117 protein-coding genes and 2 tRNA genes (2 of these 119 running past the window's edge) are annotated in these 112,067 nt (G+C 59.0%); 60 read left to right on the top strand and 59 right to left on the bottom strand.

Features of this window, described 5'->3' with window-relative positions:
• The 7 genes from rpmF to ACR0AI_RS01395 all read left to right on the top strand — a co-directional run.
• Positions 1-52, top strand: partial view of a 50S ribosomal protein L32 gene (gene rpmF / locus ACR0AI_RS01425; RefSeq protein ID WP_008756996.1) — the end only. It extends 155 nt beyond the left edge of the window; only the last 52 of its 207 coding nucleotides appear in the window; its start codon lies off the left edge, out of view; it ends in the stop codon at positions 50-52.
• Between the two features lie 24 nt (positions 53-76).
• On the top strand, positions 77-1,165 hold the full coding sequence (gene plsX / locus ACR0AI_RS01420) for a phosphate acyltransferase PlsX (RefSeq protein WP_170548168.1): 1,089 nt from the start codon (positions 77-79) through the stop codon (positions 1,163-1,165).
• 22 nt (positions 1,166-1,187) lie between these two features.
• The gene (locus ACR0AI_RS01415; RefSeq protein ID WP_480671204.1) at positions 1,188-2,159 is read left to right on the top strand and encodes a beta-ketoacyl-ACP synthase III; all 972 of its coding nucleotides are present in this window, start codon (positions 1,188-1,190) and stop codon (positions 2,157-2,159) included.
• A gap of 96 nt (positions 2,160-2,255) precedes the next feature.
• Positions 2,256-2,558: an integration host factor subunit alpha gene (ihfA, locus tag ACR0AI_RS01410; RefSeq protein ID WP_037316145.1), complete on the top strand. Its 303-nt coding sequence runs from the start codon at positions 2,256-2,258 to the stop codon at positions 2,556-2,558.
• Positions 2,559-2,576: 18 nt separating this feature from the next.
• Positions 2,577-3,137 carry a MerR family transcriptional regulator gene (locus tag ACR0AI_RS01405; protein ID WP_480671206.1) on the top strand — a complete coding sequence of 187 codons (561 nt, stop codon included), beginning with the start codon at positions 2,577-2,579 and terminating at the stop codon, positions 3,135-3,137.
• A gap of 60 nt (positions 3,138-3,197) precedes the next feature.
• Positions 3,198-3,274: transfer RNA gene (locus ACR0AI_RS01400), tRNA-Pro, on the top strand.
• Positions 3,275-3,335: 61 nt separating this feature from the next.
• The gene (locus tag ACR0AI_RS01395; protein ID WP_480671208.1) at positions 3,336-4,415 is read left to right on the top strand and encodes a 2'-deoxycytidine 5'-triphosphate deaminase; all 1,080 of its coding nucleotides are present in this window, start codon (positions 3,336-3,338) and stop codon (positions 4,413-4,415) included.
• Here ACR0AI_RS01395 and ACR0AI_RS01390 read toward each other — a convergent pair.
• From ACR0AI_RS01390 to argS, 6 genes are all read right to left on the bottom strand, one after another.
• Complete coding sequence (locus ACR0AI_RS01390) at positions 4,412-4,630, bottom strand: hypothetical protein (RefSeq protein WP_480671210.1); 219 nt, start codon at positions 4,628-4,630, stop codon at positions 4,412-4,414. The two genes, ACR0AI_RS01395 and ACR0AI_RS01390, sit on opposite strands and share 4 nt — an antisense overlap.
• Before the next feature lie 64 nt (positions 4,631-4,694).
• Positions 4,695-5,345, bottom strand: a complete 651-nt coding sequence (scpB, locus tag ACR0AI_RS01385) for an SMC-Scp complex subunit ScpB (RefSeq protein ID WP_480671212.1) — start codon at positions 5,343-5,345, stop codon at positions 4,695-4,697.
• Entirely contained in the window at positions 5,338-6,132 is a 795-nt protein-coding gene (locus ACR0AI_RS01380) for a segregation and condensation protein A (protein WP_170688808.1), read from the bottom strand. The genes scpB and ACR0AI_RS01380 overlap by 8 nt, the downstream gene beginning before the upstream one ends.
• Positions 6,122-7,129, bottom strand: coding sequence for a beta-N-acetylhexosaminidase (gene nagZ / locus ACR0AI_RS01375; protein WP_480671214.1), 1,008 nt, complete (start codon positions 7,127-7,129; stop codon positions 6,122-6,124). The genes ACR0AI_RS01380 and nagZ overlap by 11 nt, the downstream gene beginning before the upstream one ends.
• Entirely contained in the window at positions 7,126-8,181 is a 1,056-nt protein-coding gene (locus ACR0AI_RS01370) for an SPOR domain-containing protein (protein WP_480671216.1), read from the bottom strand. Before ACR0AI_RS01370 ends, nagZ begins: the two co-directional genes overlap by 4 nt.
• Positions 8,182-8,268: 87 nt before the next feature.
• Positions 8,269-10,014: an arginine--tRNA ligase gene (argS, locus tag ACR0AI_RS01365; protein ID WP_480671219.1), complete on the bottom strand. Its 1,746-nt coding sequence runs from the start codon at positions 10,012-10,014 to the stop codon at positions 8,269-8,271.
• Positions 10,015-10,145: 131 nt separating this feature from the next.
• Here argS and ACR0AI_RS01360 point away from each other — a divergent pair, with 131 nt between their 5' ends.
• The gene (locus tag ACR0AI_RS01360; protein WP_480671221.1) at positions 10,146-10,691 is read left to right on the top strand and encodes a putative pterin-binding protein; all 546 of its coding nucleotides are present in this window, start codon (positions 10,146-10,148) and stop codon (positions 10,689-10,691) included.
• On the opposite strand, the gene ACR0AI_RS01355 is transcribed toward ACR0AI_RS01360, so the two are convergent.
• Positions 10,692-11,834: a deoxyguanosinetriphosphate triphosphohydrolase gene (locus ACR0AI_RS01355; RefSeq protein ID WP_480671223.1), complete on the bottom strand. Its 1,143-nt coding sequence runs from the start codon at positions 11,832-11,834 to the stop codon at positions 10,692-10,694.
• A gap of 76 nt (positions 11,835-11,910) precedes the next feature.
• On the opposite strand from ACR0AI_RS01355, the gene ACR0AI_RS01350 reads away from it, so the two are divergent.
• Both ACR0AI_RS01350 and xth read left to right on the top strand, forming a co-directional pair.
• Positions 11,911-12,234, top strand: coding sequence for a HesB/IscA family protein (locus tag ACR0AI_RS01350; RefSeq protein ID WP_170373953.1), 324 nt, complete (start codon positions 11,911-11,913; stop codon positions 12,232-12,234).
• Between the two features lie 281 nt (positions 12,235-12,515).
• Positions 12,516-13,295 (top strand): exodeoxyribonuclease III, encoded by a 780-nt coding sequence (xth, locus tag ACR0AI_RS01345; RefSeq protein ID WP_480671225.1) that lies wholly within the window; start codon positions 12,516-12,518, stop codon positions 13,293-13,295.
• A 2-nt stretch (positions 13,296-13,297) separates the two neighbouring features.
• Here the strand turns inward: xth and ACR0AI_RS01340 are convergent, their stop codons facing one another.
• Positions 13,298-14,449 carry an FAD-dependent oxidoreductase gene (locus tag ACR0AI_RS01340; RefSeq protein ID WP_480671227.1) on the bottom strand — a complete coding sequence of 384 codons (1,152 nt, stop codon included), beginning with the start codon at positions 14,447-14,449 and terminating at the stop codon, positions 13,298-13,300.
• A 71-nt stretch (positions 14,450-14,520) separates the two neighbouring features.
• Complete coding sequence (gene dksA / locus ACR0AI_RS01335) at positions 14,521-14,943, bottom strand: RNA polymerase-binding protein DksA (RefSeq protein WP_170374347.1); 423 nt, start codon at positions 14,941-14,943, stop codon at positions 14,521-14,523.
• Positions 14,944-15,314: 371 nt separating this feature from the next.
• On the opposite strand from dksA, the gene ACR0AI_RS01330 reads away from it, so the two are divergent.
• The 7 genes from ACR0AI_RS01330 (at position 15,315) to ACR0AI_RS01300 (ending at position 22,231) form a co-directional block, all read left to right on the top strand.
• A complete protein-coding gene (locus ACR0AI_RS01330; RefSeq protein ID WP_480523373.1) occupies positions 15,315-16,160 on the top strand; it encodes an AAA family ATPase in 846 nt (281 codons plus the stop codon).
• 77 nt (positions 16,161-16,237) lie between these two features.
• Entirely contained in the window at positions 16,238-16,687 is a 450-nt protein-coding gene (locus ACR0AI_RS01325; protein WP_480671229.1) for an N-acetyltransferase family protein, read from the top strand.
• The gene (locus ACR0AI_RS01320; protein WP_480671231.1) at positions 16,684-18,048 is read left to right on the top strand and encodes a DUF2927 domain-containing protein; all 1,365 of its coding nucleotides are present in this window, start codon (positions 16,684-16,686) and stop codon (positions 18,046-18,048) included. Before ACR0AI_RS01325 ends, ACR0AI_RS01320 begins: the two co-directional genes overlap by 4 nt.
• Positions 18,049-18,055: 7 nt before the next feature.
• Positions 18,056-18,226, top strand: a complete 171-nt coding sequence (locus tag ACR0AI_RS01315; RefSeq protein WP_170373958.1) for a hypothetical protein — start codon at positions 18,056-18,058, stop codon at positions 18,224-18,226.
• A gap of 3 nt (positions 18,227-18,229) precedes the next feature.
• Positions 18,230-19,414, top strand: coding sequence for a vWA domain-containing protein (locus ACR0AI_RS01310; protein ID WP_170373959.1), 1,185 nt, complete (start codon positions 18,230-18,232; stop codon positions 19,412-19,414).
• 698 nt (positions 19,415-20,112) lie between these two features.
• Complete coding sequence (locus ACR0AI_RS01305; protein ID WP_480671235.1) at positions 20,113-21,459, top strand: hypothetical protein; 1,347 nt, start codon at positions 20,113-20,115, stop codon at positions 21,457-21,459.
• Between the two features lie 85 nt (positions 21,460-21,544).
• Positions 21,545-22,231, top strand: coding sequence for a M48 family metallopeptidase (locus ACR0AI_RS01300; protein WP_480671237.1), 687 nt, complete (start codon positions 21,545-21,547; stop codon positions 22,229-22,231).
• A 71-nt stretch (positions 22,232-22,302) separates the two neighbouring features.
• On the opposite strand, the gene ACR0AI_RS01295 is transcribed toward ACR0AI_RS01300, so the two are convergent.
• Genes ACR0AI_RS01295 through ACR0AI_RS01275 form a run of 5 tightly spaced genes read right to left on the bottom strand, consistent with a single transcriptional unit; the run spans position 22,303 to position 27,572 of the window.
• Complete coding sequence (locus ACR0AI_RS01295) at positions 22,303-22,845, bottom strand: RSP_2648 family PIN domain-containing protein (RefSeq protein ID WP_480671239.1); 543 nt, start codon at positions 22,843-22,845, stop codon at positions 22,303-22,305.
• A complete protein-coding gene (locus ACR0AI_RS01290; protein WP_480671241.1) occupies positions 22,842-24,044 on the bottom strand; it encodes an RSP_2647 family RNA methyltransferase in 1,203 nt (400 codons plus the stop codon). The genes ACR0AI_RS01295 and ACR0AI_RS01290 overlap by 4 nt, the downstream gene beginning before the upstream one ends.
• A gap of 40 nt (positions 24,045-24,084) precedes the next feature.
• Positions 24,085-24,357 carry a hypothetical protein gene (locus tag ACR0AI_RS01285; protein WP_480671243.1) on the bottom strand — a complete coding sequence of 91 codons (273 nt, stop codon included), beginning with the start codon at positions 24,355-24,357 and terminating at the stop codon, positions 24,085-24,087.
• The gene (locus tag ACR0AI_RS01280) at positions 24,341-27,136 is read right to left on the bottom strand and encodes a [protein-PII] uridylyltransferase family protein (RefSeq protein ID WP_480671245.1); all 2,796 of its coding nucleotides are present in this window, start codon (positions 27,134-27,136) and stop codon (positions 24,341-24,343) included. The genes ACR0AI_RS01285 and ACR0AI_RS01280 overlap by 17 nt, the downstream gene beginning before the upstream one ends.
• A gap of 49 nt (positions 27,137-27,185) precedes the next feature.
• A complete protein-coding gene (locus tag ACR0AI_RS01275) occupies positions 27,186-27,572 on the bottom strand; it encodes a DUF4440 domain-containing protein (protein WP_480671247.1) in 387 nt (128 codons plus the stop codon).
• A 143-nt stretch (positions 27,573-27,715) separates the two neighbouring features.
• Here ACR0AI_RS01275 and ACR0AI_RS01270 point away from each other — a divergent pair, with 143 nt between their 5' ends.
• The 4 genes from ACR0AI_RS01270 (at position 27,716) to ACR0AI_RS01255 (ending at position 29,933) form a co-directional block, all read left to right on the top strand.
• Positions 27,716-28,138, top strand: a complete 423-nt coding sequence (locus ACR0AI_RS01270; RefSeq protein WP_170373967.1) for a DUF2852 domain-containing protein — start codon at positions 27,716-27,718, stop codon at positions 28,136-28,138.
• A gap of 66 nt (positions 28,139-28,204) precedes the next feature.
• On the top strand, positions 28,205-28,636 hold the full coding sequence (locus tag ACR0AI_RS01265) for an RDD family protein (protein WP_170482976.1): 432 nt from the start codon (positions 28,205-28,207) through the stop codon (positions 28,634-28,636).
• A 75-nt stretch (positions 28,637-28,711) separates the two neighbouring features.
• A complete protein-coding gene (locus ACR0AI_RS01260) occupies positions 28,712-29,536 on the top strand; it encodes an arginyltransferase (protein WP_480671249.1) in 825 nt (274 codons plus the stop codon).
• Positions 29,537-29,543: 7 nt separating this feature from the next.
• Positions 29,544-29,933 (top strand): VOC family protein, encoded by a 390-nt coding sequence (locus tag ACR0AI_RS01255; protein WP_480671251.1) that lies wholly within the window; start codon positions 29,544-29,546, stop codon positions 29,931-29,933.
• Between the two features lie 124 nt (positions 29,934-30,057).
• Here ACR0AI_RS01255 and ACR0AI_RS01250 read toward each other — a convergent pair whose 3' ends face one another.
• The 3 genes from ACR0AI_RS01250 to ACR0AI_RS01240 form a co-directional block, all read right to left on the bottom strand.
• Positions 30,058-32,412 carry a TRAP transporter large permease subunit gene (locus tag ACR0AI_RS01250; protein ID WP_170553241.1) on the bottom strand — a complete coding sequence of 785 codons (2,355 nt, stop codon included), beginning with the start codon at positions 32,410-32,412 and terminating at the stop codon, positions 30,058-30,060.
• Between the two features lie 17 nt (positions 32,413-32,429).
• Positions 32,430-33,356 carry a TRAP transporter small permease subunit gene (locus ACR0AI_RS01245; protein ID WP_170466343.1) on the bottom strand — a complete coding sequence of 309 codons (927 nt, stop codon included), beginning with the start codon at positions 33,354-33,356 and terminating at the stop codon, positions 32,430-32,432.
• Positions 33,357-33,476: 120 nt separating this feature from the next.
• Positions 33,477-34,559 carry a TRAP transporter substrate-binding protein gene (locus ACR0AI_RS01240; protein ID WP_170373973.1) on the bottom strand — a complete coding sequence of 361 codons (1,083 nt, stop codon included), beginning with the start codon at positions 34,557-34,559 and terminating at the stop codon, positions 33,477-33,479.
• Positions 34,560-34,807: 248 nt separating this feature from the next.
• Here ACR0AI_RS01240 and ACR0AI_RS01235 point away from each other — a divergent pair, with 248 nt between their 5' ends.
• On the top strand, positions 34,808-36,241 hold the full coding sequence (locus tag ACR0AI_RS01235; protein WP_480671253.1) for a cache domain-containing protein: 1,434 nt from the start codon (positions 34,808-34,810) through the stop codon (positions 36,239-36,241).
• A complete protein-coding gene (locus ACR0AI_RS01230) occupies positions 36,238-36,876 on the top strand; it encodes a response regulator transcription factor (RefSeq protein ID WP_480671255.1) in 639 nt (212 codons plus the stop codon). Before ACR0AI_RS01235 ends, ACR0AI_RS01230 begins: the two co-directional genes overlap by 4 nt.
• A 79-nt stretch (positions 36,877-36,955) precedes the next feature.
• On the opposite strand, the gene ACR0AI_RS01225 is transcribed toward ACR0AI_RS01230, so the two are convergent.
• The gene (locus ACR0AI_RS01225; protein ID WP_480671257.1) at positions 36,956-37,339 is read right to left on the bottom strand and encodes a bleomycin resistance protein; all 384 of its coding nucleotides are present in this window, start codon (positions 37,337-37,339) and stop codon (positions 36,956-36,958) included.
• 46 nt (positions 37,340-37,385) lie between these two features.
• A complete protein-coding gene (locus tag ACR0AI_RS01220) occupies positions 37,386-38,231 on the bottom strand; it encodes a HalD/BesD family halogenase (protein ID WP_170676317.1) in 846 nt (281 codons plus the stop codon).
• Between the two features lie 425 nt (positions 38,232-38,656).
• Here ACR0AI_RS01220 and ACR0AI_RS01215 point away from each other — a divergent pair, with 425 nt between their 5' ends.
• From ACR0AI_RS01215 to ACR0AI_RS01205, 3 genes are all read left to right on the top strand, one after another.
• Entirely contained in the window at positions 38,657-40,408 is a 1,752-nt protein-coding gene (locus tag ACR0AI_RS01215; protein ID WP_480671259.1) for an acetolactate synthase 3 large subunit, read from the top strand.
• A 66-nt stretch (positions 40,409-40,474) separates the two neighbouring features.
• Entirely contained in the window at positions 40,475-41,035 is a 561-nt protein-coding gene (ilvN, locus tag ACR0AI_RS01210) for an acetolactate synthase small subunit (protein WP_170373979.1), read from the top strand.
• Positions 41,036-41,320: 285 nt separating this feature from the next.
• The gene (locus tag ACR0AI_RS01205; protein ID WP_480671261.1) at positions 41,321-42,022 is read left to right on the top strand and encodes a helix-turn-helix domain-containing protein; all 702 of its coding nucleotides are present in this window, start codon (positions 41,321-41,323) and stop codon (positions 42,020-42,022) included.
• Here the strand turns inward: ACR0AI_RS01205 and ACR0AI_RS01200 are convergent.
• The 6 genes from ACR0AI_RS01200 to ACR0AI_RS01175 form a co-directional block, all read right to left on the bottom strand.
• Positions 42,019-42,792 carry a DUF2189 domain-containing protein gene (locus tag ACR0AI_RS01200; protein WP_480671263.1) on the bottom strand — a complete coding sequence of 258 codons (774 nt, stop codon included), beginning with the start codon at positions 42,790-42,792 and terminating at the stop codon, positions 42,019-42,021. The two genes, ACR0AI_RS01205 and ACR0AI_RS01200, sit on opposite strands and share 4 nt — an antisense overlap.
• Positions 42,793-42,815: 23 nt before the next feature.
• Positions 42,816-44,216, bottom strand: a complete 1,401-nt coding sequence (locus tag ACR0AI_RS01195; RefSeq protein WP_480671265.1) for an amidase — start codon at positions 44,214-44,216, stop codon at positions 42,816-42,818.
• Positions 44,217-44,406: 190 nt separating this feature from the next.
• The gene (gene prfB, locus ACR0AI_RS01190; RefSeq protein ID WP_480671267.1) at positions 44,407-45,531 is read right to left on the bottom strand and encodes a peptide chain release factor 2; all 1,125 of its coding nucleotides are present in this window, start codon (positions 45,529-45,531) and stop codon (positions 44,407-44,409) included.
• A 112-nt stretch (positions 45,532-45,643) separates the two neighbouring features.
• Positions 45,644-48,133, bottom strand: a complete 2,490-nt coding sequence (locus ACR0AI_RS01185; RefSeq protein WP_480671269.1) for a penicillin-binding protein 1A — start codon at positions 48,131-48,133, stop codon at positions 45,644-45,646.
• A 94-nt stretch (positions 48,134-48,227) separates the two neighbouring features.
• Positions 48,228-49,448, bottom strand: a complete 1,221-nt coding sequence (locus ACR0AI_RS01180; RefSeq protein WP_480671271.1) for an N-acetylmuramoyl-L-alanine amidase — start codon at positions 49,446-49,448, stop codon at positions 48,228-48,230.
• 66 nt (positions 49,449-49,514) lie between these two features.
• Positions 49,515-50,675, bottom strand: coding sequence for a pyridoxal phosphate-dependent aminotransferase (locus ACR0AI_RS01175; protein WP_480671273.1), 1,161 nt, complete (start codon positions 50,673-50,675; stop codon positions 49,515-49,517).
• Between ACR0AI_RS01175 and ACR0AI_RS01170 the strand changes: the two genes are divergently transcribed.
• Genes ACR0AI_RS01170 through ACR0AI_RS01160 form a run of 3 tightly spaced genes read left to right on the top strand, consistent with a single transcriptional unit; the run spans position 50,674 to position 53,891 of the window.
• Positions 50,674-52,056 carry a M48 family metalloprotease gene (locus ACR0AI_RS01170; RefSeq protein ID WP_480671275.1) on the top strand — a complete coding sequence of 461 codons (1,383 nt, stop codon included), beginning with the start codon at positions 50,674-50,676 and terminating at the stop codon, positions 52,054-52,056. The two genes, ACR0AI_RS01175 and ACR0AI_RS01170, sit on opposite strands and share 2 nt — an antisense overlap.
• Positions 52,053-52,811: a DsbA family protein gene (locus ACR0AI_RS01165; protein ID WP_480671277.1), complete on the top strand. Its 759-nt coding sequence runs from the start codon at positions 52,053-52,055 to the stop codon at positions 52,809-52,811. The genes ACR0AI_RS01170 and ACR0AI_RS01165 overlap by 4 nt, the downstream gene beginning before the upstream one ends.
• 9 nt (positions 52,812-52,820) lie before the next feature.
• Positions 52,821-53,891, top strand: a complete 1,071-nt coding sequence (locus ACR0AI_RS01160) for an agmatine deiminase family protein (RefSeq protein WP_480701235.1) — start codon at positions 52,821-52,823, stop codon at positions 53,889-53,891.
• Here ACR0AI_RS01160 and ispG read toward each other — a convergent pair whose 3' ends face one another.
• The 3 genes from ispG to hemA all read right to left on the bottom strand — a co-directional run bounded on the left by ispG (position 53,892) and on the right by hemA (position 57,633).
• Positions 53,892-55,013 (bottom strand): flavodoxin-dependent (E)-4-hydroxy-3-methylbut-2-enyl-diphosphate synthase, encoded by a 1,122-nt coding sequence (ispG, locus tag ACR0AI_RS01155; protein ID WP_480671281.1) that lies wholly within the window; start codon positions 55,011-55,013, stop codon positions 53,892-53,894.
• A 70-nt stretch (positions 55,014-55,083) separates the two neighbouring features.
• A complete protein-coding gene (locus ACR0AI_RS01150; RefSeq protein WP_480671283.1) occupies positions 55,084-56,280 on the bottom strand; it encodes a helix-turn-helix domain-containing protein in 1,197 nt (398 codons plus the stop codon).
• A 129-nt stretch (positions 56,281-56,409) separates the two neighbouring features.
• Positions 56,410-57,633 carry a 5-aminolevulinate synthase gene (hemA, locus tag ACR0AI_RS01145; RefSeq protein WP_170660136.1) on the bottom strand — a complete coding sequence of 408 codons (1,224 nt, stop codon included), beginning with the start codon at positions 57,631-57,633 and terminating at the stop codon, positions 56,410-56,412.
• Positions 57,634-57,961: 328 nt separating this feature from the next.
• On the opposite strand from hemA, the gene ACR0AI_RS01140 reads away from it, so the two are divergent.
• On the top strand, positions 57,962-59,347 hold the full coding sequence (locus tag ACR0AI_RS01140) for a dipeptidase (RefSeq protein ID WP_480671285.1): 1,386 nt from the start codon (positions 57,962-57,964) through the stop codon (positions 59,345-59,347).
• 144 nt (positions 59,348-59,491) lie between these two features.
• Here ACR0AI_RS01140 and purD read toward each other — a convergent pair whose 3' ends face one another.
• Complete coding sequence (gene purD, locus ACR0AI_RS01135; RefSeq protein WP_480671287.1) at positions 59,492-60,754, bottom strand: phosphoribosylamine--glycine ligase; 1,263 nt, start codon at positions 60,752-60,754, stop codon at positions 59,492-59,494.
• Between the two features lie 76 nt (positions 60,755-60,830).
• Between purD and xseA the strand changes: the two genes are divergently transcribed.
• Complete coding sequence (xseA, locus tag ACR0AI_RS01130) at positions 60,831-62,315, top strand: exodeoxyribonuclease VII large subunit (RefSeq protein WP_480671289.1); 1,485 nt, start codon at positions 60,831-60,833, stop codon at positions 62,313-62,315.
• Between the two features lie 3 nt (positions 62,316-62,318).
• Here the strand turns inward: xseA and ACR0AI_RS01125 are convergent, their stop codons facing one another.
• Positions 62,319-62,714 (bottom strand): hypothetical protein, encoded by a 396-nt coding sequence (locus ACR0AI_RS01125; RefSeq protein ID WP_480671291.1) that lies wholly within the window; start codon positions 62,712-62,714, stop codon positions 62,319-62,321.
• A 129-nt stretch (positions 62,715-62,843) separates the two neighbouring features.
• On the opposite strand from ACR0AI_RS01125, the gene ACR0AI_RS01120 reads away from it, so the two are divergent.
• The 5 genes from ACR0AI_RS01120 (at position 62,844) to ACR0AI_RS01100 (ending at position 67,016) form a co-directional block, all read left to right on the top strand.
• Positions 62,844-63,482, top strand: coding sequence for a lysoplasmalogenase (locus ACR0AI_RS01120; RefSeq protein WP_480671293.1), 639 nt, complete (start codon positions 62,844-62,846; stop codon positions 63,480-63,482).
• A gap of 59 nt (positions 63,483-63,541) precedes the next feature.
• The gene (ftsY, locus tag ACR0AI_RS01115) at positions 63,542-64,615 is read left to right on the top strand and encodes a signal recognition particle-docking protein FtsY (protein WP_480671295.1); all 1,074 of its coding nucleotides are present in this window, start codon (positions 63,542-63,544) and stop codon (positions 64,613-64,615) included.
• Positions 64,616-64,701: 86 nt separating this feature from the next.
• Complete coding sequence (locus ACR0AI_RS01110; RefSeq protein WP_170376353.1) at positions 64,702-65,604, top strand: DMT family transporter; 903 nt, start codon at positions 64,702-64,704, stop codon at positions 65,602-65,604.
• A gap of 16 nt (positions 65,605-65,620) precedes the next feature.
• On the top strand, positions 65,621-66,226 hold the full coding sequence (locus ACR0AI_RS01105; protein WP_170376332.1) for an inner membrane-spanning protein YciB: 606 nt from the start codon (positions 65,621-65,623) through the stop codon (positions 66,224-66,226).
• Positions 66,227-66,347: 121 nt separating this feature from the next.
• The gene (locus ACR0AI_RS01100) at positions 66,348-67,016 is read left to right on the top strand and encodes a Crp/Fnr family transcriptional regulator (RefSeq protein WP_170376330.1); all 669 of its coding nucleotides are present in this window, start codon (positions 66,348-66,350) and stop codon (positions 67,014-67,016) included.
• Positions 67,017-67,235: 219 nt separating this feature from the next.
• On the opposite strand, the gene ACR0AI_RS01095 is transcribed toward ACR0AI_RS01100, so the two are convergent.
• The 6 genes from ACR0AI_RS01095 to rpiA form a co-directional block, all read right to left on the bottom strand.
• Positions 67,236-68,672 carry a Do family serine endopeptidase gene (locus ACR0AI_RS01095; protein WP_480671642.1) on the bottom strand — a complete coding sequence of 479 codons (1,437 nt, stop codon included), beginning with the start codon at positions 68,670-68,672 and terminating at the stop codon, positions 67,236-67,238.
• Positions 68,673-68,857: 185 nt separating this feature from the next.
• The gene (locus tag ACR0AI_RS01090; RefSeq protein ID WP_170381551.1) at positions 68,858-69,052 is read right to left on the bottom strand and encodes a DUF2065 domain-containing protein; all 195 of its coding nucleotides are present in this window, start codon (positions 69,050-69,052) and stop codon (positions 68,858-68,860) included.
• Positions 69,052-69,930 (bottom strand): protease modulator HflC, encoded by an 879-nt coding sequence (gene hflC, locus ACR0AI_RS01085; protein WP_170470136.1) that lies wholly within the window; start codon positions 69,928-69,930, stop codon positions 69,052-69,054. The genes ACR0AI_RS01090 and hflC overlap by 1 nt, the downstream gene beginning before the upstream one ends.
• Positions 69,930-71,075: an FtsH protease activity modulator HflK gene (hflK, locus tag ACR0AI_RS01080; RefSeq protein ID WP_170376323.1), complete on the bottom strand. Its 1,146-nt coding sequence runs from the start codon at positions 71,073-71,075 to the stop codon at positions 69,930-69,932. Before hflK ends, hflC begins: the two co-directional genes overlap by 1 nt.
• A gap of 72 nt (positions 71,076-71,147) precedes the next feature.
• Complete coding sequence (gene gor, locus ACR0AI_RS01075) at positions 71,148-72,506, bottom strand: glutathione-disulfide reductase (RefSeq protein WP_170470144.1); 1,359 nt, start codon at positions 72,504-72,506, stop codon at positions 71,148-71,150.
• A 123-nt stretch (positions 72,507-72,629) separates the two neighbouring features.
• Complete coding sequence (gene rpiA, locus ACR0AI_RS01070; protein WP_480671299.1) at positions 72,630-73,418, bottom strand: ribose-5-phosphate isomerase RpiA; 789 nt, start codon at positions 73,416-73,418, stop codon at positions 72,630-72,632.
• 169 nt (positions 73,419-73,587) lie between these two features.
• Here rpiA and ACR0AI_RS01065 point away from each other — a divergent pair, with 169 nt between their 5' ends.
• The 4 genes from ACR0AI_RS01065 to ACR0AI_RS01050 are packed head-to-tail and all read left to right on the top strand — an operon-like array spanning position 73,588 to position 77,062.
• Positions 73,588-74,289 carry a glutathione S-transferase family protein gene (locus ACR0AI_RS01065; protein ID WP_480671644.1) on the top strand — a complete coding sequence of 234 codons (702 nt, stop codon included), beginning with the start codon at positions 73,588-73,590 and terminating at the stop codon, positions 74,287-74,289.
• Position 74,290: 1 nt separating this feature from the next.
• Positions 74,291-75,664, top strand: coding sequence for an L-serine ammonia-lyase (locus tag ACR0AI_RS01060; RefSeq protein ID WP_480671301.1), 1,374 nt, complete (start codon positions 74,291-74,293; stop codon positions 75,662-75,664).
• A 21-nt stretch (positions 75,665-75,685) separates the two neighbouring features.
• Positions 75,686-76,102 carry a GFA family protein gene (locus tag ACR0AI_RS01055; RefSeq protein ID WP_480671303.1) on the top strand — a complete coding sequence of 139 codons (417 nt, stop codon included), beginning with the start codon at positions 75,686-75,688 and terminating at the stop codon, positions 76,100-76,102.
• 45 nt (positions 76,103-76,147) lie between these two features.
• On the top strand, positions 76,148-77,062 hold the full coding sequence (locus tag ACR0AI_RS01050) for a DMT family transporter (RefSeq protein ID WP_480671305.1): 915 nt from the start codon (positions 76,148-76,150) through the stop codon (positions 77,060-77,062).
• On the opposite strand, the gene ACR0AI_RS01045 is transcribed toward ACR0AI_RS01050, so the two are convergent.
• Positions 77,007-77,714, bottom strand: a complete 708-nt coding sequence (locus tag ACR0AI_RS01045; protein WP_480671307.1) for a thiamine diphosphokinase — start codon at positions 77,712-77,714, stop codon at positions 77,007-77,009. The two genes, ACR0AI_RS01050 and ACR0AI_RS01045, sit on opposite strands and share 56 nt — an antisense overlap.
• A 123-nt stretch (positions 77,715-77,837) precedes the next feature.
• On the opposite strand from ACR0AI_RS01045, the gene ACR0AI_RS01040 reads away from it, so the two are divergent.
• Positions 77,838-79,469, top strand: a complete 1,632-nt coding sequence (locus tag ACR0AI_RS01040) for a hypothetical protein (RefSeq protein WP_480671309.1) — start codon at positions 77,838-77,840, stop codon at positions 79,467-79,469.
• 178 nt (positions 79,470-79,647) lie between these two features.
• Positions 79,648-80,208 (top strand): N-acetyltransferase family protein, encoded by a 561-nt coding sequence (locus tag ACR0AI_RS01035; RefSeq protein ID WP_480671311.1) that lies wholly within the window; start codon positions 79,648-79,650, stop codon positions 80,206-80,208.
• Between the two features lie 291 nt (positions 80,209-80,499).
• On the opposite strand, the gene ACR0AI_RS01030 is transcribed toward ACR0AI_RS01035, so the two are convergent.
• The 6 genes from ACR0AI_RS01030 to nthA all read right to left on the bottom strand — a co-directional run bounded on the left by ACR0AI_RS01030 (position 80,500) and on the right by nthA (position 84,656).
• Complete coding sequence (locus ACR0AI_RS01030; protein ID WP_480671313.1) at positions 80,500-81,258, bottom strand: porin family protein; 759 nt, start codon at positions 81,256-81,258, stop codon at positions 80,500-80,502.
• Between the two features lie 32 nt (positions 81,259-81,290).
• Positions 81,291-81,527, bottom strand: a complete 237-nt coding sequence (locus ACR0AI_RS01025) for a DUF2842 domain-containing protein (RefSeq protein ID WP_480671315.1) — start codon at positions 81,525-81,527, stop codon at positions 81,291-81,293.
• Positions 81,527-82,822 carry an adenylosuccinate synthase gene (locus tag ACR0AI_RS01020; RefSeq protein WP_170487726.1) on the bottom strand — a complete coding sequence of 432 codons (1,296 nt, stop codon included), beginning with the start codon at positions 82,820-82,822 and terminating at the stop codon, positions 81,527-81,529. Before ACR0AI_RS01020 ends, ACR0AI_RS01025 begins: the two co-directional genes overlap by 1 nt.
• 219 nt (positions 82,823-83,041) lie before the next feature.
• Positions 83,042-83,371 carry a nitrile hydratase accessory protein gene (locus tag ACR0AI_RS01015; protein ID WP_480671317.1) on the bottom strand — a complete coding sequence of 110 codons (330 nt, stop codon included), beginning with the start codon at positions 83,369-83,371 and terminating at the stop codon, positions 83,042-83,044.
• The gene (gene nthB / locus ACR0AI_RS01010) at positions 83,368-84,045 is read right to left on the bottom strand and encodes a nitrile hydratase subunit beta (protein ID WP_480671319.1); all 678 of its coding nucleotides are present in this window, start codon (positions 84,043-84,045) and stop codon (positions 83,368-83,370) included. The genes ACR0AI_RS01015 and nthB overlap by 4 nt, the downstream gene beginning before the upstream one ends.
• Positions 84,042-84,656 (bottom strand): nitrile hydratase subunit alpha, encoded by a 615-nt coding sequence (nthA, locus tag ACR0AI_RS01005; RefSeq protein ID WP_480671321.1) that lies wholly within the window; start codon positions 84,654-84,656, stop codon positions 84,042-84,044. Before nthA ends, nthB begins: the two co-directional genes overlap by 4 nt.
• Before the next feature lie 150 nt (positions 84,657-84,806).
• Between nthA and secG the strand changes: the two genes are divergently transcribed.
• The 11 genes from secG to ACR0AI_RS00950 all read left to right on the top strand — a co-directional run bounded on the left by secG (position 84,807) and on the right by ACR0AI_RS00950 (position 93,363).
• Positions 84,807-85,172, top strand: coding sequence for a preprotein translocase subunit SecG (gene secG, locus ACR0AI_RS01000; RefSeq protein WP_170376300.1), 366 nt, complete (start codon positions 84,807-84,809; stop codon positions 85,170-85,172).
• A 160-nt stretch (positions 85,173-85,332) separates the two neighbouring features.
• Positions 85,333-86,976 carry a CTP synthase gene (locus ACR0AI_RS00995; protein WP_170487733.1) on the top strand — a complete coding sequence of 548 codons (1,644 nt, stop codon included), beginning with the start codon at positions 85,333-85,335 and terminating at the stop codon, positions 86,974-86,976.
• A 96-nt stretch (positions 86,977-87,072) separates the two neighbouring features.
• Positions 87,073-87,849 (top strand): isocitrate lyase/PEP mutase family protein, encoded by a 777-nt coding sequence (locus ACR0AI_RS00990; RefSeq protein WP_480671324.1) that lies wholly within the window; start codon positions 87,073-87,075, stop codon positions 87,847-87,849.
• Between the two features lie 63 nt (positions 87,850-87,912).
• Positions 87,913-88,206 (top strand): DUF1330 domain-containing protein, encoded by a 294-nt coding sequence (locus tag ACR0AI_RS00985; protein ID WP_480671326.1) that lies wholly within the window; start codon positions 87,913-87,915, stop codon positions 88,204-88,206.
• A gap of 42 nt (positions 88,207-88,248) precedes the next feature.
• Complete coding sequence (locus ACR0AI_RS00980) at positions 88,249-88,698, top strand: tellurite resistance TerB family protein (RefSeq protein WP_480671328.1); 450 nt, start codon at positions 88,249-88,251, stop codon at positions 88,696-88,698.
• 20 nt (positions 88,699-88,718) lie between these two features.
• Positions 88,719-89,156, top strand: coding sequence for a tellurite resistance TerB family protein (locus ACR0AI_RS00975; RefSeq protein ID WP_480671330.1), 438 nt, complete (start codon positions 88,719-88,721; stop codon positions 89,154-89,156).
• A 5-nt stretch (positions 89,157-89,161) separates the two neighbouring features.
• A complete protein-coding gene (locus ACR0AI_RS00970; RefSeq protein WP_480671646.1) occupies positions 89,162-89,905 on the top strand; it encodes a phosphate/phosphite/phosphonate ABC transporter substrate-binding protein in 744 nt (247 codons plus the stop codon).
• Between the two features lie 125 nt (positions 89,906-90,030).
• Positions 90,031-90,807 carry an ABC transporter ATP-binding protein gene (locus ACR0AI_RS00965; protein WP_480565200.1) on the top strand — a complete coding sequence of 259 codons (777 nt, stop codon included), beginning with the start codon at positions 90,031-90,033 and terminating at the stop codon, positions 90,805-90,807.
• A 34-nt stretch (positions 90,808-90,841) separates the two neighbouring features.
• On the top strand, positions 90,842-91,591 hold the full coding sequence (locus ACR0AI_RS00960) for a transporter substrate-binding domain-containing protein (protein ID WP_480565197.1): 750 nt from the start codon (positions 90,842-90,844) through the stop codon (positions 91,589-91,591).
• An 81-nt stretch (positions 91,592-91,672) separates the two neighbouring features.
• Positions 91,673-92,560 (top strand): ABC transporter permease, encoded by an 888-nt coding sequence (locus ACR0AI_RS00955; protein WP_170376284.1) that lies wholly within the window; start codon positions 91,673-91,675, stop codon positions 92,558-92,560.
• A complete protein-coding gene (locus tag ACR0AI_RS00950) occupies positions 92,557-93,363 on the top strand; it encodes an ABC transporter permease (RefSeq protein ID WP_170470205.1) in 807 nt (268 codons plus the stop codon). Before ACR0AI_RS00955 ends, ACR0AI_RS00950 begins: the two co-directional genes overlap by 4 nt.
• Positions 93,364-93,444: 81 nt before the next feature.
• On the opposite strand, the gene ACR0AI_RS00945 is transcribed toward ACR0AI_RS00950, so the two are convergent.
• Both ACR0AI_RS00945 and ACR0AI_RS00940 read right to left on the bottom strand, forming a co-directional pair.
• Positions 93,445-93,521: transfer RNA gene (locus ACR0AI_RS00945), tRNA-His, on the bottom strand.
• Between the two features lie 47 nt (positions 93,522-93,568).
• Complete coding sequence (locus ACR0AI_RS00940; protein ID WP_480671333.1) at positions 93,569-94,051, bottom strand: N-acetyltransferase family protein; 483 nt, start codon at positions 94,049-94,051, stop codon at positions 93,569-93,571.
• 78 nt (positions 94,052-94,129) lie between these two features.
• On the opposite strand from ACR0AI_RS00940, the gene ACR0AI_RS00935 reads away from it, so the two are divergent.
• Positions 94,130-94,318, top strand: coding sequence for a DUF6324 family protein (locus tag ACR0AI_RS00935; RefSeq protein ID WP_170376278.1), 189 nt, complete (start codon positions 94,130-94,132; stop codon positions 94,316-94,318).
• Positions 94,319-94,324: 6 nt separating this feature from the next.
• Here the strand turns inward: ACR0AI_RS00935 and ACR0AI_RS00930 are convergent, their stop codons facing one another.
• On the bottom strand, positions 94,325-94,756 hold the full coding sequence (locus tag ACR0AI_RS00930) for an MmcB family DNA repair protein (RefSeq protein WP_480671334.1): 432 nt from the start codon (positions 94,754-94,756) through the stop codon (positions 94,325-94,327).
• A gap of 115 nt (positions 94,757-94,871) precedes the next feature.
• On the opposite strand from ACR0AI_RS00930, the gene ACR0AI_RS00925 reads away from it, so the two are divergent.
• Together ACR0AI_RS00925 and ACR0AI_RS00920 are read left to right on the top strand one after the other, a co-directional pair.
• Positions 94,872-95,192 carry an ArsR/SmtB family transcription factor gene (locus tag ACR0AI_RS00925; protein WP_170376274.1) on the top strand — a complete coding sequence of 107 codons (321 nt, stop codon included), beginning with the start codon at positions 94,872-94,874 and terminating at the stop codon, positions 95,190-95,192.
• The gene (locus tag ACR0AI_RS00920) at positions 95,189-95,614 is read left to right on the top strand and encodes an SRPBCC family protein (RefSeq protein ID WP_480671336.1); all 426 of its coding nucleotides are present in this window, start codon (positions 95,189-95,191) and stop codon (positions 95,612-95,614) included. The genes ACR0AI_RS00925 and ACR0AI_RS00920 overlap by 4 nt, the downstream gene beginning before the upstream one ends.
• 213 nt (positions 95,615-95,827) lie before the next feature.
• Here ACR0AI_RS00920 and ACR0AI_RS00915 read toward each other — a convergent pair whose 3' ends face one another.
• From ACR0AI_RS00915 to ACR0AI_RS00895, 5 genes are all read right to left on the bottom strand, one after another.
• Entirely contained in the window at positions 95,828-96,133 is a 306-nt protein-coding gene (locus ACR0AI_RS00915; RefSeq protein WP_170478268.1) for a hypothetical protein, read from the bottom strand.
• Positions 96,134-96,192: 59 nt separating this feature from the next.
• Positions 96,193-96,675, bottom strand: a complete 483-nt coding sequence (gene nusB / locus ACR0AI_RS00910; RefSeq protein WP_480565182.1) for a transcription antitermination factor NusB — start codon at positions 96,673-96,675, stop codon at positions 96,193-96,195.
• On the bottom strand, positions 96,672-97,223 hold the full coding sequence (locus tag ACR0AI_RS00905; RefSeq protein ID WP_170704593.1) for a 6,7-dimethyl-8-ribityllumazine synthase: 552 nt from the start codon (positions 97,221-97,223) through the stop codon (positions 96,672-96,674). The genes nusB and ACR0AI_RS00905 overlap by 4 nt, the downstream gene beginning before the upstream one ends.
• Before the next feature lie 2 nt (positions 97,224-97,225).
• Entirely contained in the window at positions 97,226-98,347 is a 1,122-nt protein-coding gene (gene ribB / locus ACR0AI_RS00900; RefSeq protein WP_480671339.1) for a 3,4-dihydroxy-2-butanone-4-phosphate synthase, read from the bottom strand.
• 109 nt (positions 98,348-98,456) lie between these two features.
• On the bottom strand, positions 98,457-99,044 hold the full coding sequence (locus ACR0AI_RS00895; protein ID WP_170551668.1) for a riboflavin synthase: 588 nt from the start codon (positions 99,042-99,044) through the stop codon (positions 98,457-98,459).
• A gap of 140 nt (positions 99,045-99,184) precedes the next feature.
• On the opposite strand from ACR0AI_RS00895, the gene ACR0AI_RS00890 reads away from it, so the two are divergent.
• The 3 genes from ACR0AI_RS00890 to ACR0AI_RS00880 all read left to right on the top strand — a co-directional run bounded on the left by ACR0AI_RS00890 (position 99,185) and on the right by ACR0AI_RS00880 (position 103,703).
• Positions 99,185-100,483 (top strand): capsule biosynthesis protein, encoded by a 1,299-nt coding sequence (locus ACR0AI_RS00890; protein WP_480671341.1) that lies wholly within the window; start codon positions 99,185-99,187, stop codon positions 100,481-100,483.
• Between the two features lie 79 nt (positions 100,484-100,562).
• Positions 100,563-101,696: a polysaccharide biosynthesis/export family protein gene (locus tag ACR0AI_RS00885; RefSeq protein ID WP_170689843.1), complete on the top strand. Its 1,134-nt coding sequence runs from the start codon at positions 100,563-100,565 to the stop codon at positions 101,694-101,696.
• A gap of 3 nt (positions 101,697-101,699) precedes the next feature.
• Complete coding sequence (locus ACR0AI_RS00880; RefSeq protein WP_480671343.1) at positions 101,700-103,703, top strand: capsular polysaccharide biosynthesis protein; 2,004 nt, start codon at positions 101,700-101,702, stop codon at positions 103,701-103,703.
• Here the strand turns inward: ACR0AI_RS00880 and ribD are convergent.
• From ribD to ACR0AI_RS00850, 6 genes are all read right to left on the bottom strand, one after another.
• Positions 103,700-104,800, bottom strand: coding sequence for a bifunctional diaminohydroxyphosphoribosylaminopyrimidine deaminase/5-amino-6-(5-phosphoribosylamino)uracil reductase RibD (ribD, locus tag ACR0AI_RS00875; protein ID WP_480671345.1), 1,101 nt, complete (start codon positions 104,798-104,800; stop codon positions 103,700-103,702). The genes ACR0AI_RS00880 and ribD overlap by 4 nt on opposite strands.
• The gene (gene nrdR / locus ACR0AI_RS00870) at positions 104,797-105,267 is read right to left on the bottom strand and encodes a transcriptional regulator NrdR (RefSeq protein ID WP_170376254.1); all 471 of its coding nucleotides are present in this window, start codon (positions 105,265-105,267) and stop codon (positions 104,797-104,799) included. The genes ribD and nrdR overlap by 4 nt, the downstream gene beginning before the upstream one ends.
• Positions 105,268-105,385: 118 nt before the next feature.
• Entirely contained in the window at positions 105,386-105,799 is a 414-nt protein-coding gene (locus ACR0AI_RS00865; RefSeq protein WP_480671347.1) for a secondary thiamine-phosphate synthase enzyme YjbQ, read from the bottom strand.
• Between the two features lie 25 nt (positions 105,800-105,824).
• Positions 105,825-106,223, bottom strand: coding sequence for a hypothetical protein (locus ACR0AI_RS00860; RefSeq protein ID WP_480671349.1), 399 nt, complete (start codon positions 106,221-106,223; stop codon positions 105,825-105,827).
• A 76-nt stretch (positions 106,224-106,299) separates the two neighbouring features.
• The gene (locus ACR0AI_RS00855) at positions 106,300-106,845 is read right to left on the bottom strand and encodes a DUF4166 domain-containing protein (RefSeq protein WP_480671351.1); all 546 of its coding nucleotides are present in this window, start codon (positions 106,843-106,845) and stop codon (positions 106,300-106,302) included.
• Positions 106,842-107,285: a thiol-disulfide oxidoreductase DCC family protein gene (locus ACR0AI_RS00850; protein WP_480671352.1), complete on the bottom strand. Its 444-nt coding sequence runs from the start codon at positions 107,283-107,285 to the stop codon at positions 106,842-106,844. Before ACR0AI_RS00850 ends, ACR0AI_RS00855 begins: the two co-directional genes overlap by 4 nt.
• A 283-nt stretch (positions 107,286-107,568) precedes the next feature.
• Between ACR0AI_RS00850 and ACR0AI_RS00845 the strand changes: the two genes are divergently transcribed.
• Positions 107,569-108,609, top strand: a complete 1,041-nt coding sequence (locus tag ACR0AI_RS00845; RefSeq protein WP_480671354.1) for a helix-turn-helix domain-containing protein — start codon at positions 107,569-107,571, stop codon at positions 108,607-108,609.
• 152 nt (positions 108,610-108,761) lie between these two features.
• On the opposite strand, the gene rpoD is transcribed toward ACR0AI_RS00845, so the two are convergent.
• Together rpoD and dnaG are read right to left on the bottom strand one after the other, a co-directional pair.
• Entirely contained in the window at positions 108,762-110,750 is a 1,989-nt protein-coding gene (gene rpoD / locus ACR0AI_RS00840; RefSeq protein WP_480539496.1) for an RNA polymerase sigma factor RpoD, read from the bottom strand.
• A 114-nt stretch (positions 110,751-110,864) separates the two neighbouring features.
• Positions 110,865-112,067: the 3' portion of a DNA primase gene (gene dnaG / locus ACR0AI_RS00835; RefSeq protein WP_480671357.1), read on the bottom strand. Its footprint extends 747 nt past the window's final position; only the last 1,203 of its 1,950 coding nucleotides appear in the window; the start codon falls outside the window, past its right edge — the gene reads right to left on this strand; the stop codon is at positions 110,865-110,867.

Genomic DNA, 112,067 nt, shown 5'->3' with positions numbered 1-112,067 from the left:
TGAAGTCGTCGCTCAGGCCGACGAAATCGACCTGGACGAAGACGCAGCCTAAGCCTGATCGAGCGCAAGCCTTCGCATGACGGAACAACCCACGCACGCCGGACGGATCATCATTTCCGTTGATGCCATGGGGGGGGACGATGGTCCCGTAGCTGTTGTTGCAGGTTTGGCGCAATCGGCGAAGAAGAACCCCGATATCGGGTTTCTGCTGCACGGTCCGGAAGACAAGCTGCGCAAGCTCGTAGCGAAACGGCGCGTCCTTGATGGGCGCGTCGATTTTCGTGATTGTCCAGACGTCGTCACGATGGAGGACAAGCCTAGCCAGGTTGTGCGCAACGGCAAACAGACCTCGATGTGGTCCACGCTTGAGGCCGTGCGTCAGGGTGATGCCCATGGCGCGGTATCCTGCGGCAACACCGGCGCGCTGATGGCGCTGTCGATGATGCGTCTGCGCAAACTGCCGGGTGTCAGCCGCCCGGCGATTGCGATTCTGTGGCCCTCGCGCAACCCTCAGGGGTTCAACGTGATGTTGGATGTAGGCGCCGATGTGCGCGCCGACGCCAAGGATCTGCTGCAATACGCGCTCATGGGAGCCTCCTACGCGCGCAACGGCATGGCGCTGCAGCGCCCTCGTATCGGGCTTCTGAATGTCGGCACCGAGGAACATAAAGGTCGGGCAGAGCTCAAAGAAGCGCATGCCATGATTACTGACTTCGCCGAATCCGCGAATTTCGATTTCGTGGGCTTTGTCGAAGGCAGCGATATTCCCGGCGACAAGGCAGATGTCATTGTGACCGATGGGTTTACGGGAAACGTTGCGATCAAGACTGGCGAAGGCACGGCCAGCCTGATCGGAGATCTTCTGCGCGAAGCCTTCAAATACACACCCCTCTCGCGGCTTGCATCGGTGCTGGCGATCACGTCTCTGAATCGCCTGAAAAAACGCATCGATCCGCGTCGGGTGAACGGAGGCGTTTTCCTGGGGCTGAACGGAACTGTGGTGAAATCCCACGGCGGCGCGGACGCGACCGGAGTGTCAGCCGCAGTCAAGCTGGCCTTCACGCTGGCCCAATCAGGTTTTGCCGAAAAATTGGCAGCACGGGTTGCATCAACGGCCCAGCTTGCACAAGATGCCGCGCATGCCGCGCCGCAGGCGGAAAAATAACAAAGAAGGCAGTACCTCAAACATGGCAGGCCGTTCAGTCGTTGTAGGTGTCGGACATTATTTGCCCGAACGTGTTGTCCCGAATTCCGAGTTTGAACAGACTTTGGATACGACGGATGAATGGATTCGAACCCGGTCCGGAATCGAACGCCGCCACTTTGCTGCCGAAGGCGAAACCACCTCAGATCTGGCGACCAATGCCGCACAAGCCGCCCTTGCAGATGCGGGGCTGGAAGCCGACGACATTGACGCCATCGTCCTTGCGACCTCAACCGCTGATCTGACCTTTCCGTCTGCAGCGACGATGGTTCAGGCCCGCCTTGGCATGACGCGCGGCTTTGCCTTTGATGTGCAGGCCGTCTGCGCCGGATTCGTTTTCGCGCTGAGCAATGCGAACGCGCTGATCCTCTCGGGTCAGGCTAAACGCGTTCTGGTGATCGGGGCCGAAACGTTTTCCCGAATCATGGACTGGACCGACCGCTCGACCTGCGTGTTGTTCGGCGACGGCGCAGGTGCCCTGATCCTTGAGGAACAGGAAAGCACCGGCACGTCGGACGACCGAGGCGTTCTGGCAACCGATTTGAACTCGGACGGCCGGTATCAGGACCTGCTCTATGTGGATGGTGGCGTGTCGACGCAATCCACCGGTCATTTGCGGATGCAAGGCAATCAGGTTTTCCGCCATGCCGTTGAAAAGCTTGCCAAAACCGCCAATACCGCGTTGGATCGTGCCGGGCTTGCGGCCTCGGACGTGGATTGGATCGTGCCGCATCAGGCCAATATCCGCATCATTCAGGGCACCGCCAAGAAGATGGGCCTGCCGATGGAGAACGTCGTGGTCACCGTACAGGATCACGGCAACACCTCGGCCGCGTCTATACCTCTAGCCCTGTCGGTTGGCAAACAGCGCGGGCAAATCAAGCAAGGCGATCTGATCGTAACCGAAGCCATCGGCGGCGGGCTGGCTTGGGGCGCGGTTGTTCTGCGCTGGTAACCGGCGCAATTCAGCTTACGCCCCCACCTGCAATTCATTGATATTGACAGTGAATTTGCCCCCGCCCTATGCTTTGACAGCAACAGGGGAAAAGGTATGAGCGACAAAACACTGACCCGAATGGATCTAAGTGAAGCCGTCTTTCGTGAGGTGGGCCTATCACGCAACGAAAGCGCGCAGCTGGTGGAAAGCGTTCTGAACCACATGTCCGACGCGCTGGTGCGCGGTGAGCAGGTGAAGATTTCCTCATTCGGCACGTTCAGCGTTCGGGACAAAACCGCTCGTATCGGTCGCAACCCCAAAACCGGCGAAGAGGTTCCCATTCAACCCCGCCGCGTGCTGACTTTCCGTCCGTCGCACCTGATGAAGGATCGCGTCGCCGCCGGGAATCGCAAGTAACCGTAGGACCTCGCGGACATGAGCAAATCTCCCGACGCATTTCGCACCATAAGTGAAGTTGCGGATTGGCTCGGAGTACAGGCCCATGTCCTGCGCTTTTGGGAAAGCCGGTTTAGCCAGGTCAAGCCTGTGAAACGGGCTGGAGGGCGTAGGTACTACCGCCCTAATGACATGCGTCTGCTGGGCGGTATCAAAAAGCTGCTGCACGAGGATGGGATCACCATCAAGGGCGTACAGCGAATTTTGCGCGAACAGGGCGTTGCCCATGTCGCCGCGCTCTCGCCGTCTCTGGATGAGCCTGCGGTCGTGGAAACGGACAGCACCGTTGTTCCCTTTTCCACCAAGCCTGCCCCGCAGACCGAACAAATCCCGATGGAGCTCGACGCCCCGCAAGCGGCTGAGGCACCAGAGGAAAGCGCCGAACCAGCCGAGCTGGATGCCGCGCCTTTGGTTGGAGGCATCGCTTCACTGGCATGGAATCGGTCCGAATTCGACGATGAACTACTCAGCCGTATCGCGCCCCTGGCAAAGGATTTGCGCGCATGGTTGAACCGGGTGGAAACACGGGCGGCAGGATAGAAAAAAGGCAATGATTTCCTCTTGCCCCTGCTGGGAAAACCGTTATGAACACTCCAACGTCGGGCTATGGCGCAGCCTGGTAGCGCGTCCGTCTGGGGGACGGAAGGTCGCAGGTTCGAGTCCTGCTAGCCCGACCAAATCACACCGACGTTTATGGCAGACAGGCCAGATCCCGCTCTGGCATCAGGGGGGATCGAAATGACAGGTGTATGCCCAAACCAGCAGATCGAAGCGATGATCACACGCGGTGAGATCAGTGCCAGCCCGGACGTGATCCCGGCGCAGGTGCAACCCGCCAGCCTTGATCTGCGTTTGGGAACAGTGGCTTACCGCGTCCGCGCCTCGTTCCTTGCAGGTGAAGGGCGATCGGTCGCCGACCGTTTGGCCGAGTTCGAAATGCACCGAATCGACATCACCGACGGGGCCGTGCTCGAGAAAGGCTGCGTCTATCTGGTGCCGTTGATGGAATCACTCGCCCTGCCCGCCGAGACCAGCGCGGTGGCGAATGCCAAAAGCTCAACCGGGCGGCTGGACCTGCTGACGCGAACAATCACCGATGGCGGCACCGAGTTTGACAGAGTGCCCGCAGGCTATACCGGTCGGCTCTATGCTGAGATCTGCCCGCGCTCCTTCTCGGTACTCGTGCGCCCCGGCATGCGGCTGAACCAGATTCGATTCCGTCAGGGTCAGGCCGTTTTGACCGACGCGGAATTGACCGACCTGCACACCGAATCCCCACTGGTCGATGGGCCTGCCGTCATTCAGGACGGTCTGGGCTTTTCGGTTGACCTGCAATTGCCTGACACCGATCTGGTCGGCTACCGCGCAAAGCCGCATACCGGCGTGATTGATCTGGACCGGATCGGCGCATACGACCCTCAGGACTATTGGGAAGAGGTGCGCACGAGCGACGGCTGCATCATCCTCGACCCCGGCGCGTTTTATATCCTCGTCAGTCGCGAGGCGGTGCATATCCCACCAATGTACGCGGCGGAAATGGCCCCCTATCTGGCCATGGTCGGCGAATTCCGGGTGCATTATGCAGGCTTCTTTGACCCCGGCTTTGGCAATGCCGCCGCAGGTGGTGCCGGATCGCGCGGTGTGCTTGAGGTCCGCTGCCACGAGGCCCCATTCGTGCTGGAACACGGCCAGGTCGTCGGGCGCTTGGTCTATGAGAAGATGTCTGAAATGCCCACGCAGCTATATGGTGCAGGCATTGCCTCGAACTATCAGGGACAGGGGCTGAAACTGTCCAAACACTTCAAGGCAGTTACCTAAAACCGCATGAACCGCCGCATCTGGCGGGTCATCTGCTTGGCCTGTTTGATACTCTGCGACTGGGTCGGCCCCGGTTTCCCTTTCGGTTGGGCATCGCCTGAATCCGACGAACCGCCCATACGGCTTGCCATATCAAAGCCTTTGTCGACCCCTTTGTTGACAAGTCGGCGCGTGATCTGGCGGACGATCATGTCGATGATCCGATTTGCATTCATTGCTCAACTCCGTTTCCTGCGCCTAAAGATAGGGTATCCATGCGGCGGTAAAAGGGCTGTCTGATCACTCTTCCTCGAAGAGTTCGGTCTGATCTTCGTCAACTTCGTCTTCGCGCCCCTCGCCCAGTGGGATAGTACCCGGCGGCGGGCGATTTTCCAACAAGCCAGCGGCGCGCAATTCCTTGAGGCCCGGTAGGTCGCGAGCGTTTTCCAACCCGAAATGATCCAGAAACTCGGGTGTGACGACAAAGGTCACCGGGCGGCCCGGCGTCATGCGGCGACGGCCCAGCCGAATCCACTCCATCTCGAGCAGTTGGTCGATTGTCCCGCGTGAGACGGAGACACCGCGAATCTCTTCGATCTCAGCCCGCGTGCAAGGCTGGTGATAGGCCACGATGGCAAGTGTTTCGATTGCCGCGCGGCTCAGTTTGCGAGTCTCAACCGTTTCTTTCTGCATCAGAAAGCCAAGGTCAGGGGCGGTCCGGATCGCCCATGCCTCACCCACCTTGACCACGCGTACGCCGCGGCCCTCGTAGCGTTTCTGAAGCAACTCAACCGCTTGCGCGGCATTGCTACCATGTGGCATCCGCGCCTCAAGATCGGCATTCGTCACCGGTGCGGCGCTGGCAAACAGCACCGCCTCGACCATCCGCTCCTGCTCGGCCAGAGGGGGCGCTTCGAACAGGGTGCCGGTTTCTTCGGGGGCGTCAGTCACGGGTCTCGGTCCTTTTGCGCAGATGGATCGGGGCAAAGGTATCGCTTTGCTTGATCTCCATATGTCCTTCTTTCACCAGCTCCAGCGAGGCCGCAAAAGTCGCCGCCGTGGCCGAGCGTCGCCGCACCGGATCACCGTCCCATCCGTCTGGCAGATAGGTCTCCATATCGGTCCAGGCACCGGCAAACCCGATCAGAGGGCGCATACGTTCCAGCGCCTGCTCCATTGTGAATACCGAGTCGCGGTCCATTACAAAGGGACGGAACTCGTCGCGCGTGCGGATGCGCGCATAGCCCTGCATCAGGTCCAGAAGCGTGGCGGAATAGGTTACGGTGCGAATACGGGTGACGTCTTCGGCCTGCCCGCGCTTGAAGAAATCACGTCCTAGCTGGTCGCGCGCCATCAGCCGGGCGGCGGCATCACGCATGGCCTGCAGGCGCTCAAGCTGAAACGCCAAGTGGGCCGCGAGCTCCTCGCCCGATGGCCCCTCATCATCCGGGTCAGGCGGCAGCAGGAGGCGGGATTTGAGAAAGGCCAGCCAAGCGGCCATCACCAAATAGTCTGCGGCCAGTTCGATCCGCAGCGCGCGCGCCTTTTCGACAAAAGCCAGATATTGCTGCGCCAGTGCCAGGACCGAGATCTTGCGCAGGTCGACCTTTTGCGTCCGCGATAGGGTCAGGAGCACATCCAACGGGCCCTCGAACCCGTCGACGTCAACGATCAGCGCTTCGGCTGCCAGTCGGTCGGCGACCGAAACCGGATCTTCGCTGAAAAGACTATCGTTCATATACCTGCCCGCCCATTAGGGCAGATAGTTCAGCCTCAGTGGCCTCGATGTCAAGTTCGGCGGGCTTTTTGCGCATGGCCAAGGCCCGATCTGCGCGGGCCTGCGCCGCCTCATTCATCTGGCCTGCGGCCTGAAGCACATCGCGACGCTCAGCGAAGCTGCCGTTGCAGTGCAATACGACATCACAGCCTGCCTGCAAGGCCTGTGCCGCGCGCTCGGGCACCAACCCGCTGAGCGCCTTCATGGTGATGTCATCAGTCATGACCAGCCCGTCAAAGCCGATTACCTCGCGGATGACCTTCATCATCGGGGCCGAGATCGTGGCCGGAGTCGGGTCGATCTGTTCGAACACCAAATGAGCAGTCATCGCCATCGGCAAGTCGTTCAGAGCTTTGAACGGGGCAAAATCGGTCTGCGTCAGCTCTTCGAGCGTCAGGTCGACGCGCGGCAGATCGAAATGTGTGTCTAGCGTGGCCCGGCCATGACCGGGCATGTGCTTGACGACAGGCAATACCCCACCATCCAAATGCCCCTGCGCAACGGCGCGCCCCAGTTGAGCGATGCTACCTGCATCGCTGCCGTAGCAGCGGTTACGTAGAAAGGCGTGGGTTTCCGGGCGCGCGACATCCACCATCGGCGCGCAGTTGCTGTCGATCCCCAGCTCAAAGAGCTCATGCGCAATCAGGCGATAGCGCAGATACATCGCGCGCTCAGCCTGTTCTCCGGCCCGTTCGGCATGATCGAGCGGCGGGATCCATTCGCGCGCCAGAGGGGCGCGCAGACGTTGAACACGGCCTCCTTCTTGATCAATCGTGATAGGGCAATTCCGTCCGACGGCCTCACGAAAGTCGTCGCACAAGGCGCGGACCTGATCGGCACTTTCGATATTTCGGGCAAAAAGGATGAACCCAAACGGATTCATCTCACGGAACAAGGCCCTTTCGTCATCGGTCAGCCGCAGCGCTTCTGCGTCAGAAATCGCGGCTCCGAACGTCACCTGACGGCCACCGGGATACAGTCGGCCCCTTGCGCCACCAGTGCCGCACAAAACTGGCGCGAGTCGCTCAGGTCATCAAAGCCGAGCACGCGCAACCGGTAGAAAGTGCGACCACCGCTTGAGGTTTTCTGGATAACACGCTGTTTTCCATCCATATACTCACCGAACTGACCATTCAGACGCGCCCATTCGGATTTGGCGACATCGGCACTTTCAAAAGCGCCAAGCTGCGCCAGACGAGTGCCTTTGCTCAGCGTGTCAGGGTCTACATCCAACCCAACGGCGGATTTGACGGCCGCATTGATCGCCGCCTCAGACGTATCGGTGACCACCGCACGGCGGGCCGGACGGGTCTGCGGGCGCAACGAGCGGCGCACACCCGGAAGCTCGGCAATGGCCGGGTCCGGCAGGGCTGCGGCCAAATCCGCCGGGTCAATCGCAGGCTCTTCCTCTGGCGTCACCAGAGAGGCCAGCTGCACGCCATCCTCAGTTTGTTCATCATTGGCAAGCGCCGCCTCGCCCGCGAGTTCGGCGACCAGAGCGTCCACTGCGTTCTGCCGCAGGGCCGCGGCCTCTTCGTTCGAGATCGGCTCTTCGACCACGTGGACAGCTTGGGTGGGCTTCAATTCACCAGCGGGCAGGTCCTCATCGGTCAGCGAGACCGGACGCGGAGCCAGGATCAGACGATCCGCAGGGGCCGCAGCCGAGCCTTCGGCAGCAACGGCATTCACTGCCAGACCCTGATGATCAGCGGGGCGCCCACCCGGATTTTCGGGCTGAATACGCATCGGACCTTCGGCGGCGCGGACAACAGGCACGCCGCTGACATCGCGCATCACCAGCTTGTAGCTCCAGATACCGATTCCGGCGACCAGCGCCAGAGAAGCGACCGCCCCCAGCACGTTCATCGCCTTGCCAACGCCAAAACCGCTGCGCGGCGCGGCATGGTCGGCCATTTCGTCTGGGTAATCATACCCATCATCGGCATAGGATTGATTCGGGTAATGCATCTGCCCGGGGCTTTGATGCCCCGAGTAATCGTAACTCGTCATGTCCGCCTCACCGCCCGATTGCGCCTGAAATTAAGGCGCGCGGGTCATTTCTTGTCTGCCTCAGACCGGCGGTTCGGGCGGTATTGGTTACCGCATCTCCTGCGCCGGAGTAACGCCAAGAATACCCAAGCCTGCTGAAATCACAACAGAAACGGCACGGGCCAATGCGATTTTCGACTGGCTTGTGGCAACATCGCCATCCTGGATGAAGCGCAGCTGAGTTTCTTCGTTGCCCTTGTTCCACAGAGCATGAAAATCCCCTGCCAACTCATACAGATAGAACGCGACGCGGTGTGGTTCGTTGGTGCGAGCTGCAATCTCAACCAAGCGTGGCCATTCGGCCAGTTTCTTGGCCACAGCCAGTTCCGAGGCATGGTCGATCTTGCCCAGATCCGCGCCCACAAGGGTCGCATCGTCGGCGGCAATCTCGGCTTCAGCGGCGCGGCGCAGCACGCTCATGACGCGGGCATGGGCGTATTGCACGTAGAACACGGGGTTCTCGCGGCTCTGCTCCAGCACCTTGTCGAAATCGAAATCCAGAGGCGCGTCGTTCTTGCGGGTCAGCATCACAAAACGGGTCACATCCGGGCCAACCTGATCGACCACATCGCGCAGGGTGACAAAGTTTCCGGCCCGCTTGGACATCTTGAACGGCTCGCCATTCTTCCACAGCTTCACCAGCTGGGTCAGCTTGATGTCCAGCGGCACCTTGCCGTCAGACAGAGCCGAAACAGCGGCCTTCATCCGTTTGACATAGCCACCGTGATCCGCGCCAAACACGTCGATCAGCGCGTCAAAACCACGGCTCACCTTGTCGTAGTGATAGGCAATATCCGGGGCGAAATAGGTCCATGCACCATCCGATTTCTTGACCGGACGGTCGACGTCATCGCCATGTTCGGTCGATTTGAACAGGGTCTGCTCGCGCGGCTCCCAATCCTCGGGCTTTTTGCCTTTGGGCGGCTCCAGCACGCCTTCGTAGATCAGTCCCTTGTTGGTCAGCGACTGCAGCGCAGCCTCAATCCGGCCCGTGCCGTAGAGGGATTTCTCCGAGAAGAACACGTCCATCTCAACGCCCAGCGCCTTCAGGTCAGCACGGATCAGGTCCATCATCGCGTCGGTGGCGAAGTTGCGCAGATCTTCCAGCCATTCGCTCTCGGGCTTGTCGATCAGGCTGTCGCCGTATTTCTCTTTCAGCGCCTCGCCGATCGGGATTAGGTAGTCACCGGGATAGAGACCCTCGGCAATCTCGGGGCTGAGGCCATTGGCCTCGCGATATCGTTCGTAGGCCGAGCGCGCCAACACATCCACCTGCGCGCCACCGTCGTTGATGTAATACTCACGGGTCACGTCATGGCCGGAAAAGGCCAGCAAGCTCGCCAGAGCGTCCCCGAAAACGGCACCGCGCGTATGACCCACATGCAGCGGGCCGGTCGGGTTGGCCGAGACATATTCCACGTTGACCTTCTGCCCCTGCCCCATGGTCGAGCTGCCATAGTCAGTGCCCATCTCCAACACGCGCGCAAGAACACCCTGCCAGACCGTCGCGGCCAGACGCAGGTTTAAGAACCCCGGCCCCGCAACCTCTGCGCTGGTGATCCGGTCATCGGCGGCTAGCTTGACCGCCAAAGCGTCCGCAATGTCGCGCGGCTTCATCTTCGCGGGCTTTGCCAGCACCATCGCCGCATTGGTCGCCATATCGCCATGCGCGGCATCGCGCGGCGGCTCGACCGCCACGTTGTCAAAGCTCAACCCCTCGGGCAGAGCGCCTTCGGACTGCATCTGCGCCAACGCGTCCAGTACAAGGCTGCGGATCTCGGAAAACAGGTTCATTTCGGATGTCCTTTTGCTTGCCCGGCGGTTTACCACGCAAAGCGTCAAGGTCAATGGAAGGCATCGGTTTGGGCTTGGATTGTCCGCGAACAAAGCTAATTTGGGCAGGATTACAAAACCGGAGACGACCCATGCGCCTAGTCCTGCCCCTTGTCCTTGCCCTAGCGACGCCCGTATGGGCCGAGATGCCCGCGCCCAAGGGGCACGTTCTGCTGACATTGGGCGGCGCGGTCTCTGAGACCAACCTACCCGCACGCGGCGAGAATGACGGCGGTCTGCTTGGGTATCTGGAGGTCACTCATAACGGAGCTGCCGGTTTCGACACCGCGATGCTGGATGCGCTTGATCAGACCGAAATCACGATCCCCTACGGCCCCGAAGGCAACAAACGCGAGATCACGTTCTCGGGCCCTCTTCTCTCGGCGGTGATGTCAATGGCCGGAGCCGAAGGGAAAACCGCTAAACCCATGGCGATGGACGGCTATCAAGCCGAAATTCCTTGGAGCAGTATCGAGGCCCACAGCCCCATTGTCGCGACCCATGCGGACGGCAGCCCAATGGGCATCGGCGGCTACGGTCCCACCATGATCGTCTTCCCGCCAACCGACGACGCTGATCTGGCTGCGGAACAGGCCGGTCAGCAGGTCTGGGCGCTGGCCTATATCGGGATCGAATAGTTACTGGCCTGTCAGGCGCTTGTGATCCTGCAGCGCGAACCGATCGGTCATGCCCGCAATGTAGTCTGAAACGATCCGCGCCAGCGCGGTCTCATCCTGCGCCGCTTCGATATCGTCGTGCCACCGGGTCGGCATCTGTTTTGGATCATTCAGGTAGATCGGGAACAGGTCTTCGACCACACGAGCCACTTTTTCCCGAACTTCCATCACACTGGGGGCGCGATACATGCGCGCGAACAGGAAGGCGCGGATTTCCTTGAGTTGCGCCCAAAGCCCGGCAGAAAACTGAATGACCGGAGCGCCATGGCGCCTGATATCCTCAACCGACTGCGCGCCCGATCCGGCAATGAGCTCTCGCGATGTATCAATCACATCCGAGACCATGACACCAAAAACACGGCGCAACGCCTCATGCCGGCGGCGATATGGATCAAGACCGGGATAGGCCCGATCAACCGCCGCATAGCATTCTCCCACAATCGGGAGTAGCTGGATTTCATCGTCAGAGAACAAGTCGGCCCGAAGCCCATCCAGAAGATCGTGGTTGTTATAGGCAATATCGTCCGATAGGGCCGCCACCTGCGCCTCGGCACTTGCATGGGTGTGCAGTTCCAAATCGAACCCGCCGTTGCATTCGGCCAGAGCCCAAGGAAGCTCTCCGGTCACCGGACCGTTGTGCTTTGCGATCCCTTCCAAACATTCCCAGGTTAGATTGCAGCCGTCGAACTCGGCATAGTGGCGCTCCAGCTTGGTGACGATGCGGATGGCCTGCGCGTTGTGGTCAAAACCGCCGTAAGGGGCCATTAACGAATGCAGCGCATCCTCACCCGTGTGACCAAAAGGCGTGTGACCCAAGTCATGCGCAAGCGCGATGGCCTCAGTCAGCTCAGGGTTCAGGTTCAAAGCCCCAGCAATTGTGCGCGCGACCTGAGCGACCTCGATCGAATGCGTCAGACGGGTGCGGTAGCTATCGCCTTCATGTTCCACAAAAACCTGCGTCTTGTGCTTAAGCCGCCGGAACGCGCTGGCATGAATGATGCGATCCCGATCACGCTGAAAGCATGACCGGAAACTGCTTTCCTCCTCAGGCACCAACCGCCCCCGTGCGCGGCCTGGATCCGAGGCAAAACCCGCTCTGTCCAAAACTCTGGTCCTTGTCGCCTGTCGATAGGTTTCATATATTGTACGTTGGTTGGGAAATAAACCTTTGGAGTCCGGCATGAATCTGCCTCCGACAGTCACAGAACGCGCGTTTGAGCGCCTTGCTGAAATCGGTGCCGCCAATCAGGGTCAGGCCTTGCGTGTCGCCGTTGAAGGCGGGGGATGTTCCGGTTTTCAATACGAAATCGCGCTGGACGAACCAAAAGAGGACGACCTTGTGCTGGAAGGCAAAGGCCAAAAGGTGATTGTAGACTCGATCTCCCTGCCCTTTCTGGAAAATGCAGTCATTGATTTTACCCAGGAACTTATCGGCGCGCGGTTCGTGATCGAAAACCCCAACGCGACGTCCTCCTGTGGATGCGGCACGTCGTTTTCCATGTAAGCCACGTGGGGGCTTTGCCCCCACACCCCCAAGGTATTTCCAGCCAGATGAAGAAGGGATTCACTCTCCGACCTGAAAGCCGGAGAGCTTCACCTGGCGCGGTCATCGGCGCCTCCGCCTGTACCGCATTTCATCGCTACGACCAAATTGGTTAAGGATCCGTTTCTTCATCTGGCCAAAAATACCTCGGAGCGCGAGGCAGAGCCTCGCAACTCCACCCACCACCTTGCCGCTGGGGTCATTCTGGGCGATAGGTTGCAAACGGCTTCGGAGGATCGCGCATGAAAATCGCCACGTTCAACATCAATGGCATAAAAGCGCGGGCCGAGGCCTTACCGCGTTGGTTGGATGAAGCCCAGCCTGACGTGGCTCTTTTGCAGGAAATCAAATCCGTCGACGAGAACTTCCCCCGAGAAGTCTTCGAAGAACGCGGGTACAATGTCGAGACACATGGCCAAAAGAGCTTCAACGGTGTCGCAATCCTCTCGAAGCTACCTTTGGAGGATGTAACGCGTGGCTTGCCCGGTGATGATGAAGATGAACAAGCGCGTTGGATCGAAGCAACGGTTGTTGGAAAGCAGGCGCTGCGGATCTGTGGCCTTTATCTACCGAACGGAAACCCAACGCCCGGGCCGAAATACGACTACAAACTGGCGTGGATGGAGCGTCTGTACGATCGCGCCCGCGCCCTGTTGACCAGCGAAGAGCCTGCGTTGATGGCGGGCGATTACAACATCATTCCGCAGGCAGAAGATGCAAAACGCCCCGATGCATGGCGCGAGGACGCCTTGTTCCGGCCCGAAAGCCGGGCTGCGTTCCGCAAGATCCTGAACCTTGGGTTCACCGAAGCGTTCCGTGCCCGCGTACATGGCGCAGGTCACTATTCTTTCTGGGACTATCAGGCCGGAGCATGGAACAAGGATGACGGCATTCGCATCGACCATTTTCTACTGACCCCTCAGGCCGCGGATCTGATGCAAGACTGTCAAATCGACAAAGAGGTGCGCGGGCACGAAAAACCCTCGGACCACGTGCCGGTCTGGGTCGATCTGGACATCTGAGATCAGACGGTCGGGTCGTAGCTATAGATCCAGTCATATTTGCGCGTCAGGCGCGGACCTATTGCTGCCAGAACCGCTTGCGCGGCCAGACGCATCGGACCGCGCAAGTGGAAGTTGCGTGCATTTGCTGATGCCGCAGCGACCACATGTTGCGCGCGGCGCTGGCGCGCGGATTCGTAGGCTGCAAGAGCCTGCTTCACACCCGATTGGCTGTCTAAAGAGCGTGCAAGTACCCAGGCGTCCTCAAGCGCCAGACATGCCCCTTGCGCCATGAAGGGCAACGTCGGATGGGCCGCATCGCCCAACAGGACCAAGCGCCCGTTCTGCCATTTCTCGGCCACCGGACGCAGGAACAGAGCCCACAGATGCGTTTCTTCGACCTTTGTCAGAATATCCCTCACCGGCCCGCCAAAATCGGCAAACCGAGCGCGCAAGTCATTGGGATCGCCCTTTAAGCGCCAGCCCTCCTGCTGCCAGTCCGAGCGTTCTTCAATTGCGACGACGTTCATCAGGCGTTGGTCGCGTAGCGGATAGGTGACGACGTGCCGCCCCGGCCCCATTGTCAGTGAGGCTTGCGGTCTCTCAACCCGGTTCTCCCAAGGCACCGTGGCGCGCCAGGCGATCTGGTGGGTGAAGGCCGGAGCTTCGGGGCCATTTATGATCTGGCGAAGGGCACTGCGGCCTCCATCTGCTGCAATGACACATTCGGTGCGCAGGCGCTCACCGTCATCCAGCACAATCTCGGCCTCGGACGGGTGTTTGCGAACCGTCTGCACGCGCGCGCCAAGGCGTATGTCGACACCTGCGTCCTCTGATGCCCGTCGCAACAATTCAAGCAAATCGGCGCGGTGATAGTAGAATGTCGGGCCCGCCGCCGGGGCTGGAATACGACTGATCACCCGGCCCTTTCGATAATCGCGCAGAATAGTTCCGTACGAGAATTGCGCGGCTTCAGGCTGATCCCCCGCAACCCCCAAAGCGCGCAGAACAGACATTCCGTTGGCGCTGATCTGAAGGCCTGCTCCGACTTCGGTCAGCGCAGGGGCCTGCTCTAGCACCGTCACTTGCGCCCCGCGCTGGCGCAGGGCCAACGCCGCCGCAAGGCCGCCAATGCCGCCTCCAACCACGCAAAACTTCAAACCGTTGATCTTCATGGCCTTGCCTTAACGCAAAAACGCCGGAGCAACAGGCCCCGGCGTTTGAATTATTCACTTTTTCAGGACGATCAATCGTCGCGGTGGACCTTTTCGCGACGCTCATGCCGCTCCTGCGCCTCAAGCGTCATGGTCGCGATCGGGCGCGCGTCCAGACGCTTCAGCGAGATCGGGTCGCCTGTTTTTTCGCAATACCCGTATTCGCCTTCGTCGATCCGGCGCAGGGCCGAGTCGATCTTCGCCACCAGTTTGCGCTGACGATCCCGTGTGCGCAGTTCCAGCGCGCGGTCGGTTTCCTCACTGGCGCGGTCGGCGACGTCCGGAATGTTGCGGGTGTTGTCCTGCAGCCCTTCGATCGTGTCGCGGCTGCCTGCGAGTAGTTCTGTCTTCCAGTCCAGCAGCTTGCGGCGAAAATACTCAAGCTGCAGATCATTCATGAAAGGCTCATCTTCGGCCGGACGGTAGTCCTCCGGCAGAAAAACTTCCTGCTTCATATTTGCTCCCTCGGTATGGCCTGTAACGTCGGTCACGGTTGCTTCACCAGACATTTGGCTCTCCCTTCTGCGCAGCGTTTAGCCGACGGGCGCTGGAATGTCACTACACAAACGTAGAACCGACGCCCCGTCGCAAGCCTTCATCTAAATATGAGACTTAAAACAACAAATCCTTGTTTTTCTGTGAAAATCGACAGACAATTTCAGGGCATTGTTCAACCCTCAAGAAAGGCACCTGCCTGCGAATCATGCAAAAGCGGTTGGACTCGCTGGTAAATTTGAGTCACCGACGCAGCGGCCCGGGTTGTCAAATTCCCCATCGCTCGGTAACCCGGACACCACAGTTTCGCCGGAAACATCAAGAGGACCCGATGACCGCACGTTTTCAAGGCACAGCCGAATATGTCGCCACCGAAGATCTGACCATCGCCGTGAACGCCGCCGTCACGCTGGAGCGCCCCTTGCTGGTCAAAGGGGAACCCGGCACTGGCAAGACCGAATTGGCAAAACAGGTCGCCGGCGCGTTGGGTCTGCGCATGATCGAGTGGAATGTGAAATCCACCACTCGCGCGCAGCAGGGCCTTTACGAATACGACGCCGTCAGCCGGTTGCGGGACAGCCAGCTGGGCGAAGAGCGTGTGCATGACGTCTCGAACTACATCCGCAAGGGCAAGCTCTGGCAGGCGTTTGAGGCCGACGAAAAGGTCGTTCTGCTGATTGATGAGATCGACAAGGCGGATATCGAGTTTCCCAATGACCTTCTGCAGGAACTCGACAAGATGGAGTTCCATGTCTACGAGACAGGCGAGACGATCAAGGCCAAGAACCGCCCGATCGTGATCATCACTTCGAACAACGAAAAAGAGCTGCCCGACGCTTTCCTGCGCCGCTGCTTCTTTCACTATATCCGCTTCCCGGATGAGGCCACGATGCGCCGCATTGTCGAAGTCCATCATCCTGGTATCAAGGACGCGCTGCTGACCACCGCGCTCACGCAATTCTACGAAATTCGCGACACCCAGGGCCTCAAGAAGAAACCCTCAACCTCCGAGGTTCTGGACTGGCTGAAACTGCTACTGGCCGAGGATCTGAGCGCCGAAGACCTCAAACGCGACGGGGCCAATGCGCTGCCCAAACTGCACGGCGCGCTGCTGAAAAATGAACAGGACGTGCATTTGTTTGAGCGATTGGCCTTCATGGCACGCAGTCGGCGTTGAACAGGGTGTGAGCGCGGCTTGCTTCTTGGCGGTCCGGGTGTCAGCATCCCAGAAACCAAATAAGCAGGACGCATCGCTTGGCCAAAGACCTCAAAATCCGCCCACTGACCGCCGAGGACAAGACCCAATGGGCCGAGATGTGGCGTGATTATCTTGCGTTCTATGAAACCACCCTGCCCGACACGATCTATGAGACGACATTCGAACGTCTGCTGGGTGATGACCCGCAGGATTTCTCGGGCTTTGTTGCCGAACAGGACGGCAAGCTGGTCGGATTGACGCATTTCCTGTTTCACCGTCACGGCTGGAAGGTGGAAAATGTCTGCTATCTGCAGGACCTGTTCGCCCGCCCCGAGGCGCGTGGAACCGGCGTAGGGCGCGCCTTGATACAGGCGGTCTACGATGAGGCCGATCGCCAAGGCGCTCCGTCAGTCTATTGGCTAACACAGGAGTTCAACCACACCGCACGCCAGCTCTATGATCGGATTGGCACCGTGACGCCGTTCATAAAGTACAATCGCGCATGAAGCGGTTTGTCACCTTCATCGCAGTGCTGGCGCTGTCGGCCTGTACCACGGTCGAACGGATCGAACTGCCGGACAACGTCAAGGTCGTTGAGCAATCCCTGCCCCCCACCAAGTCGTTCTCGGCGTCGCGGCCAACGCCCCCTGCGCGGTCCAATACGAACATAGCTGCCGACTTCCTTGACCTGCATTTTGCGCTGGAAAGCGGTGTGGAACTGCCGGTTTTCACGAGGTTCGAAACACCCATCACCGTGCGCCTGACCGGCACGCCCACGGCCAGTATGCAGCGCGACCTGAACAGCCTGTTGAACCGCATTCGGCGCGAGGCCAGGATCGACATCCGGCAAATTCCCGAAGGTCAGGCCAACATCACCATTGAGGCCGTCACCCAGCGCGACATCCAACGCATCCTGCCCAATGCTGCCTGCTTCGTGGTCCCCAATTCATCGAGCCTCGAGGAATACCGCCGCGACCGCCGCAAGCCCAAGAGCAGCTGGACCGAGTTGCAACGGCGCGAGCGTCTGGGCATTTTCATCCCTGCAGATGTCAGCCCACAGGAAATCCGCGATTGCTTGCATGAGGAACTGGCGCAGGCGCTGGGGCCGCTCAACGACCTCTATCATCTGCCCGATTCCGTGTTTAACGACGACAATATTCACACCGTTTTGACCGGGTTCGACATGCTGATCCTGCGGGCGGCCTATTCTCCTGAACTGCGCTCGGGGATGTCCCGTGAACAGGTCGAGGCCGTAATCCCCGGTCTGCTCAGCCGCCTCAACCCGCGCGGCGACCGGCTGCCGGTGCAACCGCTGACCGAAACCCCGCGCGAATGGGTCGATGCGATCAACAAAGCCCTCGGCCCCGGTCCCGGTTCCCCCCGACAGCTGCGCGCAGCAAAACGCGCGGCCGAGATCGGACGGCGGCAGGGCTGGACCGACCACCGCCGTGCTTATCCGCATTACCTTATGGGCCGCATGATCCAGTTTCGCGATCCCGCCGCCGCCTTGCAGAACTATCAGATCGCGCTGCAATTCCTGAACGCCACCCCCGGAACCGAGGTTCACCGCGCGCATGTCACGGCCCAAACCGCCTCTTTTGCGCTGGCGCAGGACGGAGGGCCCGAAATCCTGCCCGATCTGAACTCCGCAATTGACGTGATAACACGAGCCGAGAACGCCTCACTTCTGGCGACGTTGCTGCTGTTGAAATCCGAGGCTCTGAAACAAGCCGGACAGGAGCAGCAGGCACGTGCCGTCAGGCTGGACAGTATCGGATGGGCGCGATACGGGTTTGGCTCGGATCTGGTGGCCCGGTCTCTGGCAGAGGGCGACGCTGGAACGTCGAGAAACAATACAGGCGGATGACAGACGAATGCTCGTAGTAGTGGGAATGGCTGTTTTGGGTGCGATCCTAGGCGTAATGGCCGCGCGCAAGCGCAACGGCAACCGGGCCGACATGGCGCAATACGCCGCCGGTTACGGCATCGCCTTTGCGCTTTTGGGCCTGATCCTGTCTCTGATCCTTGTGCGGTTCTTGGTGTAGCCCATGTTCCTGCCCTTTTTCGAAAACCTCAGAAAAGCAGGCATTCCGGTCTCTCTGCGGGAATATCTGACCTTTCTGGAGGGGATGAAAAAGGGCCTGGCCACGTATGATGTCGAGGCGTTCTACTACCTCGCCCGTGTCTCGATGGTGAAGGATGAGCGCAATATCGACAAGTTCGACCGCGCTTTTGCTGCCAGTTTTGAGGGGCTGGGTGAGATCAGTTTCGATCAGGTGCTGGAGGCGGTCGACATCCCCGCGGATTGGCTGGCCAAGATGGCCGAAAAACACCTCTCGGACGAGGAAAAGGCCGAGATCGAAGCCCTCGGCGGCTTTGACAAACTGATGGACACTTTACGCGAACGCCTGAAAGAGCAGCAAGGCCGTCATCAGGGGGGCAACAAGTGGATCGGCACGGCAGGGACCTCTCCGTTCGGGGCCTATGGCTACAACCCCGAAGGCGTGCGGATCGGCCAGAAGGAAAGCCGCCACCAGCGCGCGGTGAAAGTCTGGGACAAGCGCGAATTCAAGAACTTAGACGACACTGTTGAACTTGGAACGCGCAACATCAAGGTCGCCTTGAAGCGTCTGCGCCGCTGGGCCCGCGAGGGCGCGGCAGAGGAGCTGGACCTGGACGGCACCATCCGCGCCACTGCCGAACACGGCTATCTCGACGTCAAAACCCGGCCAGAGCGGCATAACGCGGTCAAGGTCCTGCTTTTTCTCGACGTCGGCGGTTCCATGGACCCGCATATCAAGGTGGTTGAAGAGCTGTTCTCGGCCGCGCGGACCGAGTTCAAGCATTTGGAATACTACTACTTCCACAATTGTCTCTATGAAGGCGTCTGGCGCGACAATCGCCGCCGTTGGGACCAACAGATCCCAACCCACGAGGTGCTGCGCACCTATGGCGGCGACTACAAATGCATCTTCGTGGGCGACGCCTCGATGAGCCCCTACGAGATCGCCTACCCCGGCGGCGCCAACGAGCACTGGAACCAAGAAGCAGGCCAAGTCTGGCTGCAACGCGCGCGCGAGCAGTGGACGTCAAACCTGTGGATCAACCCGGTGCCCGAGAAATACTGGGGCTACACCCACTCCATCGGCATGATCCAAGAGATTTTCGAGGACCGCATGGTGCCAATGACGCTGGCTGGGTTGGAACAGGGCATGCGAGAGTTGACTCGCTAGACGTCACTGCGCGCCGAAGTAGATCAACGCTGCTAAAAACAAGACAAAGTCATAGATTTTGCCCTCGAAATAGCTTCAGAGGAAACAATCGAAGCGATACTCCCCACATTTTTGAGATTCGTGGTATAACCCAGATGGATCGATGCTGGGGGGCTGAGATGACCAAATCTAAACTTCGCAATTACCTGACATCTTTTTTGACCATTTCTGCATTGGTGCTGGCGTCCGGTACCGTTGCGACTTTTGCCTTTGCACCGGATGCGGCTTACGCAAAAAACGATAAAGGCAACGGCAAAGGCAAAGGGAACGGAAGGGGCAACGGAGGTGGCAAGGGGAATTCCGGTAAGGGAGGAAAAGACGGGGGCAAGAGCGGCGAAAAGGGAAAATCTGGTAAAAGCAACGGCGCAAAAAATGCCGGTAAGGATCATGGAAAAGCCAAATCCAAAACCCAGAGTTCTCGAAACCTCTTCGGAAGTGGCAACAAGCAGAAAGCGAAGTCCAAAACCCAACGCTCTGGCAACCTATTCGGAAATGGCAACAAGCAAAAAGCCAAGTCCACAACTCAACGCTCTCGCAACGTATTCGGAACTGGCAACAAGCAGAAAGCGAAGTCCCAAAAATCGTCCAGCAACAAGTCGCGAAGCGGCAAAGTTCAGGAAACAACCCTGGCGAACGTTGGGCGAGAGTTCAAACGCGATGTGGAAGAACTGTTCGGCAAACGCTCACGCGTGAAACCCAAAGCCAGCGGAAAACGCGTAAACAAAGCCTACCGCAAAGCGTCCATTGCTCCGGTCGAATACTCCCCGCGACCAGTTGCTCGCTCGGACTATCGCACCAAGCGATACGACGAACAAAACCCGGACAAGCGTAGATACCGCGATCCGCTTGTGGCTGCGATTACCGACCCGTATGGCTCGGACAAGTTGCGCAATCTGAACGCATCGAAAGCGGCGGCTCCGGCGTTTCGCAACGCGTCTCCCAACAGCAATGTCGGCAAGATCGCGACCTATCAGGCCGCTGCGGAAACCTACTATGACCTACGCGGAGATCTTTATGAAGCACGGCGCGAGCTGCGTGACCTGAACGAAAGTTATGACGGCCGCAGCAGCGACGACATCGCCGACGACATTGCCGCGCTTGATCCCTCGGACCCCAACTACCAAGACGACCTGAACGCGCTTGAAGACGAACTGCGTGACGCCGAAACCTATGAAGAGGCACGTGACGACTTGCGCGCAGATTTAAGGGACTTGCGCCACGAAACGCGCGACGCCCTGCAAGACGCAGAAACCGCCTTCTTCGACGCGTCCAAAGGCAGGACAGTGACCAAAGGCACTTTGTCTCAGTTCCACGGCTACCTGGATCTGCCGCAGCCGCGGCATCGCTACAAGGATGGAGCAACAATCCAGCCCGTGCCCTACGACCCTGATCGTTACAGATACACCAAAGACGATGCGGCGTACGAACAGTGGGATGATCGGCGGGATGTATATGACACCTATACGCATCAAAAGAAGGATCGGTATCGCTACTACCGCGATCCGCTTGTGGCTGCGATTACCGACCCGTATGGCTCGGACAAGTTGCGCAACCTGAACGCATCGAAAGCGGCGGCTCCGGCGTTTCGCAACGCGTCTCCCAACAGCAATGTCGGCAAGATCGCGACCTATCAGGCCGCTGCGGAAACCTACTATGACCTGCGCGGAGACCTCTATGACGCACGGCGCGAGCTGCGTGATCTGAACGAAAGCTATGACGGCCGCAGCAGCGACGACATTGCGGACGACATTGCCGCGCTTGATCCTGCAGACCCCAATTACGAAGACGACCTGAACACGCTTGAGGATGAACTCCGCGACGCAGAAACCTATGAAGAAGCGCGTGACGACCTGCGCGCAGATGTAAGAGACTTGAGAATGGATGCACTGGTCGCGGAGAAGGAGGCAGAACATGCCTTTTTCGAGGCTTCAAAAGGTGCCACATTAACGAAACAATCTCTCTCTGAATTCCATTCGAACTTGCAGCTTCCTCTGCCGGGTAGGTAGGTTCAGCATTCGGGGCATGTTTTGACCTAGAACTTAACTGCAATTGCGGCTTGCCTAGACTGGGTGAGCCGCCCATATCTATGTCATGCTTCGCTTAACTCCGATCCTTCTGGCGATTGCCTATGGCCTTGTGATGTACCGGATTTCCATCTGGCGCACCCATCGTGAATTGGATCAGAAGTCGACCGAACTGGCTGACCCTGCCCTCAAAAGGATGACAGACAGGCTGGCCGCTGCTTTGAATATCGCGCGGGTGCCGGTCTATATCTACGAGATTGACCCGGTGAACGGTTTGGCGGCTCCGGACGGGCGGATATTCATCACGCGTGGGTTTTATCGAAAGTTTCGCAACGGTGAGGTCTCCGCCGAGGAGATGGCGAGCGTGATTGCCCATGAGCTGGGTCATGTGGCCTTGGGGCATGCGAAACGGCGGATGATTGATTTCTCAGGCCAGAACGCAATGCGGACTGCGTTGATCATGGTGTTGAACCGGTTCATTCCTTTCATCGGGGCGATGATTGCGAATGCGTTGACGTCATTGCTGGCGTCGCGCTTGTCTCGGCAGGATGAGTATGAGGCGGATGAATATGCCGCCGCCTTGCTGACCAAGGCTGGGATTGGGATCGCGCCGCAGAAATCTCTGTTCCACAAGTTGGAAGACCTGACGCAGCAGCGTGCCGGAATGGCGCCTGCGTGGCTGATGAGCCATCCAAAGACGGATGAGCGAATTGCGGCGTTGGAGGCATTGGAGCAGCGTTGGGCGCGTGGCTGACGGTGCGGCAGCGAGAGGCCAGCCTCTCGCGCTCTCCGGGATATTTTTAGCCAGATGAATGGGGATCCCGTTTAGGTGGTCAGGGCTTTGCCCAAGCGCGGCAAGCGGGCTTTTTTCATGAGCACGCGCAGCGTCCATTGATCGCCTGATAGGCGGTTGGCTTCGGACAGGACCGCGGTGGCCGCCTCAGTCATGCCTGTGGGGTCGGTTTGCCAGAAGCTGTGGAGCAGGCTGTCCGGGTCGCGGCGCTCAAGACCTTCTTCGGACAGGATGTTTCTGGGGAAATCCTTGGCGTTGACGGTGACGATGATGTCTGCCGAGGCCTCGACGGCCGTAGCCAGCACATGGATATCGGCCTTGTCGGGCAGCCAGAGACGTTGTTCGATACCCGATGCGACCTTACGTTCGGCTTTGGGCCAGTGCGCTTGGGCCAGAGCGATCTCGGCGCGGGCCTGTGCTTCGCCTTCGGGGCCCAGTTTACGGGCGGCGCGGGCCCATTCTTCGAGGATGCGCGCGGACCAGATTGGAGTGAAATGGCCCAGTTTTGCCGCGCCCAGCAGCATCTCACGCATCACCGTCGGGTAGATGACGCAGGTATCTAGGACCGCCTTCACAGCCGGTAGAATACGGCTTTGAGGTAACCGCTTTCGGCCAGTTGTGGCAGCTGCGGATGATCGGGTCCGGCAAAACCGGTGTGGATCAATTGCGCCTGCCGCCCGGCCCGTCCGATCCCGCGGGATGAGGCATCGCGGAAGCGGCCCAGATCTGCGGCATGAGAGCAGGAACATAGGCCCAGATAGCCACCTTGTTTGACCAGCGGTGCAGCGAGGCGGGCGATGCGTTCATAGGCGCGCAGGCCGGCATCGAGGGCTTGTTTCGAAGGCGCGAAGGCGGGCGGGTCACAGATGACGACGTCGAACTGTGCGCCCTCTTCGCCCAGTTGTGTCAGCACATCGAAAGCGTCGCCTTGGCGGGTCTGGAACCGGTCAGCATATCCGCTTGCCTCGGCCCCTTTGGTGGCAAGATCCAACGCAGCAGCAGAGCCATCTACGGACAGCGCCTGTTCCGCCCCTCCAGCCAGCATGGCAAGGCCGAAGCCGCCCACATGGCTGAACACGTCCAGCACTTCAGCGTCAGGATGCACCAAACGCGCAGCAAAAGCGTGGTTGGGACGTTGATCGTAGAACAGGCCGGTTTTCTGACCGCCTGTCAGGTCGGCCATGTAGGTTGCGCCGTTCATTGGCACAGGCAGAGGCGTGTTGGGCGCCGTTCCGCGCAGAGTTTGGTTGACGTCGTTCAACCCCTCTAGCCCGCGAGCCCGGCCCGAGGCGTTTTTGAGAACAGTTGTCACGCCGGTCACCTTGACCAGCGCGTCGGTCAGCATGTCCAGATGCGCTTCGGCCCAGGCCGCGTTGGGCTGGATCACGCAGGCATCGCCGAAACGGTCAATGATCACACCGGGAAAGCCATCGGCCTCGGCGTGGATCAAGCGGTAATATGGCGCGTCGAACACGCGTTCACGCATCTCAAGCGCGCGCTGCAGGCGGGTTTCGAACCAGTCCGCATTCAGATCGGTCTCAATATCGCGATCCAGAACACGACACATAATCTTCGACTCGGGGTTCACCGCGACCAGAGCGATCGGCGCGCGTCTGTCATCCTCAAGCACGGCCAGCGCCCCGGCCGGGATTTTGCGCGTGCGCCGGTCGGTGACGATGTCATTGGCATAGACCCACGGGAACCCATGGCGCAGCCCGCGCGCATTGGCTTTGGGTTTCAGGCGGATACGGGGGCGGTCAGCGACTTGGGTCATGACCGCCTCATAGTCGCGAACAGCCCGAAGGAAAACCCCCCTAGCGCGGGCGCGAGCGCCAGCCGCCGCGCCGCTTTGGCGCTTGCGCGGCCTGCAGCCCTTCGGTCATCACTTGAGTCATGGGATGTTCGGGCTCCTGCGCGGAATAGGCCGCGTGCAGCCGCGCCAGAGCCTGTTTCTGATCTACGCCATCGGGCAGGCTAAGCGCCCAGTCCAGAAAGATGCTGCGGCATTCCGGCATGGCGATGCCTTTGATGTTATACGCCTCGCGGATCAGGCCCTTGGGGTCGTTTGGATCAGTGCTGCGCGCCATCTTCGTCCTCTTTGATTACGCTGCCGATGATTGCGGCGGCGGTGGAATAACTGTCCTGCAATGCGGATTGCAGCGCTTCGACCTGTTCGAACCCAGTGGCGCGGCACAGGAAGGCCGCTCCGCCCTCGCCGATTTTGTCCGCCTCGATCACCTTGCCCGAAAGCAGCCGCGCTGCGCATTGTACCGACCAGCATAGATCGTAGCTGTCCTTTAGTGTTTGCGCCTGCGCGACATCCAACAAACCGGCAGCGACTGCCCCGTCGAGGCCAGACATCACGTCCCGGTTTGCGAGACCTGCCATTAGCGCGCCGGTCTCGGCCATCAACTCGATATCCATCATCCGGCCCGGGCCGTTCTTGGCGTCCCAAACGCCCGCCGGAGCCTTGGCCGCCGCCAGACGTGTCCGCATTTCGGCCACTTCTCGCAGAACTATGTCTGCCTCCCGAGGGCGCGATAAAAGCTCGGTTCGGAAGGTCTCGATATCCTGAGCCAAGCCTACGTCTCCGGCGACGACATGGGCGCGTGTCAGGGCGAGATGTTCCCACACCCAGGCCTCTTCCTGCTGGTAGTGCGTGAAACTTGCCCAACTGGTCGCCACCGGCCCCTGATTGCCCGAAGGGCGCAGGCGCATGTCGACTTCATAGAGCCGCCCCTGAGACATCGGAGCTGAAAGCGCTGTGATCAGTGCCTGCGTGAACCGTGCATAGTAGGTACGCGTTGCCAGCGGGCGGGGACCGTCGGACATGTCCTGATCGAGCGGATCGTAGATCACGATCATATCCAGATCGGATTGCGAGTTGATCCGCCCTGCCCCCAACGACCCCATGCCCAAAATGGCCGCTCCGCGCCCCGGTGCCGGGCCGTGTTTTCGGGCGAAGGCATCGGTCACATAGGGAACGATCGCGGCGATCACGGCTTGCGCCAGCTCGGCATATTGCCTGCCGGCCCGCGCCCCGTCGATCAGGCCGCGCAGGTGGTGAACGCCAATGCGGAAATGCCATTCCTTGCACCAGCGCCGCGCCAGATCGAGCTGCGTTTCGTAGTCAGTTTCCTGCGCCAGTGCGTCTACCAACTCGGCCTGTAATGCCTCCAAACCGGGCCAATCGCTGAAGAAACTGCCTCCGATCACCGCGTCAAAAACGGAAGCGTTGCGCGAAAGGTGTGACGCCAGCGCATGCGAGGTGCCGACGATGTCGATCAACAGGTCGATCAGATGTGGGTTGGCCTCAAAGAGCGAGAACAACTGAACACCCGCAGGCAGGCCCGCCAGAAACCCATCCAGCGCCAACAGGGCCTCATCGGGTTGCGCGGTTTTGGCAAGGCGCGAGAGGAGCTCGGGCTTCAACCGGTCGAAGATACGTCGCCCGCGCTGGGACCTCAGGGCCGGATAAGTGGCCCAGCGGGCGAGGATATTCTGGTCGAACGTCACCTCAGGTGCGGGCGTCGGCGCAGGCCCTGCGCCTGGTGCAAAAAAGCCTTCGGTCAACTCATGCACCTCGGTCAGGCGACGGGTGAGATCCTTGGTCAGATCATCGCTACTAAGCCCCATCAGACAGGCGACCCGTTCGATCCCGTCGTCTGATTGAGGAACCTTGTGGGTCTGAGCGTCGTGGATCATCTGAATGCGATGTTCGACTTCGCGATGCGCGCGATAGTGATCGGTCAGTTTGGCAGCAACCTCTTCCGGCACCCAGCCCTTTTGCGCCAATGCCGCCAGCCCGGGCACCGTGCCGCGCACGCGCAGATCGGGGTCGCGCCCCCCTGCAATCAACTGCCGGGTCTGGGTGAAGAACTCGATCTCGCGAATACCGCCCTGACCCAGTTTCATATCATGACCGGGGATCGAGAGACTACCGCCGGTCCCTTTGTTTTCACGTATACGCAGGCGCATGTCATGGGCGTCCTGAATGGCGGCAAAGTCCAGATGCCTGCGCCAGACAAAAGGTTTTAGGGTGTCCAAAAACCGCTCTCCGGCTGCCAGATCCCCCGCGCAGGCGCGCGCTTTGATATAGGCGGCCCGCTCCCATGTGCGGCCGAGGCTTTCATAGTAGCGCTCTGCCGCCTCCATCGCCATGCAGACCGGGGTCACCGCCGGGTCGGGCCGCAGGCGCAGATCGGTGCGGAAGACATAGCCATCCGCGGTTTTGTCGCTGAGCGTGGCGCAGAAATTGCGCGTGGCCCGGACCATTCCGTGGCGGGCTTCGTAAAAATCATCCGGGTCAAAGCGCGTCTCATCGAACAGAACGATCAGGTCGATATCCGAGCTGTAGTTCAGCTCATACGCGCCCATTTTGCCCATCGCTAGAATGACCATCCCGGCGGCGGTTTCAACATCGTCCTCGGTCATTCCGGGCAGCTTCTTGCGACGGATCAGGGCGGCAATCTCGGCCTTTGCGGCCACATCCGCCGCCAGAGCGCCAAAATCGGTCAGCGCAGCCGTGACTTTTTCCAACGGCCAAGCCCCTGCGATGTCAGCCAAAGCGGTCAGTACCGCCATCCGTCGCTTGGCCAGCCTTAACCCCGGCTTGAGCTGATCCGGTGCCAGAGTACGCGCGGCCTCCATCACCTCTGCCATAGCGTGGTCCGGCTGGTGCAAGGCCTGCGGCAGCCACTCCCTCTCTTGCTCGATCAGGCCCTTCAGATACGGGCTGGACCCGGCGGTTCCGGCGATCAAATCGCCTTGTTCGGGCGTCAGGTCGGCAAGCCGAGCGCGGGTTTCATCGCCCAAAGACTGGTCGAACGCGCGCGGCAGACGGTTGATGGTCAAACTCTCAGTCATACCCGGACCCTGCGCACCGCTGGGCGGCAAGGTCAATGCGGCAAACGCATTATTCCTGTTCGACCGGAGTGTCCTGACTGAAACTGTTGATCCAAGCCCCCGCCCGACGTTCCCAAAGGGAAGATATGAGCATCGCCTCCCACTCCTCCGCGCCCGGTCGCACATAATCGGCCCGATAGGACAGCAACACGATATCCGGGGTCAAAATCCGCAGGTGCTCTTCGCTCAACTTGAATTCCGCCATTGTCGGAGCCTCAGCGAACTGCCCTACATGGTCGTCCCGATTTGCAAAACCCGACGGGTAGACACCCAGAAAATCGGCGCTCAGAAGCGCCCTGTCAGCCTGGGCGTCGCCTGTTGCCAAAGCAGACCATACCTGTTTTTCCAGCTCCAAGATCTCTGCAAGCGCCGGTGCATTTGTGTTCTCAGTCATCATGCCCGCACCCTGCTGCCCGAGGCATGCGTCGTCAACCAAATCTGAAAATGTAAATCTTTTTCACATATACCCCTTGCAACGCCGCAAGCGCTCCCCATCTAGATCATGTGAAAGGAATTTACATCAACCCCAGGAGAGACCACATGACCGCATTGTCCGAACCCGCCGCACCCGCAAACCCGGGGTGGCTCTATCGTGCCGAGGCTTGGATGGACGACAAAGGCAAAGGCGCCTGGATCGCCGCCATGGTTCTTGGGTTCATCTTCTTCTGGCCCGTGGGCCTCGCCCTTCTGGCCTATATGATCTGGAGCAAACGCATGTTCAGCAAGTCCTGCAGCCGCCGCAAATCCTGGCACAGTCACATGAGTGCAATGAAGCCATCAGGCAACAGCGCCTTCGACGCCTACAAGGCCGACACTTTGGCCCGTCTGGAACGTGAACAGCAGGATTTCGAAGCCTTCCTGCGCCGCCTGCGCGAAGCCAAGGACAAAGCCGAGTTCGACCAGTTCATGGATGAACGCGCACGTGAAAACCACGAAGACGATGGCAAAGGCGAACCGGCCTGAATTGACTTGCCCTGTCCCGACCATTCGGGACAGGGTAACACGACCTACCCTTTCGGAAACCTGACAATGAACCATCTGCCCGATCCCGATACTCAACCCGAGTTCTACCAGTCCGTCGCAACCAAGCGTTTTGTCGCATGGTTGTTCGACATCGCCTTTATCTCACTTCTGTGCATCGTCCCCGTCTTCCTGACACTTGGGGCCGGGCTGTTCTTCTTGCCGCTGATCTATGCCGTGATCAGCTTTGTCTACCGGGTCATCACGATCTCGAACGGATCTGCCACGCTTGGCATGCGGTTCATGGGGATCGAGCTGCGCGACGCGTTCGGCGAACGGATGGATATGGGCAAGGCCGTGGCCCATACGGCCGGATACTTCATCAGCATGGCGTTCTTCGTGGTTCAGATCGTATCTGTCATCATGATGCTGACCAGCGCGCGCTGCCAGGGTCTGACGGATGCCTTCCTTGGGACAGTCATGATCAATCAGCGGGCCTGAACGCAACAAACTTGAATCACTTGGCGGCTTGAAAATCCGTTGCTATCATCCGGTCCGAGGCTACATGGGACCTTCATGCGACACACGCTGCCAATTGCGCCACAATTCTATGTGACGGCCCCCCAGCCCTGCCCTTACCTTGAGGGCAGGATGGAGCGCAAACTCTTCACCGCTCTGCAAGGCGCAGGCGCGGATCAGTTGAACAATTCACTGTCCCAACAAGGGTTTCGCAGGTCGCAGAACGTCCTCTATAGACCATCCTGCACTGATTGCGCAGCTTGCCTTTCCGCCCGGATTGACGTGTCGGCCTTCCGCCCGACCAAAAGCCAGAAGCGCGCCGCCAAACGCAATGGATACCTAGAGCGCCGCGCAACCTCGCCCTGGGCCACCGATGATCAGTACGAGCTGTTCCGTCGCTACCTCGATACCCGCCACGCCGATGGCGGCATGGCCGATATGGACGTTTTCGAATTCGCCGCGATGATCGAGGAAACTCCGATCCGCAGCCGTGTCGTGGAGTATGCCGACCCTGAAACCGGAAACCTGATCGCCGTCAGCCTGACCGATGTTCTGGATGACGGCCTCAGCATGGTTTATTCCTTCTACGACCCAAACCAGCCGCAGAACTCCTTGGGCACCTACATGATCCTCGACCATATCGAGATCGCGCGTGAGGCCGGCCTGCCATACATCTACTTGGGCTATTGGGTCCCCGGCAGTCCGAAAATGGGCTACAAAGCCAAGTTTTCCGGGCTAGAGGCCTACGTCCAAGGGCAATGGCAGAAAATCTCCAACCCCGAGGCTTTCGCAGATGCCTCACACCATCCTCTCGCCTCGGCCCCAATAGCCGAGCAGGTGGCAAACATCCAACTGCCCGACCGCCACCCCACTAAAGGCTGATCCTTTCATGAAACAGAGCCTGCACGCTGTCACCCTTGTGGTGCCTGACTACGATGCTGCGATCAATTTCTACACTGCAACGCTGGACTTCACCCTTTCCAAAGACATTGATTTGGGAGGCGGGAAACGCTGGGTCCTCGTCACGCCGCCGGGTTTAGGAGAGGCCTCCTTACTGCTGGCCAAAGCCGATGGTCTTGAACAAGAAACTGCTATCGGCAACCAAACCGGGGGGCGTGTTGGGTTCTTTCTGCAAACAGATGACTTCCAACGCGATCACGCAGCAATGCGGGCAAAGGGTGTCCATTTCGAAGAAGAGCCCCGTGTTGAACCCTATGGCACAGTCGCGGTATGGCAGGACCCTTTCGGAAATCGTTGGGACCTCATCCAGTTCGCATGAGCCCGTTCATCCGGCCGAAGATAACTCTTTTAAAGTCCGCGCAAGCTCTTCGCCTTAAACCTAAAATAAGAAAGTAAAAGGGGGCCTTCCAGGCCCCCTTTTTCATTTGGACTACACTCAGTGATCAGTTCGGAATCAGATCCGGCACGATGGTCACAATGGTCGGGAAGAACCATAGGATCGCAATACCGACGACCTGAATGATCACGAACGGTACGACACCGCGATAGATATGGCCTGTCGTCACCTCTTTTGGTGCGACCCCACGCAGGTAGAACAAGGCGAACCCGAAGGGTGGCGTCAGGAACGATGTCTGCAGGTTCACCGCCACCATGATAGTCACCCATTTCGGATCGAACGACCCGCCATAGATCACCGGCCCAACAATGGGGATCACGATGTAGATGATCTCAAGGAAGTCCAGCACAAAGCCCAGAATGAACAGCACCAGCATCACGATCAGGAAGACCGTGAACTCGTTGTCGAAGCTGCGCAGGAACTGCTGGATGTAATGCTCACCCCCGAAGGAGATCACCACAAGGTTCAGCAACTGCGACCCGATCAGGATGGTAAACACCATCGAGGTCACCTTCGCCGTCTCGCGCACCACGGGCGTCAGAACTCCGCTTGAGAATAGGACCCAGCAGCCGAACAACAGACCGAACAGAGCGTAGAGGTATGTCGCATATGCCAGGATGAAGGCGATCCAGGTCTCAACCGGGACATTACCCTGATTGATCCGCAGATCGAAATTCACACCCATCAGCAAACAGATGATGACTGCAAAGGTCGACCAGATGATCACACTACCGGACCGGCCCTGATCCTGCAGCTTGCGGTAAGCAGCCAGCATGATCGCACCACCGGCACCTAGTGCCGCAGCAGGTGTCGGATTGGTGACACCGCCAAGGATCGACCCCAGCACCGCGATGATCAGAACCAGCGGCGGGAACACCACTCGGATCAGATCGTTGGTGGCACAGCGGGCGGCGGCCTCTTTACAGCCGTAGATCGCGATGGCGAAGGGGATTGCCAGCAACACGAATGTCGCCCCGGATGAGGTCGTCGGCTGGATGAAGAGAATATCCACCAACAGCATCAACAACAGGCCAATCGCCCCAACGATCAGAGGTTGCGGCGAGCGCGAAGGCGCGATTCCACGACCCAGAACCAAGGTCAGCGCCAGCAGCACCACCACAATCGAAACGCCGGTTCCGATAGGAGCCGCATTGGCGATCTTGGCGTCACGGGCGGCGGCGAGTTCTTCCTCGCTCAGGCGCTCGGCGCTGGCAACGCCACCGGCGGCGTCGATTGCCTCCTGCTCGGCCACGGCCTGATCCCAGGCGGATTGGCCATGCAGCTCGATCATCGAGGCCTGACACTCAGCCGAGACATTCGTGCGCAAAGACGCACCCTGCCCCACATCCGAGAAGGCCGAGACCGAGATGTTCTGGCTGCCGATCACACCCGCGCTGCCCAGTAGCACCGCACCGACGATGATCGCAACCGGCGCACCCAGCAGCCAAGTCAGACCCTCAGAACGGGTGATCGTCTCACCAGAGCCACCCGACAGCTCAACAGCCGGAGCCTTGTCCGGGTTCAGCAGCGCATAACCAAAGGCATAAAGCGCATAAAGCAGCGCTAACATAATCCCCGGCAACAAGGCTGCTTGGAACAAGGTTCCAACCGAGACCACCGCAGGTTCCCCCAAAAAGGTCAGCGCATCGGTACAGCCCGCCTCGACCGCACGCTCTTCCTGCGCCGTCGAATACAGGTCACCCGCCAGCGTACCCAGAAGAACAATCACGATCGAGGGTGGGATGATTTGCCCAAGTGTCCCCGAGGCCGCGATCACACCTGTCGCCAACTCGGGCGAGTAGTTGTTTCGCAACATCGTCGGCAGCGCCAGCAGGCCCATGGTAACCACGGTCGCACCAACGATACCGGTCGAGGCGGCCAGAAACGCACCCACAACAACAATCGACACGGCCAGACCACCGGGCAGCGGTCCAAAGACACGCGCCATCGTTGTCAGCAGGTCATTGGCGATCTTGGAGCGCTCCAACGTGATGCCCATCAGAACGAACATCAACACGGCCAGAAGGGTCTCAATCGACTGACCGGCCAGAACCCGTTCGTTCATGCGGTTCACGATGAAGGAAACATTCCGGTCCAGCGCGGTTTCCCAACCTGAGGGGAAGACCGGCTCGCCTATCCTTGGTAAGTCCGGGTATCTGAAAACCGAGACCGTATCGGGTTTGACCCCCGAATTCACCAGGTCTCGGTAAGCTTGTGAACCAGTGTCAATCGCCTGGTGGATCAGCAATCCAGCGCTGTCCAGCGCGGCGATGATCCCGAAGGAGATCACACCTGCCCCACCGATGGCGAAGGCCACCGGAAAGCCTGAGAGGATGCCTCCGAAAAGGCAAAAGAAAACGATAATGAGGCCTATCTCGACGCCATCAAGTCCGAATAGCATTGTCTTGGTCTCCGTCCTTAATGTGCGCCTTCGTAGGCTTCTTCACCTTCGCCAAGGCTATCCTTGTCGAGGTATTTTCCGGCGCTTTCCGGCCCTTCCACGTATTCCAGATACGACCGCCACAGGAAGGCAACCGCGTGCAGGAACACCATGCCCGCAAAGATCACGAGCAGGATTTTGAACAGGAAATACGCGTTGAAACCGTTCGGGCTGAAGCCGATGGTTTCCACGTTCCAGCGCAGGGCGCGCGACTTGGCCACCAGCCTGTCCAGTGTGTCACTGGCCGAGGGTTTCGGTACGATCAGGTGCCGCCACATGAAGTACCAGCCATACATCCAGGTCAGTACGGCCATTGGCATCATGAACAGAACGGCGCCACACATATCAACGACGCGCTTGGCGCGGTGGCTGATACCGGCATAGATCAGGTCAACCCGTACATGCCCGCCCTGCACGAAGGTGTAAGTGCAACACAGGCAGACGACCATCGCGTTATAGAGCTTCAGCTCTTCGGCAAACCAGCTGATGTCCTGATTGAAGGGGATACCCAGACCAAAAGACATATCGGGCCGGGCAAAGACACGCTGCATGAACACGATAACGATCTGCTGGATCACCATCAGCAAACCCGCCCAGGCAAAGAAACGCCCGGTTGTGTTGGCGAAGGCCTCCAGCCCGCGCACCATGCCCCACATCACGTTTCGGTAGTAAAGGCCGATGGCAGTCAGCACCAGAAACAGCGTGAAAACCACAAAGAAGAACTCGACCGAGCCTCCGTAGTAGACAAAGCGCATGATCGATTCTTTGTCGGACCAATCCAGCCACAGCTGCGGATGCGTGATCGCATATCCAAAATTATAGAAGGCTTCGGCAATGTTCTGAATGAACCAGATCAGTCCATTCCACAGGGCGCCGAAAAACGAGATACCGTTATCGTCCTGCATGTTGTCCCCGGGTCACGTCAGTTGCACTGCAAATTATAGCGGCATGATGGGTCCGCGCATATGCAACAAGAAAGGCTCCCCCGCGATTGCGGGGAAACCGTTTGGTCAGTTCACTTGGGACTAGCCGCGAACGCGGTCGCGCTGAGCGGTGTAAGCACCCGACGACAGGTTCAGCCAGCCCGAGGACGATGCCATCGACGCCATTGCGCTGTCGTGGATCTTCTTGAACAGCTCGTCGCCCATGTTCTCGTCCAGAACCTCTTGCGAAGCCTGACCGAATGCGTCCCAAACGCTGTCTGGGAATTCCATGACTTTCACGCCACCCGACTGCAGACGCTGCAGAGCTGCGCCGTTGTTGGCCAGGAACTGCGCTAGGTTCCACTGGTGCGCTTCGGCCGCGGCGATCTCGATGATCTTCTGCTGGGCCGGTGTCAGTTCGTCGAATACGTCGCGGTTGGTTGCCAGCGACAGACCTGCGCCCGGCTCGTGGAAGCCCGCGGTGTAGTAGGTCTTGGTGATTTCCTGGAAGCCCGCTTTTTCGTCCGCCCAGGGGCCGATCCACTCGGTGCCGTCAATCGCACCCGAAGACAGCGCCTGATACACTTCGGAACCCGGAATGTTCTGAACCGATGCGCCCAGCTTGCCCAGCGCTTGGCCACCCAGACCCGGCATGCGGAACTTCAGACCCTGGAAATCCTCGGGGCCGTTGATCTCTTTCGAGTACCAGCCACCTGCCTGCGCGCCGGTGTTACCCGCCAGAAAGGATTTCAGGCCGAAGATCGAGCCCAGCTCGTCATGCAGCTCCATGCCGCCATCGTGGTAGTACCAGTTCACCAGTTCCTGCGCGGTCATGCCAAACGGAACAGCGGTGAAGAAGGCATAGCCGGGGTGCTGACCCACAAAGTAGTAGTCAGCCGCGTGGTACATGTCGGCCTGACCCGAAGATACCGCGTCAAACACTTCAAACGCGCCAACCAGCTCGCCTGCGGCCTTGATTTCTACGTTCAGGCTGCCATCGGACATCGCGTTGATGCTGTCGGCGCAGCGCTGCGCGCTGTCGAACACGCCGGCCAGACCACGACCCCACGAGGTCACCATGGTCAGGGTCCGCTGACCCTGCGCATAAGCCGGTGCCGCCAGTGCGGTTGCCGCAGCAGCCGAGCCGCCCAGAGCAGATTTCTTCAGAAATGAACGACGATCCATATGAGTGTTCCTCCCCTTCATAAGTCATCACCCGGAGGTGTCCGGGCCTGTCGCTTTCAATGGATCGGAGCCTAGAGGCAGCGATATGAAAGGGAATACCTACTACTGCGTAGAAACCCGAATTTCTGCCCGTTTTTCGCAGATAAAATCGGCAAAAAAGCCAGCCATCCCATGTTCCAGAGGGCATTTGCCCCCAGAAACGCTCAATCTTTTTGCATTTTCGCCGCCGCTTGCGTATCGATTCGACCATGCAAAGACTCCGACATCTGGTTTCGCTGACCTATGCGCAGAAACTGTCTTTGGTTGCGGCCATCCCTTTGGTCGTTGCCGTCGCGGCCATTGCCGTTCTGGTCGCCTATCAGGCCCGTGCGACATCCGAGCGCGAAATACAGGCGCTGGAGCTGCGCCTGATCGAGGCCAAGAAGGAAGAACTGAAGAACTATGTCACACAGGCGCGTAACGGATTTGCCTATATCTACGGGCGCGCCGAACCCGATGATGACGTTGCCAAAACGCTGGTCACCCAGATCCTTTCAGCGATGATCTACGGTCAGGACGGGTTCTTCTTTGTCTATGACTACGACGGCACGAACCTTGTCAGCCCTCGCCAGACCCAGTTCATCAACCGCAATTGGGACGGTCTGACCGACAGCGACGGCACTCCGGTCGTGGATGAGTTCATCCGTCTCGCGCGCCAAGGTGCGGGCTGGCACAGTTTCATGTGGGAAAAGCCCTCAACCGGAGAAGAGGCGCAGATGATCGCCTATGTCGTGGGCCTGCAGGATTGGCGTTGGGCCGTGGGCACCGGTGTGTTCATCGACGACGTATTGGCCACCGTCGCCAATGCCCGCGCCGAGGTCGAGGACCGGGTCCAGCGCACCTTCATGTATATCGGCGCCATCGTTGTGGCCTCGGTTCTGATCGTCTTCGCGTCCGGCATGTTGCTGAACATACGCGAACGGCGGCTGGCGGATGCCAAGCTGAAAGAGCTCACCCAGCGGGTCTTCGACGCCCAAGAAGAAGAACGCGGCCGGGTTGCGCGCGAGCTACATGACGGGATCAGCCAGATCCTTGTCGGTGTCCGCTATGCGCTAGACAATGCGCGAAGGCGCTTGTCTCGCGGCGATGACGCGGGCGCGCAGGCCCCATTGGACAAGGGCATTGATCACCTTGGCACGGCGATCACCGAAGTGCGCCGCATCAGCCGCGATCTGCGCCCTGGTGTGCTGGATGATCTGGGCCTCGGCCCGGCCCTCAAGGCGCTGACAGATGACTTCCGCGAGCGCACCGGGATCGAAACCGAGTTTTCGACCGTTGTCTTCCGCAACCGGCTGGATCAGGACAGCAAGATCGCCCTCTACCGCATCGCTCAAGAAGCTTTGACCAATATTGAGCGCCACGCAGACGCCTCGCATGTTACAATCGACCTGCGCGGGCACAAGAAAGGCGCGACTATGCGGATCACCGATGACGGGCGCGGGCTACGCTCTGAACCAGATCAGAGCGGCACCGGCATCGGGCTACGCAACATGCAGGAACGGATCGAACAGCTTGACGGCACGTTGCGTATTCTGTCATCACGCGGCCCGCATGGGGGCACGGTGATCGAAGTCAGCCTGCCATTGAGCCACCTGCTACCGCCGCAGGAAGACGCAACACCGAACCGAAAGGCCGGGACATGACCATCCGAGTCCTCATCGTCGACGATCACCCCATGGTAGCCGAGGGCATCCAGTCGATCCTCGAAAGCTATGATGAGATTGAGGTCGTCGGCACTCTGGGCAGCGGTCAGGCCGCCGTTGATCACGCGGCCGAGTTGGCACCCGACGTAATCCTCATGGACCTCAACATGCCCGGCCTCGGCGGCCTGAGCGCGACCGAACTGATCCTCGAACGCCTGCCCGAGACCCGCATTTTGATCCTGTCGATGCATGACAGCCCCGAATACATCTCGACCGCGCTCAGCCACGGGGCCAAAGGATATGTGCTGAAAGACGTGCCCACGGATGAGATCAAAGAGGCGATCGATGCCGTGATGAAGGGCGAGCAATATCTATGCACCGGCGCCAGCGGGTCCTTGAAGCCCAAAGGCGACAGCGCCCGCGAAGCCCTAACCGGGCGCGAACAGACCATCCTTCTTGAACTTGCGCAGGGAAAATCCAACAAAGAAGTCGCCCTGGCACTCGATATCTCGGTCCGGACTGTCGAGACGCACCGAAAGAACATCAAACGCAAACTGGGCATCTCCTCTACAGCAGGCCTGACCCGTTATGCGCTGGAACATGGCGTATTGCAGGGTACCGGCGTCGGCTTCTGAGCCACCCACAGCGCGGCACGCGCTGCCCGGCCCAACCAGAGGAGGCGCGCCGCAGGCGCGTTGACGATGGGCGGGAGGGCTACCCGCGCGGCCTGATATCCTCGCCGAAAAAGATCAATGTCCCATCCTCGTCAATGACGTGAAACTCGCGTTGCTGGTACGGCTGATCAAACGGAGGGCGCACACGTCCGTCGGGCAGATCTTCCAACCCCGGTTTGAGGCTGTCATACAGCGCATCAACCCCCTCGACATCTATGTAGAAGGACTGCTCTTCCCCCAGCAGCTTGCCATCGTCTCGCGGCGGGCATTCCAGCAGCCGAATAGCCAACGGTCCGCGCGAAAGAAAAGCATAATTGTCCTGTCGAAACCCGCAGCTGAATCCCAAGCGCTCACAATAGAAATCAATCTGGTTCTGCAACGACGAACACAAAACAAACGGAGTGAGTTGCAGTATACGCGCCATGCCAAAGCCCTCCCTGAATGGGCCCTAACCTACCTGTGTCGGCAACTCAGTCCAATAATTCATCGGCCCGGCGGCCCTCTCGCGCGTAGTGATGCGGCAGAACCCGACCATAGAGCTGCCGCGTCCTCTCAACCCCGCCACACATGCCTTCGGTGTCCACAAATGAGAAGATGCCAACGTAGCGCTTGCGCGCGCCTTCAACCGGCGCAACACGATGCAAGGCATAGCGACCCTTGAATATTTGCAGATCACCGGGCTGCAAGTCGATCCGGTGAACGGCCTGCATATCGCCATCCAGAACTCTTCTTACCGCCGAAAAATTCTCATCCTCAGAACTGCGTAGATCCGGGGCATATTCAAACGCGCCGCCTGTCTCGGCGTTCTGAATGGCCAAGGTCACCGTGTAGTTGTTGGTGTCGAAATGCCAGGGAAACCCCTGCCCCTCTTCCACGACGTTGATGATGACATCCGCCAGCGGATCATCATAGCGAAAGAACCGATCCTCAGGCTCATCCAGCGCATCGCGAATGAACGGCAGAAAACCGTCAAACTCATAAATACGCCGCAGAGGACCCGATCCGGGGAAATTGTCTGCAGGTACAAACGCATTCGACCTATCATAGAACCGACGCACCGGATGCCCGATCCCATAGCTGGGGTCATCCTTGGTGAAATAAACATTCGTACGGTTGAAAGACCGATGAGCCTTGGGCGCGACGGCATCTGCCTCTACCAGTAACTGCTCCAACCCGCCCTCATGCACAAATCCCGGCAGAACCGCGCAACCGTCATGCTCAAGCTCTCGGCGCAGATCACCGATCAACTGGCGGTACGCGGTCGAGTCCGGACGATCAATCGGATAGCGCCCCAAATCCACGAGTTCCTGCAGCAAGGCCGACCTCCCTATTTGCCCCTCATAAAAGGCAGCCTGCCGCAGCACATGACGCGCTTCTGGTTCATTTCAGACATCGCGTTGGCGGTTTTGGACAAGTCGGAAATCCGTCAAAACACCGCGCGCGCCCTATGGTTTTACCGGAAATTCCCGACATGCGGCATTTTGCGCAACAAAATGTCGCAAAATTCATCAATCCGGTCATGAAATTCATACGATTGACTGTTGACGCTCCGTCGTGCCGAACATAATGTCCCCTGCAAGCTGATAAGGAGCCTCTGGCGATGAACACGCTAGTCGTAATCGTAGGAAACACGCGTATGGGCCGGTAACGGAAAACCACAATCGAACCCATGCGCCTCCGAAAAACTCGGGGGCTTTTTTTTGGCAAACGCAAGACACATGTCGCGAACGGAGCAAAGCAGATGACACGTGAGATGACCGGCGCAAAGATGGTGGTTCAGGCCCTCAAGGATCAGGGCGTGGACACAGTATTCGGATATCCCGGTGGCGCCGTCCTACCGATCTATGATGAGATCTTTCTGCAAAACGACATTCGCCACGTCCTGGTGCGGCATGAGCAAGGCGCGGTCCACGCGGCCGAAGGCTATGCCCGCTCGACGGGCAAACCCGGCGTTGCGCTTGTGACATCCGGCCCCGGCGCGACCAATGCGGTCACCGGTTTGACGGATGCGCTGATGGACTCGATCCCGATCATTGTTCTGACCGGTCAGGTCCCGACCTTCATGATCGGCTCGGATGCGTTCCAAGAGGCCGACACCGTTGGCATCACCCGCCCCTGCACCAAGCATAACTGGCTGGTGAAGGACACGGATTTGCTGGCCGAAACCATGCACGAGGCGTTCCACGTCGCCACCTCGGGCCGTCCGGGTCCGGTGCTGATCGACATTCCCAAGGACGTGCAGTTTGCATCCGGAGACTATACTGGCCCCAAGACCTCGACCTCTCGCTATCAGCCTGTTCTGAAGGGCGATCTGGAAGAGATCACCGAACTGGTCGCTGCGATGGAGATCGCCAAGAAACCCGTTTTCTACACCGGCGGCGGCGTCATCAACTCGGGCCCCGCAGCCAGTCAATTGCTGCGTGAGCTGGTGGATGCGACGGGTTTCCCGATCACCTCGACCCTGATGGGCCTTGGCGCTTACCCGGCGTCGGGTGAGAACTGGCTGGGCATGCTGGGGATGCATGGTCTCTATGAGGCCAACCTGGCGATGCATGACTGTGACCTGATGATCAACATCGGCGCTCGGTTCGACGACCGGATCACCGGCCGCATCGACGCGTTCTCACCGAACTCGAAAAAGGCGCATATCGACATTGATCCGTCTTCGATCAACAAGGTGATCCGCGTCGACATCCCGATCGTCGGCGATGTTGCGCATGTTCTGGAAGATATTTTGAAGGTCTGGAAATCGCGCGGTCGCAAGACCGATGCGGCCTCGGTCGCCAAGTGGCAGGAGCAGATTGCCGACTGGCGCAAGGTCAACTGCCTTGCCTACACCAACAGCGAGAAGACCATCAAACCGCAATACGCGCTGCAACGCCTTGAAGAGCTGACGAAAAACCACGATCGCTACATCACGACCGAAGTTGGTCAGCACCAGATGTGGGCCGCACAATACCTTGGGTTCGAGGACCCCAACCGCTGGATGACATCAGGCGGTCTGGGCACGATGGGCTATGGCACTCCGGCTTCGATCGGCGTGCAGATGGCGCATCAGGATGCGTTGGTGATCAACGTCGCGGGTGAGGCCTCATGGCTGATGAACATGCAGGAAATGGGCACCGCCGTGCAGTACCGCCTGCCGGTCAAACAGTTCATCCTGAACAACGAACGCCTCGGCATGGTCCGCCAGTGGCAAGAGCTGCTGCATGGTGAGCGCTACTCGCATTCGTGGTCCGAAGCCCTGCCCGATTTCGTCAAACTCGCCGAGGCCTTCGGGGCCAAGGGCATCTTGTGTTCCGACCCCGCCGATCTGGACGACGCGATCATGGAGATGATCAACTACGACGGTCCGGTGATCTTTGACTGCCTTGTAGAAAAGCACGAGAACTGCTTCCCCATGATCCCGTCGGGCAAAGCCCATAACGAGATGCTGCTGGGCGAGGCCGAAACGCAGGGCGTGATCGACTCCAAAGGTTCGGTTCTGGTTTAACAACATTCGTCGGAATTGACCGGGCACCCGACGTCCGGTTTTCGCAAGATGATGAAAGGGACGTAAATGTCTGCCCTACATATCAAAAAAGGCTCTACCCGCCATTCGGCCTATAACCTACGCCCGACCTTTTCGGACGTGCAGGAGCGCCATACGATTGCGGTTCTGGTTGAGAACGAGCCGGGCGTTCTAGCCCGCGTGATCGGCCTGTTTTCGGGCCGTGGCTACAACATCGAAAGCCTGACCGTGGCCGAGGTCGACCACACTGGACACCTCAGCCGCATCACCATCGTAACCACCGGCACCCCGCAGGTGATCGAACAGATCAAAACACAGCTGGGCCGCATCGTGCCTGTTCACGAGGTCCATGACCTAACGGTCGAAGGCCCCTCGGTCGAGCGGGAACTGGCGATCATCAAGGTCGTTGGCGAAGGTGACAAGCGGGTCGAGGCGCTGCGTTTGGCCGATATCTTCCGCGCCAATGTAGTCGACAGCACGTTGAACTCGTTCATTTTCGAGATCACGGGTGCTCCCGACAAAATCGATGCATTTGCTGACCTGATGCGCCCGTTGGGGCTCGTTGAGATCGCCAGAACCGGCGTGGCCGCCCTTTTGCGCGGCGACTGACAACTGCAAGGTCCTGGCAGGGCATCTCCGGGACCTTTCGTATTTCCGCAGCAAGAAGTATCTATTTGACACTTCTTGGAAAATAAGCCTGCAAATAAACCGTAAAGATCACCCCCAATAGACAAATACCTATTGCCTTTACCCTACGTCCGACTAGCATCTCAGGTGCAACGCGGCGTGGGGAAACGTTGCTTTGGGGTCATCTTTACGATTTCGGTCACACATCCGGTCCGCCGGTCCGCACCGCTGTTTTCAATACTGAAACCGCCGATGCAGGGGGAACCGATGCCAGAGGATACGCGCAGCCCGGACGAACTTCGCGCCATGTTCGGCGCAAACCTCAGAAGCTTGGCGCGAAACTACCCTTCGATTTCTGCATTGTGCCGCGAACTGGGCATCAACCGAACGCAGTTCAACAGGTATCTTGCGGGCGAGAGCTTTCCGCGCGCGGATGTTCTGGACCGGATATGTCGCTTCTTTGATGTGGATGCCCGTATCGTTCTCACCCCGCTTGACGACATCCCGGATGCCAATACGCACCATGTGAACGCCACTCTGACGCAATTCTTCGGCTCGGGCGCCCAGGCCACTCACGACTGCACCTTTCCCCCGGGGTTTTACGCGGCGACGGACACCCGTACATCCATCATTTTGCACGCCAAACGGCTGCCGCAATGCACGTTGATCCGCGGCTTCACACCGCGCAGCGCCATGCCCGGCAGCCCATCCATGGCACGAGAGGTGCGCGGTATAGCGAGCTGTTCCGGCGACTATGTCTACATGCTGATTTCCGGTCGTAACGGCCAGAACAGCCGGGTCTATGTGGTCAGCAAGAAAGATACCCTCTGGCAAGGCACAAGCTACACGCGCCCGGACAAAGACGACGCGCGCCCTGTGACCCTGACCCAGCTGGGGCAGGATGCAACAGATGCGCTTGGTGCTGCGCGCAAGCTGATAAGGGCCCACAGGCCCGACGAACGACGCTAGCTCGGGTCATCCTCGCAGATCAGGCGATACAGGTGCCAGCTTGCATGGCCTAAAAGCGGCAGCACCAGCAGCAGTCCCAAGAACCACGGCACCATCGCGACAAACGTCAGCACGGCGATGAAAACGCCCCACCCGATCATGACCGGAAAGTTGTCCCTTACGTAGGAGAAACTTTCGATCATTGCCGTCACAAAATCCAGCTCGCGGTCCAACAGCATCGGGATGGACAGCACGGTGATCATGTAGAGGATGGTGGCAAAGACAGCTCCGACGGCCGACCCTACGGCCAGCATCATCAACCCGTTTGCCGTCAGATACACTTCGAGCGAAGAGGATACGTTCGTCAGCGTCGACAGCCCCATGAACAGGGCAAAGATCATATGGCCCAGAAAGAACCAAAACAGAAACATCACCACGATGATCGCGCAGATTGAGGGCAACTGACGACGGCTCTGTTGCAGCACGACCCCGAATATCGCTTTAAAATCAAGATCCTCCCCGGCTTCCAGACGGCGCGACACCTCATACAGCCCGACCGCTGCAAACGGTCCGATCAGAGGGAACCCGATCGCGGCGAGGACCAGCCAATAGCTTGTTCCCGACTGGAGTGTCACCCAGGCGATCGCCCAGCCCGCCAGCACATAAAACCCCGCAAATATCAAGCCGAACAGCGGCGCCCTGCGGAGGTCAACCCACGCCCGCCGCATCGCCTGTTTGAGCATCCCACTGTCAACAGGGCGCATCTGAGGCGCTCCGAAAGGTCTTTCCATCTGTTTCTCCTCCCCGACTGGCCCTATCTCATCGCGGGCCTTTTCTGCGGCCATGTCGTTGCCTCGTGATACGCTGCACCCATGGACAGTAGCCGTGCATCCGACCCCTTGGGTCCAAATAGCTGAAAGCCCATTGGCAGGCCTTCCACTCCGAACCCGGCAGGCGCAGCTAGACAGGGCAAACCAATCAGGCTGACCGGCACCGTCACCTGCATCCAGCGATGATAGGTATCCATCGCCCGCCCCATGATCTCACGCGGATACGGCGTCTCGACATCGAATGGCCAGACCTGTGCGGCCGGCAGAACCAAAGCATCATAGTCCTTAAACAGCTCAGCCGCCCGCCGGAACCACTCCGACCGGGTAACGCTGGCCTCGTGCACCTGCATCGCGGATAGCATCAGGCCACGTTCCAACTCCCACTGCGCGCTGTCCTTCAAGGCCTTTGATTTGCCGTGCAAGGGTTGCAGACCCGCTGCCACGGCCCAAGACCGGAGGGTAACCCAACTGTCCCACATCTTTTCCGCATCGAAGGGCGGAGACAAATCTTCGACCACTGCGCCTTGGTCTACGAAAACGCTTAGGGCATCGCGGCAAAGGTCCAGAATGCCGTTCTCAACCGGAAACGCGCCGCCCCAATCTCCCAACCAGCCAATCCGAACGCCGCGAAGATCAGCGGCTTGAACGGGGCTCACATGCCCGGCATCTGCGACCAAAGGTGACCGGGGATCAGCACCCGAGATCACGTCGAACAATAGCCCCAAATCCTCAGGGCCGCGCGCCATCGGGCCCAGAGTCGACAACTGATGCAGAAACCCGTCCCCAATGGGTTCCGAAGGTACCCGCCCCCAACTGGGGCGAAATCCGTAAACGTTGTTCCACGCGGCCGGGTTGCGCAGGCTTCCCATCATGTCAGAGCCGTCGGCCAACGCGACCATCCCAGTCGCCAGCGCAACCGCCGCGCCGCCGGATGACCCCCCACATGTGCGCGCCCCATCATAGGGGTTCCGGGTCGCGCCATAGACCGGGTTGAACGTGTGCGACCCCAGCCCGAACTCGGGCGAGTTGGTCTTGCCAATCAAGATCGCCCCCGCCGCGCGCATCCGCGCCGCAATCAGATCGTCCTGTTCGGGTACAAAATCGCGAAACAGCGGCGATCCCTGCGATGACACTATCCCGGCAACATTGACCAGATCCTTCACTGCAATCGGCACACCGTGCAATGGCCCCCGCTTAGGACCCGCGTCCAATGCTGCCGCCTCGGCCATGAGATCATCCGCGTCGCGCAGGGCCACAATCGCATTGACCGTACCATTCACGGCCTCGATCCGCTCCAGCGTCGCAGCCATCACTTCGAGCGCCGAAACAGCACCAGATGACAGCTGATCGACCAGCGCCTTTGCGGAAAGCTGAGTGACATCCATCCGGGTTTCAATCGCCTCGATCTGTTTGGTTCAAATCCAGCCTAGCCGCGCACCCCGACCAATAAAACCCATTGTTTAAATACATCTTTTCCCGAATGACCAAGCACCACCCGGATCCCCTTCATCTGACTAAAAATATCCCGGGGGAGTCGCGGCTTGCCGCGGCGGGGGCAGCGCCCCCTGCCCTGCCTTAGTCGCTCTGCGCCTCGGACCGGCTTTTGCCCGCCACGTTCAACGCCAGTGTGGCCGCCATGAACCCATCCAGATCCCCGTCCAACACACCTTTGGTGTCCGAGGTCTCATGATTGGTCCGCAAATCCTTGACCATCTGATAAGGCTGCAAGACGTAGGACCGGATCTGATTGCCCCAGCCCGCATCCCCCTTGGCCTCATGCGCCGCGTTGATATCGGCGTTCCGACGATCCAGCTCTTGCTGGTAGAGGCGCGATTTCAGCGCCTTCATGGCAATATCACGGTTCTGATGCTGCGACTTCTCGGACGAGGTCACAACGATCCCGGTCGGGATGTGCGTGATCCGCACCGCCGAGTCCGTGGTGTTCACGTGCTGACCACCCGCACCCGAGGACCGATAGGTATCAATCCGAATATCGGCCGGGTTCACCTCAATCTCGATATTGTCATCGACCACGGGGTAGACCCAAACCGAACTGAACGAGGTATGCCGCTTGGCTGCCGAGTCATAAGGCGAGATTCGTACCAGACGATGCACGCCGCTTTCCGATTTCAGCCAACCATAGGCATTGTGACCGGAAATCTTATAGGCCGCCGACTTGATCCCGGCTTCTTCACCCGCGGTCTCGGATTGCAGCTCGACCGTATAGCCCTTCTTTTCCGCCCAACGCACATACATCCGCGCCAGCATCGAGGCCCAGTCACAGCTCTCGGTCCCACCCGCGCCCGAGTTGATCTCGAGGAAGGTATCGTTGCTGTCAGCCTCGCCGTCCAGCAAAGCCTCCAGCTCTTTCTTGGCGGCTTTGTCCTTCAGAGACTTGATCGAGGCTTCGGCGTCCTGAACAACCTCTTCATCTTCTTCCATCTCGCCCAGCTCGATCAGCTCGATATTGTCGCTGAGATCGGTTTTGATGGACTCATAGGTCTCGATCGCGTCGACCAGCATCTGCCGTTCGCGCATCAGTTTCTGTGCGTTCTCGGGGCTGTCCCACAGGTTCGGATCCTCGACCCGCGCATTGAATTCCTCAAGCCGATGGGGCGCGGTTTCATAGTCCATGCGCTGCGCCAGCAGCTCCAGCGACTTTTCGATTTCCGCCACGATATTCTGGGTTTCGGCGCGCATGGTCTTGCCCCAACTTGGTCAAACAGGACTGCGTGATAGCAAGAGCGGAAGGCCACTACAAGACGGGCCAGACGCGATTACACGTCTGGCCATCAGAGTTTTAACAAAGCGATCAGTAAAGGCCGCCGGTACTCAAATCCCCTTGCGAGGCTTTGGGGCCAACAGTGACGGTGCTGCCGGTCGAGGTCTGGACCTGAACGCCTGCGCGTTGCGCCTCTTCGAACAGCGGAAGGTCCGATCCGATCGCAAAGCCGCCGTCATAAACGCGGTCGATAAACCCATCGACACCATCCCGGAAGAATTCGGCAACGACGTATTCGCCGGATGCATCCGCAGGCAGGCGTGCGCCGCTGAAACGGTCGATCTTGATAAAGTGACCGCCCTCGGGCACCTCGAACGGACCACCACCGTATTTCTCAACGGCTTTTTCCATGAAGCTCTGGAAGACCGGCCCGCACATGGTGCCACCATATGCCCCCCGGCCCATCGGACGCGGGCGGTCATAGCCGATATAGCAACCGGCCACGATGTTCGAGGTGAAGCCGATGAACCACGCATCCTTGGATTCGTTGGTCGTTCCAGTCTTACCTGCGGTCGGTACCGGCAGGCTGACATAGCGCGACGCCGTCCCGCGATCCACAACGCCCTTCATCATCGAGGTCAGCTGATAGGCGGTGATCGCATCCATGACCTGAGAGCGATTGGTTTCAATGGTCGGCGACTCATTCGGCTCCAGCCAGGTCGAGTTACAATCGAGACACTGGCGATCGTCATGGCGATAGATCGTCTTGCCAAAGCGGTCCTGAATCCGGTCGACCAGAGTAGGCTCGACCCGCTCACCGCCATTTGCGAACATCGCGTAGGCTGCAACCATTTTATACAGCGTGGTCTCCTCGGACCCCAGCGAGTTGGCCAGAAACGCACCCATTCGGTCGTAGACACCAAACCGTTCCGCATAGCCCGCGACGACGGGCATCGTGACCTCTTGCGCCAGACGAATGGTCATCAGGTTCCGCGACTGTTCGATCCCGGTGCGCAGTGGCGTCGGGCCATAGAACTTGTTCGACGAGTTCTTGGGGCGCCACAGGCCCTGAGGGGTATTCACCTCAATCGGAGCGTCCACAACGATTGTTGCAGGGCTGTAGCCACTGTCGAGCGCAGCCGCGTAAACAAACGGCTTGAACGAGGACCCCGGCTGACGCTGCGCCTGCGTGGCGCGGTTGAATACGGTGTCCTGATAGGAGAACCCGCCCTGCATCGCCAGAACGCGGCCCGAGTTCACGTCCATCGCGACAAAGCCACCCTGCACTTCGGGCACCTGACGGGCGGACCATTGGCCCTCTTCCCCGGCCATGACAAGGATCACATCGCCGCGTTTGAAATTATCGAAGAAGTTGCCCTGCATCCATTTGATGTCAGAGCGAGGAATGGTGCCATCGGCAGGGCCATCCTCGATTCCGACGGTCAATTGTTGCTCGGCCACATCCAGCACAACGGCGGGATACCATTGGGTCGGCAGGACGACGTCACGGGGAATCTCCATCTGCGCGAGCGCATCGCGCCACTGGGCTTCATCCGCCAGCTTTTCTTCGGCGATCACCTCGCCCGTGCCACGCCATCTGCCGCGGGACAGGTCGTATTTCTGCAGCGCCTCGCGCAGCGCACGCGCGGCTTCGACCTGCATCTCTTCGTCGACCGAAGCGCGCACGGTGAAACCGCCGGTAAAAAACTCACCTTCGCCGAAGTCTTCGCTCAGTTGACGGCGGATTTCATCGGTGAAGTAATCGCGCGGCGGCAAGGCCGTGCGGAAGCTTTCGAAATCCCCGTTCTGGACCGAACGCAGAGGCATCTCGACCTCGGTCTCGTAAGTCGCCTGATCGATGTATCCGTTCTGGTTCATTTCCCGCAGCACATAGTTGCGGCGGGCCAGCAGACGTTCCTGCTGGCGGACCGGGTGGTAGTCCGACGGCGCCTTGGGCATCGCGGCCAGCATCGCTGCCTCATGCGGGGCCAGTTCCTGCAGGGTCTTGTTGAAATAGGTCTGCGCCGCAGCGGTCACTCCGTAGGAGTTCTGACCCAGAAAGATCTCATTCATATAAAGCTCGAGGATCTGCTCCTTGTCGAGCGTGTCCTCAAGCCGGGTGGCGAGAATGATTTCCTTGATCTTGCGCTCGGCCCGACGGTCGCCCGACAGCAGGAAGTTCTTCATCACCTGCTGCGTGATGGTCGAGGCCCCGCGCACGGTCTCTCCCTTGGTGCGCACAGCTTCAACACCGGCAGCGATGATGCCGCGCGGGTCATAGCCCTGATGGGTGTAGAAATTCTTGTCTTCCGCAGAAATGAAGGCCTGTTTCACCAGATCAGGGATTTCCTCGGACGGGGTGAAAAGACGGCGTTCCTGGGCGAATTCGTCGATCAACTGTCCTTCGCCGGAATAGATCCGGCTGATCGTGGGCGGCTTGTACTGGGCCAGCGACTCGTGGCTGGGCAGGTCGCGGCCATACATCCAGAAGACCGCGCCGATCACCAGCGCAACCATGAAGATACCCAAAGTCACGAGGCTGAAAACTGCCCCGAAAATCGATAGAATGAACCGGATCACGTCACTGCCTTTTTTTCGCGCTGCCGCCTATATAGGGATGCCAAGCCCGAGGGTCAAAACCACAAGCGCATTCTAGCCGTTTTGCGTCGTCAGGTCACTGTCCAATCAGGGATCGTCTGATCACATCTTGCTGCCGCCAGTCCTCGAGCCCCTGATAAATCCCCAGCGCCATTTTAGCGCGCCAGTCGGGATTTCTGATGTTTTTCAGGTCTCTGGGGCTGGAAAGAAACCCAAGTTCGACCAGAACAGACGGTATGTCCGCCGCCTTCAGCACCGAAAACGATGCGGTGCGCAGCGGTTTGCGATTCATCGGCCCGCCCTGTTGCGCCATGCCATTGGCAATCGCGCCCGCAAGCGATGTGGTGCGGGGTTTGGTCTCCTGCCGCGCCATATCCAGCAGCACATCGGTGACCTGATCATCAGCCCCGTTCAGATCGACCCCAGACAAAAGATCGCCCCGATCATGGCGCTCGGCCAGTTTGACGCTGGCCACGTCCGAGGCATCGTCGGACAAGGTATAGACCGCCGCGCCGTGGGCCTGCCCGTCGGAGAGGGAATCGGCATGCAGCGAGATGAACACATCTGCACCCGCCCTGTGTGCCAGAGCGATACGACGCTCTAGCGAGACGAACTGATCCTCGACCCGCGTCAGCACCACCTCGTAACCACCTGACCTTAATAGCAATTCACGTAATTCCCGCGCGAAGGTCAGCATCATGGTTTTCTCGTCAATGCCGCCAAACTCAGCGCCCGGATCGATACCGCCGTGGCCGGGATCCAGCATCACCCGCATGACCTGCGCCACGTTACGCGGGGCCTCAGACGTGGTGACCGCGGGTTCGGGAAGATCCCAACCGTGGTTTCGCGGCACGCCCGCAGACGCGTTGAACGTGTCAAAATCGGTGCCCACCAATTGCAGGGTCAAAAGCGCCGCGCCCGAGGTCTCATCCAAACGCAACTCGGCTGTGTCCACCGCCATCGGTGCGCCAAGCTCCAGAACCATGCGTGACCATCCGGGGACATAGGCCCCAAACTGCACGCCGCTTATCCTGTCGGTTTGCAGAAATTCTTCGGCGTTGAGGCCGGTCCAGTCGACCTCCTGAAAGTCGAGAACCATGCGGTAGGGATCGCGCAGCGTGAAAATGCGGTAAGACACCCCCTGACTGACGCCAAGGTCGACCTGAACCGCCGTGCGACCGGAATCGATGATGCGGCTTTGGTCCGGCTGCACGCGCGCCAACGCAGTGAAGTCCTGCGCCAATGCGGCACCGGACAGCGCCCAGATCAGCGCGATGCAAAAGAAAATCCTGCTCATGGCCTCAAGTTTTCCCGAGATCGTTTGAGCGTGACCCTAGCGCATCCGCCCCCTCTTGTGAACGCTTTACACCGGCTGCAACGCGCCGCGTTCGGCCATGAAGCTGCGCAGACGCTCTAACCCGTCCTGAATATCGGCAGTGGCCCTTGCGTAGGAGAATCGCAGGGTCGTATGTCCGCGCTCAGGATCGAAGTCCAAACCTGGCGTGACGGCGACACCGGCCTTTTCCAGAATCTCGGCTGCAAAGGCGCGGCTGTCATCTGTCAGGTCAGAGACATCGGCATAGACGTAGAATGCCCCGTCAGGTGGCGCGATATTCGTGAAACCGGCTTTTGGCAGCCCTACGAGCATCAGCTCGCGGTTGCGGCGGTAAACATCGAGATTGGCCTGCAGCTCCTCATCGCAATCCATCGCGGCCAAGGCGGCCACCTGGCTGGCATGGGGCGCGCAGATGAACATGTTCTGGGCGATCCGCTCAACCACACGAACCTGATCCTCGGGCACGACCATCCAACCGACGCGCCAACCGGTCATCGAGAAATACTTCGAGAACGAGTTGATCACGTAGCACTCATCCGTCAGCTCCAGCGCAGTGACGGCTTTGGCCTCATATTCCAGCCCGTGGTAGATCTCGTCGCTGATGAAAGAGGCACCCTGCCCCTGCGCGGCGTCGATCAACGCGCCCATCGAGGCATGATCCAACATAGTGCCGGTCGGATTGGCGGGTGACGCGACCATCAGGCCCTGAAGATCAAGTCCGGCAAAATCCGAAGGCACCGGTTGCAGCCGATTCTCGGGCAAGGTCGGCAGGTCGACGGGCACCAGCCCAAGCGCCTTGAGGATCTGACGGTAGGACGGATAGCCTGGCGCACCGATCCCCACGCGATCCCCGCTGTCGAACAGCGCGGTAAAGGCAAGCAAGAACCCGCCGGAAGACCCCGGCGTCACCACCACCCGTTCGGGGTTCAGATCGACATTGTACCACTCGCCATACATCTGCGCGATCCGCTGGCGCAGAGCGGGCAGTCCAAGCGCGACGGTATAGCCTAACGGGCCTTGCTCCATTGCCTTTGCGAGGGCTTCGGTCGCCCCTTTCGGGGCGCCGGTTCCGGGCTGACCGACCTCCATATGAATGAGGTGGCGTCCGGCCTCTTCGGCTTTGCGCGCGGCCTCCATCACGTCCATCACAATAAACGGATCGACCCCGGACCGGGTTGAGTTTCTCATGCCCATCTCCCATGTTGCAGCCATGGCTTTTGAACGCGTATCCCGGCTGACGTCAATCCCAGCCCTGATACTTGCGGCTGTCCTCTGGCTGACGGCGGCAGCGCAGAGCCACGCCCAAAGCCTGATCCGCGATCCCGATATCGAGTTCGGCCTGCGCGAACTGGCCTTTCCGGTGCTGCGTGCCGCCGGGCTAAGCACCAATCAGGTGCGTATTCTGGTCGTCAACGACAACACCTTCAACGCCTTCGTGATCGACTACAACGCGATCTACCTGAACTACGGCCTGATCCTGTCGGTAGACAGCCCCGAAATGCTGCAAGCCGTCATCGCCCACGAGGCCGCCCATATAGCCAACGGTCACTTAGCCCGCCGTCACCAAAACCTGCAGGACGCACAGCGTAAGGCGAGCCTTGGCACGGCGCTTGCTCTGATCGCAGCCGCGGCGGGCGGAGGGGAAGCCGCTGCCGGGATAGCAGCCGGGACGCAAGGCGCGGCCATTCGCAGCTTTCTGGGGCACACACGGGCCGAGGAAGCCTCAGCCGATCGCAGCGCAGCCAGCTATCTGCGGTGGGCTGGAATCTCACCCAAGGGGATGGTCGCGATCCACCGCAAATTCGCAGGTCAGGAATTGCTGAGCACGGCCAATCAAGACCCCTATATGCGCTCGCACCCCACCAGCCGGGACCGCTTGCGCGCAGCTGAGGCGTTTCTGGACGAATTCGGAGATCAAACCCAACCCAATGAAAGCGCCGATTACTGGTTTGCGCGGGTCAAGGGTAAGCTCTCGGCCTTTTTGCGCTCTCCGAGTTGGACAATGCGCCGCGCGAAAGAGGAAACGGCCTACGACATCCGAATGATGCGCGAGGCGTCAGCCCATCACCAGAACCGCGATCTGGCCCGTGCGCGCGCAGCGATAGATGAAGCCTTGAAAATTCGGCCCGAGGATCCCTTCTACTACGAATTGAAAGGGCAAATTCTTCTGGAAAACAGGCAATTATCTGAGGCTGTTAATGCATATGCCCAAGCGGTTGAAATGGCGCCGCGCGATGCGTTGATCCTTGCAGGATACGGACGGGCGCTGCTGCTACAAGGCCAGACCGACACGGCGTTGGAAGCGCTTGAGAAAGCCCGCGCCCGCGACTACCGCAACGCGCGGCTGATGCGGGATCTGGGTGTCGCCTATTCCAAGGTCGGCAATAACGGGATGGCCTCGACCGTCACCGCAGAACGATACGCATTGCAGGGCCGACTGGCCGATGCAGGTATTCACGCAAGACGGGCCATCGGGCAACTTCCCGAAGGCTCACCGGGTTGGCAAAGGGCACAAGATGTGTTGATTGCCTCGAAACGCGCAGAGAAAGCGAAAAGGAAACGCAAATGATCCTGAAACATGCAGCCCCCGCCCTTTTGGGGCTTTCCCTGATATCGACTTCGGCGCACGCGCTGGACCTCAATGCGCTCAGCGATGCCGAAAAGGCCGAGTTCGGAGCGCAGGTGCGCGAGTATCTGCTGGAAAACCCCGAAGTGATCATCGAAGCGATCACCATTCTGGAAGAGCGCAACGCAGCGACCCAGGAGCAGGCCGACCGCGATCTGGTCGCCTCGAACGCGGATGAGCTGTTCAATGATGGCTATAGCTGGGTGGGCGGCAATCCGGATGGCGACATCACTTTGGTTGAGTTTATGGACTACCGCTGCGGCTATTGCCGTCGTGCCGTGCCCGAGGTGGCCAGCCTGTTGGCCGAAGACGGCAATATCCGTCTTGTGATCAAAGAGTTCCCGATTCTGGGCGATGCCTCGGTTCTGTCCTCGCGCTTCGCCGTGGCAACCAAACATGTCGCCGGGGATGACGCCTATAAACAGGTCCACGACGCCCTTATGGAATTCAGCGGAGAACCCAGCGAAGTGACCTTGCGCCGTATCTCAGACGGGCTTGGGCTGGATAGCGACGCCATCATCGCCGCGATGGACAGCAACCAGGTCACCGAAGAGATCACCCGCACCCGAGAGCTGGCACAACGGATGCAGATCACCGGAACGCCCTCGTTCGTTTTGGGCACCGAAATGCTGCGCGGCTTCCTACCCGCAGATCAGATGCAGCAGATCGCAGACGGCGTGCGAGCCGAACAAGGGTAGACTCCCGAAGTGAATCGTCGACAGCTTTTGATTGCCGGAGGGGCGCTGGGAGTTATGGGTTTGCCAAGTCAATCCTCAACCCAGCCTCGTTCTGGCTACTACGTACCGGCCGAGGAAATGCGTCATCAGCGCACTTTCATGCAATGGCCCAACAGTCGCAAAGTCTATCGCGACCACATATTTCTAGACTCGGTACAGCAGACAATCGCGGACATTGCCAACGCGATCTCGGATTTTGAGCCTGTAACCATGTTGGCCGAGGCTGAACATCACGACACCGCGCGCCGGAGGCTCTCTGCGCAGGTCGAGCTATGGGACATCCCGACCGAAGATCTTTGGTGCCGCGACTCCGGCCCGGTTTTTGTCGTCGACGGACAGGGCAAATTGGCCATCAGCCAAATCCAATTCAATGGCTGGGGGCAAAAGCAACCCCACGCCCTCGATGCAAAAGTGGCCAGCAGGGTCGCGGATCGGTTGGACCTAACTCTGCGACCCACCGGTTTGCAAGGCGAGGCTGGTGGGGTCGAGCAGGATGGGCATGGGCTGCTCATGGCGCATGAAAGCTCTTGGGTGAATGAAAACCGCAATCCTGGCATGACACGCGCCGAAATCGAAAGCCGTCTGCTGGCAGCTTATGGCGCTGACCGCATCATTTGGTCCGAAGGTGTCTTGGGCGAAGACATCACCGACTACCATATTGATAGCCTAGCCCGCTTTACAGGGCCGGGGCGCGTTCTCATCAACCTTCCAGATGAACCAGACATGGGTGATCCGTTTCACCGTGCTGCACTGGACACTCACGATCGGCTTGCGGACGAAGGCTTGCAGATCGACGTCATCCCCGAACCTTTCGAACGTCGTGTTCAAGACCCGGAATTCGTAGCATCATATGCAAACTACTATGTCTGCAACGGTGCAGTGGTGATTGCCGAGTTCGGCGATAGTGAAACGGACAAAACTGCGCGCAATGCCCTTGGGCGTCACTACCCCGGGCGCGAGGTCGTTTCATTGAATGTCGACACGTTGGGCGAACTGGGCGGAGGCATTCATTGTGCGACGCAGCAAATGCCCGCAGTATAGCTACTCTGCAGCCTCCTCTGCCGCATCCAGTTCAGAGGCCTTTTTCTCGACCTCTTCCACGATATGATCGATCATCTGATCGTTCGACATCTTATGGCTGGCTTTACCCGCCAGATAGACCATGCCCGACCCTGCTCCGCCGCCCGTGAAGCCAACATCGGTCATCAGCGCCTCGCCCGGTCCGTTGACGACGCAACCGATGATCGACAGGGACATCGGCGTCTTGATGTGTTCCAGGCGGTGTTCCAGCGCCTCGACGGTTTTGATCACGTCGAATCCCTGACGCGCGCAGGACGGGCATGAGATGATGTTGACGCCGCGATGGCGCAAGCCCAGGGATTTCAGGATTTCAAAGCCAACCTTGACCTCTTCGACCGGGTCGGCAGACAGGCTGACGCGGATCGTATCTCCGATCCCCATCCACAGCAGGTTGCCTAGACCGATGGCGGATTTGATGGTGCCGCTGACCAACCCTCCGGCCTCGGTGATCCCAAGGTGAATCGGGGCATCGGTGGCCTCGGCAATGCCTTGGTAGGCCGCCGCCGATAGGAAGACGTCGCTGGCCTTCACGCTGATCTTGAATTCGTGGAAATCATTGTCCTGCAGAATGCGGATATGTTCCAACCCGCTCTCAACCATCGCCTCGGGACAGGGTTCGCCGTATTTCTCAAGCAGGTGCCGCTCTAACGAGCCTGCATTCACACCGATCCGAATCGAGCAATTGTGGTCCCTTGCGGCCTTGATGACCTCTTTCACGCGTTGTTCGTTGCCGATATTGCCCGGATTGATCCGCAGACAGGCCGCGCCGGACTCTGCCGCTTCGATTCCACGACGATAGTGAAAATGAATGTCAGCCACGATGGGCACCGGGCTTTCGCGCACGATCTCTTTCAGCGCCTTGGCCGAGTCCTCATCCGGAACGGAAACCCGCACGATATCAGCTCCGGCCTCAGCCGCAGCCTGAACCTGCGCGACCGTTGCCGCCACATCAGTGGTCAGGGTGTTGGTCATGGTCTGAACGGCAATCGGAGCATCGCCGCCGACCGGCACGGTACCGACCATGATCTGGCGGGATTTACGGCGGTAGATATCGCGCCAGGGACGTACGTGGTTGAGCGACATGAAGAGTGGTCCGCATCTGCCTAGGTTGCCTCATAGATAGTTCGGCAACCGGACTAGAGCAATGGCAAGACTATTCGGCAGGCTCGTCGGTTACTTGCGTCTGAAGTTCGGCAACCAATTGCTTGAGGGCACTGTTCTGTTCAGCCTCGAGATCGGCGACGGCATAGGTCTCAACCACCGCGTCCTTGGACAGGACGACGCCCTTCGCCACAGTGCCAGGGGCACCAACCGGACCGAAATGCTCACCATTCATCGAAAAGAACACCGAACCCGACGCCCCGGCCCGCAACAGAGGAGGTTCTTCGGTCAGCGGCACTTCAAACACGCTGCCCTGTTCTACCGTGCCGAGCGTACCTTCGAAGATCACGCTGCCATCGGCGGCCGTGACGCGCATCCACGCAGGGTTCACGGCGACAATCTTCAACGTCGTATCCAGCTGCTCAACCACCTGCGGCAAGGCCGGGCGTTCAACCGTGTGCAATTCGGCCACCTGAACCTCGGGCAGTTCCGGGGGGCGGAACGTGCCGACGGTTCGTGGGTCAAGCGTGGAAATCGGAGCATCCCGCGCGACCATCACCGGAACATCCAGCGCTTGCGGGCGATAGAGGCGATCCAGCGCTTCGGTCGAGGCAGTCTCGACAGTTTCTGTGCTACGCGCCGCATCAAGGGGGTCGAGATCCGACAGAACCACGGGGGCTTGCTCAACCGGGCTGACCTGCACCTGCTGGATCTTGTTCAGCACGGCCCAGCCGCCATAGCCAATACCGCCGATAACGGCCAGCAACACTAGGGATGAGCCAATCGCGCGCGGTTCAACCTGACTGACAAAAGATTCTTTGCCGGGGATATATGGCGTGTTCGGAGACACAAACGGATCTCGCCCCATCGGGCCACGGGCCGGAAGATCTCCGGTCGGTTTGCGCACGACCGAGGCCTCGGCGGACATGCCATGCGCGACCTCAAAGCCGCTTTCCTTGCAAAAGGCGGCAAAGGTCTCATCCGGGTTCATGCCCAGATACCGTGCGTAAGAACGCACATACCCGGCGATGAAGCCGGGTGTATCGAACGCATCAGGATCGGCGTTTTCGATGGCAGCGATGTAGTTGGCTTTGATCCGCAGCTCGCGCTGAACATCCAGAAGGGATTTGCCCATGGTGGCGCGTTCGCCGCGCATCTGATCACCAAGCCGTACTTCATAGTCGTCAAAACCCTTTGGTCTGACTTCTACACCTTCTTCGGAATCGCGCTGTGATCTGCGCCCAATCATTCCTGCCGCCCCATTTTGCCTGTCGCGTGTTTCACGCTAATGGCGAATCGTCCCCATAACGATTCGTCCACTTATTTTGTTAGCGTAAGCTTAACACGCGGCAAACACGTTGCACACTTTAGCGTGAGGTTAACCGGCAAGTTCGGCGCGATTTAGCGCACAATGTGACCAAAGTTCGTCCATCGCCTGAACCAGACGGTTCATCTCACCGGGTCCATGGACCGGAGATGGGGTGAAGCGCAGGCGTTCCGTACCGCGTGGAACGGTCGGGAAATTGATCGGTTGCACATAGATACCGTGATCATCCAACAACCGGTCGCTCAGGATTTTGGTATGAACTGGGTTTCCGACGATGACTGGAACGATGTGGCTGCCATGGTCGATCAGCGGCAGGCCCAAGCCTTTCAGGCGTAGCTTCAGGATTTTGGCCTGTGTCTGATGCTGCTCGCGCAGTTCCGGCGTCACTTTCAGATGCGCGACCGAGGCCGCCGCACCAGCCGCAACAGCGGGCGGCAGAGACGTGGTAAAGATGAACCCCGGCGCGTAAGAGCGCACGGCGTCACACATCTTTTCGCTAGCGGCGATATAGCCCCCCATTACGCCATAGGCTTTCGCCAGAGTGCCATTGATGATGTCGATGCGATGCGCCAGACGATCACGTTCCGTCACACCACCACCGCGCGGGCCGTACATGCCAACCGCGTGGACCTCGTCAATATAAGTAAGCGCACCGAATTCATCCGCCAGATCGCAAATCTCTTCGATTGGGCCGAAGTCACCATCCATGGAGTAGACCGACTCAAAGGCGATAAGCTTGGGGGCTTTAGGGTCGTCTGCTTCGAGCAGCTCACGCAGGTGCGCGACATCGTTGTGGCGGAAGATACGCTTGGCGCCTCCATTGCGCCGCACGCCTTCGATCATCGAGGCATGGTTCAGCGCGTCCGAATAGATGATCAGACCGGGGAACAGCTTCGGCAAGGTCGAAAGCGTCGCGTCATTGGCGATATAGGCGCTGGTGAACAGCAGAGCGGACTCTTTGCCGTGCAAATCGGCCAGCTCAGCCTCAAGACGCTTATGATATACAGTCGTGCCCGAAATGTTGCGCGTCCCGCCCGACCCTGCACCCGCCGCATCGACGGCTTCGTGCATTGCGTTCAGGACAACCGGGTGCTGGCCCATGCCAAGATAGTCATTGCCGCACCACACGGTAATGTTCTGTTGTGTTCCATCGGGACGGGTCCGAACAGCATGCGGGAAGTGCCCGTTGCGGCGTTCGATATCGATAAAGGTCCGATAACGTCCTTCGTCATGCAGCCTGGCAATCGCTGAATCGAGCTGAGCAGTATAGTCCAACGGACCCTCCTTGATCGCCTCGGGTAAACCCCTCACCCAAAGCCTGTATTCCGCTACCTTACAGGACATCGCCCCTAAAGCAGCTTTGTGTTCGCACGTTCTACCTTATTAAAGCCGCCCGTTAGAACCCAACTTTGATTTGCATCAAATATAAGCTTCATAGCCGCGCAGCAAGTAAACTTACGTCTAAAAGACGCGGGGAAACGACGCAGGTACAGAAGCTTAACTTCGGCCGTTCACTACGGGGCGGTACTGCGCACTCTGCTCTGGACGGCAGCGCCAACACTGATAGGGTTCGCGCAAATCATTCCCAAGCAGGAGCCCTGTTATGTCGCTAGACGCCGTGCTGAGCCGGATCGACTCTGATCTGCAAACCTCGATCGACCGCCTGATGGAGCTGTTGCGCATCCAATCGATCTCAACCGATCCCGCTTACAAAGCGGATGTCGACAAGGCCGCAGACTGGCTGGTTTCGGACTTGCAGAGCATTGGTATTGCAGCAGAAAAGCGCGAAACACCCGGCCACCCTATGGTCGTGGGTCATGTAGGTGAGGGCAGCGAAGGCCCGCATGTGCTGTTCTATGGGCACTATGATGTACAACCCGTCGACCCACTGAACCTGTGGAACCGCGATCCGTTCGACCCCGCCATCGAAGAGACCGAAAACGGACCCGTCATTCGCGGCCGTGGTTCATCCGATGACAAGGGCCAGCTGATGACCTTTGTCGAGGCCTGCCGTGCATGGAAAGCCGTCCACGGCACCCTCCCTTGCCGCATCACCTTTTTCTTCGAAGGTGAAGAGGAATCAGGCTCGCCCTCGCTGGTGCCGTTCCTCGAAGCGAACAAAGACGAGTTGCAGGCCGATCTGGCCCTGGTTTGCGACACCTCGATGGTGTCACGCGGAGTGCCTTCCATCGCATCGCAACTGCGCGGCATGCTGAAGGATGAGTTCACCATCGTAGGCCCCCGCATCGACCTGCATTCCGGCCACTACGGCGGCCCCGGCCTGAACCCGCTGCGCGAATTGTCCAAGATCGTAGCTTCTTTCTATGACGATGAGACCGGACGGGTCGCTGTTGGAGGTTTCTACGAGGGCGTTCACGAGGTCCCGGCAGATCAGCTGCGCCAGTGGGAAAACTGCGGCTTCGACGAAGCCGAATACCTGAACTCGGTGGGATATAGCCAACCGCATGGCGAAAAAGGTTATTCCACGCTGGAACAGCAATGGGCACGCCCCACGCTTGAGGTCAACGGGCTTTGGGGAGGCTACAACGGCGCCGGATCAAAAACGGTGATACCGTCAGAGGCCCATTGCAAAATCACCTGCCGCCTAGTCGGTGACATGGACCCCGACGCATTGCGCGACAAAATCCGCAAGCACGTAGAAGAACGCCTGCCCCCGGACGCCAAAGTTGTCTGGGACAATGACCTCGAAGGGTCCCCAGCCTCGGTCATGAATCTTGATCGCCCTGAATTTGAAGCGGCCCGCGCTGCGCTGTCTGACGAATGGGGCCGCGAAGCCGTGTTCACCGGAATGGGCGGCTCAATCCCGGTCGTTGGTTATTTCGACACCGTTCTGGGCCTGGATTCGATGCTGGTGGGTTACGCCAATGACGACGATGCCATCCACTCTCCGAACGAGAAATACGATGTCAAAAGTTTCCACAAGGGCATCCGCTCTTGGGCCCGCATTCTCGATGCTTTGAATTCGTAGAAGTCTTTTGCGAGACTCTGCCTCGCGCTCCGAGGTATTTTCGGCCAGATGAAGGACGGATCCCATGCTTCATCTGACTAAAATTTCTCAAGGGAGACGTGGTTTGCCGCGGCGGGGGCAAATCCCCCCTGACCCACATCAAAGTCAAAGCGCCCGCCACCCAATATCGCGCCGATAAAAGCCCTTGGGCCAATCTACCCCGTCAACCATTGCATAGGCCCGATCCCGCGCCTCTTGCAACGTCGCACCTCGGGCGGTGACATTCAGAACACGCCCGCCAACTGCTTGAATCTGCCCCTCAACAGCCTTTGTCCCCGCGTGGAACACCATGTTGCTGCTGTCTTCAGGAAGTTTATCCAAGCCTTTGATAACCGAGCCTTTCTCATAAGCACCCGGATACCCGTTGGCTGCCATAACGATGGTCATCGCATGATCATCGGCCCAGTTCACCCGCGTCTCGTCCAAACGCCCTTCGGCCGCGGCATGCATAAGGTCCATCGCCTGTGCCCCAAGACGCATCATCAAAACCTGACATTCGGGATCACCAAACCGGACGTTGTATTCAACCAAACGCGGCTGCCCATCCTTGATCATCAAACCGGCATAGAGAACCCCTTGGAACGGCGCGCCTCGGCGCTTCATCTCGGCCATAGTCGGGCGGATGATTTCATCCATCGCGCGCGCCTCGACCTCGGCGCTCAGAACCGGAGCCGGGGAATAGGCCCCCATCCCACCGGTGTTCAGACCTGTATCCCCCTCGCCCACGCGCTTGTGATCCTGCGCGGTGCCGATCGACAGGATGTCCTCTCCATCGCACAGCACAAACAACGAGGCTTCTTCGCCATCCATAAACTCTTCGATGACAACCTCGGCACCAGCCCCACCGAAGGCCCCGCCAAACATGTCGTCAATTGCGTCCAGAGCGGTCTGCTCGTCCATCGCCACAATCACGCCCTTGCCCGCCGCCAGACCATCAGCCTTGACCACGATCGGAGCGCCCTGCTCTTTAATGTAAGCCTTGGCGGGCGCGGCTTCGGTGAACCGTGCATAGGCGGCGGTAGGCGCACCCGAGGCATCGCAAACCTCTTTGGTGAAACTCTTCGAGGCTTCCAACCGGGCCGCTTCGGCGGACGGGCCAAACACCAGTACACCGGCTTCACGCAACCGGTCGGCCACGCCAGCGGCCAAAGGGGCCTCGGGGCCGACGATTACGAAGTCAATCGCGTTGGCCTCGGCGAAATTGACCACTGCACCGCCATTCTCGATATCCAGCGACGCGCATTCGGCGATCTGAGCGATCCCGGCATTGCCCGGCGCAACGATCAGACGGTCGCATTTGGGGTTCTGCATCACCGCCCAAGCGAGGCTGTGCTCACGCCCACCGCTGCCGAGAATAAGAATGTTCATTGGGTCGTCTCCGATCTGCTTGGCCTCGCCTGCGCGGCGTTCTAAGCTGGCACGGCATTTGACACAAGGCGCTGAAATGTCCGACCTGCTTGACGACCCAATTCCCGGCCAAAACACCCCTGAATACTCGGTTTCCGAGATTTCTGGCGAGGTGAAGCGCATGCTCGAGGGCTCGTTCGGGCGAATCCGTGTACGCGGCGAGGTCGGGCGCGTGTTCAAGGCACGCTCGGGTCATCTGTATTATGACATCAAGGACGACCGGAACGTTCTGGCCTGCACCACCTGGAAAGGTCAAATCTCCGGCCTCTCCGTCGTCCCCGAAGAAGGGTTGGAGGTCGTCGTCACCGGTCGCCTCACAGCATTCGGCGCGCAATCCAAATACAACATGAATGTCGATGAGGTCGCAGTCGCTGGCCAAGGCGCGCTGATGGCGCTGTTGGAAAAGCGTAAGAAGCAGCTGGAGACCGAAGGACTTTTCGCGCCCGAGCGTAAGAAACCGCTGCCCTACCTGCCCCAGATCATCGGTGTCGTGACCTCTCCGTCCGGGGCGGTGATCCGCGATATCCTGCATCGCCTGCGCGACCGCTTTCCCCGCAAGGTTCTGATCTGGCCCGTCGCTGTACAGGGTGCAAACTGCGCGCCCGAGGTGACCCGCGCCATCGAAGGCTTCAACGCGCTGACGCCCGGTGGAGCACTGCCGCGCCCCGATCTGATCATCGTTGCGCGTGGAGGCGGCTCAATCGAAGACCTATGGGGGTTTAACGAAGAAAGCGTGGCCCGTGCGGCTGCCGCATCAGAGATCCCGCTGATCTCGGCCGTCGGGCACGAGACGGACACGACGCTGATCGACTTTGTCTCCGACCGCCGCGCACCTACGCCAACGGCCGCTGCCGAATTGGCCGTCCCCGTGCGGATGGAGTTGATGGCCTGGACCAACGAACAAGGCGCGCGCCTGTCGCGGGCCGCCAGCGATGCGGTTCAACGCCGCGCGCAACGCCTGCGTGACGTCTCGCGCGCGTTGCCACGCCCGGATAGTTTGTTGAACTCTCCACGACAACGCCTTGATCTGATTGCGGAACGCCTGACACCGGCATTGAATCGCGGGGTGCAAAACCGCCGCCTGCAACTGGTCGAGATGTCGGCTCATCTGCGCCCGTCGACTTTGCGAGGCGTCGTCTCCTCCCGTCAGGAACACCTGCGCAACCTGTCTTCGCGTCTGTCCCTCCGCCCGATCCAGCGAGAGATTGATCAACAGCGCCAGGCCACCGCTCGACTGGCTGAGCGGCTGAACGCGGCCCAAACCGTCCGACTCGAGCGCCTGCGCCAACAACTGACAGCAACCGACCGCCTACGCGAAACGCTCAGCTACAAGGCAACGCTGGCGCGGGGCTATGCGGTTGTGCGCGCTGAGGGCGACGTCGTGACCACCAAGGCTCAGGCTGGCAAACACGCTGTGCTTGAGATCGAATTTTCGGACGGCCGCCTGACGACGGGCTCCGCTGGCCGCCCTGCCGCGAAAAAAACCAAACCCGACGCGCCGGATCAGGGATCGCTGTTCTAGAGGTTAAACTCCGACCTCGGGACCCAGGCACACCATCTCTTCCCCGAGGTCTTCCGCCTCATAGAGTTCAGTGGCCTGTGGGTCGCCTTCGAACTGTGCGATTAGCCCACCGCCCGATCTGGTGAACACCCAGCATTGCGGGTCCAGCCGGTCCTCGTAGACGAAACAGATCTGATCCTCACGCTGGTACCATACGCCTTCTTTGCACTGGCCATCCAAAAACGACCAGATCACCCGGCGATTGGGCAGATACCGCTCGACTCCGTAAACCTGCCCTTCAAAGCCATAAAACAGGGTTTTGCCCTGCGTGTACTCGTCGAACTCGGCGCCGGACAGCGCCGTTTGCGCGCCCGCCGTCTGCCCCAACAGCGCCAACAGAATCACAAGATGCCTCAACATGAGGCCATAGTGTCAGATGCGGGCGGGCATGGCCAATCACCACGCCGGTATTCGCCTGCCCCCACGTCATTATTGTGCCGCGTGCCACCGCAAAGAACAGTGGTCCCGAACACGACAAAGGGGACCGATGTGACATACCTGCTATTCTGGCTCGCCGCCGCTTGCGCTTTGGCCTATTTGCCGCTGTCCTCGCTCCCGGCAAGCGTACTCCGTACCGTTTTGAAGACTGCGTCGGTTGCTGTGCTGGCCCTCGTAGCCCTCCTCAGCGGCGGCGTAACCTTGCTGATTGTCGCCTTGGGCCTCTGCTCGGTTGGGGATGCTCTGCTGTCGCGAGAGTCAGACACCACCTTCATGGCAGGCATCGGCGCGTTCGCTGCGGGCCATATCGCTTATATCGCGCTGTTCCTAACGCACCCTGGCAGCGACATTGACCTCATTCTGGAACGGCCGGGATATTTCTGGTCGCTCCTCATGCTGGGGATCGTTGCCGCCACTTTACTGGCCCCGCGCGCCGGAGAGCTGAAACTCCCGGTTCTGCTCTACATCCCAATCATCCTCTGCATGGGCGTCGCGGTCCTGTCTTTGCCCGACACCGGAATGCTGCGTTGGGCGTTGCCTGCGGCACTGGCATTCATAGCGTCAGACCTCGTGCTTGCGACCGAGAAGTTTCTGCTAGCCCACGACCACCCGGCGCTGAAGCTAACGCCCTATCTGGTCTGGCCGCTATATTGGGCTGCGCAGGCTGGATTGCTGATCGCTTTCACCTGACCCTTTGCAACTCCGGCAAATCCACATTAGGTGGAGGGGAACACCTGCGGAGACCGAAAATGGCGTTTTTTTCAAAGCTGAAGGACAAGCTGTTCAAATCCTCATCCCGTCTTGAGGAAGGGCTGGACGCCATTGTCGAAGACGGAGGCGAGGAAGCTACCGTGCTTGAGCCTGTGGCGCAAACGCCAGAACCCGCCCCGCAGCCGCAGGAAACCGCTCCGCAACCCGAAGACCAACCCGCATCCAGTGGGTTGCTGGGTCGCCTGTTCAGCCGTACGGAAACCAAGGCCGAAATCCGCCGGACCCTGGATGACGATATGCTGGAACAGCTCGAAGAGCTTCTGATTGCCTCCGACATGGGCGTCGACACGGCCCTGCGCGTCACCTCGAACATGGCTGAAGGGCGCTTTGGCCGCAAACTCTCGTCCCGAGAGATCAAGCAACTGCTGGCGCAGGAAGTGGCCCGCGTGATGGAGCCGGTCGCCCGCCCCCTGCCAATCTACCCCAAACGCCCGCAAGTGGTTCTGGTGGTTGGCGTCAACGGCTCGGGCAAGACCACAACCATCGGCAAACTGGCCAGCCAGTTCAAATCCGCGGGCAAGAAGGTCGTGATCGCCGCCGGAGACACCTTCCGCGCCGCCGCCGTAGAACAACTGCAGGTTTGGGGTGACCGCGCTGGCGTCCCGGTTCTGACCGCGCCCGAAGGCTCGGACCCCGCAAGCCTTGCCTTTGACGCCCTGACCAAAGCGCAAAAGGACGGTGCCGACCTTCTGATGATCGATACCGCAGGCCGCCTGCAAAACCGAGCCGACCTGATGGAGGAACTGGCCAAGATCGTCCGCGTGATCCGCAAGGTCGATGAGACCGCGCCGCACAACACGCTGCTTGTGCTGGATGCGACCACGGGCCAGAACGCCCTCAGCCAGGTGGAAACCTTCCGCAAACTCGCCGATGTGTCGGGCCTTGTGATGACCAAACTGGACGGCACAGCCAAAGGCGGCGTGCTGGTCGCGCTGGCCGACAAGTTCGGCCTACCCATCCACGCCATCGGCGTCGGAGAGCAAATAGACGACCTCGCCCCGTTCGACCCGGAAGAATTCGCGGCCGCGTTAACAGGCCTCGACCAAAACTGATCCGCCTCTTCATCTGGCTGAAAATATCCTCGGGGGTCTGGGGGCAGACGGCCCCCAGCCTCGTCACACTGGACAAGTTCTGACAATTGAGCGACTGGCTGATCTCACTCGAAGGCACCGAAGCGGGCCACACCCTCGCCCTGGGCCTCGCCTTGATGGCCGCCTTCCTGCACGCTGTCTTTGGAGCACTGCAAAAGGGCCGCCACGATCCGTGGCTGTCTCGCGGGGCCATCGACGCCTGCTATTGTCTGATGGCCATCCCCTTTGCCCTATTCGTCGTGCCATGGCCCGAACCCTATATGTGGCCGATCTTCGGCATCGTCTGGCTGATCCACATCACCTACAAGATCCTTCAGGCCTTGGCCTATACCAAAGGCTCCTACACGGTGGTCTACCCGGTCGTTCGCGGCACCGGCCCGCTTTTCACTGTGATCGGAGCCTACCTTCTGTTCGGAGAAACCTTCACAGGCACGCAATGGTTCGGTGTGGCCGTCCTTCTGGCCGGCATCTTCGGGCTGGCCGCGTATAATTTCCGGTTTCTGGAAACCAATCGTGAGACTCTAGGCATCGCTCTCACCCTGGCGATTGCCACCGGTCTCTTCGTAGCGCTCTACACGACCTATGACGCCTATGGCATCCGCGCCACCGCTGATCCGTTCACCTTTCTGGCCTGGTTCTTCATGATCGACGGCTTCGCGATGCCGATCTATGCGTTCCTCAGATGGCGTGCCATGATCAACCGCCCTTCCCCAGGTCCGCTGATGCTGCGCGGGCTTGCAGGCGGCTTGATCGCGCCACTGTCATTCGGAGCCATCATGCTGGCCACCCGATTGGACAAAGTCGGAGAAGCGGCTGTACTGCGCGAAACATCAACTGTATTTGCAGCCTTGATCGGCTGGTTGGTTTTGAAAGAAACCGTTGGCCCAAGGCGCATCGCCCTGATGGCACTGATTGCATTGGGCGCTGTAATCGTTGAAATGGGCGGATGAACAGCAGGACACCAAGATGACAGGCAAAAAAGAAATCAACCCGTTTCTGAAACAGGTGCTGGAACTGGGGCCGCCTCTGGCCTTCTTCTTCATCTACCTGCGACTGCGTGATGACAGCTTTCTAATCGGCGGCATCGAATATTCGGGCTTTATCATCGCAACCATCCTCTTTGTTCCGCTGATGCTTGCGGCAATGGGCATCTTGTGGTTTCTGACAGGCAAGCTCAGCCGGATGCAGATTTTCACCGCTTTCATGGTGATCTTCTTTGGTGGCCTAACCGCCTGGTTCAATGATGAGCGGTTCTTCAAAATGAAAACCACGCTGGTCTACGGGTTCTTCTCGGTCATTCTGGGGATCGGTTTGCTTCAGGGCAAGTCCTACCTCGCCTACGTTCTGGACGAGATGCTACCGATGAAACACGAAGGTTGGATGATCCTGACGCGGCGCCTCTGTGCTTGCTTTGCCGTTCTGGCCATCGCCAATGAGATCGTCTGGCGCACCATGTCCACCGATCTGTGGGTCAAGATCGAAACCTTCGCTTTTCCCATCGCGCTAATGGCCTTCCTGATGTACCAGTTCCATCGCCTGCAAAGCTATCTGGAAGACCCCGATCGCCAGTAGTCGACCCAAAGCCCCTTTGGTATCAGTTTGACACTCATCCAAGGAAACCACTTGGCTTGTTGACCTTGCTGTGAATAATTGAGTAACCACTCACCATCCTACTCCGGAGATTAGTACCCGAATGGCGGTATTCCCAAATAGCGGCTTCCTGTCCGATGCATCCGAAGGGCTGCGCGAGATGCTCTCGGCGCTGGCGACGGAAATCTCTTTGGATAAAAACGAAACCCTGTTCGATCAGGATGACGAAGGCGATGCGCTTTATGCCATCGTCGAAGGGACGCTCGAAGTGTCCTTCCTGGCGATGAGCGGCCGGAAGCTGGCGCTGACGCTCATGCGTCCGGGCGAGGTCTTCGGTGAGATTGCCCTGTTCGACAGCGGCCCTCGCACGGCCACTGTAGCGGCGGCAGAACCCTCTCGGGTTCTGCGCGTGCGTCGCAGGGACGTGATGGAGCAAATCCGCCAACATCCCGATCTTGCGGTTGATATGGTCCGTCTGGCCGGATTGCGGATGCGGTCGATGAGTTCACAGTTGAACGAGCAGGTCTTTCTGCCGATGCCGATTCGACTGGCGCGCAAACTGCTGCACCTGTCGTCTCTGCAGGACGATCCCACCGAACGCATTACCCTGTCGCAAAGTGAATTGGCCGAATTCGTTGGGGCCACGCGTGAGGCCGTCTCGAAAACCATTTCGATCTGGAAACGGGACAATGTGGTCGAGGCATCGCGGGGCGGATTGCTGATCCACGACATCGAAGCTTTGCGCGCGTTGGCTGAATCGGACCTGATCTGACCTTTTGTGATCTTGTTCACAGACGACTCGGAAGTCAGTGCGCTAGGGTAAACCTGTTACCGTAGGAGGTCAGTAATCATCCCCGATATCTGTCCACTGATCTCTCCCTGTACCTAAGCCATATGCCCAAAAGGCATATGGCTTATTTTCTTTCTGCCGGATCAAAACTGAAAAAGGCCAGGGAAATCTCCGGCCCTTTTCGGTAGCTCTGTTATTAGCTTAGTTCTCAAGGCTCAGCGCGACGAAGCGAGGGTCGCCGCCACGGCGTACCAACAGCAGCAGTGATTTGCGCCCGGCTTCGGTAGCTTCTTCAATACGCGCCTCGAGGTCACTGAAGGATTCGACCTTCTGCTGTCCAGCTTCGGTGATCAGGTCACCCGCGCGCAGACCCTTGGCAAAGGCCTCCGAGGCTTCGTCAACCTCGGTCACAACCAGACCGTCCGCCTCGGCATCGAGGCCCAAGTCTTCACGCAGCGTATCTGTCAGCGGAGAAATAGTCAGGCCGAGAATGTCAGCGTTTTCATCGGTTGGCGCGTCCGGAGTATCTTCCTCACTCGTTTCGGCACGCTCCGCATCCTCACGGCGCCCGAGAGTGACCAGAATAGTCTGAGTACCACCATCGCGATGTACCACCACACGAACTGATTTGCCCACGGTCGTCTCACCGACTTGTCGTACCAGACCGCGCGTATCTTCAACCTCGACCCCGTCAAAGCTGAGGATCACGTCACCTGCTTTCAGACCGGCCTCTTTCGCAGGACCCTCCGGTACATCGCTGATCAATGCGCCACCGGGTTTATCCAGACCCATCGCCTCAGCCATATCTTCAGTCACGTCCTGAATCCGTACACCCAGCCAACCACGACGGGTTTCGCCGAACTCACGCAGCTGGTCGACGACCTTGGTCACGACATTGGAGGCCATCGAAAACCCGATACCGATCGAGCCGCCGTTGGGCGACAGAATCGCAGTGTTCACGCCAATGACCTGACCATCCATGTTGAACAGGGGACCACCCGAGTTGCCCCGGTTGATCGCCGCATCGGTCTGAATGTAGTCGTCATAGGACCCGCTCAGCGCGCGGTTACGGGCCGAGACGATCCCCGCCGAAACCGAGAACCCCTGCCCCAGCGGGTTGCCCATGGCAATCACCCAGTCGCCAACACGCGCCGTGTCGCTGTCGCCGAACTGTACATATTGGAGAGGGCCCGAAGCCTCGACTTTCAACAGAGCGATATCGGTTTTCTCATCCGTGCCGATCACTTTGGCAGGCAGTTCCTTCACGGGTTGACCATCACCGGGGAAGAATTCGATCAGGATCTCATCGGCCTCGGCGATCACATGGTTATTGGTTACAATAAAGCCGTCTTCCGAGATCACGAACCCCGACCCCAGCGCATTGCTGCGGCGCGGTCGGTCGCCATTATCGCCGTTGCGATCCTGAAACTCGCGAAAGAAATCTTCGAATGGAGAGCCCTCGGGCACGATCCCCTGCGGCCCGGTCTGGCCTTCGATCAGGGTCGATGTGGTGATATTGACCACCGCCGGGCTGATCTGTTCCGCCAGCGGCGCAAGGCTTTCCCCACGCGCATACGCCGCAACTGTTTGCGCTGCGATCAGAACCATCGCTCCGAAGGCCAGCCACATCAGTCGCATGAAACCAACACTGTCGTCCCGCCGGACGGAAATACTGCGCGCTTGTGCCTGCACTTGGGAACTCCTTGTCGTCAATTTCTTACAGACCGCCCTAAGGCAGACTATCTTTCCACCCAATGTAGTCGGTTTGATCACGCTCGCAACTGAGGATCGCGGGGAAATCACCGGCAAGTGAGGTCAAAGGGTCAAAACCCCAGCTGATAGGCGCCCCAAAGCAGCACAAGACCGCTGACAACGCAGAGCAGCCCTGCCAAACGCCGCGCCTGTTCTGGCAGCGTGCGCAGCGCCTCTAACATACGTTCAATAAGCGAAGGGGCCAGCGCATAGGCCAGCCCCTCGACAATCAGCACCAGCCCGAAGGCCAGAAGGATCATACCCATTACTGGGTCGCCTGCCCGGTGGGCGATTTCAGGTAGTTGAAGAACTCCGAATCCGGGCTGAGGACCATCGAGCTGTTCCCGCCCTGCAGTGCACGCTCATAGGCGGACAGCGAGCGGTAGAACTCAAAGAACTCTGGATCTTGTCCAAACGCTTCAGCGAAGATCGCGTTGCGTTCGGCGTCTGCCTCACCGCGGATGATCTCGGCCTCGCGGTTGGCGTCCGAAACCAGTTCAACCACGGTTCGGTCAGCCTGCGCACGAACACGCTGAGCGGCTTCGTTACCACGGGCGCGTTCGTCGGTCGCTTCACGTTCCCGTTCGGCTTTCATCCGGTCAAACGTTGCCTCAAGGTTCGCCTGAGGCAGGTCGGTTGCTTTCAGGCGCACGTCGATGACATTGACACCCAGCGCGCGTGCTTCGGCAATTGCGCTGTTGCGGATCCGCAGCATCAGAGCCGCACGGTCAGAGCTGAGGATATCCCGCGAGGAGACCGAACCCAGAACTTCCCGAGTTTCCGCACGAAGGATACGGTCCAGACGGTCCTCGGCCACCGGAATACCGCCAACACCGACGGCCTGACGGAACTGCTCCAGATCTGAAATCCGGTAGCGCGCAAAGGCATCAACCACCAGACGACGGTCATCAAGAGGTGTTACCTCAAGCGGCTGCACGTCGATCGAGAGGATGCGGTCATCATAGCGCACAACCTCTTGAATCAGAGGGATTTTAAACGCTAATCCGGGCTCTTCCTTGACCGCTACAACGCGACCAAACTGCAGAACCAGAGCGCGTTCACGCTCATCCACGATGAAGATCGAGGACAGAACACCGACAATCGCGAGGAAGACGACGGGTAGGATAAATGTCGTTTTACGCATCAGTTGCTCTCCGCTGCAGGGGTACGACGCAGTTCGTTCAACGGCAGGTACGGCACAACGCCCTGCCCCGAGCCACCGGTGTTTTCGTCCAGGATAATCTTGTCCACGTCACCCAGAACCTGCTCCATACGCTCCAGGTACAAACGCTTGCGGGTCACATCTGGTGCTTTGGAGTATTCCTCCAGAACCGCGCTGAAGCGGCTGGCCTCACCCTGTGCACTGTTGATCTGCTGGGCGCGATAGGCTTCGGCCTCTTCCAGAACCTGAGCGGCTTCACCGCGCGCTTCCGCGAGAACACGGTTAGCATAGGCATCCGCGACGTTCTGCAGACGGTCCCGTTCCTGCGCAGCGGCCTGAACATCACGGAACGCGGCAATCACGTCCTGCGGCGGGTCAGCCTTGTCGAAGTTCACGCGGACGATGTTCACGCCCGAATCGTAGCTGTCCATTGTCTGCTGAATCAGCTCTTGCAGTCGTTCTGCGATAATGCCGCGGTCTCTGTTCAGGATCGGAGCAAGCTCGCTTTGCGCGATAATCTCACGCATCGCAGATTCCGACACCGCCTGAATCGTTTGGCGCGGGTCACGCAAGTTAAAGAGGAACTTGGCGGGATCGTTGATATTCCAAACGACCTGATAGTCGATATCGACCACGTTTTCGTCACCGGTCAGCATCAGACCATCGTCACTGCCACGCGCGCCGCCCATGTCTTCGTTCTGTTCCCGTGTAACGGGGATGACTTCAGCAGTTACGAACGGCCAAGGCGCAAAGTTCAGACCGGGATTTCCAACAGCCGAGAATTCGCCAAGGAACAGTTCAACCGACTGTTCTTCGGGCTTAACGGTGTAAAAGCTGGCCGCAGCCCAGAGGCCGATCGCGACCAATGCGCCAATCGCCACGGTTCCCTTGGTAAAGATCGGACCACCGCCGCCACCGCCTGAACCGTTGCTGCCACGGCCGCCGCCGCCACGACCGCCCATGAGGACGCGCAGCTGCTCTTGCCCTTTTTTCATCAGCTCATCGATCTCGGGGATCTGCGGGCTCTCCCCTTCGGGAGGCTTGCGCCCGTCACCGTTGTTACCCCGATTTCCTCCACCACCAGAGGAGCCTCCGCCCCCCCAGGGGCCACCGCTGTTGCCCGCCATATGTGTCTATTCCCTTGTGTTTGACCGTGTGATCACGGTGTTCCTTGTAACTTGGTTGCGCGCAGTTGCAAATCAAGCCGTGCGTACAGGTTGCCGCATTGTCACCAGTTCTTCGGCCATGACCGGGTGAACTGCAACCGTGCGGTCGAAATCTTCCTTGGTCGCGCCCATTTTGACGGCAATGCCCGCCAACTGGATCATCTCACCCGCGCCAGGTGCCACGATGTGGCAACCCAACACCTTGCGCGTCGCTTGAGACACGATCAGCTTCATCAGAACCCGCTGAGTGCCACCGGCAAAGGATTTCTGCATCGGCTTGAACGACGTCGCATAGACCTCAATCGGTTCCTGCGCGGCCGCCTCTTCCTCGCTGAGGCCCACGGTGCCGAATTCGGGCTGGGTGAAAATCGCGGTCGGGATCAGCTCATGATCCACTGGGGTCGGGTTGCCTTTGAAGACGGTTTCGACAAAGGCCATGCCTTCGCGGATCGCAACCGGGGTCAGATTCACTCGGTCGGTCACATCACCAATCGCGTAGATCGAGGGCACGCCGGTTTGGCTGTATTCATCCACAACGATCTCGCCCTTGCGGCCACGCGCGACGCCCACGTCCTCAAGCCCCAGGTTATCCGCATTCGGAGTGCGCCCGGTGGCATACATGACCACGTCGAAATGATCCTCGGTCCCGTCGGTGGCTTTGACCCGGATCTTGTCGCCCTCTTTCGTCATCTCTAGCACATTGGTGCCCAGACGCACGTCGATACCGTTCTGGCGCATCTCTTCACAGATCAGGCCACGCGCTTCTTCGTCAAAGCCACGCAGGATCTGCGCACCGCGGTAGAACTGAGTGGTCTTGACGCCCAACCCGTTCATGATCCCGGCAAATTCACTGGCGATATAGCCGCCGCCGACGATCAAGATGCTTTCGGGCAGCTTCTCAAGGTGGAAGATTTCATTCGAGGTGATCGCCAGATCCGAGCCGGGAAAGTCTGGAACAACCGGACGACCACCCGTCGCAATCAGGATATGCTTGGCAGTTTTGCGTGTGCCATCGGCCAATTCAACCGTATGCGGATCGACTACATGGGCGCGCTGATCAAAGCTCTCGACACCGTTGTTTTTCAGTATGTTGCGGTAGATACCTTCCAGCCGATCCAGTTCCGTCACCAGCTTGTCGTGGAAGGTGTTCCAGTTGAACGCTCCGGGCTGAATGTCCCAGCCATAAGCCTGCGCGTCACCGACCATCCCCGAATATTCGCTGGCGAAGACCATCAGTTTCTTTGGAACGCAGCCACGGATAACGCAAGTGCCGCCGTATCGATCCTCTTCCGCCAGAGCCACTTTGGCGCCGTTTTCGCCCGCCGCTACGCGCGCCGCGCGGACCCCGCCCGAGCCTCCGCCGATTACGAAGAGATCATAGTCAAAGCTCATGCTGGGTTCCTTCATTCAGCTTGCAAAATTCTTTGGATATCTGGGCGCGAAAACCGCCCTGCCAACCCCCAAAGGCGCAAATTTCGGTATATTTTGCCACGTCTTCGGGATGCCGCCTTCCACTCAGTCGGAAAAATCCGAAAACAGGTTGTCCTTGGTGCCCCCAAGGAACTGGTCCAGTTCAACGGTTCCGGCATTGATGTCGCGCAGCTCGACCCGGCCATCCCCGTAGCCCACAATGACCTTGTCGCAGATGTCTATGAACAGCCCGTTCTCAACCACACCCGGCACCTGGTTCAAAACCAGCGCCATCTGCCGCGCATTACCGATCCGCTGCAAATGCAGGTCGAGAACATGGTTGCCCTCATCGGTCACAAATGGGGCCTCACCATTCATCCGAAGGGCTGAGTTCGTGCCAAGCACATCCATCGTGTCCAGAACTTCTTCGATCAGTGTTCGAGTGGTTTGCCAGCCAAAAGGGATCACCTCGACCGGCAGCGGGAATGCGCCGAGCGTTTCGACCTCTTTCCCGGCATCGGCGATCACCACCATCTGGTCGCTGGCAGTTGCCACGATTTTTTCCTGTAGATGCGCACCGCCTCCGCCTTTGATGAGGTTCAGATCACCGTCGAACTCATCCGCGCCGTCAATCGTCAGGTCCAACCATCCGGCCTGATCCAGCGACACGACCTCGATCCCGACTTCACACGCCAGTTGCGCGGTTCGGGTCGAGGTGGGTACGCCCTTGATGCGCAGGCCTTCTTGCTGGACACGCTCGCCCAGACGGCGAACAAGCCAGGCGGCGGTCGAGCCGGTGCCCAAACCCACCCGCATTCCGTCTTCGACCATGTCGGCCGCGCGGTACGCCGCAACGTATTTGGCTGTGTCGATTGGCGACAAATCCGCGGTCATTGGCAGTCTTCCCCAAATAGTCTGCAAGACTTATATGCAATGCTCCACCCAACTTCGAGACCCAATTCACGTCGCCCGGATGCGAAAGATGTCGCTCAATTGCGCGTTTCCTATCGGAAACGTCGCAAACAAGGCTTTTCCGGTTTCCGTTGCTGTATATCTAGTCCGTATGATGACGCCCTATCGCCTGCATTATGCCCCTGACAACGCCTCGCTGGTGATCCGGCTGGTGCTGGACGAAATGAGCCAACCCTATGAGACGGTGCTGGTTGATCGTCGTCAGAACGCACAGGACAGTGCGGCCTACCGGGCGCTGAACCCGAACGGGCTGATCCCGGTTCTCGAAACCCCTCAGGGGCCGATATTCGAGACGGCAGCCATTCTGCTGTGGTTGGCCGATAGCCATGGGCAACTTGCACCCGCTTCGAACAGCCCTGACCGGGCCGCCTTTCTGAAATGGCTGTTTTTCGCGTCTAACACGCTCCACGCCGATCTGCGCATCCTGTTCTATGCCGAGAAATACATCGCCCCCGAACAGGCCGAGACCCTGCGGGCCGGAATACGCCCAAGGCTACGCACCCATCTGAAAAATCTGGACGCAGTCGCTGCGCAGACACCGGGTTGGCTCAACGCTGATCGGCCTTCAGTTCTGACATACTATATCGCGTGCATGATGCGTTGGATGGCGCTTTACCCATCCAATGCGGACCGCAGCTGGTACCAACTGGCCGATACGCCCTATCTTCAGCGCATCCTGACACAGCTAGAGATGCGTCCCGCAACGCGAACGGCCATAGCCGCCGAAGGTCTTGGGGCCACGCCGTTCACATCACCCATTTATGCCAACCCTCCTGAAGGCTCAGCTATCTGACATGTTCCTCTCTGTCTTCGATATGTTCAAAGTGGGCATCGGCCCGTCCTCCTCCCACACCATGGGTCCCATGGTGGCCGCCGCGCGTTTTCTGGACATGATGCGTGCATCGCCGTTTGAATTTGCCGGGCTGCGCGGCTCACTACACGGCTCGCTGGCCTTTACCGGAGTGGGTCATGCCACCGACCGCGCCACCATCCTTGGCCTCGCCGGATTCGTGCCGGACACATATGACAATGACAAGGCCGAGGCCGCGCTGGCCGCAATTGCTGAGACGCACACGGTAACGCCCGAAGGGCTACCGACGCTGACCTTCAACCCAAAGACCGATCTGGTCTTTGACTACGACCACAATCTGCCCGGCCACGCCAACGGTATGATCCTGATGGCAGCCGACGCGCAGGGCGATGTGATACTGCGGCAGGTCTTCTACTCGATCGGCGGCGGCTTTGTTCTGACCGAAGAGGAACTGGCCGCTGGCAAAGCCACCGACGAAGGCGCCCCAGTGCCCTTCCCCTTCAAATCGGCTGTCGAGATGTTGGAGATGGCCAAGTCCAGCGGCAAATCCATTGCTGAAATGAAACGCGCCAACGAAATCGCACGTGGCTGCGCGGATAGCTTTGCCAAAGGCTCTGCTCGGCTGTGGCAGGTGATGAACGACTGTATCGAGCGTGGCCTGACCACCGATGGCACCTTGCCCGGTGGCCTCAGCGTGCGTCGCCGTGCCAAGGGTATATATGATGCGCTTATGGCCGAGCGTGGCATGAACCTAACCGCACCGCATACAATCAACGATTGGATGAGCGTCTATGCCATGGCCGTGAACGAGGAAAACGCGGCCGGAGGTCAGGTGGTCACCGCGCCAACCAACGGCGCGGCAGGTGTTCTGCCTGCAGTACTACGTTATTACCTCGACCACGTACCCGGCGCGTCGGAAAGCCATATCGAGGATTTCCTTCTGACCGCAGCCGCCATTGGGGGGCTGGTGAAATTCAACGCCTCGATCTCGGGGGCCGAGGCCGGATGTCAGGCCGAAGTGGGCAGCGCCTCGGCGATGGCCGCGGCTGGTCTATGCGCGGTGATGGGCGGCACGCCCGAGCAGGTGGAAAACGCCGCCGAAATCGCGCTGGAGCATCATCTGGGTATGACCTGCGATCCGGTTGCAGGACTGGTTCAAGTGCCGTGCATCGAGCGCAACGGCCTTGGCGCGATCAAGGCCGTTTCGGCCGCGTCACTTGCTTTGCGCGGGGATGGGCAGCATTTTGTACCTCTGGACGCTGTGATCGAAACCATGCGTCAGACCGGGCATGATATGCATGAGAAGTACAAGGAAACCTCATTGGGTGGTTTGGCCGTAAACGTCCCGAACTGCTGAGGCCAGACAGGAGGCAGCGCGATGCGTGGACATTGTTTGTGTGGCAAGGTCGCGTATGAAGTTGATCCTCCGGTCTTGTCCTGCGTCTCATGCCATTGCGACAGTTGCCGCCGCCAGTGTGCCGCTCCGATGACGACCTATTTCGGGGTGCGCGACGGCCAGTGGCGCTGGACCGGAGAAGAACCGAAGCGCTTCAACTCTTCGCCTGGAGTCGAGCGGAGCTTCTGCCCACATTGTGGAACTCCGATCTCGTTTCGGTCGACCAAGATGTCGGACGTTCTTCACCTTTACGTAGCGACTCTAGAGAGCCCCGAAGCCTTGGAGCCAACTCTTCATGTGTCACACGAAGAAAAGCTGACGTGGCTGAAACTGGGCGATGATTTGCCCACCTGCATCGGCCCGGACTACACCAAGGTTCAACCCCTTCCGAAGGCTTGAGAACAGAGCTTTTCTCGGCCTTGGGAAACCGCTAGCGTCGCGCTCATGACTCAGGATCGTCCCGTATTCGGCATCGTACTGATGCTTGGTTTCTGTGTGCTCGCCCCGATGGGGGATGCGCTGGCAAAGCTGTTGGGGGAAACAACCCCACTGGCGCTGTTGGTTTTCGTACGTTTTGCCATTCAGGCGGCGATCCTTGTGCCCTTGGTCGTGTTTACCGGCAGGCCATGGCGCATGCGGGGCCGTATTCTGCGACTAACCGTGATCCGCACACTTTTGCACATCGCGGGCATCACCGCGATGTTCTCGGCGTTGCAATTCCTTCCCTTGGCGGACGCGGTCGCCATCGCCTTCGTGATGCCCTTCATCATGCTGTTGCTCGGGAGATACATACTGAACGAAGAGGTCGGGCATCGCCGCCTTGCGGCCTGTATCGTCGGGTTCGCCGGAACCCTTCTGGTCATTCAACCCAGCTTTGCCGAAGTCGGGCTCCCCGCGCTTTTGCCCCTGATCGTTGCTGTTGTGTTTGCCTTGTTCATGCTGGTCACACGCCAGATCGCCAAAGAGACCGACCCGATGTCGCTGCAAGCCGTATCGGGTGTGTTTGCCACGATCATGCTTCTGCCGCTTCTGATCTGGGGAACGCGGTCCGAAATCTGGGAGCTGTCCTTTACCCTCCCCTCGGGCAACGAACACTGGCTGCTTCTGTCCATCGGGATATTGGGAACCGTCGCGCATCTGTTAATGACGTGGTCGCTGCGCTATGCGCCCTCGGCCACGCTGGCACCGATGCAGTATCTTGAAATCCCCGTCGCCACCCTGATCGGCTGGATGATCTTTCACGACCTGCCGAACGGTCTGGCCGCGCTTGGCATCCTGATCACGATCGCAGCAGGGCTCTATGTTATTCTGCGCGAGAGGGCCACGGCGCGCTCTGCCCCGACTGAAACGCCTGCATGACCTGATCCAACGCGCTGCGCGGTACCATCACCAACATTCCCGGACCGTCCATCTGAAGTTCAAGCTTCGAAGTGACACGATTCGAGGTACCCACCTGCCCGCTCGGATCGAAGTGAAGCCCCTCGATCGGCCACTCCAACCCGCGACTGCGCCCGGTGACGTGTTTCAGAGGAAAGAGAGAGACAACCGCGCCCGGTGTCAGATCCAACACGATGTTGGGCGGTGCGTGGAACACTACCTCATGCGCGCCGATCAGCACGCAGGCCTTGTCCGGATACCGGACCAGAGTGTTCAAGACCGCCAATTGATGGTCTAGCCGCCCTCCCAGAAATCCAGCCCCCAACACCAAGGTGGCCTGCACGTTCCGCAGCGCCTTGTCGAAATCCGTGCTGTCCTGTTCCGCAATCGGAAAAAGGCGATCCTTGGGAATGCGATTTCGGACTTCGGGAGACAACGAATCGAAATCACCAATCACGGCATCCGGAATACGCCCCGAATCAACCAGAACCGAGGCTCCTCCGTCTGCCGCGACCGCAATAGTGACGCGATTCAGCACCAAATTCAGGTCTTCAGGGCCGATCTGTCCCCCTCCAAACAGCCCGATTGGGCCATTTGAACGTACAATTGCCCCATTTTTTCTCAGATTGATCATTTTTCCCGGATTTGGACACATTGAGACCACAAAATGATAGGTTCATGCAGTTAGTTCCGAGTCGATCGGGTTGCCCCTGTCCGGGCGGATCGGCTCAGTTAGTTTGTAAAGGACGCATGTCTGATGGTACAGAACAACAAGGTATTGACCGTTTCCTATGGGACTTTCTCGTGCACTTTGGAAGGGTTCGACGACTCTTTCGAGACTATGAAAGCCATAGCCGAATACTTCCGCGATCTTGCGGCAGAAGACAGATACTTTGGTTCTGAACCCCCGCAACCTGACGCCGAAATGCTGACTCGGATTGCTCAGCGCGACAACGCGCAACAAGTTGAAGCACGCCCGAGCGATACCGGCCTGCTTCTGCGCGCCACGGAAACGCCCCCTCGTACTGAAACGCCCGCTTTCCAGGACACGCCCCCCGGCCCCAAAGCGACCCTGCCACAGGATAACGCCATGCCCCAATCGCCCGATCTGAATGTTGTCCAGCCGACCCCCTCTGCGACACCTGAAACAGACACTGCCGCATCTTTCTTCTCCGATGCTGCGCCGATCGATGCCGACGCGGGCCCGGCGCCCGATAGCCTGGCCGCTAAACTGCAACGCATCCGCGCGGTCGTTTCCCATTCGGATGTGGACACGGACAGCTATGCCGAGGAAGAGGTCGCCCCCCTAACGGCCGACGCCCCCGCGCCGATGGACGCTGTCTCAGCCGCCTTTGCGGCAGGTTCGCTGAGCCCCGAAGATCTGGCCCCTCAGGCCCCGGCCCCTACCGAGGCACCTGCCGTCGAAGCCGTTGAAGAGGCACACGCGCCGGAACTGCCGGATGCGCCAGCCATGGAATCGGCGCCGCTTGATTTGCAAGATGAGACCCCAATGCAAATCGAGTTTAAAGACTCAGAGGAAGAAGAGGCCCCCGAGGTGATCTTCGACGAAGACACCGAGACTGCGACCGATGACGGCGATGAGGTTGAGAATATCCTTAGCCCAGCAGGCGAAGCAGAAGACGACCAGCAAGGTGTTCTGACCGCTGAGGATGAAGAAAGCCTGTTCCTCGAGATTGACGAGATCGAAGAGGAAATGGACGCGCAAGCGACCATGGCGTCCTCGGATCTGGATCAGGATGTCTCGCGCCTCATGGCAAAAGCAGATGAGCAGATGGACGACCCGGACGCCAGCGGCACACGTGAGGCCTATTCCCACTTGCGTACGGCCGTTGCTGCAACCTCGGCGGAAGATGTGGCCAAGCAGGCCGCGACTGATGAAGAGTATCGTGGCGATTTGGCCTCGGTCGTCAGCCCCCGCCGTCCGGATGACGTTCAGGTCACCAGCAAACGCCCTGATGCAGACATGGCGGCCCCACTGAAGCTGGTCGCCGAGCAGCGTATTGACGCGCCCAACGCGGATACAGGCCCGGTGACCCCCCGCCGTGTCACCTCGGATCAGTCCGAGGACGCGTCAGAAGAAAGCGGCTTTGCACAATTTGCACAGGATCAGGGCGCGCAGTCTTTGTCCGACCTTCTCGAAGCGGCTGCGGCCTATTTGTCCTTCATCGAAGGGCAGGAACAGTTCTCGCGCCCGCAATTGATGAACAAGGTTCGCTCGCTGAAACAGGATGAGTTCAATCGCGAAGAAAGCCTGAAGTCCTTCGGGCAGCTTCTGCGCGACGGCAAAATCGAAAAAGCTGGCGGAGGGCGCTTTGCGGCCTCAAGTGACATCGGTTTTCGCCCGGAAGGTGAGCGCGCCGTAGGCTGATATCCTTCATTTCGCTATCGAGAGTGGGTCGGAGATTTCTTCGACCCATTTTCTTTTTGCACTTACCCTACGGAATCTCGATGCGGACATGATGTCGCTATGCTGCAATGCAGAAAAATGATATCGTCTGAGTAAAGGTAACAGATCTTTCAGTTCGTGTTCAAATCAAGGCTCCGCCATGTATGAACTACCAATTCGACGCCTCAGAGCATTCGACAAGCCCAAAATAGAAAGCCATTTCAAGAGTCTCGATGCAGAAGCGCTGACGTCTCGATTTGGCGTTCCGGTCAGCCCGGCCTTTGTTGAGGCGTACCTTGCAGGCATATTCAAAAATTCTGCGCTGGTATTTGGCGCGTTCCCCGATTCCTGCCTGCGCGGTGTCGGAGAATTGCGGGCTGTTCCCGACAGCCACAACCATGTGGCTGAACTGGCCTTCACCGTTGAAACCGTCTGGCAGGACCTGGGGATCGGCGATGCACTGCTGTCGCGGATAGTCACTGCAGCCCGCAATCGTGGATTTCGCGAAGTCCACATGTTGTGCCTTGCCACCAATCAAAAAATGCGCCGTCTGGCTGCAAAACACGAGGCCGAGCTGAAACTGACGACAGGACAGATCGAGGCGACCCTGACGGCGCCTTGGCCCACCCCCTTCAGTGTCGCCGAAGAAATCTCGGGCGAGTATCATGCCATGGCCCGAGCGATCCTAAGCTGGCCGGGAAACGATCGGCGAACCGGCTAGGGACAGACTTAGACGCGAAGCGCCTTTAACGATCAAATGCGCCAATAGAACCGGACCGCCCTAAGCCGAAACTTCGGGCTTGCCCTCATCTTACTGTCTCAGTGTCGCGCCGAAAAATGACGCGAGCCTGTGACCCAAGCGGAGATATTGATCAGTCGGGCTTTTGGTCCGGGTCTTCTTTTCCGACACCCTTGAACAGGAACTTAATAGCATCATAGTCAACAAAAGGCCGGGTCTTTGCTCGGCCTTTTTTTGCACCACAAACCATGACACCGCATATTCGGTGAAAGATCAGAAGTTGAACGCAAGCGCGACGTAAGGCCCTGTCAGGATCAGGTCTATGACTTCTCCGCCGTCTTCGAAATCAACGCTCAAATGGCGATACCCACCAGCGACATTTACCCGGTCCGTCCACTTCCAAGAAGCCTGAAGAACGGCTTCCCACTGAAAACTCGAGCCAACATCGAATCCGCCGATATTGCCCATTGCGGCGAGGGTCCAACGCGGATTGACCGCATGCGTATGTCGGGCGCCGACTATAGGGTCTGTCCAACTCTGATCTGTACTTGCGGTAAAGCCGCTTACCGTCGTGGACAGGTCCAAATCCCAGTGCCGCAATCCACCAAATAGTTCGGTTCTGGACTGATCTTTTTTCGAAACGGTATAGCCGACTACAGCCGAAACCATGATACCGTCCAATTCCCACTCGGCGCCGAGGCCGAAGGGCCCGTCCACTTCGTCGCCGAGGTTGAGATAGTTGAACTCTCCACCAATCGCCCACGGACCATTTCGCGCCTCACCCGCGATCAGGAATGCGCTGTTGAGAATATTGAAGATAGAAGTACTGCCGTCTACCGGTGGGTTTCGACCGATATCAAGTGATGTTCGGAAATCCGGCCCCCAGATATACGGCGCTATGGTGTATTCCCACTCGCTTGCTTTCGCCGGACTAGTCAGGGCAAGCCCACCCAAAAGCACAGAAACAATGCTCTTTTTGTTAAATTCTAGAAACATAATCTGCCCCAATTTAGCTTGGGGGCAGAGTGTCATGGCAGTCGCACCAAAGCAACTACCGCTTGAGTTCAGGACTCGTCCGGGCCTTCTTTCCCAACACCCTTGAACACGAACTTGAAGGGCAAAGCCCACAGGATGCCCAGCGCAACGTAAACCAGCAGCTCAAGCCAGATCGGAGGACGATCAAGCCAGTTCACCACCGTGACCACGGCGACAATATAGACAGGCAGGCCAATCACCAGAATGAACAGAGACCAACGCCTGCGCGCCTTGTAGCTAAGGCCGGGTGTCTTTTCGCCCGACATCAGTCTGCAAACGGGTCGGTCACCAGAATGGTGTCGTCCCGCTCCGGGCTGGTGGACAGCAGCGCCACTGGGCATTCGATCAACTCTTCGACCCGGCGCACGTATTTGATCGCGTTTGCGGGCAGATCCGCCCAGCTGCGCGCGCCTTCGGTGGATTCGCTCCAACCGGGCATCTCTTCGTAGATGGGCGTGCAGCGCGCCTGCTGATCGGCTGCGGTCGGCAGATAGTCCAGACGCTCGCCATCCAACTCATAGCCGGTGCAGATCTTGAGCGTTTCGAACCCGTCCAGCACATCCAGTTTGGTGAGAGAGATCCCGTTCACCCCGCTCGTCGCGCAGGTCTGGCGCACCAGACAGGCATCGAACCAGCCGCAACGGCGCTGACGACCGGTGGTCGTGCCGAATTCGTGGCCACGCTCGCCCAGTCGCTGACCGTCAGCATCCTCAAGCTCGGTCGGGAACGGCCCCTCCCCTACACGGGTGGTGTAGGCTTTGACGATTCCCAGCACGAAGTCGATCGAGCCCGGCCCGATCCCCACACCGGTCGCCGCTTGACCGGCAATCACATTCGAGGACGTCACGAAAGGATAGGTGCCAAAGTCGATATCCAGCAGCGCACCTTGCGCGCCTTCGAAAAGGATACGTTTGCCCGCCTTGCGCTTTTCGTTGAGAACCTTCCAAACCGGAGCCGCAAAAGGCAGAATTTCCGCTGCAATTTCTTTCAGCTGCGCCAAGAGAGCATCGCGGTCAACAGGTTCAATCCCCAGACCTTTGCGCAACGGGTCGTGGTGCTGCAACGCACGATCAACACGGGCTTCCAGCGTCGCCTCATCAGCGAGATCAGCTACTCGCACCGAACGGCGACCGACCTTGTCTTCATAGGCTGGCCCAATCCCACGCCCCGTTGTACCAATCTTGGTCCCCTTGCTCGCGGCTTCCTCGCGCGCGCGGTCCAGCTCACCATGGATCGGCAGAATCAGAGGGGTGTTCTCGGCAATCATCAGCGTCTCAGGCGTGATCTCAACGCCCTGAGCGCGCACAGTCGCGATTTCTTTGACCAGATGCCACGGGTCCAGAACCACGCCATTGCCGATCACGCTCAGCTTACCGCCACGTACAACGCCCGAGGGCAAAGCGTGCAGTTTGTAGACCTCGCCATCAATAACCAGAGTGTGGCCGGCATTGTGCCCGCCCTGAAAACGCGCGATCACGTCCGCCCGCTCGCTGAGCCAGTCGACGATCTTGCCTTTTCCTTCGTCACCCCATTGGGCGCCGACAACAACCACGTTGGCCATATCCGGTCCTTTTCGCGAAAAGATATCAAACTCGGCTGATATAACGAGGCTCAGACGGTAGGGAAACCGATATTTCGCCGCATCTGCAAATCGCGCTGTGCGCGATGCCTCCGGCGGGGATATTTTTAGCCAAATGAAGAACGGATCCCCTGCTTCATCTGGTCGAAAATATCCCGGGGGAGTCGCCAAAGGCGGCGGGGGCAGCGCCCCCAACTCGCTTTACGGCAAACGGACCGGTTTGCCATGAGGCGTGGTCAAATAAGCCTTTTCCCAAGCACCCTGCAGCAAGGTGACCTCATCCGAGCGTGCATCGCCTTTTTCGGCCAACAGGGCTTCAAGGGTTTCAAGCCATGCGTGGAAGTAGTCTTCCCCGCCATCCAGTTCTTTGTTCAGGCCGTTCCGTTTCAACGTGTTCGAAAACCGGGCGGCCCAGTCGGGCCAGTCAAAACGCCCCGCTTCGTTCAACGCAACGGTGACCGCAAAGACCTGCGCATGCCAGGGCTCTAAGAACACAGGCTCTGGCGCGGAGGCTGTGATGCAGTTGCTCATGCAGGCTCCAGATAGGATTGCCACAGATCCAGCACCACCTCATCCTTGGGGTGTTCCGGATCGGCCCATAGCTCGGACGCCAGGAAAGATACGGCATAGAGAGGTTCTGGGGCCTCTCCCAGCCCGTGGGCATTGGAATCGGGTAGAACATGCGTTCCGTGCAGGCGAACGATCCGCCCTTGGGCCCCAGCGGCATAGTTTGGCAAACGTGTGTGCCCACCATCTACCAAACGGTTCGCGGCGGGTCGCACTGTTTTCACCATCTGCCCGACCTCGAACTGCGCCGCGATGTTCGAGTTGCGGTCCGCAGGGCCGCCTTTGGCCAATGCAGCTGCGACGGCTTGCGCTTTCAACATACGTTCTGCCAGTGGATGATCCTCGACCGAGGTTTCTCCGCGCAGGTCTTCGAGGGTCAGCACCCCTTTGCCGACCAACAGATCGGCCAGCCCAGAGATCCATTTCTCATAGTAGGAAAACCGGGTGTAGTCTTTCGGCGACAGCTGCTCACGCGCGTGGCGCGATGTGTCAATGTTCCATTTCCCCAAAAAGCCCGAGGCCAGCGTTACGGCCAAGGCCCGCGCGTGCCAGTCTTCGGCAAAGATGGGAGCGTCTTCAGCTTCCGGGTTGATCGGGCCATCGCCAAACCGCCCTCCCATATCGTGAACGCGCGTCATGACACCTCCTTGGGCAGACCAGTACCAATCATGCTATCGCGCGTGACCAAAGCCGCGAGGTCCTCTTCGCCCAACTCTTCTGTCCCCTCGGGACGCATGGGCAGCACAAGGTAGCGAATCTCGGCCGTGGAGTCCCAGACGCGTACCGCCGTATCCTCGGCGAGCGTGACACCAAACTCGGCCAGGACCTTACGCGGTTCGCGCACGGCGCGGGCGCGGTAGGCGTCGGATTTATACCAGCCGGGCGGAATACCCAGCAGCGGCCACGGGTAGCAACTGCACAGCGTACAAACGACCATGTTGTGTTGCTCCGGCGTATTTTCGACCACCACCATATGTTCGCCCTGACGACCATAGTAGCCAAGCTCGGCCACGACCGGCGTTGCATCTTCAAGCAATGCAGCCTTGAACGCAGGATCGCTCCAAGCCTTGGCGACAACGCGCGCGCCGTTCTGCGGGCCAATCTTGTTCTGGTACGTGTCGATGATTTCATCCAGCGCCGCCGGGTCGATCAAACCCTTCCGGGTCAGAATCGTTTCAAGCGCTTTGACGCGCAGCGCGGGTTCGGGGGGCAACAAGGCGTGCGGGTGGTCAGAATGATCATGAGGCATGGCCGCAGGGTGCGCCAAGCTTGACCGATCTGTCCAGTCCCTTTGGCGTGATGTGCAACATCATCAACTGTGATGCCAACTCGTGACTTGCCCCCAGAACCAAACTTGCATAAGTACCACGCGATACACGCCACGCTGTACAGGACCACCATGGAAAACGTCGTTCTCATCATCCATCTTCTTCTGGCTTTGGGCCTGATCGCCGTCGTTCTGATGCAGCGGTCCGAGGGCGGCGGTCTTGGCATGGGTGGCGGTGGTGGCGGCGCCATGACAGGCCGTGCAGCTGCAACGGCTCTGGGCAAAGTGACATGGATCTTGGCCGCCTGCTTTATTGTTACCTCGATCACCTTGACGATTCTGGCAGCGCAGAAGTCCTCGGGCAGCTCGGTCATCGACCGTTTGGGCGTTCCGGCTCCGGCCGCGACTGAAGAAAGCGCGCCTGCGGTTCCGTCTGCAGATGACCTGCTGCCTCCGGCGCAGGGCGACAACGCTCCGCTGATCCCGCAGGCCGACTAAGCCACAAAACCTAGAAACCTGAAAGAGAACTGCAACAGCATCTTGCGGTTCTCTTGCGCTATTGGCGCGAATCCTTTATACGTGAAGTCCCGTGATGCAGCGGTTTTTCGGAACCGTCGGGCAGCTGATTTTGACGTCTCACGGGAGCAGCCGAAAAAACATGGCGCGTTTTATTTTCATCACTGGTGGTGTGGTTTCGTCCTTGGGTAAAGGACTGGCTTCGGCGGCTCTGGGATCGCTGTTGCAGGCCCGGGGATACTCGGTGCGTCTACGCAAGCTGGACCCCTATCTGAACGTCGACCCTGGCACCATGTCGCCTTTCGAGCATGGTGAGGTTTTCGTCACCGATGATGGCGCCGAAACCGACCTGGACCTTGGTCACTATGAACGCTTCACCGGTGTGGCCGCGCGCAAGACCGACTCGGTCAGCTCGGGGCGGATCTATTCCAACGTGTTGGAGAAAGAACGCCGCGGAGATTACCTCGGCAAGACCATTCAGGTGATCCCACACGTCACCAACGAGATCAAAGACTTCATCGCGATCGGTGAGGATGAGGTCGATTTCATGCTGTGTGAGATCGGCGGCACCGTGGGCGATATCGAAGGCCTGCCCTTCTTTGAAGCCATCCGTCAGTTTAGCCAGGACAAGCCGCGCGGTCAGTGTATCTTTATGCACCTGACGCTACTGCCTTATATCAAAGCCTCGGGTGAGCTGAAAACCAAACCGACCCAGCACTCGGTGAAAGAGCTGCGCTCGATCGGCCTGGCCCCCGATATTCTAGTTTGCCGGTCCGAAGGGCCGATTCCCACAAAAGAGCGCGAAAAGCTAGCCCTGTTCTGCAATGTGCGCCCCGATAGCGTGATTGCGGCGCAGGACCTGTCCACCATCTACGACGCGCCTCTGGCCTATCATAAGGAAGGTTTGGATCAGGCGGTTCTGGACGCGTTCCAGATCAGCCCTGCCCCCAAACCCGACCTGGCCAAATGGGAGGACGTGAGCGACCGCATCCACAACGCCGAAGGCGAGGTGAAGGTCGCGATTGTGGGCAAATACACCCAGCTTGAAGACGCCTATAAGTCGATTGCCGAGGCGCTGACCCATGGCGGCATGGCGAACCGCGTCAGGGTCAAGATCGAGTGGGTCGATGCCGAGGTCTTCGACCACGAAGATGCCGCCCCTTATCTGGAAGGTTACCACGCCATCCTCGTTCCCGGTGGCTTTGGCGAACGTGGTACCGAGGGCAAGATCAAAGCCGCGCAATACGCGCGCGAGCACAAGGTGCCGTATCTGGGCATCTGTCTTGGCATGCAGATGGCCGTGATTGAAGCCGCGCGCAACGCGGCTGGTATCACCGAGGCGGGCTCGGAAGAATTCGACCACGAGGCCGGCAAGAAACGGTTTGAGCCGGTGGTGTATCACCTTAAGGAATGGGTTCAGGGCAATCACAAGGTGGAACGCAAAGTGGGCGACGACAAGGGCGGCACCATGCGCCTTGGGGCCTATAACGCGGTTCTTGCCGAAGGCTCGAAAGTTGCGAATGTCTATGGTGGCACCCAGATCGAGGAACGCCACCGTCACCGCTATGAGGTCGACATCAAATATCGCGAGCAGCTTGAAAAAGCGGGCCTGAACTTCTCGGGCATGTCCCCCGACGGCCGCCTGCCCGAGATTGTCGAATGGTCGGATCATCCGTGGTTCATCGGCGTTCAGTATCACCCCGAACTGAAATCCAAGCCGTTTGACCCACATCCCTTGTTCCGCGACTTCGTGCGCGCGGCCAAGGACAGCTCTCGATTGGTCTGATCCAGTCGCTGCAACGTGATGTACCGACACAATTAAGCGCTTAGGATTCTGGCGTCATGGGATTAACTGTTGAACGAGTTTCGACAGGAGATACCCATGACGACCCAAGCCCAACGTGCTGAAACCTTCACGCGCCTGCATGTCAAAGGCGATCCGGTTATCCTGTTCAACATCTGGGACGCAGGCAGCGCCGCTGCAGTGCGCGATGCAGGCGCGCAGGCGATCGCGACGGGTAGCGCTCCGGTAGCAATGGCGCAAGGATATGCAGACGGTCAACACATCCCGCTGGAGGCCGCGCTGGACAACGCAAGGCGTATCGTCAGCGCCGTTGATCTGCCCGTCACGCTGGACTTTGAAGGCGCCTATGCCGTCGATCCTGCTGGCGTCACCGACAATACGAAACGTGCTTTGGATTGCGGTGTTGTTGGCTTCAACTTCGAAGATCAGATCGTCGGCGGAGACGGCCTTCACAGCATCCCTGATCAAGCCGCGCGAATCGAAGCGATGCGCAAGGCCTGCGACGCGGCCGGTATTCCCGCCTATATCAACGCCCGCACGGACATCTTCCTGAAAGCACCGGCCGACACGCATGATTCTACGATGCTTGAAGATGCCATAGCCCGCGCTTCGGCCTTCCAATTCGCAGGAGCCAGCGGGTTCTTTGCCCCGGGCCTGAAAGATGAGGCCATGATCCGACGGCTCTGTGAGGCCACCGAGTTACCGGTCAACATCATCGCTCTGCCAGGCACGCCGGATTCAGCGACTCTCGCCAAGCTCGGCGTGGCGCGTATCAGCTACGGCCCGGTGCCCTATCGCCAGATGATTGCGTGGCTAACCGAACAGGCGCGTCAGGCCATCGACTACGCCGGATAGGCGCAGCTTGAAATTTTTTACGCAAACTTCGTACCTTGCCCTAAACCGATACGGGAGATTTGCATGAGCAAAGGCTACTGGGTGGCCCATGTCGATGTCGAAGATATGGAGACATACAAGAACTACATCGCAGCGAATGCTGAACCCTTCTCCGCCTACGGCGCTCGCTTTCTAGTGCGCGGCGGTTCGCGCGAAGTCAGAGAAGGCGCAGCGCGGGCAAGAACGGTTGTGATCGAGTTTCCCAGCTACAAACAGGCCCTCGCCTGTTACGAAAGCGAAGGCTACCAAAAGGCCAAAGCGCTGCGCGATCCTGTCTCGCTCGGCGATCTTGTGATCATTGAGGGCTATGACGAGTAGTCTCAACTTGGCGCGCCACAAAATATGGATTAGATTGGCCTCATGTTGAAAAAATTCTTCCAAGCGTTTCGACCGCCACAGACAGAACACCTGCCCGACCCCGACGCCGAACTGGCGCTGGGTGCATTGATGGTGCGTGTTGCGCAAGCGGACCGGGACTACAAACTGGAAGAGATCAGCCTGATTGATCGCATTCTGGCCCGCCTCTATCAGCACAACGCGATCGAGGCCGCCAAAGTTCGTGCCACCTGCGAGAAACTGCACGCAGCAGCCCCGGAAACCGACACGTTCGGCAAACTGATCCGCGAAACCACCGACCTAAACGAACGCCTCGCCGCGCTGGACGCGTTGTGGGAGGTGGTGCTGGCCGATGGCGACACGGATGAGGGTGAGGTCAAGATCGTTGAAGAGGCCCGCATGGCGATGGGACTCAGCTTCAATGACAGCAAATCCGCCCGTGAACGGGTGCAAAGTCGCTTGGAAGCTCACTAACCTGCCTCTATATCTGTCTCATGTTTCGTGATTTTCTGTCCCGGCTAACACAGCCTGACCCCGACCCTCTGGCCGAAGACGACGCCCGCCTGGCGCTGACGGCGCTTTTGGTGCGCATCGCCCGGTCCGACAATGACTACGCCGACTCGGAAATGGCCCGAATCGACAAGGTCTCGGTCGAACGCTATGGCCTCTCGCCTTTCGAAGCTGCAGGCCTGCGCGCCCGCGCCGAAGACCTTGAGGCCGAGGCCCCCGATACCGTCCGCTTCACCCGCGCGATCAAAGGGGCCGTCGCCTACGATGACAGGCTGGCTGTTGTTCAGGCCATGTGGTCGGTCGCCCTCGCAGATGGGCAAAGGACTGGCGAAGAGGATTCGCTGCTGCGCCTTGTCGTCAGCCTATTGGGTGTCAGCGATGTGGATTCAGCCCTCGCCCGTCAGAAGGCAGCCAACGCGTGAAAGCGATGCTGGGCATGTATGACATGCCCGCGTTGCGCGCCTTCAATGATCGCTTCTGGGATCTGATCAGGACGCATTTGGGGTTCGGCCCTGCCAGTCTGGAGCGGTCCCGCGATTTCTGGGACATCTGGCGTGATCCCGATCTGATCTTTGCCCAAACCTGTGGTATGCCCTACAGAACGCAGCTTCATGAAGTTGTGCAGCTGATCGGCACGCCGGACTATGGTCTGCCCGGCTGCCCAGAGGGTCACTACAGATCTGTCTTTGTCGCCCGCGCCGATGATCCGCGCAGTCTGGCGGAGCTGACGGACGGGGTCTTTGCCTATAACGAACCTCTCTCTCAATCCGGCTGGTCCGCTCCGATCACGCATTTGTCCCAGATGGGGCTTGCACCGAAGCACCTACGGCGGACCGGAGCGCATGCCAATTCGGCCCAATCCGTGGCCGAGGGCATGAGCGATTTCGCCGCGCTCGACGCGCTGACCCGGGAGCTTCTTAAGGAGCATACCGATCTGGGAGACGCATTGCGCGACGTTGCCGAAACGGAACCAACCCCCGGGCTGCCCTATATCACGTCGAAATCTCAGGATGCGCCTCGGATCGCACGCGCGGTTCAGGCCGCCATTGATGATCTGGCAGATGAGGATCGAGGCAAGCTGCGCATCCGTGGGTTGATCAAAATTCCCGCAAGCGCGTACCTCGCCATTCCAACTGCGCCTTCGCCCGAAGCACAGTTGCGCAGCAGCTAACCAATTTGATCACGACCTTTGGTCATTTTGATTGATTCCCCGCTCGAATCTGTGTTTTGCGCATTGCATTGCGCCGGATTTTCCGCCCTATTACCGCACCAACACCACTCATGACTGGAGCTTCCGTGACAGACGCCTCTGCCGTAATCGAGATCAAGGACCTTCACAAAAGCTTCGGTAATCTCGAGGTGCTCAAGGGCGTGGATATCACCGCGAAACGCGGCGATGTGGTCTCGCTCATCGGGTCCTCCGGCTCGGGGAAATCCACCTTGCTTCGGTGCTGCAACCTTCTGGAAGACAGCCAGCAGGGGGAAATCAAGTTCAAGGGCGAACCCGTCAAATGGAGCGGCTCGGGCAGCGCTCGCCGACCTGCCGATCCCAAACAGGTCCTGCGCATTCGCACCAACCTGTCGATGGTGTTCCAGCAGTTCAATCTGTGGGCGCATATGACCATTTTGCAAAATGTCATGGAGGCCCCGGTAACCGTTTTGGGCCGTGACAAAGCCGAAGTGGAAGACAGCGCGCGCAAATATCTGGAAAAGGTCGGCATCGGCGACAAATGCGATGTCTACCCTGCGCAACTGTCCGGTGGTCAGCAACAGCGCGCGGCCATCGCACGCGGCCTGTGCATGGAACCCGAAGCACTGCTGTTCGACGAACCCACCTCGGCACTCGACCCCGAGCTGGAGCAGGAAGTGATCAAGGTGATCAAGGATCTCGCCGCCGAAGGCCGGACGATGATCATCGTGACCCATGACATGAAGATGGCCGCCGATATCTCAAGCCACGTGGTGTTCCTGCATCAGGGCCGGATCGAAGAAGAAGGCAGCGCCGAGGATATCTTTACCGCGCCTGAATCCGAACGGCTTCGGGGCTTTCTTTCCGCCACTCAGGCGGCATAAGTTTCAGAAACAGAACCAAACTGGGGAGTAACCAATGAAAAACCTGATTCTGTCCACCGCAGCACTGGCGCTGACCGCCGGTATCGCCTTGGCCGACACCGTCCGCATGGGCACCGAGGGCGCCTATCCTCCGTACAACTTCATCAATGATGCCGGCGAAATCGACGGGTTCGAGCGTGAAGTGGGCGACGAGCTGTGTAAGCGCGCAAACCTGGAATGCGAGTGGGTCAAGAACGACTGGGACTCGATCATTCCGAACCTGGTCTCGGGTAACTACGACACCATCATCGCAGGCATGTCGATCACCGACGAGCGTGATGAAGTTATTGATTTCACTCAAAACTACTTCCCTCCTGCGGCGTCGGCCTATGTTGGCGCATCGGACGGAGTTGACGTAGGCGGCGGCATCGTTGCGGCTCAGACTGCAACCATTCAAGCGGGTCACGTAGCTGAATCCGGCGCGACTCTGGTCGAGTTCGCGACCCCCGAAGAAACCATCGCAGCCGTGCGCAACGGTGAAGCAGACGCCGTGTTTGCCGACAAGGACTTCCTTGTGCCGATCGTCGAAGAATCGGCTGGTGAGCTGGTCTTCGTAGGCGATGACGTTCCGTTGGGCGGCGGTATCGGCCTGGGTATCCGTGAATCCGACGGCGAACTGCGCGGCAAGTTCGACGAAGCGATCACTTCGATGAAAGCGGATGGTTCGTTGAACGAACTGATCGTCAAATGGTTCGGTGAAGGCGTTCCGACCTACAACGCCGACGGTTCTGTCGTTTCCAACTGATCTGCATTAAAAGGTTCGGCGTTTTGATTGCGCCGAACCTGCCCCGGCCTTGCGCCGGAATTGACGTTCGAAAGACGCCACATGTTTTCCTATTGCGCTGATCCCGACACGCTGGGCACGTTCCGCTGGTTTTCCTGCTATTTGACCAACGGCGTGCATTGGTCGTTCTACCTGTCCTTCCTCAAGGTACTTGGCCTACTGGCCGTGACCGCTCCGGTCGCGCTGAGCTTTGGCTTTGCGGGCGCGATGGCAGCCAGGTCACATGTCGCGCCGCTCAGCTGGCTGGGCAAAGGTTACATCGCCATCGTGCGCGGCGTTCCGGACATCGCGTTTTTCCTGTTTTTCGTCATCGCTCTGGATCAGGCCTTCGAGTGGACGCGCCACCAAGTCATGTGTCCCGAATGGACAGATCCGGTCCGTCAAGGTAATGATTTCATCGTCTGTCAGGCTGCCAAACTGCCCTTGGGCAGCGCCCCGGAATGGGTTCACGAGACCTATGGGTTCTTCCTGGCAGTTGTCACCTTTTCCATCGTCTTTGGCGCGTTTGCTGCCAACGTTCTTTTTGGCGGTATGCGCGCCGTGCCGCATGCTCAGCTTGAAACGGCCGAGGCCTATGGCATGACCCGCCGCCAAACATTCTGGCGCATTCTGGTACCGCAGATGTGGGTCTACGCCCTGCCCGGCCTGTCCAACCTGTGGATGGTGCTGATCAAGGCCACCCCGCTTCTGTTCCTGCTGGGCATCGAAGACATCGTCTATTGGGCGCGTGAGTTGGGCGGCACCAAGACGTCACGCTTTACCGACTACCCTCATGGCGACTGGCGCATGTGGTACTTCCTGTTCCTGCTGATCTTCTATCTCGGCATGACCCGCGTCTCGGAAATCGTGCTTGAAAAGCTGATGCGCCGCCTGTCCCACGGTCAGGCCACATCCGGCGGAGAGCTGCTGCGCAAGGAGACGACGGCATGAGCTGCATCCAGACGATTCAGGACTACGCCCTGCGCTCTGTCGGGCTTGGCGAACGCCTTTTACCCAAATCGGACTTCACCCTGTGCGAACAGTTCACGCTGATCGGCTCGGGCATGATCTGGAATGTCTATTTCGGCATCATGGCCCTGGCGACTGGCTTCTTCCTGGCCACCGCGCTGGCCGTCGGCAAGGCATCTCCGAACAAATGGCTGCGCAAACCCTCGGAATGGTTCATCTTTCTGTTCAGAGGGTCTCCGCTGTTCATCCAGTTCTTTTTTGCCTATTTCTTCTTCCTGTCGCTGAAGAAGCCCTATCCGATGTTCGACGCCCTGACGTCGGCCTGGTTGGGGGCGCTGATCGTGCTTTTCCTCAACACAGCCGCTTATACGGGTGAGATCTTCTATGGCGCCCTTCGCTCGATCCCCAAGGGTGACATCGAGGCCGCAGATGCCTATGGCATGACCGGCTGGGCCCGCTTCCGCCGGATTGTCTGGCCGACCATGCTGCGACTGGCTTGGCCCGCCTACACTAACGAGGCGATCTTTCTGTTCCACGCGACAACGCTGGTCTTTTTCTCGGCCTTTCCGGCCTGGCAGCAGCGCGGAGACGCATTGTATTACGCCAGCTATTTCGCGGACAAGACCTTCAACCCGTTCATCCCCTATCCGATTCTGGCCTTCTATTTCATCCTGCTGACGCTGGTCATCATCTGGGGCTTTGGACTGGTCAACAAGCGACTGAACAGGCACCTACCCGCCGCTCGGAAAAGCAAGATGAAGTTGCGGCTGAACCTGGCGCGCTGATCTCCAGCGCGCCTGAGCATCAAAATCAAACACTCTACGCCGCGCTTACAGCGCGGTTTTTTTGTTCGAAAATTTGGGAAATGGTACCGCCTCCCTGGCTTGAACAGGGGACCTCTGGATCCACAATCCAGCGCTCTAACCAACTGAGCTAAGGCGGCACTTGTGAGGGGCGATTTACCGAACACGCCACGGGAATGCAAGAGGATTAAAGCCGAATTTTCCAGCTTTGTTCGACAAGATCGACACCAAAAGAACGCACCGGCTTGCTGTCCACCAACTGCCATCCCGTGGACCGGTATAAGGCGCAGGCGGCCTTGTGGCTTTCATGCGTCCAGAGCTGCATTTCCTGGTATCCCGCTGCCTTGGCAAAGCCCATGCAAGTGCCAAGAAGCCGCTTTCCCAGCCCCAGACCGCGTGCCTCGGGTACCAGAAGAAACAGGCGCAGTTTTGCGGTCTGCGCGTCCAGTTTGACGCAAAAGATACTCCCCAGTCTTTGGCCTTCTGTCTCGGCGATCCAGCCCTTCTCACACGCTGGGTCATGATCGGCGATAAATCCATCCAGAATACGTGCGACCAGCGGGGCGAAGCTGTCATCAAACCCCTCATCGCGGGCATAGAGGGTTCCGTGACGCTCAACCAACCAAGGCGCATCCTGGGGCTGAAAGGGTCTGATGCTTACATTCTGCATACCGTATCAGAGCGCAAAGGCCGCTTGATTCTCAACCCCGTGCGCGCTAGCAGGAACGCTCAGTCCCCGGAGGCGAGTATGGGTATCAACACCGAACGCGACATTCAGGCCAACCTTCAGATCGGCCCTACCGATCAGGGTATGGTACGTCTGTTTATCGAGGCAGATGGCCTTGAGATTCCGATGGATTTCGATCCCGAGGAAGCCGAAGAGATCGCAGACGAGCTGCGTGCCGCCGCACAGGCTGCCCTGGCCGTCAAAGGCTGAAGTGCGTCACAACCGCGGATCGCGCAGCGCCTGCAATCGACGCGCTGCATCGGTCGCGAATTTCTGGATCATCTTCTTACGCCGGGCCGGAGGCATCTTGTCCTCGGGTGCCATGCGAATGATCTCGGCATCGTAGGCGTCAGCGATGATCAGACCGGTTTCCTGAGGCAAAAGATCCGTTGGGAACTCGGTATCGACAGCCCAAAAGAATCGATCGCACCACTCCAGATAGCCTTGCCACTTCGAATCTGACTGATAGTCGGCACGGCTGGATTTGCACTCGATCACCCAAAGCTCGCCCTTTGGACCTAGCCCCATCACATCAACGCGCAGCCCGCGCGCCGGCACAAATTCTTCAACGGAAACAAAACCGTGGGCGGTGAGATGGCGCGCGACGCCGCGCGCAAGTTTCTGTCCGGGCTGTAAATCCAGTGTCATGCTGAAAATGTGAACAATTAGTGAACAAATGTAAAGCCTTCCCTCAACACTTGACATGATACCAAATGGTATCTCATTAATATGGTACCAAATGGTATCTTTACCGAGGCGACAAATGCAAACCCTTACCCAAAACGCGTTCCGTGCGCTGGCAGACCCAACCCGTCGGGACATCATCAAACTGCTTGCCTCGCAGGACATGACGATCGGGCAGCTGACGAACCGGTTCGACATGACGAGGGCTGCCGTCAAAAAGCACCTGACGGTCTTGTCTGATGGCGGGCTTATTACGGTGGAAGCACGCGGCAGAGAACGCATCAACCGCATTGAACCACAGGGCATGGCCCCGATCTTGGATTGGCTCAGCTACTTTGACCAGTTCTGGGATGAACGCCTCAACTCTCTTAAGGAAGCTATTGAAAGGAAAAAAGAATGACGAATGCCGTATTGCAAAAAACGATTTTTCTACGGGCCGATCCAGATGCCGTCTGGGCCTATCTGACTGAGCCCGAACGGTTGGCAGAGTGGTTTCACAAGCCGGAACGCACGCTGACCAAGGGAAGCAAACTGCAAATGTTCGGAACCACCAGCGGCGATCTGCTGATCTGGGGCGAGGTACGGGAAGCACGTGCCCCTGAATATCTTGAATACACATTCACTGTGAAACCAATGGGAGACGCGGTCAGTCTAGTCAAATGGACGTTGACCCCCGTCGCAGGCGGTACGAAGCTCAGCCTTCAACATGAAGGCCTGCCTCAGGGCGCGGATGCGTTTGACCTGATTCTTGCGCTCGACAATGGCTGGGATGAGCATTTCGGCAAGATGCGTACAGCGCTGCACGAAACTGTTGATGCCTGACCCCTTGTGTAAACCCGCCGGACGCCCTACGTAGGCGCTTGGCGGGTTCTGCCCTTCTTGTGACTGGTAGCATTCTGGTGGCCTTAAGCAATTCCGAGGGGGCTGGCTCTGTTCAGGTCCTGGCCTGATTACCTGGCGCCCACCTGTACATACAGGTCCTCGGGAATCACACCGCACGGTTGACTGGTGGTCCCGCCGCATTTTCCCTGAAATTCAGCGCTCTGCGCGGGCTTCCTGCTTGGCCAATGCCGGCTTGAAGCTGTCCACCACAGGCGAGCCGCGACGTGGGCCGCCGGGCTTTTCTGCCATGCTCATGATCTTGTAACCGAACTGGACACCGGCAAACACGATCCCGTTCATGAACCAGATCATCGCAAGAGCGACCAGACCGATTTCCGAGCTGGTGATCAAATGACGGAGGTTTGCCACATTAAATGCCAGAAGCACCCCTACAAACACGGCCGAGATAACGAAACCCCAGGCGACTTGCGTGATATACAGGCGGATCAGTTTGGGCATGGCGAACCTCATTGCGCTATGACATTCAGGTTAGCGCATGTTTGGTTCGAGTAAAGGCGTCAGAATGCCTCGGGCTTAGCCTCACGGGCCATGTGATCCAGCACGGCGTTGACGAATTTCGGCTCTTTGCCTTCAGGGAAGAAGGCACGCGCGACGTCGACGAACTCGGTGATAACCACTTTGGGCGGCGTATCGCTTTGCGTCAGCTCGGCCCCGGCGGCACGGAACAGCGCCCGCAGGGTTGGGTCGATACGTGAGATTGGCCATTTGGCGACCAGAGCACGGTCGGTCATCTGGTCGATCGGCGCCTGATAGTTCACTGCATTGTCGACCAGCGACCGGAAGACGCTGATGTCGCCGTCCAACATTTCTTCGCCCTCATAGACGGCGCCGAACCGGTGATCCAGAAACTCATTCACGACCGCTTCGGTCGTCTGCCCCGATTGCTCCATCTGGAACAGTGCCTGCACGGCATAAAGCCGAGCGGCGGATTTCATCAGGCGTTTCTGGTTGGCCGGTTTCGGCGCGTCTGTCTGGGTCATGCTGTCGTGGATCCGTTGCTGTCGCCCGCCACAAGGATGGACTCGGACGGCGGCTTGAAGCCCACGCCCTTTTTGGAAGAGCCCCACTTACGGCTGAGTGCGATCAGATGCAAGGCCGCAGCGGCCGCTCCGCCACCTTTATTCATCTTTTCGGGATTTGCGCGGACTTCGGCCTGATCGTCATTCTCGACGGTCAGGATGCCGTTGCCGATGCACAGACCCTGCAGACCCATCAGCTGGATCGCACGGCTGGAATCGTTGCAGACGGTTTCATAGTGCGTGGTCTCGCCGCGAATGACACAGCCCAGCGCAACATATCCGTCGAAATTGCACTGACGGTCGGCCATGGCGATGGCGGTCGGGATCTCAAGCGCGCCGGGAACTTCGACGACTTCGCAGGTGCCGCCCGCCGCTTCGATCTCGGCCTTCGCGCCTGCGATCAGATTATCGGCAATCGCGCGGTAGAAAGGCGCCGCGACGATCAGCAGCTTCACCGGCTTGTCAAAGCTGGGGGTCGGCAGAATGCCATGTTTGTCTTGTTCAGCCATGATCAGTCTTCCTTCAGGATCGGACGGGTGCCAACGATGGACAGCCCAAATGCGTCCAGCCCCAGATATACGGTTTCGGGCGAGTCGGTCAGCAGGACCAGCTCTTGAATGCCCAGTTTGGAGAGGATCTGAGATCCCAGACCGGTTTGCTTGATGGTCCGCGGGCCTTCATCTTCGGCCGCATAGAGAGAGTTGCGCGGCTGGCGGAACAGACAGACGACCCCCCGGCCCTCTTCCGCGATCTTCTCCATTGCGCGTGGCAATTCGCGAGAGGACTTCGGACCGAGGCCCAAGATATCCGGCGCTTCGTGCAGCGCGTGGGTGCGGGTCAGGACAGGCTCGGGCGTGGTGATGTCGCCTTTGATCATGACGACATGTTCGATGCCGTGAAGCTGATCGGTGAACAGGCGCATTTCCCATTCGCCACCATATTCCGACGAGACCATCTCACGCGAGGTTTCGACCACGAGGTTATCGTTGCGCGAGCGGTAGGTGATCAGGTCGCTGATCGTACCGATCTTCATGCCATGGGTTTTGGCGAACTCGACGAGATCGGGCAGACGGGCCATGGTGCCGTCGGGCTTCATGATCTCACAGATCACGCCCGAGGGGTTCAATCCGGCCAGGCGTGAGATATCCACCGCAGCCTCGGTGTGGCCTGCGCGGACCAGCACCCCACCCCGCTTGGCGCGCAAGGGGAAGATGTGACCCGGTGTTGCAATATGGGCCATCGTGTTCTGTTCATTGATCGCAGTTGCAACGGTCAGCGCGCGATCTGCGGCGGAAATACCGGTCGACACGCCCTCACGTGCTTCGATCGAAACCGTGAACGCCGTCTCATGGCGGGAAGAGTTGTTCACCGCCATCATCGGCAGGGCCAGTGCTTCGACCCGTTCAGCCGTCATCGGCAGGCAGATCAAGCCGCGCCCATGGGTAGCCATGAAATTGATCGCCTCGGCATCGGCAAATTCTGCGGCAATGACCAGATCGCCTTCGTTTTCGCGATCCTCGTGATCAACGAGGATATACATCCGGCCTGCGCGGGCCTCTTCGATGATGTCCTCGATCGGGCTGATCGCATCGCGCAGCTGGGCCTCGACCGGGCCGGGGGTTTCAAAGCTCATGGGGCAGCCTTTCACAAGAGCAATTCTGCAAGGCGGGATAGACCACCCCGCATCCAAAAGCCAGAGCACAAACGGCCTGAGCTGGCTCAGACGCGACGTATTCTAACGCTCAGACGGTCTCGGCCAGGCGGGCGACGTAACGGGCCAGAGTGTCGATTTCCAGATTCACCCGATCCCCGACGGCGACATCTCCCCATGTGGTGACCTCTTTGGTGTGAGGGATGAAGTTGATGCCGAAATCGCAGCCCTCTACATCATTCACCGTCAGAGACGTCCCATTCAAAGCAACCGAGCCCTTGGGCGCAATGAAACGCGCCAAATCCTTGGGCGCGCGCAAGGTCACGCGGGTGCTGTCGCCTTCGTCGCGCACATCGACAACTTCGGCGACGCCATCCACATGTCCCGATACGATGTGACCGCCCAGTTCGTCACCAACTTTCAACGCCCGCTCAAGGTTGACACGCTTGCCCAACGCCCAGCTGTTCAGGTTGGTTTTCGAGACGGTCTCGGCGCTGATCTGAACGTCATACCAATCATCGCCCAGCGCAATCACGGTCAGACAAACGCCATCGCTTGCAATCGATGCGCCAATGTCAATCGAGGCCGTGTCATAGCTCGTCTGGATACGCGCACGCAGGTCGCCTTGCTGGTCCAGCTCGGTCACTGTTCCGATATCGGTCACGATCCCTGTAAACATTCCGTCAACCCTCGCGTTCTACCCTGTCTCAGACTATCAGAGCCGAGGTAAGCTGATCCGCGCCGCCCGGCAAGCCCAACCTTGCCGAGAAATCCTAAGGCGGGCATAGTCTCGACAAGAATATTGGCTAAATCGCGCAGATGCACCACCCAGAACAACACGCTGACCCTCGGGTCTTTCTGTTCCTGCAAGGCCCGCATGGCCCGTTTTTCAACGCGTTGGGCCGGATGCTACGGGCCTCGGGGGCGCAAACATGGCGTGTTGGCTTCAATTCAGGCGATCAGGCGTTCTGGTTCGATAGGAAAAGTTACATCCCCTATCGCGACGCGCCAGAACACTGGCCCGAGGTGCTGCAATCGCTGATCGCCGAGAAACAAGTGACAGACATCGTTCTCTACGGCGACACCCGCCCGATTCACGCCAACGCCGTCAGGATCGCCAAGACACGAGGCATCACCGTGCATGTGTTCGAGGAAGGCTACCTGCGCCCATGGTGGGTCACCTATGAGCGTGACGGCTCAAACGGCAACTCACGACTGATGTCTCTGGATCTGGACCAGATGGCACAGGCGCTGTCGCATTCGGGCGCGCAATCCCCACCGCCACCGTCGCATTGGGGGGACATGCGTCAACACATCTTCTACGGCGCGTTATACCACTGGTTCGTGCTGTTTCTGAACGGGCGATATCGCAATTTCAAACCGCACCGCGCGCTGCCAGTCTCGAAAGAGTTTCGCCTGTATTTCAAACGCCTGATGCTGATGCCAATCCACCGGCTGCAACGCAGTCTGGCCACGGCGCGGGTACGTAGCGGGGCATTTCCTTACCACCTTGTGCTTTTGCAACTGGGTCATGACAGTTCGGTCCAGTCCCATTCAGACTATTCGGGGATGTGCGCTTTTTTAGAGCAAATGATCGAGGGCTTCGCCAAAGGCGCCCCTGCACATCATCATCTGGTCATCAAGGAACATCCGCTTGAGAACCACCGTGAACCCCTCCGTCGACGTGTTCGGGATTTGGCGCTCAGACTCGGGATCAAAGGCCGGGTGCATTACGTCCCCGGCGGCAAGTTGGCGAAACTGCTGGACGACGCCAACTCGGCCGTGACCATCAACTCGACCGCCGGGCAGCAGGTGCTGTGGCGTGGCATTCCCCTGCGGATTTTTGGTCGTGCGGTCTATGATAAGCCGGAACTTGTGTCGCAACAGGAGGTTAGCCGTTTTTTCGCCGCCCCTGAACTACCCGACATCGAGGCCTACCAGTTGTATCGACGGTTTCTGCTGGAAACCAGTCAGGTCCCGGGCGGCTACTATTCTCGGCGCGGACGTCGACAATTGCTACGCCGCGCTGTCGACATGATGCTGAGGGCTGATGATCCCTATCAGGCCCTGCTGTCCGACGACGCGACCCCAGAGCCACAGTTGAAAATCGTTGAGTAGACCCGGCCATCCTTCTCTGGAAGTTGTAGCGATAAAAGAGTAGTTTGCCGAAAAACAAGTAGAACTGAGGTTATCGGCAGTGCATCGCTTTCCAATCCGTTGGGTACGGGGGGTCGCCCTTGTGACCTCACTCGTCATTCTGAGTGCATGCCAGTTGCCCAAAGCGGGCCCAAACAAGAACGAGATTCTGGCCGGCTCAGTCAATAATGGCGGCAATGCGTTTGTGGTGGAAGTCGATGATCGCGTTTCACGGGCCACGTCATCCGTGCCTCAGTTTGGGTTCTCTTCGTCCTTTACTTCAGCCCCATCGCTGACCGCAGATACTGTGCGCCCAGGTGACGTTTTGGGCCTGACGATCTGGGAGAACGTCGATGACGGTCTGCTGGCTGGCGAAGTCGGTTCCTCGACTGCGCTGGAACAGGTTCAGGTCGATAGTGAAGGCTTCATTTTCGTCCCCTATGCGGGCCGTTTGCGTGCCGCCGGCAACACTCCGGAAGAGTTGCGCGGGTTGATCACGGATGAGTTGGAAGAGCAAACTCCTGACCCTCAGGTCGAAGTACGCCGCCTTGCCGGAGACGGGTCGACCGTTTCGCTGACTGGCACCATCGGCGCTCCTGGTATTTATCCAATCGAAAGACCAACCCGCACTCTGCTTGGTATGCTGTCTCAGGCTGGAGGGGTTTCAGTGGCCTCCGATATCGCGCTGGTCACCCTGATCCGAGGCGATCAACGTGGGACAGTCTGGTACGAAGACCTATTCCGAAATCCCAAGCTGGATGTTGCGCTGCGCGGCGGTGACCGCATTCTGGTCGAGGAAGACAGCCGCTCCTATATCGCGCTTGGCGCAACCGGTGGGCAATCGCGCGTCGCCTTCGACAGTCAGGACCTGTCAGCGCTTGAGGCTCTGGCTCAGGTTGGCGGCTTGGTATCCGTCTCATCTGATCCAACCGGTATCTTCGTCCTACGCCGCGAACGTCAGGACATCGCCCGCCAGGTTATGGGACGCTCCGATCTGCAGGGCGATCAGCGCATGATCTATCTGCTGAACTTGACCGCGCCCAATGGCCTGTTCATTGCGCGTGATTTCGTGATCCGCGACGATGACACAATCTACGTGACCGAGGCACCGTATGCGCAGTGGACCAAGTCGATCTCTCTGATCGCCGGGGGCCTGACGCCGGTTGCAAATGTCGCCACCCTGACCGGCAACTAAACCATGACCCAACGGGACCCCACCGCATCCGGCGCGGCGCGGTCCCGGGCATTTGTCTACAATGGCGGATTTCTGACCAACGGGCGCATCCGGCGCATTCTGTTCCTTTCGGGATACGACATTCGGCTGGGCCTGCCCCGCCCCGAGGACACCGTCGCCATTTGGGGCAACAGCCCCACAGCCCATCGCGGGCGACGTATCGCTCAGGAGCGGGGCACCCCTTTGCTGCGGGTCGAGGACGCCTTTCTACGATCTCTCCACCCCGGTCGCGAGGGGGAACCGCCTCTGGGTCTGCTTCTGGATCGCTCGGGACTGCACTTTGATCCGGCCCAACCGTCAGATCTGGAAACGCTTCTGGCGACACATCCGCTGGATGATACCGCGCTTCTGAACCGCGCGCGTGGCGCGATTGAGCGCCTGAAGGAACTGAACCTCAGCAAGTTTTCCGCCTTTGACCCCGACGCGCCGATCCCCGACCCCGGCTATGTGCTGGTGATTGATCAGACGGTCGGCGATGCTTCGGTCACGGCCAGCCGAGGGGACCGTGCCCGGTTTCTTGAGATGCTGGTGATCGCGCACGAAGAAAATCCCGGGATGCCGATTCTGATCAAGACCCACCCCGAAACACTGGCTGGTCACCGCACCGGGCACTACACCGAGCAAAACCTCTCGGAACGCGTATCCTTCGTTAATGAAAACATCAGCCCTTGGCCGCTGCTGGACGGTGCGGTCAGTGTCTATACGCTCTCGTCGCAAATGGGGTTCGAGGCCATTCTCGCCGGTCACAAACCCCGCGTCTTCGGGCAGCCATTCTATGCCGGATGGGGTTTGACGCAGGACGAAAACCCCGTTCAACGCAGACAACGCAACCTGACGCGCGCCCAGTTGTTTGCTGCTGCCATGATGCTCTACCCCGTGTGGTTTGATCCCTATCGGGACCAGTTATGTGAGCTAGAGGTCGTGCTGGACACGCTTGAGGCGCAGACCCGCGCGTGGCGGCAGGACCGTTTGGGATGGACCGCGTCGGGCATGCGGATGTGGAAGCGTAAGCATCTGCAAGCCATGTTCGGCCAGCACCAGAAGATACGGTTTTTACCGTCGCCACCTGCCCCATCCGCCCGCCCCCACATGGTCTGGGCCAATCAATCCCGCGACTCCGAGGGTGTCACCCGTATCGAGGATGGCTTTCTCCGCTCACGCGGATTGGGGGCCGATCTTGTGCCTCCCCTGTCGCTGGTCACGGATGATCTGGGGATCTACTATGACCCGACCCAAACCAGTCGATTGGAAGAGTGGATATCCAAGCGCGAAACGCTGCGCCCGGATCAGGAAAACCGGGCCGAGCGGGTGATCTCAGCCCTCGTGTCTAAGGGGCTGAGCAAATACAATACCGGCGGCGCTGCGCCGCCTCTGCCCAAAGGGCACCGTATTCTGGTGCCGGGGCAGGTCGAGGATGACGTCTCCATCCTGCTGGGTACCAGCACTATCCGCACAAATCTGGACCTGCTGCGCGAGGTTCGGTCCGCCAATCCCGATGCCGTGGTGATTTACAAACCCCATCCGGATGTCGAGGCTGGCCTGCGCTCGGGCCGGATTGACACCGAGGGGTTGGCGGATGTGATCGCGACTGAAACCGACCCATCGGCCTTGCTGTCCGAGGCGCAGGAGGTCTGGACCATGACCTCGCTTATGGGGTTCGAGGCACTGCTGCGCGGTATTCCGGTGACCACTCTTGGCGCGCCCTTCTACGCTGGTTGGGGCCTGACCGCGGATCTGGGAAGTGTTCCGGCCCGTCGCGGCGCACGTCCGTCCCTGCTGGGCTTGGTGCACGCCAGCCTGATCGACTATCCCCGCTATCTGGACCCGTTAACAGGCGCACCCTGCCCCGTTGAAGTCGCCATCGAACGGCTGGCCCACGGTCAGCCCCCCAAACGCGGACCGCTGAATCGCGCCCTGTCAAAGCTACAGGGTGCTTTTTCCACCCATGCCCATCTCTGGCGACGTTAATGCGTCGTTCGCGCCCAACGGTGCAATACGTCGCCACCGACCGGGCGCGCCTCGATCAACTCGAACCGAGGGGCGCTGTCCAGTTTTTCCAACCCTAGTGCGCCAATCGCTGAAAGGCCTTCGGCACCGATGGTCAAACCAGCCGTGAAACCTACAAGCTCATCGACCAGATCTTGCGCCAGCAGAGACGCCGCCAAAGACGAGCCGCCTTCGCAGAAAACACTGGTCAGACCTTCCTGGCCCAGCTGTTGCAACAGGTCGCGCGCATCAACCTGATGGTCGTGCAACGCGCATGGTAGCAACTTCGCGCCCAACCCTTCCCACGTGCGGGCGCGCTCGGCGTCGGGATGCGGGCCATGACAGAGCCAGACGGGCGTTTTTGAGGCTGTGCGCGCCAGTTGGCCCATTAAGGGCAAATCCAAATGGCGCGAGACAACCACGCGCACCGGCTGACGCTCTATCCCCAGATCCCGAACCGTAAGCGAGGGATCATCCGCGCGCGCTGTGCCAGCGCCAACCATGACCGCATCGTGTCGGGCGCGCATCGCGTGAACCTCGCGACGCGCGGTTGGCCCGGTGATCCACTGGCTATGTCCAGTGGACGTAGCAATCCGCCCGTCGAAGCTGTTGGCCAGTTTCAACGTCACATACGGACGGCCCTGTTCGGTTTTCAGAAAGAACCCGGCCAGATCACGCTCGGCCTCTTGCGCCAGCACGCCGGTTTCAACTTCGATCCCGGCCTCGCGCAGCATGGCGAAGCCCTGCCCCGAGACCCGAGGATCGCAATCTTCAATTGCCGCAACAACCCGGGCCACACCGGCCGAGATCAACGCCTCGGCACAGGGCGGTGTCTTGCCATAGTGGGCGCATGGCTCCAGCGAGACATAGGCCGTGGCCCCTTTAGCCTGTGCGCCCGCTTGCGCCAAAGCCTCAGGCTCCGCGTGGGGACGTCCGCCAGGTTGAGTCCACCCTCGCCCTACGATCCTCCCGTCGCGCACAATCACGCACCCGACGGCCGGGTTGGGCCAACACGACCCTTGACCGCGCCGACCCAAAGACAAGGCCAGCGCCATAAATCGCTTATCTGTTTCGCTCACTCGTCCGTCGAAGGCTGCGGCGGGCGCAGTTCGTGGACAAACTCCTCGAAATCATCGGCCGCCTGGAAATTCTTGTACACACTCGCAAAGCGAACATAGGCGACGGTGTCAATCCGCGCCAGAGCTTCCATGACGATCTCGCCAATTCTGTTGGACGGAATATCGGTGTCGCCCATGCTTTCCAGACGCCGCACAATCCCCGAGATCATCTGATCAATCCGTTCAGGATCAACCGGGCGTTTCTGCATCGAGATACGGATCGAGCGTTCCAGCTTGTCGCGGTCAAAATCCTCGCGTTTGCCGTTGGTTTTGATCACCACCAGATCGCGCAACTGAACCCGTTCATAGGTCGTAAAGCGCCCTCCGCAGGCCGGGCAAAACCGACGTCGGCGTATCGCAACGTGATCCTCTGCCGGACGTGAATCTTTCACCTGAGTGTCGATATTTCCGCAAAACGGGCAGCGCATCCGCCGTCTCCTCGTCCCTAGCTGGCCTCTTTTGTAAGCACTTTGGCTTACTTATCCACAACTATAGGGCAGCCGCTAGGATTTGGGTAGTCGGAATTTCGCACCCCAAAATAAAGGGTCAGGACAGATGTGCCGCGACCAGCCGCTGATGCGGGGCGCGGCGGTGTTCAAACAGGTAAATCCCCTGCCACGTTCCCAAAACCATCCGCCCCTGACGGACAGGGATAGATAAGGAAACCGGCATCATCGCCGCCTTGATATGGGCTGGCATGTCATCCGGCCCCTCATAGGTATGGCGCAGGTAAGACATCGCAGGGTGATCGGACGGGGGCACCAGACGCTCAAAAAACGCATGCAGATCGGTCTGCACCTCGGGGTCCGCGTTCTCCTGCACCAGCAAAGAACAGGAGGTGTGCCTGACGAACAGCGTCAGGACACCGTCCCGTTCAAGGGATCTAAGCCAACCTGCAACCTGGGATGTGAATTCGTACAAGCCGGGCCCATCGGTCTGGAGCGCGAATTCCGTCTGCATTGCGTTTTGGCCTTTGTCCTAGTTGTCAAAAAATCTGCCGGCGACCACACCGAGCATTTGCACCCTGCACGGATATGCTGGAGCCGACAACGAAGGGGCCCTGTACGCCACCAGTTTGTGCCGGAGCATCAGCCGGAGGCGGTTTCAGCGAAAACTGAACCGCTGTTACACGCCCAGTTGTTACACTAGGTCCATAGCCGCGCAACACATAGATGGGGTCCTGCCAACCTGCACCAAGGCTGCGGCGCGCGAAATCTGCCGCCTCGCACCAATACCCGTCCGTGTCATCCCGTGTGCGGGGAATGACTTCGAAGTCGGTGCTGTTGATTGCATTGGCTTGAAAACCCAAACGTGCCGCGTTCGCCGTTACCGGAACACTCAGGGCAAACATCGCCATTGCGGCGCAATACTGTAACTGTTTCATCATACTCTTTCCTCACTTACTGCACCCCTTAGTTTAGAGGTCATCGCGCCTGCGGAAAGCAGGTCTCACAATCATTTCAGCTAACTTGCGCCTTTCCGTGAAGCGGCGTGAGCCAACCGTGGTAGCGGATCAGCAACCCCAACCCCGGCATGGAAGCCGCCACGTCAAATCGAAAGCGTCCCAAATCATCCTGCCATTCACTCGTCGACGATTGTGGCAGCAAAAACTGAGGGAGCGGCACGCCGAAAACCGTCAGGCGGTGGATATGGACCTCCAGCCCTCGTTTCGACGCCGCAAGCCTTAGCCAGATCGAAAGCGGCCCGAAACGCTCATGCACATAGCCCGTTTTTGCGTCAAACCTCAGCTCTGACGTTGTTTTGTGTCCTCCAAAGTCTCGCAGCCAGCTATGGTCTTCATCCTGATTTTGGGTCACCAGTCGAACGGGCACATGTCGACCTGCAGGGGGAAATCGCCCCATTTTGAGTGCGAGTCGAACCAGAATGCCCCGGCCACGTTCGATATCGCATTCGCCGACATGTTCGCCCGGGCTGCGATGCAGGTCTCGCACGGTTTGGGGCAGAACACTCGGGTCTGTCAAAGCCTGAAGAAACGGATCCGTCACGCGTCAAACCCCTGCTCGGCAAAAAGCTCAAAGAGAGCAGCGTCCGGCATCATACAAGTACTGTACTGCCCGAACAGAGCATACCGATTTCGAGCGATCGAGAAATACAGCAGGTCTTTAACACCGCTCGGCAGGAACTGCACAAGTGACAACAATGGCCACACCCCCGGCAGCGCACGCATAGCTGCTGCAAAGGCATCAAGACGTTGAAAAACCTCACCATCTACTACCACGAGGTTGGTCTCAAATTCCGTAGTGGGCAGATTCAGCGCCTTGTACATCCTTTGACCAAGCGGAGACTGCGCTGTTGCAAACTCAAAGCGTCGGGCTTTGTCACGCTTCAGCATGAACCGGAAAAAGCCTGAGCACAGCACGCATTCTCCGTCAAAGACAACCAGGTTGCGTCCGTTAAAGAGATCGGTTGTGTCAGTCCCCGCCATGGCGCCGTTATCTACCCAAGCTTGCACAAACAGCGTGCCATAGGGCCACCAAGTGAACAATGCGACAAGGAGGAGAGGTGTGCCGGGGAACCCGGTTACCGGTTGGTAAGACCGGCGGCGGCTCTGACCTCATCCCCAACAAGGTACTGACCCGGCAACGAAAAGGATATAGGCAGGAGCGGCAAACCGGTCTTGTGCCAAACGGTCAAATACATTCGAATTTCTGACAGAAAAGCCGTATGCTGGAGCGGCCCCGATCCAGAAAGAGAAAGGCTTCGCTGCGATGGACGTAGATATCGATCGTCTTCACCTGCTGCGCGATGCGCTTGAAGCGCGTTTGGGACAGCAGAAAGCAGCGCTTGCGGTTCTTAATCGCAGCGGACTTGGGCCGCAGGACCTACCGGAGGATGCGACCTCCTTTTGCGCCCACAAAGAGGCGCTATTTGTCCGCTATTCCTGCGATGCCCTGAACGATATCACTTTTGCGGCAAGTGTCGGGCTTGGCGTCACGTCCTCATCGACCTTGACGGCCTACATCAGCAAATACTCACGAGACCTGGAGCAGGTGATTGAAAACACGTCTCATTTCCACGACATGATCGACCCTGCTATCGCCTTCAACCTGCGGGTTTCGGGGAATTTCGCCGCGTTAGAGGCCCGTTGGAAAGACGCCAGCTTTGCTCGCTATCACCGCCGGACCGAGTTCTTGATGTTTGCCGCCGTCGCCCGAATGCGTAACCTGACACAGACAGATTTCCGCCCTATTGAAATACGTTTTCAGCATGAGGTTGGGGATCATATCCATGCCTTCCAGCAACTGGCTGGTTTTCCGGTTGTCTTCGGCTCTGAAAACCTTGAGATCGTCCTGTCCCCGTCCTCGCTTAACCTGCCGGTCCCGACTTACGACCCCAGCCTGCGCGCCCATCTATTAGAATACGGGGAACGCGTTCTAGCCGAGCGTCGCTTGCCGAAGCAATTGACTCGCGCCAAAGTCGAAGGGCTGATCACCCGCTCGCTGCCGGGCAAAATCCTCAGCGCAGATGATGTCGCAGCAAAACTCGGCATGAGCGCCCGCACCTTTGCCCGCCGGTTGCAGAGCGAAGGCACCAGCTACCGCGACATCACTGAGGATTTGCGCTGCGATCTAGCACAAACCTTCATCACCAATGGAATGAACTTGTCCGAGATCGCTTATTCTCTGGGATACGCCGATCAATCCGCGTTTTCCACGGCGTTCAAGCGTTGGACAGGTCAACCGCCGAGCGCCTTCAAAACGCGGGTCAAACATCCACTGACGCTTGGAAGCCGGGGGTCATCAACTTAGCCGCCTCGCCCCGGCCCGCCCCATGAGTGGACCAGACGGATATAGAAACGGACACGCCACAACACATGTGAACTCGCGCCAATGTGTTTGGCCAATCTGCCAATGTGAACGGCGAAACGAAAAAGGCGCCTCCGTTCGGGGCGCCTTTAACCTTACTGATCCAAGAAGGACCTCAGTTTCCGCGATCTGCTTGGGTGTTTCAGCTTCCGCAGGGCCTTCGCCTCGATCTGACGGATACGTTCGCGGGTCACGCTGAACTGCTGACCGACCTCTTCCAGAGTGTGGTCGGTGTTCATGCCAATGCCGAAACGCATCCGCAGAACCCGCTCCTCACGCGGGGTGAGTGAGGCCAGAACCCGTGTCGTGGTTTCCTTGAGGTTTTCCTGAATGGCGCTGTCCAACGGCAGCACTGCATTCTTGTCCTCGATGAAATCACCCAGCTGGCTGTCTTCTTCGTCGCCGATGGGCGTCTCAAGGCTGATCGGCTCTTTGGCGATTTTCATCACCTTGCGCACTTTCTCAAGCGGCATCTGTAGCTTTTCGGCCAATTCTTCCGGCGTCGGTTCACGGCCGATTTCGTGCAGCATCTGACGACCGGTTCGAACCAGCTTGTTGATCGTTTCGATCATATGCACAGGAATACGGATGGTCCTCGCCTGATCCGCAATCGAACGCGTGATCGCCTGACGAATCCACCAAGTCGCATAAGTCGAGAACTTGTAGCCGCGGCGGTATTCGAACTTGTCCACCGCCTTCATCAAGCCAATGTTACCTTCTTGAATAAGATCAAGGAATTGCAGGCCACGGTTCGTGTACTTTTTGGCAATCGAGATCACCAGACGCAGGTTGGCTTCGACCATTTCCTTCTTGGCTTGCCGGGCTTCTTTTTCGCCCTTCTGAACCTGTTGCACGATGCGGCGGAATTCGCTGATATCTAGACCGACATACTGACCGACCTGAGCCATATCGCTGCGCAATTCCTCGACCTTATCGGTCGAGCGTTCGATGAACATCTGCCAACCCCGGCCCGGCTTTTCCGCCATTTCGGCCAGCCAGTTCGGGTCCAGTTCACGCCCGCGATAGGCGTCGATGAACTCACGTCGGTTGATGCGGGCCTGGTCGGCCAGTTTCACCATCGAGCTGTCCAGAGACATCACGCGGCGGTTGATGCCATAGAGCTGGTCGATCAGCGCCTCAATCCGGTTGTTGTGCAGGTGAAGACCGTTCACCAGTTCAACAATCTCAGCGCGCAGCTTTTGATAGGTCTCTTCGTCTTTTTCACTAAACGAGCCATCTTCGTTCAAAGTGGCCGAAATGCGGCTGTCCTGCATCTCGGACAGCATCGAGAAATCGGTCGAGATCCGTTCCAGCGTGGTTAGAACCTGATCCTTGAGGGCGGCTTCCATCGCGGCCAGCGACATGTTGGCCTGATCGTCCTCGTCATCATCGTCGTCATTGCTCAGCGGGTTACCATCGGCATCCAACTCAGGGCCGGTGTCTTTGGCAGGTTTGGCCGATTGCACGGCCGAGGTATCGACGACCGGCTCTTGCACGTCACCGTCTTCATCCATCTGGTTGCCAAAGGTGGTTTCTAGATCAATGACGTCGCGAAGAAGAATGTCTTCGGACAGAAGTTCGTCATGCCAGATGGTGATCGCCTGGAAGGTCAGAGGGCTTTCGCAGAGACCCGCAATCATCGTGTTCCGGCCCGCTTCGATCCGCTTGGCGATGGCAATCTCGCCCTCACGGCTCAGCAGTTCGACCGAACCCATCTCACGCAGATACATGCGTACGGGGTCGTCGGTGCGGTCCAGCTTTTCGGTTGCAGCACCGGCCAGAGCCACCTCACGGTTGTTGTCCGTGGTGGTTAGTTCGGTCGAACCTTTGTTTTCTTCTTCTTCGGCCTCTTCATCTTCGATGATGTTGATGCCCATTTCGGACAGCATCGACATAACGTCTTCGATCTGTTCCGAGCTGACCTGATCAGGCGGCAGAACCTGATTGAGCTGGTCGTAAGTGATGTAACCTTTCTCTCGGGCCTCGGCGATCATCTTCTTGACCTGGGCCTGGCTCATGTCCAGCGAGATTTCCTGTTCCTGCTCGTCTGACTTGCGATCTTCTGACGTGTCTTTGGCGGCCATTCAATGCTCCTGCAGGGATGGGTGATTCGTTTGATCCGAATCATTAGCGCGTGAAACTGATTCGGCCACCCGTTTACCTGTTTTTCTTTTCCAGTGCTTTACGAAAACATCACTTCAGCGACGTTTCCGTTCGAAATTGATCCCGGACATGATTGCCTTGAACGCATCCTTTTCGTCGCGATTGATTCGCGCGCCATTGTCGGCAATGTCGAAAACGGCCCTGTCCTCATTCTGACTGCGGCTTGTACGGTTACGCTCTTCGGCGGCTTGCGCCAGCCGATAGGTCAGCGCCTCATCGGCCAGATCAGACAGTTCCTCTGCGGCTTCGGCAATCTCAGCATCCAACCCCCGGAGCGCTTTGATTTTCGCGAGTTCCTCGGCCAGTGTCATCTCGGCCTTTTCAACGTCGCCTGGTTTGAACACACAGGGGATCACAGCGACATGGCGAAGGCTCAGCAGATTTTCAAGGGGTTCGGCCCCCAAAGATTCAACGATATGGTCCCGAAGGTTTTCAGGATCATCAATCGCATGGCGCAGAATGGCATGACGCAGAGCAGCATGATCAGGGTCGTGACAATCCATCTCTTCCAGTTGCGCCTCAAACTGGACCACGACCTGCGGGTTTAAGATCGCAATGGCCAGAATCGCGGCTTCGCGCAAATGGATGTCCGCATTGTCCGAAGACGCCAGGAACGAGGCCCGCGCGCCCGCGGTCGCAGGCTGTTTCTGCGGCTGCCACTTCCCTTTTGGTTCCCACGCACGGTTTTGTGACTGTCTCTGCGGGCGAAACAATTGCCAGCGCAGATCTTTGATCTCTTGCCCGTAATGCGATCGGATCGAGGGGTCACGGATCAGCTTGATCTTGTCGCGCAGTACCTTGTCGAGCGCAGCTTTGCGTTCAGGGCTGTCAAAAACCTTGCCCTCAGTCTCGCGCTGCCACAGCAACTTCACCATCGGGATGGCCCCGTCCAGCACGGCCTGCACAGCCCCCGCCCCGTCGGCCCGCAGCAGATCATCCGGGTCTTTCCCTTCGGGCATCAGCGCAAACCGCAGAGATTTACCGGCCTCAAGCAGTGGCAAGGCCAGATCAACGGCCCGCATCGCCGCCCGCAGGCCGGCCGTGTCGCCATCCAGCGCAATGATCGGCTCATTCGAAATCCGCCAAAGCAATTGCAACTGATGTTCGGTAATCGCCGTTCCAAGCGGAGCAACCGACGCACCGAACCCGGCCTCGGCCAGCGCGATAACATCCATATAGCCCTCGGCCACGATCAGCGGCTGCCCTTTCCCGGCCGCCTGCCGCGCAGGCCCGTGGTT

The organism is Ruegeria sp. BG3 (assembly GCF_056538485.1).
This window is presented reverse-complemented; position numbering and strand designations above follow the sequence as displayed.

Coding starts and splice junctions, on each gene's coding strand:
- ACR0AI_RS01255 (WP_480671251.1), top strand. CDS start 29,544: ATGAAACAGAGCCTGCACGCTGTCACCCTTGTGGTGCCTGACTACGAT.
- ACR0AI_RS00960 (WP_480565197.1), top strand. CDS start 90,842: ATGAAAAACCTGATTCTGTCCACCGCAGCACTGGCGCTGACCGCCGGT.
- hflK (WP_170376323.1), bottom strand. CDS start 71,075: ATGGCGGGCAACAGCGGTGGCCCCTGGGGGGGCGGAGGCTCCTCTGGT.
- ACR0AI_RS01140 (WP_480671285.1), top strand. CDS start 57,962: ATGTCGCTAGACGCCGTGCTGAGCCGGATCGACTCTGATCTGCAAACC.
- ACR0AI_RS01015 (WP_480671317.1), bottom strand. CDS start 83,371: ATGAGCAACTGCATCACAGCCTCCGCGCCAGAGCCTGTGTTCTTAGAG.
- prfB (WP_480671267.1), bottom strand. CDS start 45,531: ATGCGCGCCGAAACCCAGAATATCGTGGCGGAAATCGAAAAGTCGCTG.
- nthB (WP_480671319.1), bottom strand. CDS start 84,045: ATGACGCGCGTTCACGATATGGGAGGGCGGTTTGGCGATGGCCCGATC.
- purD (WP_480671287.1), bottom strand. CDS start 60,754: ATGAACATTCTTATTCTCGGCAGCGGTGGGCGTGAGCACAGCCTCGCT.
- ihfA (WP_037316145.1), top strand. CDS start 2,256: ATGAGCGACAAAACACTGACCCGAATGGATCTAAGTGAAGCCGTCTTT.
- ACR0AI_RS00925 (WP_170376274.1), top strand. CDS start 94,872: ATGCAAACCCTTACCCAAAACGCGTTCCGTGCGCTGGCAGACCCAACC.
- ACR0AI_RS00920 (WP_480671336.1), top strand. CDS start 95,189: ATGACGAATGCCGTATTGCAAAAAACGATTTTTCTACGGGCCGATCCA.
- xseA (WP_480671289.1), top strand. CDS start 60,831: ATGTCCGACCTGCTTGACGACCCAATTCCCGGCCAAAACACCCCTGAA.
- ACR0AI_RS01270 (WP_170373967.1), top strand. CDS start 27,716: ATGACCGCATTGTCCGAACCCGCCGCACCCGCAAACCCGGGGTGGCTC.
- ACR0AI_RS01215 (WP_480671259.1), top strand. CDS start 38,657: ATGACACGTGAGATGACCGGCGCAAAGATGGTGGTTCAGGCCCTCAAG.
- ACR0AI_RS01265 (WP_170482976.1), top strand. CDS start 28,205: ATGAACCATCTGCCCGATCCCGATACTCAACCCGAGTTCTACCAGTCC.
- ACR0AI_RS01025 (WP_480671315.1), bottom strand. CDS start 81,527: ATGTCGGGCGAAAAGACACCCGGCCTTAGCTACAAGGCGCGCAGGCGT.
- ispG (WP_480671281.1), bottom strand. CDS start 55,013: ATGTCGCTCAACCACGTACGTCCCTGGCGCGATATCTACCGCCGTAAA.
- hflC (WP_170470136.1), bottom strand. CDS start 69,930: ATGCGTAAAACGACATTTATCCTACCCGTCGTCTTCCTCGCGATTGTC.
- ACR0AI_RS00895 (WP_170551668.1), bottom strand. CDS start 99,044: ATGTTTACAGGGATCGTGACCGATATCGGAACAGTGACCGAGCTGGAC.
- ACR0AI_RS00850 (WP_480671352.1), bottom strand. CDS start 107,285: ATGGCGGGGACTGACACAACCGATCTCTTTAACGGACGCAACCTGGTT.
- ACR0AI_RS01035 (WP_480671311.1), top strand. CDS start 79,648: ATGTATGAACTACCAATTCGACGCCTCAGAGCATTCGACAAGCCCAAA.
- ACR0AI_RS00990 (WP_480671324.1), top strand. CDS start 87,073: ATGACGACCCAAGCCCAACGTGCTGAAACCTTCACGCGCCTGCATGTC.
- ACR0AI_RS01260 (WP_480671249.1), top strand. CDS start 28,712: ATGCGACACACGCTGCCAATTGCGCCACAATTCTATGTGACGGCCCCC.
- ACR0AI_RS01040 (WP_480671309.1), top strand. CDS start 77,838: ATGGTACAGAACAACAAGGTATTGACCGTTTCCTATGGGACTTTCTCG.
- ACR0AI_RS01045 (WP_480671307.1), bottom strand. CDS start 77,714: ATGATCAATCTGAGAAAAAATGGGGCAATTGTACGTTCAAATGGCCCA.
- ACR0AI_RS01275 (WP_480671247.1), bottom strand. CDS start 27,572: ATGATGACTGAGAACACAAATGCACCGGCGCTTGCAGAGATCTTGGAG.
- ACR0AI_RS00890 (WP_480671341.1), top strand. CDS start 99,185: ATGCACCACCCAGAACAACACGCTGACCCTCGGGTCTTTCTGTTCCTG.
- ACR0AI_RS01310 (WP_170373959.1), top strand. CDS start 18,230: ATGTTCCTGCCCTTTTTCGAAAACCTCAGAAAAGCAGGCATTCCGGTC.
- ACR0AI_RS01050 (WP_480671305.1), top strand. CDS start 76,148: ATGACTCAGGATCGTCCCGTATTCGGCATCGTACTGATGCTTGGTTTC.
- ACR0AI_RS01065 (WP_480671644.1), top strand. CDS start 73,588: ATGATGACGCCCTATCGCCTGCATTATGCCCCTGACAACGCCTCGCTG.
- ACR0AI_RS01125 (WP_480671291.1), bottom strand. CDS start 62,714: ATGTTGAGGCATCTTGTGATTCTGTTGGCGCTGTTGGGGCAGACGGCG.
- ACR0AI_RS01090 (WP_170381551.1), bottom strand. CDS start 69,052: ATGGGTATGATCCTTCTGGCCTTCGGGCTGGTGCTGATTGTCGAGGGG.
- rpoD (WP_480539496.1), bottom strand. CDS start 110,750: ATGGCCGCCAAAGACACGTCAGAAGATCGCAAGTCAGACGAGCAGGAA.
- ACR0AI_RS01395 (WP_480671208.1), top strand. CDS start 3,336: ATGACAGGTGTATGCCCAAACCAGCAGATCGAAGCGATGATCACACGC.
- ACR0AI_RS01105 (WP_170376332.1), top strand. CDS start 65,621: ATGACAGGCAAAAAAGAAATCAACCCGTTTCTGAAACAGGTGCTGGAA.
- ACR0AI_RS01165 (WP_480671277.1), top strand. CDS start 52,053: ATGATCCTGAAACATGCAGCCCCCGCCCTTTTGGGGCTTTCCCTGATA.
- nthA (WP_480671321.1), bottom strand. CDS start 84,656: ATGCCTCATGATCATTCTGACCACCCGCACGCCTTGTTGCCCCCCGAA.
- ACR0AI_RS01250 (WP_170553241.1), bottom strand. CDS start 32,412: ATGCTATTCGGACTTGATGGCGTCGAGATAGGCCTCATTATCGTTTTC.
- ACR0AI_RS01350 (WP_170373953.1), top strand. CDS start 11,911: ATGAATCTGCCTCCGACAGTCACAGAACGCGCGTTTGAGCGCCTTGCT.
- ACR0AI_RS01180 (WP_480671271.1), bottom strand. CDS start 49,448: ATGAGCAGGATTTTCTTTTGCATCGCGCTGATCTGGGCGCTGTCCGGT.
- ACR0AI_RS01370 (WP_480671216.1), bottom strand. CDS start 8,181: ATGACGAGTTACGATTACTCGGGGCATCAAAGCCCCGGGCAGATGCAT.
- ACR0AI_RS01235 (WP_480671253.1), top strand. CDS start 34,808: ATGCAAAGACTCCGACATCTGGTTTCGCTGACCTATGCGCAGAAACTG.
- ACR0AI_RS00845 (WP_480671354.1), top strand. CDS start 107,569: ATGGACGTAGATATCGATCGTCTTCACCTGCTGCGCGATGCGCTTGAA.
- ACR0AI_RS00940 (WP_480671333.1), bottom strand. CDS start 94,051: ATGCAGAATGTAAGCATCAGACCCTTTCAGCCCCAGGATGCGCCTTGG.
- ACR0AI_RS01195 (WP_480671265.1), bottom strand. CDS start 44,216: ATGGATGTCACTCAGCTTTCCGCAAAGGCGCTGGTCGATCAGCTGTCA.
- ACR0AI_RS01245 (WP_170466343.1), bottom strand. CDS start 33,356: ATGCAGGACGATAACGGTATCTCGTTTTTCGGCGCCCTGTGGAATGGA.
- ACR0AI_RS01330 (WP_480523373.1), top strand. CDS start 15,315: ATGACCGCACGTTTTCAAGGCACAGCCGAATATGTCGCCACCGAAGAT.
- ACR0AI_RS00955 (WP_170376284.1), top strand. CDS start 91,673: ATGTTTTCCTATTGCGCTGATCCCGACACGCTGGGCACGTTCCGCTGG.
- ACR0AI_RS01095 (WP_480671642.1), bottom strand. CDS start 68,672: ATGCGACTGATGTGGCTGGCCTTCGGAGCGATGGTTCTGATCGCAGCG.
- ACR0AI_RS01055 (WP_480671303.1), top strand. CDS start 75,686: ATGCGTGGACATTGTTTGTGTGGCAAGGTCGCGTATGAAGTTGATCCT.
- ACR0AI_RS01205 (WP_480671261.1), top strand. CDS start 41,321: ATGCCAGAGGATACGCGCAGCCCGGACGAACTTCGCGCCATGTTCGGC.
- ACR0AI_RS01170 (WP_480671275.1), top strand. CDS start 50,674: ATGCCCATCTCCCATGTTGCAGCCATGGCTTTTGAACGCGTATCCCGG.
- ilvN (WP_170373979.1), top strand. CDS start 40,475: ATGTCTGCCCTACATATCAAAAAAGGCTCTACCCGCCATTCGGCCTAT.
- ACR0AI_RS01200 (WP_480671263.1), bottom strand. CDS start 42,792: ATGGAAAGACCTTTCGGAGCGCCTCAGATGCGCCCTGTTGACAGTGGG.
- ACR0AI_RS01285 (WP_480671243.1), bottom strand. CDS start 24,357: ATGGCGCGCAGCACTGATCCAAACGACCCCAAGGGCCTGATCCGCGAG.
- ftsY (WP_480671295.1), top strand. CDS start 63,542: ATGGCGTTTTTTTCAAAGCTGAAGGACAAGCTGTTCAAATCCTCATCC.
- ACR0AI_RS01340 (WP_480671227.1), bottom strand. CDS start 14,449: ATGAAGATCAACGGTTTGAAGTTTTGCGTGGTTGGAGGCGGCATTGGC.
- ACR0AI_RS00980 (WP_480671328.1), top strand. CDS start 88,249: ATGTTGAAAAAATTCTTCCAAGCGTTTCGACCGCCACAGACAGAACAC.
- ACR0AI_RS01390 (WP_480671210.1), bottom strand. CDS start 4,630: ATGAATGCAAATCGGATCATCGACATGATCGTCCGCCAGATCACGCGC.
- secG (WP_170376300.1), top strand. CDS start 84,807: ATGGAAAACGTCGTTCTCATCATCCATCTTCTTCTGGCTTTGGGCCTG.
- ribB (WP_480671339.1), bottom strand. CDS start 98,347: ATGAGCTTTGAAACCCCCGGCCCGGTCGAGGCCCAGCTGCGCGATGCG.
- ACR0AI_RS00905 (WP_170704593.1), bottom strand. CDS start 97,223: ATGGCTGAACAAGACAAACATGGCATTCTGCCGACCCCCAGCTTTGAC.
- ACR0AI_RS00915 (WP_170478268.1), bottom strand. CDS start 96,133: ATGCCCAAACTGATCCGCCTGTATATCACGCAAGTCGCCTGGGGTTTC.
- ACR0AI_RS00950 (WP_170470205.1), top strand. CDS start 92,557: ATGAGCTGCATCCAGACGATTCAGGACTACGCCCTGCGCTCTGTCGGG.
- ACR0AI_RS01100 (WP_170376330.1), top strand. CDS start 66,348: ATGGCGGTATTCCCAAATAGCGGCTTCCTGTCCGATGCATCCGAAGGG.
- ACR0AI_RS01315 (WP_170373958.1), top strand. CDS start 18,056: ATGCTCGTAGTAGTGGGAATGGCTGTTTTGGGTGCGATCCTAGGCGTA.
- ACR0AI_RS01020 (WP_170487726.1), bottom strand. CDS start 82,822: ATGGCCAACGTGGTTGTTGTCGGCGCCCAATGGGGTGACGAAGGAAAA.
- ACR0AI_RS00985 (WP_480671326.1), top strand. CDS start 87,913: ATGAGCAAAGGCTACTGGGTGGCCCATGTCGATGTCGAAGATATGGAG.
- ACR0AI_RS01225 (WP_480671257.1), bottom strand. CDS start 37,339: ATGGCGCGTATACTGCAACTCACTCCGTTTGTTTTGTGTTCGTCGTTG.
- ACR0AI_RS01405 (WP_480671206.1), top strand. CDS start 2,577: ATGAGCAAATCTCCCGACGCATTTCGCACCATAAGTGAAGTTGCGGAT.
- ACR0AI_RS01380 (WP_170688808.1), bottom strand. CDS start 6,132: ATGAACGATAGTCTTTTCAGCGAAGATCCGGTTTCGGTCGCCGACCGA.
- ACR0AI_RS01300 (WP_480671237.1), top strand. CDS start 21,545: ATGCTTCGCTTAACTCCGATCCTTCTGGCGATTGCCTATGGCCTTGTG.
- ACR0AI_RS01415 (WP_480671204.1), top strand. CDS start 1,188: ATGGCAGGCCGTTCAGTCGTTGTAGGTGTCGGACATTATTTGCCCGAA.
- ACR0AI_RS01060 (WP_480671301.1), top strand. CDS start 74,291: ATGTTCCTCTCTGTCTTCGATATGTTCAAAGTGGGCATCGGCCCGTCC.
- ACR0AI_RS01030 (WP_480671313.1), bottom strand. CDS start 81,258: ATGACACTCTGCCCCCAAGCTAAATTGGGGCAGATTATGTTTCTAGAA.
- xth (WP_480671225.1), top strand. CDS start 12,516: ATGAAAATCGCCACGTTCAACATCAATGGCATAAAAGCGCGGGCCGAG.
- dksA (WP_170374347.1), bottom strand. CDS start 14,943: ATGAAGCAGGAAGTTTTTCTGCCGGAGGACTACCGTCCGGCCGAAGAT.
- ACR0AI_RS01290 (WP_480671241.1), bottom strand. CDS start 24,044: ATGACCCAAGTCGCTGACCGCCCCCGTATCCGCCTGAAACCCAAAGCC.
- ACR0AI_RS01150 (WP_480671283.1), bottom strand. CDS start 56,280: ATGATTGGGCGCAGATCACAGCGCGATTCCGAAGAAGGTGTAGAAGTC.
- ACR0AI_RS00930 (WP_480671334.1), bottom strand. CDS start 94,756: ATGACACTGGATTTACAGCCCGGACAGAAACTTGCGCGCGGCGTCGCG.
- ACR0AI_RS00995 (WP_170487733.1), top strand. CDS start 85,333: ATGGCGCGTTTTATTTTCATCACTGGTGGTGTGGTTTCGTCCTTGGGT.
- ACR0AI_RS00970 (WP_480671646.1), top strand. CDS start 89,162: ATGCTGGGCATGTATGACATGCCCGCGTTGCGCGCCTTCAATGATCGC.
- ACR0AI_RS00860 (WP_480671349.1), bottom strand. CDS start 106,223: ATGAAACAGTTACAGTATTGCGCCGCAATGGCGATGTTTGCCCTGAGT.
- ACR0AI_RS01230 (WP_480671255.1), top strand. CDS start 36,238: ATGACCATCCGAGTCCTCATCGTCGACGATCACCCCATGGTAGCCGAG.
- ACR0AI_RS00880 (WP_480671343.1), top strand. CDS start 101,700: ATGACCCAACGGGACCCCACCGCATCCGGCGCGGCGCGGTCCCGGGCA.
- ACR0AI_RS01320 (WP_480671231.1), top strand. CDS start 16,684: ATGAAGCGGTTTGTCACCTTCATCGCAGTGCTGGCGCTGTCGGCCTGT.
- rpiA (WP_480671299.1), bottom strand. CDS start 73,418: ATGACCGCGGATTTGTCGCCAATCGACACAGCCAAATACGTTGCGGCG.
- ACR0AI_RS01280 (WP_480671245.1), bottom strand. CDS start 27,136: ATGACTGAGAGTTTGACCATCAACCGTCTGCCGCGCGCGTTCGACCAG.
- ACR0AI_RS01240 (WP_170373973.1), bottom strand. CDS start 34,559: ATGGATCGTCGTTCATTTCTGAAGAAATCTGCTCTGGGCGGCTCGGCT.
- ACR0AI_RS01175 (WP_480671273.1), bottom strand. CDS start 50,675: ATGAGAAACTCAACCCGGTCCGGGGTCGATCCGTTTATTGTGATGGAC.
- ACR0AI_RS00865 (WP_480671347.1), bottom strand. CDS start 105,799: ATGCAGACGGAATTCGCGCTCCAGACCGATGGGCCCGGCTTGTACGAA.
- plsX (WP_170548168.1), top strand. CDS start 77: ATGACGGAACAACCCACGCACGCCGGACGGATCATCATTTCCGTTGAT.
- nrdR (WP_170376254.1), bottom strand. CDS start 105,267: ATGCGCTGCCCGTTTTGCGGAAATATCGACACTCAGGTGAAAGATTCA.
- argS (WP_480671219.1), bottom strand. CDS start 10,014: ATGAACCTGTTTTCCGAGATCCGCAGCCTTGTACTGGACGCGTTGGCG.
- nusB (WP_480565182.1), bottom strand. CDS start 96,675: ATGACCCAGACAGACGCGCCGAAACCGGCCAACCAGAAACGCCTGATG.
- ACR0AI_RS00975 (WP_480671330.1), top strand. CDS start 88,719: ATGTTTCGTGATTTTCTGTCCCGGCTAACACAGCCTGACCCCGACCCT.
- gor (WP_170470144.1), bottom strand. CDS start 72,506: ATGAGCTTTGACTATGATCTCTTCGTAATCGGCGGAGGCTCGGGCGGG.
- ACR0AI_RS00935 (WP_170376278.1), top strand. CDS start 94,130: ATGGGTATCAACACCGAACGCGACATTCAGGCCAACCTTCAGATCGGC.
- ACR0AI_RS01360 (WP_480671221.1), top strand. CDS start 10,146: ATGCGCCTAGTCCTGCCCCTTGTCCTTGCCCTAGCGACGCCCGTATGG.